At 63.0% G+C, this 106,109-nt stretch carries 79 protein-coding genes, 1 tRNA gene and 1 pseudogene; 31 read left to right on the forward strand and 50 right to left on the reverse strand.

Annotated elements, in window-relative coordinates; translation table 11 throughout:
• The 5 genes and pseudogenes from AC1Q61_RS12130 to AC1Q61_RS12150 form a co-directional block, all read right to left on the reverse strand.
• Window positions 1-1,559: pseudogene (locus AC1Q61_RS12130) on the reverse strand (hypothetical protein); the annotation flags it as partial.
• Window positions 1,556-1,903 (reverse strand): hypothetical protein, encoded by a 348-nt coding sequence (locus AC1Q61_RS12135; RefSeq protein WP_042921163.1) that lies wholly within the window; start codon window positions 1,901-1,903, stop codon window positions 1,556-1,558. The gene AC1Q61_RS12135 and the pseudogene AC1Q61_RS12130, both read right to left, overlap by 4 nt.
• Before the next feature lie 62 nt (window positions 1,904-1,965).
• Window positions 1,966-2,358: a hypothetical protein gene (locus AC1Q61_RS12140; protein WP_020968150.1), complete on the reverse strand. Its 393-nt coding sequence runs from the start codon at window positions 2,356-2,358 to the stop codon at window positions 1,966-1,968.
• Window positions 2,359-2,448: 90 nt separating this feature from the next.
• Complete coding sequence (locus AC1Q61_RS12145; RefSeq protein ID WP_020968149.1) at window positions 2,449-3,132, reverse strand: MspA family porin; 684 nt, start codon at window positions 3,130-3,132, stop codon at window positions 2,449-2,451.
• A gap of 590 nt (window positions 3,133-3,722) precedes the next feature.
• Window positions 3,723-4,574 (reverse strand): glycoside hydrolase family protein, encoded by an 852-nt coding sequence (locus AC1Q61_RS12150; protein WP_252194222.1) that lies wholly within the window; start codon window positions 4,572-4,574, stop codon window positions 3,723-3,725.
• A gap of 250 nt (window positions 4,575-4,824) precedes the next feature.
• On the opposite strand from AC1Q61_RS12150, the gene AC1Q61_RS12155 reads away from it, so the two are divergent.
• Together AC1Q61_RS12155 and AC1Q61_RS12160 are read left to right on the forward strand one after the other, a co-directional pair.
• The gene (locus AC1Q61_RS12155) at window positions 4,825-5,319 is read left to right on the forward strand and encodes a DUF1877 family protein (protein WP_019746449.1); all 495 of its coding nucleotides are present in this window, start codon (window positions 4,825-4,827) and stop codon (window positions 5,317-5,319) included.
• A gap of 401 nt (window positions 5,320-5,720) precedes the next feature.
• Window positions 5,721-6,101: a hypothetical protein gene (locus AC1Q61_RS12160; RefSeq protein ID WP_042921166.1), complete on the forward strand. Its 381-nt coding sequence runs from the start codon at window positions 5,721-5,723 to the stop codon at window positions 6,099-6,101.
• 2,365 nt (window positions 6,102-8,466) lie between these two features.
• Here the strand turns inward: AC1Q61_RS12160 and AC1Q61_RS12165 are convergent.
• The 3 genes from AC1Q61_RS12165 to AC1Q61_RS12175 all read right to left on the reverse strand — a co-directional run bounded on the left by AC1Q61_RS12165 (window position 8,467) and on the right by AC1Q61_RS12175 (window position 10,399).
• Window positions 8,467-8,556, reverse strand: a tRNA-Ser gene (locus AC1Q61_RS12165).
• Window positions 8,557-8,606: 50 nt separating this feature from the next.
• A complete protein-coding gene (locus AC1Q61_RS12170) occupies window positions 8,607-9,032 on the reverse strand; it encodes a MarR family winged helix-turn-helix transcriptional regulator (RefSeq protein WP_020968140.1) in 426 nt (141 codons plus the stop codon).
• Between the two features lie 128 nt (window positions 9,033-9,160).
• A complete protein-coding gene (locus tag AC1Q61_RS12175) occupies window positions 9,161-10,399 on the reverse strand; it encodes a lactate 2-monooxygenase (RefSeq protein WP_003943926.1) in 1,239 nt (412 codons plus the stop codon).
• Here AC1Q61_RS12175 and AC1Q61_RS12180 point away from each other — a divergent pair.
• A complete protein-coding gene (locus AC1Q61_RS12180; protein WP_215515573.1) occupies window positions 10,398-11,387 on the forward strand; it encodes an NAD(P)H-quinone oxidoreductase in 990 nt (329 codons plus the stop codon). The two genes, AC1Q61_RS12175 and AC1Q61_RS12180, sit on opposite strands and share 2 nt — an antisense overlap.
• A gap of 15 nt (window positions 11,388-11,402) precedes the next feature.
• On the opposite strand, the gene AC1Q61_RS12185 is transcribed toward AC1Q61_RS12180, so the two are convergent.
• The gene (locus tag AC1Q61_RS12185; protein ID WP_007731767.1) at window positions 11,403-12,605 is read right to left on the reverse strand and encodes a cysteine desulfurase-like protein; all 1,203 of its coding nucleotides are present in this window, start codon (window positions 12,603-12,605) and stop codon (window positions 11,403-11,405) included.
• A 132-nt stretch (window positions 12,606-12,737) separates the two neighbouring features.
• On the opposite strand from AC1Q61_RS12185, the gene AC1Q61_RS12190 reads away from it, so the two are divergent.
• From AC1Q61_RS12190 to AC1Q61_RS12215, 6 genes are all read left to right on the forward strand, one after another.
• Window positions 12,738-13,307, forward strand: coding sequence for a bacterial proteasome activator family protein (locus AC1Q61_RS12190; protein ID WP_003943894.1), 570 nt, complete (start codon window positions 12,738-12,740; stop codon window positions 13,305-13,307).
• A gap of 64 nt (window positions 13,308-13,371) precedes the next feature.
• Window positions 13,372-14,244, forward strand: a complete 873-nt coding sequence (gene wzm / locus AC1Q61_RS12195; protein ID WP_029254233.1) for a galactan export ABC transporter permease subunit Wzm/RfbD — start codon at window positions 13,372-13,374, stop codon at window positions 14,242-14,244.
• A gap of 9 nt (window positions 14,245-14,253) precedes the next feature.
• Window positions 14,254-15,060 (forward strand): galactan export ABC transporter ATP-binding subunit Wzt/RfbE, encoded by an 807-nt coding sequence (gene wzt / locus AC1Q61_RS12200; protein ID WP_007731776.1) that lies wholly within the window; start codon window positions 14,254-14,256, stop codon window positions 15,058-15,060.
• Window positions 15,057-15,953: a galactofuranosyltransferase GlfT1 gene (gene glfT1 / locus AC1Q61_RS12205; protein ID WP_054188649.1), complete on the forward strand. Its 897-nt coding sequence runs from the start codon at window positions 15,057-15,059 to the stop codon at window positions 15,951-15,953. Before wzt ends, glfT1 begins: the two co-directional genes overlap by 4 nt.
• Window positions 15,954-16,127: 174 nt before the next feature.
• A complete protein-coding gene (gene rsgA / locus AC1Q61_RS12210) occupies window positions 16,128-17,198 on the forward strand; it encodes a ribosome small subunit-dependent GTPase A (protein WP_020968136.1) in 1,071 nt (356 codons plus the stop codon).
• A gap of 46 nt (window positions 17,199-17,244) precedes the next feature.
• Window positions 17,245-18,072, forward strand: coding sequence for a class I SAM-dependent methyltransferase (locus AC1Q61_RS12215; RefSeq protein ID WP_042921211.1), 828 nt, complete (start codon window positions 17,245-17,247; stop codon window positions 18,070-18,072).
• A gap of 3 nt (window positions 18,073-18,075) precedes the next feature.
• Here AC1Q61_RS12215 and AC1Q61_RS12220 read toward each other — a convergent pair whose 3' ends face one another.
• Both AC1Q61_RS12220 and AC1Q61_RS12225 read right to left on the reverse strand, forming a co-directional pair.
• Entirely contained in the window at window positions 18,076-19,950 is a 1,875-nt protein-coding gene (locus tag AC1Q61_RS12220) for a glycosyltransferase (RefSeq protein ID WP_308251805.1), read from the reverse strand.
• 59 nt (window positions 19,951-20,009) lie between these two features.
• Window positions 20,010-20,819: a glycosyltransferase gene (locus AC1Q61_RS12225; RefSeq protein ID WP_042921213.1), complete on the reverse strand. Its 810-nt coding sequence runs from the start codon at window positions 20,817-20,819 to the stop codon at window positions 20,010-20,012.
• 145 nt (window positions 20,820-20,964) lie between these two features.
• On the opposite strand from AC1Q61_RS12225, the gene AC1Q61_RS12230 reads away from it, so the two are divergent.
• The gene (locus tag AC1Q61_RS12230) at window positions 20,965-23,175 is read left to right on the forward strand and encodes a hypothetical protein (protein ID WP_054825476.1); all 2,211 of its coding nucleotides are present in this window, start codon (window positions 20,965-20,967) and stop codon (window positions 23,173-23,175) included.
• Here AC1Q61_RS12230 and AC1Q61_RS12235 read toward each other — a convergent pair.
• Window positions 23,130-24,110 carry a Gfo/Idh/MocA family protein gene (locus tag AC1Q61_RS12235; protein ID WP_215515571.1) on the reverse strand — a complete coding sequence of 327 codons (981 nt, stop codon included), beginning with the start codon at window positions 24,108-24,110 and terminating at the stop codon, window positions 23,130-23,132. The genes AC1Q61_RS12230 and AC1Q61_RS12235 overlap by 46 nt on opposite strands.
• Before the next feature lie 3 nt (window positions 24,111-24,113).
• Complete coding sequence (locus AC1Q61_RS12240) at window positions 24,114-25,214, reverse strand: DegT/DnrJ/EryC1/StrS family aminotransferase (protein WP_007731790.1); 1,101 nt, start codon at window positions 25,212-25,214, stop codon at window positions 24,114-24,116.
• Between the two features lie 107 nt (window positions 25,215-25,321).
• On the opposite strand from AC1Q61_RS12240, the gene AC1Q61_RS12245 reads away from it, so the two are divergent.
• Window positions 25,322-26,041, forward strand: a complete 720-nt coding sequence (locus tag AC1Q61_RS12245; protein WP_007731791.1) for a DapH/DapD/GlmU-related protein — start codon at window positions 25,322-25,324, stop codon at window positions 26,039-26,041.
• Window positions 26,042-26,099: 58 nt separating this feature from the next.
• Window positions 26,100-27,119, forward strand: a complete 1,020-nt coding sequence (locus tag AC1Q61_RS12250) for a lysylphosphatidylglycerol synthase transmembrane domain-containing protein (protein ID WP_042921215.1) — start codon at window positions 26,100-26,102, stop codon at window positions 27,117-27,119.
• Window positions 27,120-27,126: 7 nt separating this feature from the next.
• Here AC1Q61_RS12250 and rfbB read toward each other — a convergent pair whose 3' ends face one another.
• A complete protein-coding gene (rfbB, locus tag AC1Q61_RS12255; protein WP_042921217.1) occupies window positions 27,127-28,128 on the reverse strand; it encodes a dTDP-glucose 4,6-dehydratase in 1,002 nt (333 codons plus the stop codon).
• Between the two features lie 96 nt (window positions 28,129-28,224).
• On the opposite strand from rfbB, the gene rfbA reads away from it, so the two are divergent.
• The 4 genes from rfbA to AC1Q61_RS12275 are packed head-to-tail and all read left to right on the forward strand — an operon-like array spanning window position 28,225 to window position 31,745.
• A complete protein-coding gene (gene rfbA / locus AC1Q61_RS12260; protein ID WP_003943968.1) occupies window positions 28,225-29,100 on the forward strand; it encodes a glucose-1-phosphate thymidylyltransferase RfbA in 876 nt (291 codons plus the stop codon).
• Window position 29,101: 1 nt separating this feature from the next.
• The gene (locus AC1Q61_RS12265; protein WP_042921219.1) at window positions 29,102-29,707 is read left to right on the forward strand and encodes a dTDP-4-dehydrorhamnose 3,5-epimerase family protein; all 606 of its coding nucleotides are present in this window, start codon (window positions 29,102-29,104) and stop codon (window positions 29,705-29,707) included.
• A 51-nt stretch (window positions 29,708-29,758) separates the two neighbouring features.
• Window positions 29,759-30,850, forward strand: a complete 1,092-nt coding sequence (locus AC1Q61_RS12270) for a S1C family serine protease (RefSeq protein ID WP_003943984.1) — start codon at window positions 29,759-29,761, stop codon at window positions 30,848-30,850.
• A gap of 34 nt (window positions 30,851-30,884) precedes the next feature.
• Window positions 30,885-31,745: an ATP-grasp domain-containing protein gene (locus AC1Q61_RS12275; RefSeq protein ID WP_064113905.1), complete on the forward strand. Its 861-nt coding sequence runs from the start codon at window positions 30,885-30,887 to the stop codon at window positions 31,743-31,745.
• Here the strand turns inward: AC1Q61_RS12275 and AC1Q61_RS12280 are convergent.
• From AC1Q61_RS12280 to AC1Q61_RS12295, 4 genes are read right to left on the reverse strand one after another with little or no spacing between them, the layout of a single operon-like run.
• On the reverse strand, window positions 31,734-33,281 hold the full coding sequence (locus AC1Q61_RS12280) for an AMP-binding protein (protein ID WP_051649530.1): 1,548 nt from the start codon (window positions 33,279-33,281) through the stop codon (window positions 31,734-31,736). The genes AC1Q61_RS12275 and AC1Q61_RS12280 overlap by 12 nt on opposite strands.
• Window positions 33,278-34,516: a thiolase family protein gene (locus AC1Q61_RS12285; protein WP_042921221.1), complete on the reverse strand. Its 1,239-nt coding sequence runs from the start codon at window positions 34,514-34,516 to the stop codon at window positions 33,278-33,280. The genes AC1Q61_RS12280 and AC1Q61_RS12285 overlap by 4 nt, the downstream gene beginning before the upstream one ends.
• Complete coding sequence (locus AC1Q61_RS12290) at window positions 34,513-35,445, reverse strand: fumarylacetoacetate hydrolase family protein (protein WP_030535808.1); 933 nt, start codon at window positions 35,443-35,445, stop codon at window positions 34,513-34,515. The genes AC1Q61_RS12285 and AC1Q61_RS12290 overlap by 4 nt, the downstream gene beginning before the upstream one ends.
• Before the next feature lie 53 nt (window positions 35,446-35,498).
• Window positions 35,499-36,290 carry a cyclase family protein gene (locus AC1Q61_RS12295; protein ID WP_051649531.1) on the reverse strand — a complete coding sequence of 264 codons (792 nt, stop codon included), beginning with the start codon at window positions 36,288-36,290 and terminating at the stop codon, window positions 35,499-35,501.
• Window positions 36,291-36,499: 209 nt separating this feature from the next.
• Here AC1Q61_RS12295 and AC1Q61_RS12300 point away from each other — a divergent pair, with 209 nt between their 5' ends.
• Complete coding sequence (locus tag AC1Q61_RS12300) at window positions 36,500-37,108, forward strand: TetR/AcrR family transcriptional regulator (RefSeq protein ID WP_172827057.1); 609 nt, start codon at window positions 36,500-36,502, stop codon at window positions 37,106-37,108.
• A 13-nt stretch (window positions 37,109-37,121) separates the two neighbouring features.
• Here AC1Q61_RS12300 and AC1Q61_RS12305 read toward each other — a convergent pair whose 3' ends face one another.
• The 3 genes from AC1Q61_RS12305 to AC1Q61_RS12315 are packed head-to-tail and all read right to left on the reverse strand — an operon-like array spanning window position 37,122 to window position 39,561.
• Window positions 37,122-38,105, reverse strand: a complete 984-nt coding sequence (locus AC1Q61_RS12305) for an alpha/beta hydrolase (RefSeq protein WP_492650899.1) — start codon at window positions 38,103-38,105, stop codon at window positions 37,122-37,124.
• 19 nt (window positions 38,106-38,124) lie between these two features.
• On the reverse strand, window positions 38,125-39,033 hold the full coding sequence (locus tag AC1Q61_RS12310) for a PIN domain-containing protein (RefSeq protein ID WP_042921224.1): 909 nt from the start codon (window positions 39,031-39,033) through the stop codon (window positions 38,125-38,127).
• Between the two features lie 54 nt (window positions 39,034-39,087).
• A complete protein-coding gene (locus AC1Q61_RS12315; RefSeq protein WP_074447111.1) occupies window positions 39,088-39,561 on the reverse strand; it encodes a GtrA family protein in 474 nt (157 codons plus the stop codon).
• Window positions 39,562-39,624: 63 nt separating this feature from the next.
• Here AC1Q61_RS12315 and dprE1 point away from each other — a divergent pair, with 63 nt between their 5' ends.
• The 5 genes from dprE1 (at window position 39,625) to AC1Q61_RS12340 (ending at window position 45,174) form a co-directional block, all read left to right on the forward strand.
• Window positions 39,625-41,058, forward strand: coding sequence for a decaprenylphosphoryl-beta-D-ribose oxidase (gene dprE1 / locus AC1Q61_RS12320; RefSeq protein ID WP_003943934.1), 1,434 nt, complete (start codon window positions 39,625-39,627; stop codon window positions 41,056-41,058).
• Window positions 41,055-41,816: a decaprenylphospho-beta-D-erythro-pentofuranosid-2-ulose 2-reductase gene (gene dprE2, locus AC1Q61_RS12325; protein ID WP_007731800.1), complete on the forward strand. Its 762-nt coding sequence runs from the start codon at window positions 41,055-41,057 to the stop codon at window positions 41,814-41,816. Before dprE1 ends, dprE2 begins: the two co-directional genes overlap by 4 nt.
• Before the next feature lie 90 nt (window positions 41,817-41,906).
• On the forward strand, window positions 41,907-43,760 hold the full coding sequence (locus tag AC1Q61_RS12330; RefSeq protein ID WP_042921256.1) for a galactan 5-O-arabinofuranosyltransferase: 1,854 nt from the start codon (window positions 41,907-41,909) through the stop codon (window positions 43,758-43,760).
• A gap of 73 nt (window positions 43,761-43,833) precedes the next feature.
• Window positions 43,834-44,442 (forward strand): TetR family transcriptional regulator, encoded by a 609-nt coding sequence (locus AC1Q61_RS12335; protein WP_003943927.1) that lies wholly within the window; start codon window positions 43,834-43,836, stop codon window positions 44,440-44,442.
• Between the two features lie 99 nt (window positions 44,443-44,541).
• Window positions 44,542-45,174 carry a hypothetical protein gene (locus AC1Q61_RS12340; protein WP_202022615.1) on the forward strand — a complete coding sequence of 211 codons (633 nt, stop codon included), beginning with the start codon at window positions 44,542-44,544 and terminating at the stop codon, window positions 45,172-45,174.
• A gap of 21 nt (window positions 45,175-45,195) precedes the next feature.
• Here AC1Q61_RS12340 and AC1Q61_RS12345 read toward each other — a convergent pair whose 3' ends face one another.
• Window positions 45,196-45,867 (reverse strand): MspA family porin, encoded by a 672-nt coding sequence (locus tag AC1Q61_RS12345; protein WP_003943954.1) that lies wholly within the window; start codon window positions 45,865-45,867, stop codon window positions 45,196-45,198.
• 335 nt (window positions 45,868-46,202) lie between these two features.
• On the opposite strand from AC1Q61_RS12345, the gene AC1Q61_RS12350 reads away from it, so the two are divergent.
• A complete protein-coding gene (locus tag AC1Q61_RS12350; protein WP_042921226.1) occupies window positions 46,203-48,035 on the forward strand; it encodes a hypothetical protein in 1,833 nt (610 codons plus the stop codon).
• Between the two features lie 9 nt (window positions 48,036-48,044).
• On the opposite strand, the gene map is transcribed toward AC1Q61_RS12350, so the two are convergent.
• The gene (gene map / locus AC1Q61_RS12355) at window positions 48,045-48,809 is read right to left on the reverse strand and encodes a type I methionyl aminopeptidase (RefSeq protein ID WP_029537381.1); all 765 of its coding nucleotides are present in this window, start codon (window positions 48,807-48,809) and stop codon (window positions 48,045-48,047) included.
• 49 nt (window positions 48,810-48,858) lie between these two features.
• On the opposite strand from map, the gene AC1Q61_RS12360 reads away from it, so the two are divergent.
• The 3 genes from AC1Q61_RS12360 to AC1Q61_RS12370 all read left to right on the forward strand — a co-directional run bounded on the left by AC1Q61_RS12360 (window position 48,859) and on the right by AC1Q61_RS12370 (window position 55,841).
• Window positions 48,859-49,128, forward strand: coding sequence for a helix-turn-helix domain-containing protein (locus tag AC1Q61_RS12360; RefSeq protein ID WP_003943854.1), 270 nt, complete (start codon window positions 48,859-48,861; stop codon window positions 49,126-49,128).
• Between the two features lie 82 nt (window positions 49,129-49,210).
• The gene (locus AC1Q61_RS12365; RefSeq protein ID WP_215515615.1) at window positions 49,211-52,465 is read left to right on the forward strand and encodes an arabinosyltransferase domain-containing protein; all 3,255 of its coding nucleotides are present in this window, start codon (window positions 49,211-49,213) and stop codon (window positions 52,463-52,465) included.
• A 73-nt stretch (window positions 52,466-52,538) separates the two neighbouring features.
• Window positions 52,539-55,841, forward strand: coding sequence for an arabinosyltransferase domain-containing protein (locus tag AC1Q61_RS12370; protein WP_030535817.1), 3,303 nt, complete (start codon window positions 52,539-52,541; stop codon window positions 55,839-55,841).
• On the opposite strand, the gene AC1Q61_RS12375 is transcribed toward AC1Q61_RS12370, so the two are convergent.
• Complete coding sequence (locus tag AC1Q61_RS12375) at window positions 55,838-56,788, reverse strand: DMT family transporter (RefSeq protein ID WP_058227044.1); 951 nt, start codon at window positions 56,786-56,788, stop codon at window positions 55,838-55,840. The two genes, AC1Q61_RS12370 and AC1Q61_RS12375, sit on opposite strands and share 4 nt — an antisense overlap.
• A 73-nt stretch (window positions 56,789-56,861) precedes the next feature.
• On the opposite strand from AC1Q61_RS12375, the gene AC1Q61_RS12380 reads away from it, so the two are divergent.
• Entirely contained in the window at window positions 56,862-57,773 is a 912-nt protein-coding gene (locus AC1Q61_RS12380; protein ID WP_007731813.1) for a LysR family transcriptional regulator, read from the forward strand.
• Here the strand turns inward: AC1Q61_RS12380 and AC1Q61_RS12385 are convergent.
• The 13 genes from AC1Q61_RS12385 to glf form a co-directional block, all read right to left on the reverse strand.
• Window positions 57,770-59,311, reverse strand: coding sequence for an acyl-CoA carboxylase subunit beta (locus tag AC1Q61_RS12385; protein ID WP_003943957.1), 1,542 nt, complete (start codon window positions 59,309-59,311; stop codon window positions 57,770-57,772). The genes AC1Q61_RS12380 and AC1Q61_RS12385 overlap by 4 nt on opposite strands.
• Entirely contained in the window at window positions 59,308-64,251 is a 4,944-nt protein-coding gene (gene pks13 / locus AC1Q61_RS12390; protein ID WP_215515569.1) for a polyketide synthase Pks13, read from the reverse strand. The genes AC1Q61_RS12385 and pks13 overlap by 4 nt, the downstream gene beginning before the upstream one ends.
• 37 nt (window positions 64,252-64,288) lie before the next feature.
• A complete protein-coding gene (gene fadD32, locus AC1Q61_RS12395) occupies window positions 64,289-66,178 on the reverse strand; it encodes a long-chain-fatty-acid--AMP ligase FadD32 (protein WP_003943899.1) in 1,890 nt (629 codons plus the stop codon).
• A 182-nt stretch (window positions 66,179-66,360) separates the two neighbouring features.
• On the reverse strand, window positions 66,361-67,356 hold the full coding sequence (locus AC1Q61_RS12400; protein WP_007731815.1) for an LLM class F420-dependent oxidoreductase: 996 nt from the start codon (window positions 67,354-67,356) through the stop codon (window positions 66,361-66,363).
• A 205-nt stretch (window positions 67,357-67,561) separates the two neighbouring features.
• Window positions 67,562-68,515 carry a cutinase family protein gene (locus AC1Q61_RS12405; RefSeq protein ID WP_003943848.1) on the reverse strand — a complete coding sequence of 318 codons (954 nt, stop codon included), beginning with the start codon at window positions 68,513-68,515 and terminating at the stop codon, window positions 67,562-67,564.
• A 9-nt stretch (window positions 68,516-68,524) separates the two neighbouring features.
• A complete protein-coding gene (locus AC1Q61_RS12410; protein ID WP_003943980.1) occupies window positions 68,525-69,076 on the reverse strand; it encodes a DUF732 domain-containing protein in 552 nt (183 codons plus the stop codon).
• A gap of 106 nt (window positions 69,077-69,182) precedes the next feature.
• Complete coding sequence (locus AC1Q61_RS12415; protein WP_230359378.1) at window positions 69,183-71,066, reverse strand: alpha/beta hydrolase-fold protein; 1,884 nt, start codon at window positions 71,064-71,066, stop codon at window positions 69,183-69,185.
• Window positions 71,067-71,318: 252 nt separating this feature from the next.
• The gene (locus AC1Q61_RS12420) at window positions 71,319-72,329 is read right to left on the reverse strand and encodes an alpha/beta hydrolase (RefSeq protein WP_007731818.1); all 1,011 of its coding nucleotides are present in this window, start codon (window positions 72,327-72,329) and stop codon (window positions 71,319-71,321) included.
• A gap of 331 nt (window positions 72,330-72,660) precedes the next feature.
• On the reverse strand, window positions 72,661-74,580 hold the full coding sequence (locus tag AC1Q61_RS12425; protein ID WP_030535822.1) for an arabinofuranosyltransferase AftB family protein: 1,920 nt from the start codon (window positions 74,578-74,580) through the stop codon (window positions 72,661-72,663).
• Window positions 74,558-75,463, reverse strand: coding sequence for a decaprenyl-phosphate phosphoribosyltransferase (locus AC1Q61_RS12430; RefSeq protein ID WP_003943808.1), 906 nt, complete (start codon window positions 75,461-75,463; stop codon window positions 74,558-74,560). Before AC1Q61_RS12430 ends, AC1Q61_RS12425 begins: the two co-directional genes overlap by 23 nt.
• Window positions 75,460-75,993 (reverse strand): phosphatase PAP2 family protein, encoded by a 534-nt coding sequence (locus AC1Q61_RS12435; protein ID WP_003943893.1) that lies wholly within the window; start codon window positions 75,991-75,993, stop codon window positions 75,460-75,462. The genes AC1Q61_RS12430 and AC1Q61_RS12435 overlap by 4 nt, the downstream gene beginning before the upstream one ends.
• On the reverse strand, window positions 75,974-77,887 hold the full coding sequence (locus AC1Q61_RS12440) for a glycosyltransferase (RefSeq protein WP_230359377.1): 1,914 nt from the start codon (window positions 77,885-77,887) through the stop codon (window positions 75,974-75,976). The genes AC1Q61_RS12435 and AC1Q61_RS12440 overlap by 20 nt, the downstream gene beginning before the upstream one ends.
• Window positions 77,884-79,098 (reverse strand): UDP-galactopyranose mutase, encoded by a 1,215-nt coding sequence (gene glf, locus AC1Q61_RS12445; protein ID WP_007731822.1) that lies wholly within the window; start codon window positions 79,096-79,098, stop codon window positions 77,884-77,886. Before glf ends, AC1Q61_RS12440 begins: the two co-directional genes overlap by 4 nt.
• 205 nt (window positions 79,099-79,303) lie before the next feature.
• On the opposite strand from glf, the gene AC1Q61_RS12450 reads away from it, so the two are divergent.
• Window positions 79,304-80,224: a VOC family protein gene (locus tag AC1Q61_RS12450; RefSeq protein WP_051649533.1), complete on the forward strand. Its 921-nt coding sequence runs from the start codon at window positions 79,304-79,306 to the stop codon at window positions 80,222-80,224.
• Here the strand turns inward: AC1Q61_RS12450 and AC1Q61_RS12455 are convergent.
• The 5 genes from AC1Q61_RS12455 to AC1Q61_RS12475 all read right to left on the reverse strand — a co-directional run bounded on the left by AC1Q61_RS12455 (window position 80,190) and on the right by AC1Q61_RS12475 (window position 85,533).
• Window positions 80,190-80,660: a MarR family winged helix-turn-helix transcriptional regulator gene (locus AC1Q61_RS12455; protein ID WP_021342452.1), complete on the reverse strand. Its 471-nt coding sequence runs from the start codon at window positions 80,658-80,660 to the stop codon at window positions 80,190-80,192. The genes AC1Q61_RS12450 and AC1Q61_RS12455 overlap by 35 nt on opposite strands.
• Before the next feature lie 9 nt (window positions 80,661-80,669).
• Window positions 80,670-81,593 carry an MBL fold metallo-hydrolase gene (locus AC1Q61_RS12460; RefSeq protein ID WP_051649534.1) on the reverse strand — a complete coding sequence of 308 codons (924 nt, stop codon included), beginning with the start codon at window positions 81,591-81,593 and terminating at the stop codon, window positions 80,670-80,672.
• Window positions 81,594-81,703: 110 nt separating this feature from the next.
• The gene (locus tag AC1Q61_RS12465; RefSeq protein WP_007731824.1) at window positions 81,704-82,855 is read right to left on the reverse strand and encodes an acyl-CoA dehydrogenase family protein; all 1,152 of its coding nucleotides are present in this window, start codon (window positions 82,853-82,855) and stop codon (window positions 81,704-81,706) included.
• A 2-nt stretch (window positions 82,856-82,857) separates the two neighbouring features.
• Window positions 82,858-84,039 carry a thiolase family protein gene (locus AC1Q61_RS12470; protein WP_007731825.1) on the reverse strand — a complete coding sequence of 394 codons (1,182 nt, stop codon included), beginning with the start codon at window positions 84,037-84,039 and terminating at the stop codon, window positions 82,858-82,860.
• A gap of 90 nt (window positions 84,040-84,129) precedes the next feature.
• Complete coding sequence (locus AC1Q61_RS12475; RefSeq protein ID WP_007731826.1) at window positions 84,130-85,533, reverse strand: amino acid permease; 1,404 nt, start codon at window positions 85,531-85,533, stop codon at window positions 84,130-84,132.
• 171 nt (window positions 85,534-85,704) lie between these two features.
• On the opposite strand from AC1Q61_RS12475, the gene AC1Q61_RS12480 reads away from it, so the two are divergent.
• Window positions 85,705-87,198 carry a PucR family transcriptional regulator gene (locus AC1Q61_RS12480; protein ID WP_003943944.1) on the forward strand — a complete coding sequence of 498 codons (1,494 nt, stop codon included), beginning with the start codon at window positions 85,705-85,707 and terminating at the stop codon, window positions 87,196-87,198.
• A 102-nt stretch (window positions 87,199-87,300) separates the two neighbouring features.
• On the opposite strand, the gene AC1Q61_RS12485 is transcribed toward AC1Q61_RS12480, so the two are convergent.
• A complete protein-coding gene (locus AC1Q61_RS12485) occupies window positions 87,301-88,863 on the reverse strand; it encodes a SpoIID/LytB domain-containing protein (protein WP_042921230.1) in 1,563 nt (520 codons plus the stop codon).
• Window positions 88,864-89,194: 331 nt separating this feature from the next.
• Here AC1Q61_RS12485 and AC1Q61_RS12490 point away from each other — a divergent pair, with 331 nt between their 5' ends.
• The gene (locus tag AC1Q61_RS12490) at window positions 89,195-91,168 is read left to right on the forward strand and encodes an N-acetylmuramoyl-L-alanine amidase (protein WP_003943924.1); all 1,974 of its coding nucleotides are present in this window, start codon (window positions 89,195-89,197) and stop codon (window positions 91,166-91,168) included.
• 37 nt (window positions 91,169-91,205) lie between these two features.
• Here the strand turns inward: AC1Q61_RS12490 and AC1Q61_RS12495 are convergent, their stop codons facing one another.
• The 3 genes from AC1Q61_RS12495 to AC1Q61_RS12505 are packed head-to-tail and all read right to left on the reverse strand — an operon-like array spanning window position 91,206 to window position 93,574.
• Complete coding sequence (locus tag AC1Q61_RS12495; protein WP_037131235.1) at window positions 91,206-92,027, reverse strand: Cof-type HAD-IIB family hydrolase; 822 nt, start codon at window positions 92,025-92,027, stop codon at window positions 91,206-91,208.
• 53 nt (window positions 92,028-92,080) lie between these two features.
• Window positions 92,081-92,815: a lysophospholipid acyltransferase family protein gene (locus tag AC1Q61_RS12500; RefSeq protein WP_042921231.1), complete on the reverse strand. Its 735-nt coding sequence runs from the start codon at window positions 92,813-92,815 to the stop codon at window positions 92,081-92,083.
• A 3-nt stretch (window positions 92,816-92,818) separates the two neighbouring features.
• Entirely contained in the window at window positions 92,819-93,574 is a 756-nt protein-coding gene (locus AC1Q61_RS12505; RefSeq protein WP_042921233.1) for a lysophospholipid acyltransferase family protein, read from the reverse strand.
• A gap of 93 nt (window positions 93,575-93,667) precedes the next feature.
• Here AC1Q61_RS12505 and AC1Q61_RS12510 point away from each other — a divergent pair, with 93 nt between their 5' ends.
• A complete protein-coding gene (locus AC1Q61_RS12510; RefSeq protein WP_042921235.1) occupies window positions 93,668-94,507 on the forward strand; it encodes a hypothetical protein in 840 nt (279 codons plus the stop codon).
• Window positions 94,508-94,517: 10 nt separating this feature from the next.
• Here AC1Q61_RS12510 and AC1Q61_RS12515 read toward each other — a convergent pair whose 3' ends face one another.
• The 4 genes from AC1Q61_RS12515 to AC1Q61_RS12530 form a co-directional block, all read right to left on the reverse strand.
• Window positions 94,518-98,609, reverse strand: coding sequence for a beta strand repeat-containing protein (locus tag AC1Q61_RS12515; protein WP_492650898.1), 4,092 nt, complete (start codon window positions 98,607-98,609; stop codon window positions 94,518-94,520).
• A gap of 91 nt (window positions 98,610-98,700) precedes the next feature.
• Window positions 98,701-101,583 carry a beta strand repeat-containing protein gene (locus AC1Q61_RS12520; RefSeq protein ID WP_492650897.1) on the reverse strand — a complete coding sequence of 961 codons (2,883 nt, stop codon included), beginning with the start codon at window positions 101,581-101,583 and terminating at the stop codon, window positions 98,701-98,703.
• A 30-nt stretch (window positions 101,584-101,613) separates the two neighbouring features.
• Window positions 101,614-104,490 carry a beta strand repeat-containing protein gene (locus AC1Q61_RS12525; RefSeq protein ID WP_492650896.1) on the reverse strand — a complete coding sequence of 959 codons (2,877 nt, stop codon included), beginning with the start codon at window positions 104,488-104,490 and terminating at the stop codon, window positions 101,614-101,616.
• A 220-nt stretch (window positions 104,491-104,710) separates the two neighbouring features.
• On the reverse strand, window positions 104,711-106,109 hold a 1,399-nt coding region (locus AC1Q61_RS12530; protein ID WP_492650895.1), incomplete at its 5' end, for an Ig-like domain-containing protein.

The raw sequence follows: 106,109 nt of genomic DNA on the forward strand, positions 1-106,109 counted from the left end.
CCGATGTTCGAAGTGATCGGCTCCTGGGTTTGATTGGCGAGTATTGCGTCGCCGACAGGGTTTCCGGTTCCTGTTTCAGTGATCGGTGGTTCGGAGACCTCGGAGTTAGGGTCACCGGACATGAGATGGCCGAGGTCTGAATCTGCCGGGTCCGCAGGTTCTGTGGTGTAGTCCTGCCCGCCGATGTTCGAAGTGATCGGCTCCTGGGTTTGATTGGCGAGTATTGCGTCGCCGACAGGGTTTCCGGTTCCTGTTTCGGTGATCGGTGGTTCGGAGACCTCGGAGTTAGGGTCACCGAGCATGAGCTGCTCGAGGCCTGAATCTTCCGGCTCCGGGGGGTTGGCGGCGAGGACGTTTTGTGCGTCCCTGCGTGCTTGTTCGCCCTCCGGGGTCATCGGGCCGATGAAGTTCGCCTGCGCTTCGAGCGCAGCACGTTCTTCCGGTGTCAGCTCCGGGTCGGCGAGGATCGGGTAGAGCAGGTTCTCGATACCGGCGGTGTCGACGACCTGAACGAGTTGCCCGTCCCGGATCTCGTAATGCGTCGGAATGGGTGTGCCGTTGGCGTCGTAGGCCCACGGGGCATCGATTGTCGAGACCGAGTTTCCGTCGGCCTCGAAGACGGTGACCGTGCCATCGGGGTTGACACTCATGTGACCGCCGGGCGGCACCGTCACCGGAATCACGGATTCGTGCGACGACGTTTCGTCGTGGATCAGGAAGAAGAACCGACTTCCGCCGGTGATCGGATCGAACACCCGCAACGAGGACTGCCCGCCAGGTGCGTACACCGTCAACGGTGACGCGACAGTCCCGACCGCCTGGGAGAGTACTGATTCGGGCGTGCGGGGGCTGAAAGGTCCCGGCCGCCCGCGCACTCCGATACCCGCAGCGGTGAACGCCGCAGCGCCGATCAGGGTGAGTTCGAGATACCGGTCACGGCCCGAGTCCTCCCCGGTTGTAGAGACATCTGCTGCCGGGTCCGGAACCGTTTGGGCCGGTGCGATATTCGAATCCGAATCCGCGGGGATCGGTCCGGGACCACGATCGGTGGTGGTTCCCTCACCCGGGGTGGGTGTGGGTGAGGGAACCGCTGATGCCGATGCATTGGGGAATGCACCGACACCAGTTTCCGAGGCCGGGGCCTCGGAAGCAATGGGCGGAACCTCGATCGTCGGAACCGGGACGATGGGGGTGCCGTTGTAGGTGGGAAAGTTCGTCGGAGCATTGGCCCCGACATTCGGGCCACCGCCTGGAGCCTGCACACCGGGGAGCCCGACCGTGGTCGTCGGCGCAGCTGTCGACGTCGTGGACGGCGCGCTCAGGCACGGGTTGATGATCTCTGGCGGGATGGGCGCGCCAGGTGGCAGCGACGCAATGAGATTCAGGTAGATCTGATGATCACGTGCCCGCACCGCCGCGCAGTCTTCTTCCGGCGTCGCGTTCGCCGGAGCGGCGGAGAGTGCGATTCCCGCACCGATCACTCCGGCCGCTCCGGTCAACAGCGCCCCGGCGGCAAGCACTCCCGCGAGAGTCCGGCGAAGTCGTCTACCGGACTTCACCGGTGCGCACCACGATTGTCACTCTTCTTCGTTCGGAGTAGCGCGATGAGTTTGTCTGCGCCCCAACAGAACAACCGTCCGGAGATCGACATCCACAAGAAGAATGCCAGGTAAACCAGGATCGTCCCGTAGTCGTTCGCCCAGCCGGCGAGCTTCCCGATCACCGCGAATGCCGCGATCAGCAACCCCAGTCCGACTGCGGTGGCGATCACAGCCTTGGAAAGTGGACTGAGTTCGCTGTCCGGATCCCAGTCATCAACGTCTGCAACGTCTGCAACGTCTTTACTATCGACGGCAGTGGATTCCGACTGGACACTGCGGCGTTCGGCGTTGTTGACGGTCATGGCTGGAACTCCAAATAGGAAGGGAGAGCGGGGACAACGGGTCGCCGACGTTCGGCCTGGTATCAGTTCCAGTACTGCTCCGTCAGCACTATGTGCCCCTCACTGGCGGGGTGATTCGGGTCGGAGACAAAGACATTGGCATGCCCACCACGCGCGGCTGCTTCACCGAGCACAGCTCCTTCGAGGGCGTCGACCTTGCCATCGGTAACAGTTATCGCGGAACCAGGCGCCAACCAGACCCCCCTCAGCGAACCTGGAACGATGTTCGCAATCGCATCAGGAATCGGGCTCGCCGCCAATGCCGCGGTTTCCGCATTCGAGAGCGACAGACCGATCCGGCCATGTTCCGGTTCGACGATCGGAGTTGCGGCAGATGCCACGCCGGCGCCGAGAACACCGATCAGGGCGATACCTGCGGTGAGAGTTCCGGCAGTGGCCAAGGTACGAATCTTCATGATTTCTCCTTTGTGGGCGTGATGAGTAACCACCCCTGGACGGGGCGGATCGGGAATAGTCGCCAGCAGCGCTGACGACGGCTGCGTGGGTTAGAGCCAGGTGGGATCGGAGTACACGAACAACGTGTTGTCCGACGTCGCCGTCGACACCGAGAGTTGTGCATACGAGCGGATCGTCACCGGCCCCATGCACGCATCAACCTTCACGTGCACGTTCTCTGCCGTGATCGACGCCTTCGACGACTCGAGATCCTTCTTCCCCAACGGAATCGTCGTGATCGTGCCCGGCGCAATCGTCGACTGAATACTCGGATTCACCGACGCATTCACACCCACGTTCGCCGACGGGACACCCGAAATACTCACACCGACAGACGGGCCGAGCGAAAAGCCAAGCCCCAAGCCAAGTCCGGAGGAAACATCGATCTGGCAGCCGATCTGCAATCCCTGCTCGACATAACCGGTCTTCACCGCCGAATCGCCCGCACCACCGATCGTGCCGGTCACCTTCGCCGACACGAACCCCTCACGAGTGAACGCCGTCGTCGCCAGATTCGGCACCGGATTCGCCGACAGTTTCGTGGCGGCAAGATCCAACGACCAACCGTCATCGGTGACCGTGCTCGCGAATTTGTCCGCCAACGCCGTCGGCGTTGCCGATGCGCTCCCTGCGAAGACCACACCCGACGACAGCGCGGCAACCGCACACGCCGCGAGCCCTACCGCGGCCCTCGATCGACGGTGGGATACGCCGTTTTGCGATTCGATCGACATGAACTGCTCCTCCACGTGACACAGCAACCAGAGCGGTAGCCGACAACTAACTGAATTAGTTACCGGACGGTACCAATCGTCCTGTTTGCCCGCCAGCGCGCCATCTCCCCCATCTTGGATTTAGGGTGAACTTTCGGTAACAGATATATATCGACAGGCTTATCAGCAGCGAAAAGGACCTAGGTCCTACTATGAGCAAGGTCACCGTTTACGGACGAGAAGATCCCTCAGAAACAGTGCGGCAAATCGAATTGAATCCGCATTTCGCGGGCCTCAGAGCAGTTGGAGACCGAAAGTGCGGGCATCAAGCCAGTGCGCGTACTTGAATATGAAACCAACAGGCATTACTTGGCAATCAATCGTGAAGTACGGCGCCCGAGCGGGGCCTGGGAGCGCAACTCTGCACAGCTCACGCGGAGATACTCACTTCGTGGTCGGCGCGAACTCGTCGGACCCACTGGCATCGCATCGTTAGCTTGTCAATCACTGATTAGCGCAGGCGACGCACACAAGTAGTACGCAAGTACGAGAAAAGGCTCTGACCAAGACCGGAGTCCTTGATCAGAGCCTTACCAACTCGGGGTCGAAAGTTATGCCGGTTCTCTCATGATGCCGAGATGCCGTGCAGTCCCGGACACCCCAGGAACCTCTTGCACAGGAGACCAGGTGTTCAGCCCGTCCGTGCTGTCGGAGTAGAGATACTTACCTTCGGTATAGGCGTCAAGATAGATCCGCCAGTCGCCGCTCGGCAACTGAACCACGGCCGGACCTTCGACAAGCGAACCCCAATTCCCTGGCGGGACAAACGAATAAGGTCCCGTCACCGAAGGAGCGACCGCATGCTCGACGACCTTCTTCGTCTCGTTCTTGGTGAACGCATGATGGGTCGATCCGACTTTGACCACGGTGGTGTCGATGTGGTCCGCACCGATCCCGGCGAGCGGAACAGGCGGGCTCCACAACCGGAGCGACGGTTCCAACGCCGTCATCAGATACGGCACAAATCCTCCACCGGTCGACATCGACAGGATGACGTTGACGCGATCGCCGTCCACAAACCATTCAGGCGCCCAGGCCTTGGTGACGAATGGTGACAGCGACGGTCCGTCGCTGAATCCGGCCGAACCCGAGAAGCCCGGGGGGCTCGCAGAACCGGTGCCATCTCCCGTGCCAGGCATCAAGGCGCAGCAAAACGGAACCGGATAGTTCCCCAGCGGCGTCCAGTTGATGCGGTCGCTGCTGCGTGCGAACCCGATGTTCGCCCCACCACCCGTCGTGTAGGTGAGGTAGTACACCCCGTCCGTGTTCCGGAAGATGCTCGGATCACGCACGAGCCCAGATGGCGGCCTGTACGCCGACTGCTGGACGAGCTGAAAGCCGGTGCCGTCGGCCGACTCGTAGACATCCATGTCGCGGTCGCTGGCATTGCTGAACGCCACCATTGTGTATTTCCAGTCAGGCGGCGGCGCGGCGCTGCTGGCAGGGGCTGCGACCAGCAACCCCGCGACGACGAGGATCACCAGCGATACAACAGAAAGGCCGGTCCGTTTTGTCGGAATCACCGATGAAGTATGTATGACAGCAGGCCCACCATGGGTAACTTCGGTCGGAGGCAGAGCAGGATCGTTACCTAAGTCGATTCGTCTTGTAGTGACGGCGGGACGGCGGCAGGTCGGCCGTTAGCATCACGCCATGGAACTTGGGGTGCATTTCGCGCTGTCAGACAGCGTGGCAGCGGAACTTCTGGACGCGCGCGGCGACGACGACAAACTCGGCGCTGTGGTCGAGGACATCGAGGAGACGGGCCGATCCGAGTTCTCGTGCGACACGGACAAGGCGTGGGATCCGATCCTGTGCGCCCTCTCCAGCACGGGGTACGAGCGCGTGTCCGAGAACTGGCCGGCCTACGGCGTGATCCTGGGGGACGAAGACCTCAACACCGACACCGACGACCAACTCGTCACCTACCTGGCACCCGATCGGGTCGCCGAAGTCTCCTCGTACCTGGCGGAAATCACCGAATCCGAGTTCGGCGTGCGCTACGACGCGATGCCGCTCGACGACCGCAACCCGGAGTACGGCTCCGACGAGCGCGGGTACGCCTGGGGCTGGCTTCAGGAAGTGGCGGACTTTTTCCAGCGCGCGGCCCGAGAGCGTCGCCACGTGGTATTCACCGTGCGGTTCTGACAGTCGAGAGCCCACTGCCGAAGCAGCGCGCCCTCGAAGAAGGAAAGACCGCTTGACAGTGGCGCTCAACTGCGGAGGACCCTCTGCGCGGGTTCTTGCTCTGACAATTCCTGTGCCGCAGCGTTTCTGGGTGACCGAGTGCGTGTCCTTCTCGCAGCCAGACCGAGCAGTAACGGAAACGTAACGATAGCCCGCGCGCTTCTCTAGCACTCACGATCTTGACCAGCAGTTTCACTGAAACAGTTTATTCTTCAACGGATTTCCAGTAGTGAGCTGCATCTCAAACCAACCCAATGGATTGCTCATTGTTTGCGACATGGCGTTGACTGTTACCGGAAGAATCAGACAAAGTGGCCTGTGGAGGCGCAACTCGAGTGGGCCACCGACGAGGGAGAAGCCGAATGACGCACCTACGCAAGATGATTACCGTGGCCGCATTGATACCTGCCGGTATCGCAGCCATCGCACTCAGCGGCGCGGGCGCAGCATCAGCTGTTACTCCGATCGCCGACAACGGGCGCATCGGCGTGCAGCTGAACCAGGGTGAGACGGCATTGTTCGGCCAGCTCAATGCGGGCGCTGCGATCGAAAGCATCACTAACTCCACCCAGATCGGCGTGCGCCTCGCACCAGGATCGCGCTTCGAGAGCGGCCCCAACGTCGTCTGGGGACGTCTCGACCAGTTCGCCAACGAAGCAGCCTCCCGTGGTGGAGAAATTTCTCTCGGCGTACTCAACCCGGCGAGGGGTTCACAGCAGTTCTTCTTCATTCAGAACTGGTAATACCCTCCGCCGTCGAATTGATGCTTCGCTCTTCCTGTGGCGGGGCGGAGTATTTTTCGTTTCCCGTGGCCACGTTTGTCGCCGAGTGTTGAACAGGCGACGTTATCCCGGACGACTTTTGTGAGGACTGCAAACGGGCACCGATGCGTGCGGGAATTCCCTGTACCGCTGCGTAATAACGCATCCACAACCGACCCCTGAGGCGAACGAATGAGGTGGACTCGGCGCACCTCTGTTATTGAAAATGAAAATCATTTTGACCGAGGCAAGTGGATGGCATTCAAACTTAACTGTCCAGACGAGACGGATGCTCGAAAAGTGGAATGAGCTGCAGACTTAGGCGGCGTTGCCGTGCCGGTCGCTCTGCTCCATTACGTCCAGTTCGTCTGAGACGACGTCACGAGCGCTTTCGAATACTGAAAGTAACTTCTTCTGTTCCGAAGACAAGGTGACACGCCAGGCAGGCATACGGACGCCTGCGCTGCTGTACAGGTAGTCGGTTTTACCTGGAATCATCAGGATGTGGTCGTGTTCCACTGGGATGCGGTAGGCGAGGTAGTCGTGATCGGTGATCAGGGCAAATGGATGGCCGCCCTCGAAGGCGAAGACGTCTGAACCGTCAGCCTGCGAATCCTAATCTGCTCCCGCATCACAATAAGCAACTGCTGGCCAGTGTCACTTGACATGACACTGGTCGCGCAAGTGAGTCAAAGCCTGCCTTGATTAGTCGCCCATGGACCGAGAAAAGAGACTACGGAAGCAAGTCCAAGAATTCTTGAATAACTTCTCGCACCTCCGACTCATTTTTGCTCGAATTCGAAGGATCATCCTGGTTAATTGCATTCATTATTTCAATTTGACCCCAGGCCCCCCTCAGGGTTTCGGAATCTGATGCACGCTCCGATTCGCGTTCTCTGACGTACCTCTCGAATATTTCAACTAGCGCATGCAAGGATATTTTTCCGTCACAATAATCACGATTAACCTGCTCAGCTTCCAGGCGGTAAATTGATTGATCCGTCATGTTTTTCACTTTCCCGATAAATTGCCAAATGAGGTGGTCACAACTCTGCCCGTTTCATTGATGATAACTGATAGGTTGTTTATCGAATCATAGATCACGGTCGTGTTTCCTCTGCTCGGGGTCGCCAACCCTTCACGAATGGCCTGTTCAACCAGGGATGGAAGTATGCCGCGCTCTTGCATTCGGTCGAACGCATGCCCCGTATATTCACGACCGTTGACTATTCCAGGACGATTGGTTCCGGGCTTTACATTTATTTCGCGATCTCCGCGCCCACCCACAGGCGTCGAGGCCGGTCTGTCTCCGACGGGAATAGTCGGATCGCTAGGGGCTCTATTCCCGGCCTCACCGGCGGTGGCGGCTGCCCTGCGACCTGCGGCTTCGGCGTCTGCGGCGGTTCCGCCGCGCCGCAGAACAGCCTCCACCGCTTCTTGCACGGCAGCTCCGCCGACTCTGCCTCCTGTGCCTACGATCGGAATGAGGGAGACGATATTTGCTGCTGCGGCAGCGATCTCAGCCGGAGAATGCTCGGGTGAAGGCTGTGCTCGTTGGCCGCGATTGAAGCCGAACGGATCGACGGCGGCATCGTGCACGGGGGACTACGAGGAAGTTTCGCCACGCGTCTCCGAGCGTTCCGACGCTATCGACTGTTGTGTCGACGGCACTTTCCCCGACACCCCACGCGGTGTCCCATACTTTTTGCGGGAACGATCGGTTCGTCGGGCTCGTTCGGATCTGGCGGGATCGGCACATTGCCGGTGAAACCGGCAGGCACGTCCCCGTGCGCTTCGGCAAGCTGGTTCGCAGCTTGTTGACGTGGACTGACAGTGGGTTTGGGGCCCGGACTGGTCACCAAACTTGGACCATCCGCCCAGTGGTGACAGTCGAGCAAACGTGCAAACAAGGCACGATCCGGAGCATTTCAGCAGATTGCATGCAACGCGGTCTCTGGCGATATGGCCACGCAAACTTATTGAACGGTCAACAGTTAATTGGTGGCGCGCAGCTCATTCGGACACCAAGCGCAAGGAGGCCGCGTAAACCACGAGCCCATCTAGCCAAGGAGGGAATCGAATTGACCACCAGCCGCACGATGCGATCACCTGGAACTCTCGTCGCCGAGCGCCGCAATGGCTGATCGTTCACCACAGCACAACGAGAACCGGCAGATTGCCGCAACATCGGACGTAGCACCGAAGTGGCGAAGCCATTGCTTCACCCGGCGACCCCAGGGCGGCAAAGATTGCTACACATCCGACTCCTCGACGCTCCTGCGCTTCGTAGGGCACGAAAAAACCCAGCCCACGCTTTCGCGCGGGCTGGGTTTGAACAACGAACATTTGGCGGAAGCGGAGGGATTTGAACCCCCGGTGGGTTTAACGCCACGCTCGCTTTCAAGGCGAGTGCATTCGGCCGCTCTGCCACGCTTCCGTGGGCGATCCTATCGGGTGTAACCACGGACCGCGAAAACGGCTCCGGCCTCAGCGCTCGCCGATGGCTTTGTCGACCTTCTCGAAGACGTCTGCCAGCACGTCCAGTTCCTGGGGAGTCAGCAGATCGACCAGATTGTTCCGCACTCCGGCCACGTGAGTAGGTGCCGCCTCGGCGAGGCGACGCCTACCCTCTTCCGTGATCCGCGCGAGCACGCCGCGACCATCTTCGACGCAGGTGTCTCGCACGACGATGCCCTGAGATTCCATCCGCCTGATCTGGTGCGTGAGGCGACTCCGCGAAGACAGCACGCCGTCTGCCAGGTCACTCATCCGCAACGACCCGTCAGCTGACTCCGAGAGCATGACCAAAATGCGGTAATCGGCCAACGACAGGTCGTGTGAATCCTGCAGTTCGCGGTTGAGAACCTCCATGAGGCGCTGATTACCGTCCATGTAGCCGCGCCATGCACGCATCTCGCATGGCGTCAGCCACGGTGTCTCACCGTGCGCCGCCTGCGATGTCTCCTCGGTTGTCGCTTCAGCTGTCACAGGTTCCAAGTTTAGACCTGTGTCCGCCCGTCACAGTAAGACTCACCCTAAAGTCACGAATTGGACATCAGGATCGAACGGTCGATTTCGGCGACCGATGCCAGCCCCGCCAGTCCCATAGTGAGATCCAGGTCGGCAAGGAGACTCCGGAGCGCATGACGCACTCCGTCCGCTCCGGCCAATCCCAACCCGTACACCCACGGCCGCCCGTACAGCACTGCGTCGGCACCCAAGGCCAACGCCTTGATTACGTCTGCGCCACAACGAATTCCGGAGTCCATCAGGATGTCCACCTCATGCCCCACCGCATCAGCGACGGGACCGAGAGCATCGAGTGCCGAAATCGACCCGTCAACCTGACGCCCACCATGGTTGCTCACGACGATGCCGTTGGCGCCGGCCGCGACGGCCTCACGTGCGTCGTCGGGATGGACAATTCCCTTCACTGCGATCGGAAGTGTCGTCCACTGGCGAAGTTTCGCGATATCGGCAATCCGCACCGCATGATTGCCGAACAACGACACCCACGTGAGAACCGCGATCTGCAGCGCTTCTGCGCTCTCCTCGGGCGGCGTCGCCAGTTTGGCGCGGAACACCGGATCCGACAGGTAGTTGGCAATACCCTTCGCCTGCAGGAACGGAAGGTGACCGAGTTCGAGATCCCTTGGACGCCAACCCATACCGGGAGTGTCGGCAGTCAGGACGATAGCCTTCGCGCCCGCCGTCTCCGCTCGGCGGACAAACGACTCCGCAAGTTCGTCGTCGGCCGGCCAGTACAGCTGGTACCACCAGTTCTCGCCGGAGGCCGCCGCTACGTCTTCGATGGTCGAGGATGCCGCCGTCGAGAGAATCGATCCGATCCCCAACTCGGCAGTGACCGAACCGACCGCAACCTCGGCGTCGTCGTGGACCAAGCCGAGCACGCCCACCGGAGCCGTCAGGATCGGTGCAGCCAACCGCGTCCCCAACACCTCGACGCTCAGATCGCGTGCGTCCGGCGCCGCAGTCCCCCGCAACATCCGCGGCACGATCGCATGCTTGTCGAACGCACGCAGATTCGACTCCGCGGTTCGTTCGGTCGACGCGCTACCAGCGATGTACCCGAAGGCCTCCGGTGAGAGTTGCTCGCGCGCGGCATCTTCCAAGCCTGCCGCAGTCATCGGCAAAGCCGGCTTCGCGCCGCTCAGTCCCGTCAGATAGATCTCGTTCTGCATGTTCCCGAAGTAAGTCACGTCCGCGACGGTAGCGGCAAAACACCCGTCAGCGGGGAGATTCGCTAGCGTCGTATCCATGTACGCCATAACGATCGATCAGCCCGGCGGTCCCGAGGTCATGAAATGGGCGCAGCATCCCGATCCTGAACTACCTCGCGGGCACGTACTCGTCGAGGTCGCCGCAACCGCGGTCAACCGCGCCGACCTGCTCCAACGTCAAGGCTTCTACCCGCCGCCGCCCGGCGCGAGTGACATCCTCGGCCTCGAATGCTCGGGTGTGATCACCGAACTCGGCGAAGACGTCACCGGTTGGTCCGTCGGCGACGAAGTCTGCGCATTGCTGGCCGGCGGCGGCTACGCCGAGAAGGTTGCGGTCCCGGCAACACAACTTCTCCCGGTTCCCGCGGGCGTCGATCTCCGGGTCGCAGCGTCCCTGCCGGAAGTTGCGTGCACGGTGTGGTCCAACGTCGTGATGCGCGGAGGTCTACGACGCGGACAGGTCCTCCTCGTCCATGGCGGTGGCGGCGGAATCGGCACCCACGCCATCCAGGTCGGCAAAGCCCTCGGCGCCCGCGTCGCAGTTACCGCGGGTTCGGAGGACAAATTGAACCGCTGCCGCGAATTGGGCGCGGATATTCTCATCAACTATCGCGACAGCGACTTCGTAGCATCACTCGCCGAAGCCACCGACAACCACGGCGCCGACGTGGTTCTGGACAACATGGGAGCGTCGTACCTCGGGCGCAACGTCGACGCACTCGCCATGGACGGCCACGTCGTGATCATCGGAATGCAGGGTGGCCGCAAGGGCGAAGTCGACATCGCCAAGCTGATGGGAAAGCGCGGAAACATCACGTCGACGGGCCTGCGTGGGCGTCCGCTCACCGGCCCCGGCGGTAAAGCGGACATCGTCGCCGACGTCCGCGCGAAGTTGTGGCCGTTGATCGCAGACGGATCAGTTCAACCGATCGTGTCGACCGAACTTCCGATCACCGAGGCGCCATTAGCCCATCAGTTGCTGGATTCGCCGGAAACCGTAGGCAAGGTCATCCTCACCGTGAAGTGAGCCGAGCGGGATCGATCAGCCCAGGGCGCCGAGTTCGGCGACCAGCTGATTGATCTCGTACCGCGTCGTGTACGGCGCAAGGCCGACGGTGACCGCGCCGCCTTCGTCGTTGACACCGAGGGCGTCGAGCAGCCTGGAACCACCATGCGTACCGCTGACCGTCGCGATGCGCTTGTCGGCCAGGTGCGCCGCGACCTTGTCTGCCGCCATCCCCTCGAGTGTGAAACTGAGCGTCGGCACCCGCGTGGGTGCGCCGCCGATCACCATCACGTTGGGCAGGGCTGCGAGAGAACGCATGAGGTGATCGAACAGACCGTCCTGGTAGTCCTGCAGCGAGCTGATCGAGGTTTCGAGGCGCTCACGCCTGGTTCCCGTTGCCGATTCGTCCAAGCCCGCCAGGAAATCGATCGACGACGTGAGACCGGACAGCAGCGCGAACTGATGACCGCCCACCTCGAGTCGCTCGGCGCCACGCGCGTACGGGTTGAGCGACACGGCCGGAATTCGGTCGAGCAGTCCGGGATCGCGGAAGACGAGTGCGCCCACCTGCGGACCGCCCCACGACGGCGCGCTGACGGCAACGATGTCCGCCCCGAGATCAGCCATGTCCACATGCGCATATGGCGCTGCACCGACGGCGTCGACCACCATCAGTCCGCCGAATTCGTGCAGACGATCAGCTGCGGCGCGGACGTTCGGAGCCGAACCGACGACCGGTGATGCGGCCGTCAAGGCCACCAATCGAGTGGTCGAGGTGATGAGATCGTTGAACTGCCAACTCGGGAGCTCACACGTTTCGATTTCGACCTCTGCCCATCGCACCTGAGCGCCGTAGCGACTGGCCACACGAAGCCAGGGCGCGACGTTCGCCTCTTCGTCGAGGCGCGAGAGTACGAGACCGGTTCCGAGGCCCAACCGCGAACTGAGCGACTCGGCGAGCCAAGCCAACAACACCGCTCGGTCTGATCCGAGAACGACTCCCGCAGGATCTCCGCCGACCAGATCGGCGACCGCGGTGCGCGCACTCTCGAGAATGGCAGCACTACGACGGTTCGAGACGTGGCGACCGGAGGAAGAAGATGCAGAGGCACGGAACGCGGTGGAGACCGTCCGCGAGACGGCGTCCGGGATCTGCATTCCGGCCTGCGGATCGAGGTGGATCCAGCCGTCACCGAGTGAGGGAATCAACCCCCGTACGCGGGCAACGTCGTAAGCCATGCTCGACACTCTAGGTGCAGACGCCCGCTTAGTCGAAGGCAGTCACCCAATTACCCGTCAGTACAGTTATTCGATAGCTAACTTTTTGGGGGTTACGCGGCGTTTGTCGCCCACACACGACAAGATGGAAGCATGACGAACCCCGACAAAGAGCAGGTACTCGTTATCGGACCCGACGGTCGACCCGTCGCAATGCCGGCGGCCGAGGCAGAGGCCTCCACATCCGGCACCACCGAAGGCGCGGAATCCGAAGCCGAGTCCGTCGCCGAGATGGTCGAGCAGCCGGCCAAGGTCATGCGAATCGGCACGATGATCAAACAACTCTTGGAAGAAGTGCGCGCCGCGCCGCTCGACGACGCCAGCCGCAAGCGCCTCAAGGACATCCACACCTCGTCCATCCGAGAACTGGAACAAGGCCTGGCACCCGAACTCCGTGAAGAACTCGAGCGACTGAGCCTCCCGTTCACCGACGACTCCATTCCCTCCGACGCCGAACTGCGAATCGCGCAGGCCCAACTCGTCGGCTGGCTCGAAGGACTGTTCCACGGAATTCAAACCGCACTGTTCGCGCAGCAGATGGCAGCGCGCGCCCAGCTCGAACAAATGCGGCAGGGCGCACTGCCTCCCGGCATGAGCATCGGGGCTCCGCATTCGCCTGCCCATCCGGACCAACAGAGCCCGGGAACCGGCCAGTATCTGTAACCCGGACCACCACGAAGTCCGCGGGAAAACCGGCTCCGACGCCAGGCCGGTAGGCTCGACCTTCGTGTCAGCATCCGCAATCGAATCCGAGACGCCGGACGCACCCGCGCCCGTGTCCGACTCCCAGACGTTCCGTCGTGCGTTCAAAGACCTTCGCGACGGTCTGAATCAGCGTGAGTTGTGGCTCAGCCTCGGCTGGCAGGACATCAAACAGCGCTACCGCCGGTCGGTGATCGGTCCGTTCTGGATCACGATCGCCACCGGCGTGCAGGCCGGCGCGATGGGTCTTCTGTACTCCGCGTTGCTGAACATTCCGCTCAAGGAGTTCCTGCCGTACGTCACGGTCGGCCTGATCGTGTGGAACCTGATCAGTGCAGGCATCCTCGAAGGCTCCGAGGTCTTCATCGCCAACGAGGGCCTGATCAAGCAGTTGCCGTCGGCGTTGAGCGTGCACGTATATCGCCTGGTTTGGCGTCAGGTGCTGTTCTTCGCGCACAACTTCGCGATCTACATAGTTCTGCTGTTCGCGTTCAGCATCTGGCAGAACATGAGCTGGACTGCGCTGGCGGCGATACCGGCATTCCTGCTGATCGTGGCGAACACGCTGTGGGTCTCGATCGTCTTCGGCATCTTCTCCACCCGATACCGCGACATCGCCCCCATCCTGGGCAGCATGACGCTCCTGCTGTTCGTGCTGACGCCGATCATGTGGACAACTCAGGCCCTCAAGGACCAGGGCGGGCAAGCCAGCGAGCGAGTCCGGCTTGCCGAGCTCAACCCCCTGTACCACTACCTCGAGATCATCCGAGCACCACTCATCGGGGCCGACCAGCAGGCATACCACTGGTACATCGTCATCGCCTTCACCGTCGTCGGCTGGGCCGTCGCGATTCTGGCACTCCGCAAGTACCGGGCACGCGTGCCCTACTGGGTCTAGAGGAAACACATGAGTCAGCCAGTCAGCATCCACACGCAGAACGCGTGCGTCGACTTCCCGATCTTCGACGCGAAATCCCGCTCGCTCAAGAAGGCCTTCCTCGGCAAGGCCGGAGGATCCATCGGCCGCAACGACTCCGATGTCGTCGTCGTCGAAGCGCTCCGCGACATCACGATGACGCTCAAGGAAGGCGACCGCATCGGGCTCGTCGGCCACAACGGCGCCGGCAAATCCACCCTGCTGCGCCTGCTCTCCGGAATCTACGAACCGACCCGGGGATCCGCCAGCATTCGCGGACGCGTCGCACCCGTCTTCGACCTCGGTGTCGGCATGGACCCGGAAATCTCCGGGTACGAGAACATCATCATCCGCGGCCTGTTCCTTGGTCAGACCCGCAAGCAGATGCTCGCGAAGATGGACGAGATCGCCGAATTCACCGAACTCGGTGAATACCTCTCCATGCCGCTGCGTACCTACTCCACCGGTATGCGCGTTCGCGTTGCCATGGGCGTCGTGACCAGTATCGATCCTGAGATCTTGCTTCTCGACGAGGGCATCGGTGCCGTCGACGCGGAATTCATGAAGAAGGCCCGCATCCGGCTGCAGAAGCTGGTGGAACGCTCCGGCATCCTGGTATTCGCCAGCCACTCCAACGAATTCCTCGCTCAGCTGTGCAACAGTGCGATGTGGATCGACCACGGCCAGATCCGCATGCAAGGCGACATCGAAGACGTCGTGCGCGCCTACGAAGGTGACGACGCCGCCGAACATGTGCGCCACGTGATCAAGGAAATGGAACGGGAGAACACCCCGTGAGCGCACCCGAGAAAATCATCGGGGTCGTCGTCACTCACAAGCGTCGTGAACTGCTGGCTGAATCCTTGAAGGTTCTCAGCACCCAGTCGCGTCCGCTCGATCATCTGGTTGTCGTCGACAATGCCGACGAAGCCGATGTGAAAGAGCTCGTCGACAACGCTCCACTGCCGACCAGTTACATCGGTTCTCAGCACAACCTCGGCGGTGCCGGAGGATTTGCTCTTGGCATTCTCTACGCGCTTTCACTCGGCGCCGACCGCGTCTGGCTCGCCGACGACGACGGCCGCCCGGACGGCCCCGAAGTCCTGGAAACACTGCTCGACTGTGCAATTCGGAACGACCTGGCCGAGGTCTCCCCCGTCGTCTGCGACATCGACGACCCCGACCGCCTTGCTTTCCCACTGCGGCGCGGCACGTCGTGGCGCCGGTTGCGTTCCGAGCTCGGCGACGAGGATCTCCTGCCAGGCATCGCGTCTCTCTTCAACGGCGCACTGTTCACAGCCGACGCGATCGATGCCGTCGGAGTTCCGGATCTACGCCTGTTCGTCCGCGGCGACGAGGTCGAGGTACACCGTCGCCTCGTCCGCTCCGGCCTGAAGTTCGGTACCTGCCTGCAAACTGCTTATGTCCACCCCAACGGCGCGGACGAGTTCAAGCCGATCCTCGGCGGTCGCATGCACACGCAGTACCCCGACAACGACACGAAGCGCTACTTCACGTACCGCAACCGTGGATACATCCTCTCCCAGCCGGGAATGCGGAAACTGCTTCCGCAGGAATGGGTTCGGTTCGGCTGGTACTTCCTGATCACACGCCGCGATCCGGCCGGACTGCGCGAGTGGATGCGATTGCGCAAGCTCGGCCGGGAAGAGAAGTTCGAACGTCCGAGTTAAGTCGGCCGCCCCGAGTTAATTCAGTTGCACAGTCGCGTCTGCGGCTGAGACGATTCTGATCCGACGCATGGTGCGTCCTGAGATTTTCGAGGAGTGAGTATTGATGACTGTCGTGTTCCGCAGTTTCAGCACCGTCAACATTCACACTTCTTCGTACTCGAGGACACACTCACCATGCCGGAAAACAGCGCGCCCCTGACCGAATACGGTTGGAACGCAACACTCTCGAACACATTCACTGCCCTGGCCCCACCGGACTCCGCACCCGGGCGCGTTCTTCGCGTCGACCGGGGGCGGTGTGACGTGGCCGTCGCCGAAGGCACAGTTCGCGCACTCAGCGGCAGCGATCCACTCTGTACGGGTGACTGGGTCGCCGTGGCCGAGTTACGGGACTCACGCGAACCCGAGATGCACACGGTCACTTCGATACTCCCTCGATCAAGCAGCATCGTTCGATCCTCGGCATCCGGAAAATCGGAAGGCCAGATTCTGGCGGCCAATGTCGACACCGTCGTCATCGCCACGGCTTCGGACGGCGACGTCGATCTCGGGCGCATAGAGCGACTACTCGCACTCGCCTGGGAAAGTGGTGCAACCCCTGTCGTCGCACTCACCAAATCGGATGCAGCTCACTATATCTCCGACACTCTCGCCGAGGTCACTGCCATTGCGCCCGGCGCAACAGTGCTGGCCGTCAGTGCCGAGACCAACGAAGGAATGGATGTACTCGATGCAGTTCTGGACGGCACCGTGGCGATACTCGGTCCATCAGGCGCCGGTAAGTCGACGCTCGCGAACGCCCTCCTCGCGGACACCACAGACGCCGATCGACTCGAGACCGGTCGCGTTCGGACCGGTGACGGAAAGGGACGCCACACCACCGTCACCAGAGAGTTGATCTCATTCTCCGGCGGCCGGACACTGATCGACACACCCGGCCTGCGAGGGGTCGGCATGTGGAACGCGGCGGAGGGGATCGAGAAGACGTTCCCCGAGATCGAGGAGCTGATTGCAGAGTGCCGGTTCTCCGATTGCGCACACAACTCCGAGCCGGGATGCGCAGTCCTGAGCGCACTCGGGCGTGGCGATATCGATGAGCGGAGGCTCGCGAGCTACCGGAAACTACAGCGAGAGAATGCATGGAACGCCGCGCGAAGCGATGCTCGTCTGCAGGCAGAGAGGACGCGGGAGATCAAGGTGATCTCCCGACAACTCAAGAGTCACTACCGCGGTCGGGACCGGTAGCGAACAAAGCCTGGCAGCATGGGGGTGATCCCGACGAGAGGTTGCCATGTTCGAGCAGTTCCGTTCCAGCGCCAGAACCAAGCTTCAGCGTGCGGTATCCGAGGTGGTCGAGGCCGCCGACCGGCGCAACGCAGATCGCACGCAACAGATCCTCGACGCGCTGGCACTCTCACGTGACGAACTGGCCGAGGCCCGCGGTGACATCGCGGGCCTCCGGTCCAGGATCGACGAGCTGGAATTTCGCCAGCGTCGGGATCTGGCCTACGCCGTGGATCTGGAAGCGACAGCGTCGACTGCCGAGTTCATCCTCGAACACCTTCGAGTCGCGGAGACATTCGGCCACCCGCACGACACGCTGCGCCACGCATTGGGCTTGATCGAAATACCCGGCATGGCACTCGAATTCGGCGTCGCCAGCGGAACCACACTCAGGATCGTCGCGGAGGCTTTCACCGAACGCGAGGGGACCGTCGCGGGTTTCGACGTGTTCTCCGGCCTTCCGGAGACTTGGCGGACCGGGTTCCCGGCCGGCGAGTTCGCGCAGGAATCCATCCCCGAAGTCCCAGGGGCGCAACTTGTTCCAGGCCTCTTCGAGCACACATTGCCCTCGTTCCTGAACGACGAACCCGGCCCCGTTGCGTTCCTGCACCTCGACGCCGACCTCTACTCGTCCACCAAGACGGTGCTCGATCTCCTCGGCGACCGACTGGTACCCGGGTCGATCGTCGTCTTCGACGAGTTCTTCAACTATCCCGGGTGGCAGCAGCACGAGTACCGGGCGTGGACGGAGTTCGTCACACGTACCGGCATCTCGTTCGAATACCTCGGGTACACCGTCGACAACGAGCAGGTCATCGCCAAGATAGTGCGCTAACGCTCACTTCTCGTACAGGCGGGCCCAGTTCTCGCGGCTGGTGAGCTGGGGGAAATCCCGAGCGAATGCCTCAGCAACACTTGGCGCTTCGGCGAGGAACCTCTTCATCACGCCGGCGAGGCGGCCGCTCATCTCGGCGGCCTTCTCACTGTCGAAGCGGCGTTCACGCACGCCTCCCTGCGAAGCATCGGTGACGAAGACGTGATCGAAACGTCCGACGTGCCACCACTGCGCATCTTCGTACGAGATCGCCACCGGACCCCGCTCCAGATGATTGCGCGCCTGCATCACAGCGCGTTTCGCCAAAACGAGGTCTGTCCACAAACCGGGTTTCGGGCTGGGCGCAACGCGACGGATCGGCAGCCTCCCCGGCAACTCCGACGCCGGGCGAGTTACCGTCTCGGGGAAGCGCTTACGTTCCTGGTTGATCGCGGCAAGCGCCTCCTGCCCACCGTCCGCCAAACCTTCCGGCCCCTCGAGGAATCCCTCGATCGCCCGGAGTTGCGTGTGTGCAAGGCCGTACTGCAACCCGACGATCGAATGCGAAATGTCGCGAGAGAGTTGCTTCGCGAGCGTTTTGGGCGCGAACCCCGGGTCGAGCGAAGCGGTGATGAGTCCGTTGCGCGTACTGAAGTAGTGCGCAAAACCGTCGACGTCCTTCCAATAGAAGTCCGCATGCCAGACAGCAGCCGACGGCAACGTGATGGTGGGAATCCCGGCCCGCCCGGCCCGCAAGCTGTACTCGACGTCGTCCCACTGGAAGAAGACCGGCAGTGGCAAGCCGATCCGCTCGATGGCTTCAGCAGGGATCAGGCAAGACCACCAGCCGTTGTATTCGGCGTCCACGCGACGTTCCGGCAGCTTCTCGAGCACACTCCGGTTGCGAACACCGTGCTCGTCGGTCGGCACACCACGCTGCAGGGTGCCCAGATCGACGCGTTCACCCGAAGCCAACAGGAAGTCGGGGTTGAACAGAAAGAGCATCTGGGCGCCGATCAAAGCCGGCTCCGTCGTCATGTTCGCGAACGCACTCAGTCGAAGAACCGATTCGGGCTCGCACAGAATGTCATCGTCCATCAAGATCACGTCGGCGTGCGGTCCGGCCGCCGAAGCCTCGTACAGGCCCCGGGTGAACCCGCCGGCACCACCCAGATTCGCCTGCCGCAGATATTGCAACCGCGAACCGAACTTCTTCGACACTTCCTGGAACAGCTCACGGCTCTCTACCGGATCCGTTCCCTGATCGACGACGTACAGAGCGTCGAGCAACGCGAGTACACGCTCGTCGGACGCGAGGGCCTCGACCGTGCGCGCACAGTCGTCCGCACGATTGAACGTGCAGATCGCCACGGCTACCGGGCGAATCGACTCCGGCGAGACGACGGTCCATTCCACATCGTCGACCACTGCGCCGCCACCCTGCGCTTCGAACTGCAGCCACAGTGCCCCGCCGTCGACGAAAGTATCGAGCGGGGCGGTCATGGACACTCGCTCGTCGCCGGTCACGACGACGTTCGTCACGATCCGGCGGTGACCACCGATGTCCGAGGCCTGGATCTGGATGCGGCAAGCGGTATCGGCCACGACATGCGCGGTGACAGTGACCTCGGTGACGTTGGTCCAGCGCTGCCAGTAGCTGGCCGGAAAACGACCGAAGAAGGTGTTGGTGTGTGCGACGGCCCCGGGCTGAAGCCGCAACTCGAATCGCGATCGCGTCGACATTCCGACCTTGGTCACCGCATACAGTTCGTCACTGGCGACGGGCGAAGTTCCGGTGAACAACGTCCGCTGCGCCAGCAGTCGATCCGACGTCGCGCTGCGTTCGATCAACTCGACTCCGGAATCGGACTGGTCATCGGTCGTGTTCACGGTATCCACGCCCCGCAGGGTATCGCGAATCGGCACCTCGGCGCCCCGGGCACCGAGACACACCAGGTCTACCCGTGATTACTCACTGCAGCGGCGGAGCGCAGCTCGGTCTTTCGGCGGCGAAGCGACAACAATCCCTTTGCCATCTGGATCACGTCCTTCGGCGAGATACGGCTTGCATGTGCCAGATGATCGTCACTGAGTCGGATCGGGACCTCGACCGGGCGCACCCCGGCCAATTCGAGCGCGTAGTCCAATTCGGTAGTGAAGAGGAATCCACGCTCGGTCAATGAGGGTGCGATTCGACGCAGCAAAACGCCGTCGACGATGAAAGTTCCCTGAGGATCGCCCGTGCGAGTGCCCAGCACGACCCGTCGCAGCGTCGCGAATCCGCCGGTCATCACCGAACGCAGCAGGCCACGTTCCACCTCTGATTCCGAATGAGCCTTCGAACCGATGACCACCGGCGGAACGGACCCTAGGTCCGCCATCACGCGGTCGGCCCCTTCGATGTCACCGAAACCGAACGGAAGATCGTCCGCTGTGAGCAACACGCGCCGTCCACGAGAAGCAAGTGTCCCGGCGCGAAGCGCCGCACCCATTCCTTTATCGCTGCTCATCGGAAGGAAAGTCACTCCCGGCCACGACCAGGAAGCCGCCAGAGCGGCACATACGTCGGCAGTGTTGTCCGTCGACCCGTTCTCCACGACGATGATCTCGACCTGACCGGCGCTCTCGGCCGGGCGGCTGGTGAAGTACTCGGCGAATTGACGCACCGTCGACTCCAGCACCTCGCCTGAGTTGTATGCGGGGATGATCACCGAGAGTTCCGGCGTAGCTGGTTCCCCACGAACGGGTTCCGTTCGCGATGTCGCCACGTCCCGATCTCCTTACTTCCCCGACTGCAGTTCGAACTCGTCGGAATACTACGCTCCGAGAAACAAGGCGCAGCCCAGGCTCCGAGAAAAAGAGCACGACCCAGGCTCCGAACAACAGCCATCGACTCGAAGACGAAAGCACATCGTGAAATCTGACTTACCGCTCGCACAACGCGTGGTGCCGCCAATTCTTCTCGCCGCTCTGGTGTCGATCGTCGCCGCCATCCCACTGATCTCCAATCGGTGGTTCTACTACTGGGACGACAGCGCAGCAGCTTTCACGCCTGGTTGGCACACGATCGGCGAGCGAATCCTGTCCGGGTCATGGCCGACGCTCATCCCCGAATTGTGGGCCGGCGGCAATGTCACAGCCGAAGCCCTTTACGGGACATACAATCCCGTGATCCTTCTGGATTCGGTTGCCATTGCACTCATTCCGAACCTGGGAATCGGAATCACCCTGGTCAAGATGCAATTCATGGCGATTCTCGCGGTAGGCGTTTATCTGGTGGCCCGCCAGTACGGCGCCAATCGGTCGATGGCTTTCATCGCCGGATTTGCCATGCCGTTCGCCGGATACACGCTCTATTTCGACGCCTCCAGTTGGGCGTCCGGGCTGATCGCCTTCGCCTGGATCCCCCACGTCTGGTGGTCTACCCGCGCCAGCGCCCTCGGCCGAGTGAACCCCCTGGTACCGATCGTTTTCGGCTATCTTGCGATGACCACCGGAAACCCGTACGGCGCTGTCGGTGTCGCGGTCGTCTACCTCGCTGTCATAGCGGAATGCATCGCAATCAAACGCGCAGGCAGCATCAAATCACTGATGATCAGCGCGGCAGCGATCATCATGATGTCGCTGATCGTGTATCTACCGTTGCTCTTCACCACCGGCGTGTCGGTGCGTACTCAGTCCGGAATCGCGAACGACGGTTCGCTTCGACCCGATCTCGGTGACCTGCTCAATCTCTCCGGCCCGTCGAACCAGCCGTACGTCACCGCTTTCGCTTCGCCTGCCATGACGATTCCACTGGTGTACCTGGCCTGGTTCCTCATACCGCTCGCACCGTGGATTCAATGGAAGTCACTGAAGAAGTTGGGCCGCCACAGCGTCTCGCTGTTCGTATTCGGCGGAATCTACGTCGTACTACTTCTCGGACCGTCGAATCTCTGGCTGTTCCGTTGGCCAGCGCGACTGCTCGAGTACGGTCAACTGCCCGCAATCGTGGTCACGGCGGTCGCGCTCTCTGCCGGACTGCATCGTGACCGTATCCAGGCGAGAGCAATCATCACCGCGGGATTGTTGGCACTTCAGTTCTACCTTGCCTGGTCGAATGTCCCGGAAGACATCGGCATTCACTCGGCATCGCTGCTCATCACCGTGGTTCTCACCGTTTTCGCGTTGGTCGTGGCCTACCGAAAGCCCCGCTACCTCGCCGGTGCCCTCGCTGTCGGCATCGTCGTCGTGCTCAGTGCTCAGACCAATTTCTGGTTCACCGGAAACTACAACGTGACACCGTGGAAGTTCCCCCGGCAGGTGGCATTCCTGGAGTCCAAGTTCGAGGACCGTTACCAGGGAACCACTTTCGCGATTGCCGACCCCGTCAACATCCCGCCGGACAACGAAACCGGGCAGTGGGGTGACCTCCTGTTCGGCAACGCCTGGCAGCCCGCCGGAGTCAATGCCGTCAACAGCTACGCCGGAATCAGCTACAACGATTTCGTTCAAGCACTGTGCTTGAACTACTACGGCGGCGTCCAGTGTCCGGACGGCGTCGACCGACTGCTCGCTGAATCGCCGGGAACGGGTGTGTCCTGGCTCGACGCGATGCGAGTCGACACGGTCGTCGTTCAGAATTCCGGACCGTACGGCGGAAAACGCGCCCTCGACGCCCTACCCGAGGGCGAGTGGACCGTATCGCCGGATCGGGTGGTCACGGTCGGCCATCGCACCACCGAGCATCAGTGGCCCGACGGTCGCGTATCCGCAGCGACGCCTGGTCTCGACGTACGTGGCGATGCCGCCGCTACGGACACCAGGGAAACCGTCGAGTACACCGGGTCCGGCACGGTTACATTCGCCCTACTGGCCTGGCCGGGCTGGACGGCGACTGTCGATGGTCAGACGGTCGAGACGAAGGCGAGCCCCGGCGGGTTGTTGCAGGTCGATCTACCGCCGAGTGCCACGTCCGGATCCGCCCTCACCATCGAATTCAGTCCACCCGGAAGCACTTTCGGCTGGACTGTCGCCGGCGTCGGATTACTCCTGGCACTGTCTCAAGGTGCCTGGGCCTTCCGACGCCGACGCAGCGGTCAGGACGACAACGCTGCAGCCAACGCAGATTCCGTCACCTCGTGAACCGCGCGGTGAGCGGGCAGAATCGACGCCCGCTCACCGTCTGCGTCACCGGTGCCCTGCACCAATCCGAGGAAATGCGTCAGCTGCGCGGCAAGCGGTTCCTCGCTGTAGCGGATCGTCGGAATTTCGATGACCGTCTGCTGCTGGTAGCCGTCCCGATCGGTAGGCATGTTGTCGTCGATGTGCCGGTAGATCGTGATGTCGCGACGCAAGAGATCGATCTCGATGAGTCGATCGGCCTCGAGCAACGACAGCTGGCGAATCTTGCGCTGACTGATCCGGCTCGCGGAAATCGTTGCAACAGCACCTGATCCGAAGCGCAATACGGCGTCGGCGCAATCTTCCGACCGGTTCTGCACGGACGTCGGGTGGAAGTAGCCGAACTCCCCTTTTGCCAAACTGGGTTCCGAGCCGACAAATCCGATGGCAAGGTCGATATCGTGAATCAGCAGGTCCGTCGCGACACCCGTCGGAATGCGGGAAACGAACGGCGAGTGGCGGATACCGTTCACCTGCCACACATCGCCGGAGAACTCACGGGCGGTGCGGACAGCGGGATTGAATCGTTCGAGCAGTCCACACATGAGGGGAACACCGGACGCGCGTGAACGATCGACCAGGTCGACGCTCTGCTCGTACGTCGCAGCCAACGGCTTCTCCACCAGGACGGGCTTCCCCAGATCGAGAACCCGCCCGGCCAACTCGTAGTGCGCCGGCGTAGCGGCAGCGATCACGACAGCATCGATCTCGTCGAGGGAGTCGAAATCTGCAGCCCAACGCGTATCGAACCGCGCAGCAACAGCTTTGCCCTGCTCCTCGCGCGGCTCGATCAGCAGATCCAACTCGCACAGCGCCGACTGCGCGATGACCCGCGCATGCAGCGAGCCCATCTGACCGGATCCGACAAGAGCGATACGTGGCTTGCTAGCAGTCATTTTTCAGGCCTCCATGGCGCCGCGTACCGCGGCAACGATCTGATCGACGTCGCCGGCGGACAACGCAGCGTGGACGGGGATGCTCAGGCACCGCGACGCAACCGAAGTGGCCACCGGCGTCTCGTCGATGACGACGCGCGGATGTTCGCGGTAGCACTCGTAGTCGTAGACGGCCTTCGGGTAGTAGATGCCGCTACCGATGTCCTTCGCGGCCAGACGCTCACTCAACTGGTCGCGAGTGATCGGTGCGTCTTCCGCCAGCAGCAAGGTGAACTGATGCCAGACATGTCCACGACCGGACAGTTCGCTCGGCAGGATCAGTCCTTCGACGTCCTTCAGGCCGACACGCAAGGCCTCCGCATTCCGGCGGCGCGCCTCGACCTGCTGCATGTACGTCGCCATCTGGGGCAGAGCCAAGCTCGCCTGGAGGTCAGTCATCCGGTAGTTCTGGCCGACCATCTCGTACTGGTAGCGCGCCCGCATGCCCTGGTTGCGCAGGACCCGAAGACGATCGGCGATCGCGTCGTCGTCGGTCGTGATCATTCCGCCCTCGGCGGTCGTGAGGTTCTTCGTTGCATAGAACGAGAAGCAACCCACACCGAAACTGCCGGCGCCTCGCCCGTCGAACGTCGCTCCGTGGGCCTGAGCGGCGTCCTCGACCACAGTCAGACCGTTTTTCGATGCCAGCGGCATCAAGGCGCCCATGTCCGCCGACTGTCCGTACAGATGAACCGGCATCAGAACCTTCGTGCGGTCCCCGATTCGATCGGCAGCGACTGCCGGGTCGATGTTGAAGTCGGACTCGGAGATATCGGCAAACCTCGCGGTCGCGCCTGCCTCGAGAATTGCATTGAGGGTGGCCACGAACGTGAACGGCGTGGTCAGAACCTCGTCACCTGGCTGAAGATCCTGGACCTGAAGAGCCGCGATCAATGCGGTCGTGCCGTTGTTCACCGCCACCGCGTGTCGCGTTCCGACCAGCGCCGCGAACTCGTCCTCGAGCCGCTTCACCTTGGGTCCCTGCGCGACGATCCCCGATCGCAGAGTGTCCAGCACCTCGCGCTCGACTTCTTCCCCGAACGAGATACTGGATATCGCGATCACTGAGTTACCTCCGATAGGTTGCATTCATTCAGCACCGACGGTGTCGGTGCCGACCAACTGAGGGTAACGAAGCAGTCGAATGCTCTACGAAAGGATTCCCGTACATCATGCCAATCGGTAAGAATTGCCAGATTCATCCCACCGTTGTGATCGGAGACGAAGTCACCATCGGCGACGGGGTCAGCATCGGGCCCTACGCGGTCCTGACGGGATCGCTCGAGATCGGCGACAACTGCTGGATCGGTTCGAGCGTCAGCCTCGGCGCCCCTCCCGAATGGATAGGCAAAGAGCACCCTCTGACATGGACCGAACGCAGCCCTCACCAGGGCATCGTCATTGGCTCAGGTACCACGATCCGCGAACTGACCACGGTTCATCAAGGCGGCGAGCGACCGACGATCATCGGGCGCAACTGCTTCATCATGAACCGCACTTCTGTAGGGCATGACGTCCAGATGGGTGATGGATGCACCGTCGCTCCGTCGACCACTTTCGGAGGCCACGTCACGATGGGAGATGACGTCAACTTGGGAATCAACACTGTCATCCATCAGCGGCGTGTCATCGGAACCCGCGCGATGGTGGGGATGGGTTCAATAGTTCCGAAGGACGTTCCTCCGTACGCAACGGTGTTCGGCAATCCAGCGAAACTTCACGGGACCAACCGGGTCGGAATGAGTCGGTCGGGAATCGCGGAGGAGGACATCGCCGCGATCGAAGCCGTGTACGCCGCGGGCAGCTTCGGCACGTCACCGGCCATTCCGGACTCGCTGTCGAACGCCTTCACCTGGTGGCGGGAACGCGCCGACAAACCGCTCGTGGTTTAGCGAGACAAATCCTGGTTGGTATCGTCTGCGAAATGACGAACGGGCGGGATGCAGGCGCGTGAGTACCTCTCCCGAATCTGAACAACCGGTCGAAGACGTCGAACCGGCCGCAGAGCCGAACGCTCTACGCGGCCTTCTCGTCAACGCATTCAAGGTCCTCGTCACCCTCGCGATCGTCGTCGCGATCATCTTCGCGGTGAAGTCCCAATGGTCCGAGGTCAAGAACACGATCACCGAGCTGAACTGGTGGACGCTTGCCGCCTCGTCGGTGTTCATCTTCCTCGGTATGGGTGCCGCAGTGCGGGCCTGGCAGCACGCACTCGGCGCCCTCGAACAACCGATTCCGGCCTTCGACGCCGCTCGCGCTTATCTGGTCGGCCAACTCGGCAAGTACCTTCCCGGCAGTGTCTGGGCCTTCGTTCTGCAAACGGAACTCGTGAGGCGCGCCGGTGTGTCCCGTGCCGCAGGCTTTGTCGCAGTGCTGGTCACGGTGGGGTTGAGCACAACTTCGGCGCTGGTCGTCGGCCTCTTCGGTCTACCTGCCCTGTTCGAGGTCAGCACGGCGGCAGCGGTCGGCGTGATCATCCTCGTACCGATCGCATTGGTCTGCGCCTACCCGCCGGTGCTCACACGCCTGGTGAACCTTGCGCTGAAACTGCTCCGCCGCACGCCGCTGCACAAGCCGCTCACGATGCACAAGATTGCGCTCGCATTGGGCTGGTGCGCAGCAAGCTGGGTGCTCTACGGCATCCAGTTGTGGTTGCTCGCGTCCAGTTCGGCGGGCTTCGAAATCCGTGGGCTCGTCCAGTGCATCGGCGCTCTCGCCCTCGGTATGTGCGCGGGCGTCCTCGTGTTCGTCGTCCCGTCCGGAATCGGTGTCCGCGAAGCCGTCATCGTCGCAGCGCTTTCACCGTTCATGGATGCCGGCGTCGCGCTCGGCCTCGCACTGGCGTCGAGGCTGCTGTTCACCCTCTGTGAGGTCTTTGCCGGCGTCGTGGCTGCACTGTCGGGATCACGAGGCCTGCGCAATGCACTCGTGCACGAGCGCTCGCGGGTGCCGGACCCCACCAAAGCCTGACGTTCGGTCAGACCACTTTCTCGGACGCGGAATACTGCGTCTCGACGCCGGCCTTCTGCGGACGCCACCACTGCTCGTTGTCGCGATACCACTCGACGGTGGCTTCCAGTCCGCTTCGAAAATCGCGGTACTGCGGCTTCCACCCGAGCTCCTGCTGCAGTCGCGTCGAATCGATCGCATACCGCAGATCGTGACCAGGGCGGTCGGTGACGAAGTCGAAATCGTCCGGCTTGCGTCCGAAAATTTCGAGCAGAGCCGCAATCACCGTCCGGTTGTCGGTTTCACCGTCGGCGCCGATCAGATAAGTCTCGCCGGACTTTCCGCGGTCCAGAATGTCCCAGACGGCGCGGTTGTGGTCCTCGACGTGAATCCAGTCGCGGACGTTGCGGCCTTCCCCGTACAACCGTGGACGCACTCCGTCGAGCAGATTGGTGATCTGGCGTGGGATGAACTTCTCCACATGCTGGTACGGGCCGTAATTGTTGGAGCAGTTCGAGATGGTCGCCGCGATCCCGAACGAGCGCACCCAGGCGCGCACGAACAGATCACTCGACGCCTTGGACGCGGAGTACGGGCTCGACGGGTTGTACGGTGTCGTCTCCGTGAACTTCGCCGGATCATCCAGTTCGAGGTCGCCGTACACCTCGTCGGTCGAAATGTGGTGATAACGGACCCCGTGCGAACGCACTGCCTGCAGGAGCGAGAAGGTTCCCATGACGTTGGTGCGCAGAAACGGTTCGGGGTCGGCGAGGGAATTGTCGTTGTGGCTTTCGGCCGCGAAGTGCACGACTGCGTCGGAGCGCGAGACAAGATCGTCGACCAGCGGCTCGTCGGCCACGTCGCCGTGGACAAACGTGATCCGGTCCTCGACGGACGCCAGGGACTGGCGATTTCCGGCGTAGGTCAGAGCGTCGAGAACCGTGACTTCCACGTCGGGACGCGTCGCCACCGTCTGATGAACGAAATTGGCACCGATGAAGCCGGCACCCCCGGTGACCAGTAGTCGCACGTCATCTCCTCAGGCTCATCGGACGAACCCCACTTTAGCGGCCGGGCGTGTCATGTCCGTTTGCGTCGGCAGGCAGGAGTGCAGGACACTGCACGCATGCGCGGAATCATTCTGGCCGGTGGCACCGGGTCGCGGTTGCACCCGATCACCCTCGGAGTGAGCAAGCAACTCTTGCCTGTCTACGACAAGCCGATGATCTACTACCCGCTCTCCACTCTCATGCTCGCCGACATTCGCGACATCTTGATCATCACGACCCCACACGACGCCGAACAATTCCGCCGGGTTCTCGGCGACGGCTCACAATTCGGCGTCAACCTCACCTATGCAGTGCAACACGAACCGAACGGCCTCGCAACGGCATTCACCCTCGGCGCAGAGCACATCGGATCCGACTCCGTGGCGCTCGTCCTCGGCGACAACATCTTCTACGGCCCCGGCCTCGGAACCCAACTCAGGCGTTTCTCCGACATCGACGGCGGAGCCGTATTCGCTTACTGGGTCTCGAATCCGACCGCCTACGGCGTCGTCGAATTCGACGACTCGGGTCGCGCCGTGTCCATCGAGGAAAAGCCGACGTCGCCGAAATCCAATTACGCAGTCCCCGGCCTCTATTTCTACGACAGCGACGTCGTGGACATCGCACGCACTCTGAAGCCCTCTGCGCGTGGCGAATACGAAATCAGCGACATCAATCAGCACTATCTCGAAGCTGGCAAACTTTCTGTCGATGTCCTCCCCCGCGGAACCGCGTGGCTCGACACCGGCACACCCGATTCCCTGCTCGAGGCAGCGAACTACGTGCGGACCATCGAACACCGCCAAGGCCTCAAGATCGGTTCCCCTGAAGAGGTTGCGTGGCGTCAAGGATTCATCAGCTCCGACCAATTACGCACTCAGGCAGAAGCATTGGGAAAATCCGGGTACGGCAACTACCTACTCGAGCTGCTCGAGCACGGCAAGGAATGGTGACGTGGAAATCCGTCCACTGAAGATCGCCGGAGCTTGGGAAATTACACCGAAGCAGTTCGGCGACAACCGCGGTGTCTTTCTCGAATGGTTCAAAAGCTCCGCCTTCACCGCCGCGACCGGCCGCACTCTCGACCTCGCGCAGGCCAACTGCTCGGTTTCCGAAGCCGGTAGCCTCCGCGGGATCCACTTCACCGACAATCCGCCCGGACAGGCGAAGTACATCACCTGCGTGAAAGGTGCCTTCCTCGACGTTGTCGTAGACCTGCGCGTCGGATCACCGACCTTCGGCGAGTGGGATGCGGTGGTGATCGACGACGTCGATCGACGAGCGGTGTTCCTGGAGGAAGGCCTCGGCCACGCGATCCTTTCACTCGAAGACGGATCGACAGTGATGTACCTGTGCAGCATCGAATACTCGCCCCACCTGGACCGCGACCTCGATCCCTTCGATCCGGAACTCGCGATCGAATGGCCGAGAACAGACCGTAAGGGCAACCCTCTGACCTACGAGCTCTCCGCAAAGGACGCTGCCGCGCCGTCCCTGGCAACGCTCCGCGCGGACGGCATGTTGCCCGGTTTTGTGGCCGAAGATTCGCCGAATCGGTAATCTTCACCTTTCACGACTCGATGGCATGACACCGGCGGGACGGACGGCTGGATGACCAAACGTGCGAGCAGACGCGGCCTGTGGACGGCCGTCGTTCTCGCAGCCGGCCTCGGTGGTCTCGCGCTGGTCGCACCGCCCCTGACTCCGGGAACGATCGAGTCCGCACCGGTCACCGTCATCACGACCACCCCACCCGCGCCGGTTGTTCCACTCACGCCGGAGGAGCTCTCGGCCCGGGTGGTCCCCACCATCGTCACCATCACGGCGCCGGCCGGATTCACCACCACTGCTGGGACCGGGATCGTGCTCTCCCCTGACGGAGTGGTGCTCACGAATCACCACGTCATCAGCGGAGCTTCGGACGTCACTGCCGTCAGCATGTCCAACGGGCTGATCTACGACGCCGAGATCCTCGGGTACGACAGCGTCAGCGATCTTGCCGTCCTTCGACTCGCGGGCGCTGACGATCTGCCGGTGGCTGTGGTCGGCAAATCAGCAGAAGCCGCTCGCGGGGACTCCGTCACCGCAATCGGAAATGCGGAAGGCGGCGGAGTACCCGTCCCTGCTCCCGGCGTCATCACCAACCTCGGTGTCACCGTCAACACCCGCAACGTGTCCGACGGATCGCGAAACCAGTTGAAGGGCCTCATCGAGGTCGACGCGGACATCCGGCCTGGCGATTCCGGTGGCCCCCTGGTCAACGCCGTTGGCGAGCTGATCGGCGTCAGCAGCGCGGGCAACGCCGTCACCGACCGCACCGAAACCTCACCGGCGCCTCAGTCCTACGCGATACCGATCGACACCGCACTACCGATCGTCGAGCAGGTACTCGGTGGCCGCTCCTCCGAGACCGTGCGTGTGGGACCGACACCCGTACTCGGTGTCGCGGTGAAGGATCACGCGGACATGCCGGCCGGCGCCGAAGTTGTTGCCGTGAGCTTCGATTCGCCGGCCGAGCGGGTGGGGCTGACCAAAGGTGCGGTCATCACCGAGTTCGGTGGCAGCCGGATCGCGTCGTCCGCTGATCTCAACGCGGCGATGAGCTCGCGCCGCCCCGGCGACACCGTCGCGGTGACGTGGGTGGACGCAACCGGGCAACCCGGGACCGGTTCGCTGGTCCTCGACGAGGGGCCACCTCGCTAGTCGTACAGGGCGCCAGCCGTGAAAGCATCGTGGCATGACCACGGTTCTCCTGCTCACCTGTGACGGCGCCGCCCGCGAGGCGGATGTCGAAAGCAAACTCGTCATGGAAGCTCTCACCTCCTACGGCATCGCGTCGACGATGGCGCCGTGGTCGAGCCCGTCCCTCCTCGATATCGACGCCGACCTGGTTCTGATCCGGTCGACCTGGGACTACACCCAGCGCCTCGACGAATTTCTCGCCGTTCTCGATCAGCTGACCGCTCCGATCGCCAATCCACTCTCGATCGTGAAGTGGAACGCATACAAGGGATACCTCACCGAACTTGCCGCGGCCGGCGTACCTATCGTCCCCACCGCTGTGATCGCTGCCGGACAGAGCGAAACACTCACCCTCCCTTCGTTCGAGGGTGCCGACGTCATCGTCAAGCCGGCAGTGTCCGCCGGCGCTGTCGGAGTGGGAAAGTTTGCCTCGGGGTCCGCGCAGGCCCACGCTCACCTCAGCTCGATCCTCGACGGCGGTAACGACGCGTTGGTCCAGCCATTCGTCTCGGACGTCGTCGACGGTGAGCGCTCGATCATCCACATCGGCGGACGCTACTCGCACGCTGTCCAGAAGATCCCGGCCGCCCACGACTTCCGCGTGCAGGAATTTCACGGCGGAACCAACCACCTCCACCAACCGTCCGCCGCCGAACTCGCGGTGGCCGACGCAGCACTGGCCGCGACCCCATGCGGCCCCGGCGAATTGCTTTATGCACGTGTGGACGTCGTGGGCCCGGTGGATCAACCACTGCTCATGGAAGTGGAATTGATCGAGCCAGAACTCTTTCTGCCATTCGCCCCTGGATCTGCCGACGCCCTCGCACGGGCAGTTGTCGCGTCACTAGGTCGGTGACGCGCCACGGAGTGCCTTCTTGTCGATCTTCCCCAAAGCAGTGAGCGGCAGCGCTTCCAGAATCGAAATCTCCTTGGGCGCCCAGATCGGACCCTTGTGCGATCTCACGTGCGCGATGAGTTGATCGGGTGTGACCGACCATCCCGTCTTCAGTACGACTGCGGCGGTAACAGCTTCTCCCCATTGAGAATCGGGGACACCGAATACCGCACATGCTGCCACCGCGGGATGATGTCCGAGTGAGTCCTCGACTTCGCGCGGGTAGACGTTGAATCCACCACTGATGATCGTGTCTTTGATGCGGTCGACGATCGAGATGAGCCCACTTTCGTCGATTCGAGCAACGTCGCCGGTGTGCAACCACCCATTCGCGAGCGCTGCAGCGGTTTGTTCAGGTTTGTTCCAATAGCCGTCCATCACGAGCGGACCTCGCACACAAAGCTCGCCGGGTACGCCCGTCGCCGTCTCGTTTCCCTGCTCGTCGAGCAACACCACTTCGACACCTGGCATCGCGCGCCCACAACTCCCCAAAACTGCGGGATCGTCCGTGTGCTCACGTGTATCGAGTACCGTTAACGCATTCGGGGCTTCGGCCTGACCGTAATGCTGGCTCAGGATCGGCCCGAACACCGCCCCTGCCTGCTCGAGCCTGGTGGGGTCGATGGGTGCAGCACCGTAAAGCATCCAGTTCAGCCCAGACAGATTCGCATCCGACAGGCGTGGATGGTCGAGTAAGGCATAGAGCATCGTGGGAACCACGAATGTAGCTGTGACTCCGCCATTTTCGATGGCGTCGACAACTCTGTCCGGGTCGAACGACCTGTGCAACTCGAAGCTTGCACCTCGCAGCAGACCGGGTGCGACGAGCAGACCGGCAGCATGAGACATCGGCGTAGTGAGCAGCATGGTGGTTTCAGCCGGCCACTCCCACGTGGTGCAGGCCCAGGCATTGGCGACCAAGGATCGGTCCCTGAGCATGACGCCTTTCGGCTCACCGGTGGTTCCACCGGTGTAGAAGAGATACAAAGCTCGACCCTGACCGCCTAAGCCTGAACCTATTCCCGCCGTACCCAATTCACACGCTGATTCGAGGGCTGACAGTGACATCACTCGAGTCTGTGCCGCTTCGGCGCGTACCTGGAACTGTCCGTCGGCAACCAACAGGAGATCGGTACCACTGTCTTTCAGCACCATCCTGTCGTTCTCTTCGGTCGCGAGCGGATGGAGTGCCGTGTAGCGCACGCCCGCCAGACACGCCGCGGCCATGACCGTGAATGCTTCAGGACACGGCCCCGCAAGCAGGGCGACCCCGGCTCCGTCCGGCAGAGCGAAGCTACTGAGGACACCTGCAATCCGCTCGATCTGTTCCGCAGTCTGCCGATATGTCAGCTCGGCCCGATCACCGTTCCGATCCGTGAATCGAAACGCGATGTGGTCTGGTCGGCGTCGCAGCGCCGACAGAATCAGATCCGCATATCCCGCTTGCACCTGCAAGCCTGGCGCCATCGGTTCATCGTTCATGATGTCCGCGTTCATCGTGGCCCTCCCAAGATCGTGACCGCGGCGACGGCTTCCTCGATGCCGTAGAGACCTCCGCCGTTCTCTGCGACCGCGATTCGAGCACCCGGAACTTGTCGCCGCCCTGCTTGTCCACGCAACTGCGTGACAAGTTCGAAGACCTGCGCCAGTCCCGTTGCCGAGACCGGATGACCACGGGACTCGAGCCCACCTGACGGATTGACCGGACGCACGCCTCCCAACGAACTCGCACCGGACGCCGACCACGCGCCGCCCTCACCGATCGGGCAGAACCCCAGATTCTCGACCTGCTGCACTTCACCGAAGGCCGTGGCGTCGTGGACCTCTGCCACATCCACATCGCCTGGCCCGACTCCGGCTTCCTCGTATGCGCTCATTGCTGCACGGCGACCGATGTGACTCTCCACGTCATCTGCGGTCCGATCCGTGCCTGACACCAAGCTGCAACCGAGTACCTGCGCCGCCCGCCGAGAGGAATCGTGCCTTCGAGCAAAGTCCGCACTGGTCACAATGACCGCCGCTGCACCGTCACTGACGGGCGAGCACATCGGAACTGTCAGAGGCCACGCGACTCGCCTTGCGGCAAGCACCTCTTCGGCGCTGAAGAGTTTGCGAAAGTGCGACCGCGGATTGTGTACGGAATGCGCATGATTTTTGGCTGCTACGGACGCGAGCTCGAACTCGGTGGTTCCGAATCTCTCCATGTGCGCCCGGGCAAGAGAAGCGTAGATCTCCATGAACACCGACCGCTCACCCTGCGATCCGAGTGCATCCGGCAGCGGAGCGGACAGCGAAGCAAGGCCCGCGAGCGTCTCGTCGCGATGCGCAACGTCGAGTGCACCGTCGAACACCTTCAGACTTCGAGCCGGATCCGAGCACACCAGCTTGTCCACCCCGACCGCCAACGCGACCTCGGACAGACCGGCGCGAACGTGGGCGATCGCCAGCCAGAGTGCAGTCGCGCCGCCGGCGCAGGCATTTTCGACATTGACGACCGGGACTCCCCCGAAACCGTATGGCCTCAAGGCAATCTGGCCTGGGATCATGTGCTGCCGGTCGATCGCCTTCTGGCTGACTGTCGCGTAGAAGACCGCACCGACGTCACCGCGGGTCAGGCCCGCGTCTTCGACGGCATCGATCGCCGCACGCCCCGCCAATTCCGAGGCCGCGGTATCCGCGTGCCGCCCGAAGAGAGTCGCGCCGACACCGAGAACCATGACTTCGCCGCTCACGCCACCACTCGATTCCTCAATACACCGAGGCCGGTGACCTCGAGTTCGACTACGTCTCCCGGTTCCAGGAACCGCCCGTGCTCCAAGCCGCATCCACTCGGCACGGTGCCGGAACAGAAGACTTCACCCGGGTACAGCCGCGTGGAAGTCGAAGCGAACGAAATCACGTCCTCGAAACGATGGTCCATGTCGGCGCTGGTTCCTCGGCTCACCTCGTCTCCGTTGATTCTCGCGGTCATCTCGAGTTGGTAGGGGTCACCGACTTCGTCGGCCGTCACGATCCAGGGCCCGAGGACATTCGCGTTCGAAAAGTCCTTGCTCTTACTGAGACCGAGTCCGGTGGAGATCTCCTCGAGCTGAGTATCGCGGGCGCTGAAATCGTTGAAGATGGTGTAACCGAAGATATGCGCAGGGGCATCCGCGCGTGAGATGTCGGTTCCACCGCGCCCCAGCACACAGGCGAATTCGAGTTCGTAATCGCGCAGGCTCGAGTACTCGGGCCACACGACGTCAGATTTGTGTCCGGTCACCGCCAATCGGTTCGCTATGTAATACAGCGGGCGCTCCAACTGGATCTTCGGCAGTTCGACGTCCTCGAGTGCGACCCCTTGAATTCGGGCGCGAGCGTTGCGGAAGTGATCCATGAAGCAGCCGAAGTCTCGGATCTGGACCGGCTGAGGAAGCGGCGACATCCAGCGCACATCACCTGCGTCGACGATTGCACTTGCCGGCGGCTCGTCTGCGAGCCGATCCAGGGTCTCCCGTGCCGCCGGACCACCTTCGATGATGGTTTGCATGGTTTCCAGTTCTGGAGCCGGTTTTCCCGTCACATCATGATGAGCTCGCTCGAGTAACAACAGTTGCTCGCCGCTGCCCGTCACCAGAGCCGTCTGCTGAGTCTTTTCGTATTCGACGGTCGCAAGTTTCACTGTGAGTCAATACCTTTCACTGAATTGTTCGTTAGGTGAGGCAGGAATTTTGCTCAGACGAACGCGACCACACGAGCCGGGGCAGCGCTGGCTCGCGCAAGCTTGATCGGGAAAAACGCCACGTGAAATCCCGAGGGCGGAAGCGCGGCGAGGTTCGCCAGTTGCTGAACGATGAATACTTCACGTTCGCGTCCGGCCCGGTGCCCGTCCCAGAGAACCGAGTTGTCCCCGGTGTCACGAAATTTCTGCGCCATGACTGCAAAGCTCAAGTCCCAGCCGGCAGCGTCGGTGCCCAGCACCTTCGCGCCTTGCTCGGCGAGAAACAGCGTGCCTTCGCGACTCATCCCTGGATACTGAAAGAACCCTGGATCAGCCAAGGTGAAGCTCTCTTGTCCGGTACGGAGCAACACGGCACCACCCTGGGGAACGGACGCACCGTTTTCCGCCAGGGCAGCTTTCAGCGCGTCCACCGAGATCGGCTGATTCGCCTCGCACCGGCCGCGCAGGTCGAGCACCACTGTCTCGCAGAACAATTCATCCAACGCGATGTCTGTGATCGTGCGAGAAGGCTTACCCTCCGAGGTTGATCCGTAGTGCAACGGCGCGTCGACGTGTGTGCCCAGATGGCTGTTGAACTCACTCAACATCTCCGATCCCCACCCCTCACCGTCCGGAAGATCATGAACTCCGCACTGCAGTGCTGCCGCGAACTCGTCGCGTCCGGCACCTGCGGGGTGCGAGTAGGTCACCGAGGGGGCAACGACGGAAGCCAGTGCCTTCAAACCCTCGGGGAGCAATTCCCGATCGGCCGGATCGAGAGTTCTAGTCAGATCGATGAGTTCCATGTCCGCCCATTCCGTTAAGTTATTGGACGCTCAGCATAGAACTGGACGATCAACATAGGCAAGAGGGTGTCGCGAGAGGAATACGGCCGGCCGATGGCCGGCCTCGTAGCATGAGTGCGGTGCGCAGGTCTCGGCCCCGACGGGCGCGTCGACGTCACCGCGTGCCGGAATTGGCTGCACTCGAGAACGAAAGAAGGCAGGAACACCGAATGGCGTCGACACGCAAGCAGGAGATTTCCGAGGAAACCAGACGGCGACTGGTGAAAGCCGCGGCCGAACTGGCTGCCGAAGGCGGGTCGACCGCGATGTCCGTACAAGCCGTGGCAGAAAGATCCGGTATCAGTAGAGGGTCCGTGGCCTGGCACTTCGGATCGAAGGACGGGCTTCTACGAGCCGTCGTCGAGGACGCATTCCGGTGGGGCATGGAAAAGCTACGCGCAGAGTTGGCATCATCCTCGGCGACTGGAATCGAAGCATTGATCGAAGCCAACTTCGTACTGATGTCATACCCCGAGGCACGAATTTTCTCGACCATCTTGATCGAAGCCGTGATTCCCGGGTCCACCATCCGCGAGACCTACGCAGAGCAGTACGTCGCAATGCGAACGCTGTACGCGGACTACCTGCGTTCGATCGACACCCCGGTCGCCAATCCGGAGTTGGTTGCCGTCACCCTTCTGGCCGGCACTCTCGGGATCAACCTCCAACATCGCCTCGATCCCGACAACGTCGATCGACGTTCAGCAGTAACCGAGCTCGAATCGATCTATGCCCGCGCGATGGCACCTACCACAACGTCAGGACACGAGAATCCCTAACCGGACCGGAAGTTCAACTTCCCGAACAACTTTCGCCCGCGACCTGGGGCGGGACCGCATCCAGCCTGGCGCGAATGAACCTGGCAACGTCACGTAGCGCAGCCCGGCTCTCCGGCAAGCCAGGCCAGACGGCGGGAAACGCGTGAACCTGGCCGTTCCAGATCTGCAGCGAGCACAGCACCCCCGCGGCGGCGAGCCGTTGCGCCATCACCTCCGAATCGACTCTGAGCACCTCGGATTCGGCGGCGATCAGCAACGACGGCGGCAGAGCGGCCAGATCGCCGTCGACGGGTGAGTTCGTCTGTCCGCCAAGCTTTCCGATCGCCATCAATGCCGACACCGGGGCGATCACGTCGCGTCGAGCGTTGGCGTGGACTGATTTGGTGGTGCAATCGAGATCGAGGAGAGGTGAGAGCCCGACAAGACCGGCCGGAACCTCGAGCCCCGCGGAAACAGCTGCAAGTGCCGTCGCGAAGACCAGAAAGCCTCCGGCCGAATCGCCAACGAAGACAACCTTTTCCGGCAAGGCTCCCTGTTCGAGGAGCCACCGGTATGCATCGAGACAGTCGTCGACGGACCCGCTGATGCTCGTGCTCGGCAACTGTCGATATGCGATGTGCAGGACCGGAAGGCCGGTTCGCTTGGCGATGCTTGCAACGACCGGCCGATGCGTGTTGAGCCCGCAGCACATGAACCCGCCGCCGTGCAGGTAGAGAACAACACCGTCGCGCAGATCAGCCGTCGAGCCTGCCGTCCGCACGAGTTCACCGTCGAAACCTGGAAAGCGAATCGCTTCCCGATCGATCCCGGACGGAATGCGTACACCCGCGGCCGAGTCCAGCACTGCGGCGCGGCGCATGGCGCCAGGCGTCAGCGGCGCGATCCCGACCACGGGCCGAAGCATCCATCGGCACGCGTTGTAGAGGACCTGCGATTCGATACTCGGCCTGCCGTATCGAGTTCCGGTCCTTCGACTGACTGTCGGCAACAGAGACATCTGTCCAGATTAGAAGCGATCAGGCACCGAAGAGGTCGACTTCGTCGAGATCGTCGACGATCGTGACCTTTCGTTTCCGCCCGCCGATGACCTTGCCCAGACCGCGCAGTCCACCGGACTGAGCTTTCGGGGCGGGTTCGATGCGCTGCGGCGCAACTCTCGTCCGCGCTGCGCGCTGAACAGGCTTGGGGGCGGGGGCTGCCGCAGGTGCCGCGGGTTCGGGAACCTCGGCTGGAACCACACCTTCCGGCTCCACGAAGCCCTGAGCAACCGGGGCCTCGGGCGCGACCTCAGCGGCTTCCTCGACCTCCGCCACCTGCTCCACCCGCACCGGTCCGTCGATCACCGGGATGTCCGACGCCCAGCGGACCCGATACTCCAGACCGCGCGACGCCAGCTCACGCGCGAGATCGCCGTGCCAGACCCCGTCTTCGCCGTCGCCGTATGCCCGTGCGTCGGAGCTCACCCAGATGACGTCGACGCCCGGGTTGCGGTCGGCGAGATCGAGCACGGTCAGCCAGTTCAGCGTCGCCGGATATCCGTCTCGCTTCTTCTTGTCGGTATAGGGCCGACGCAGCGAGATCGCCCTCTCGGCCACCTCGAGATGCGAAACGTCGACTGGATCGACCACTTCGACGCCGATCGCCACGAGGTCTTCGATCACGTCGTCGACGTAGCCGTCGGCCTTGTCGTGAGCCGCGTCGACGAACCTCGTAAGGTCGCGCCGCAACCCCAGTCGGTCGTACATGCGCGCCTGGACGCTCAGGGCCGCGATCATCTCCGCCGATTCCTCGCGGTAGCGACTCGCAACCTCGAGGACGACCAATCGCGGCACGACGACGCGGTGTCCGAGTGCGCGAGCGTCGGCGATGGCAGTGTCGAACCGTGCGCCCCTGGTCAGGGCCGAAGAATCGAGAACGATGATCATGGGCTCGATTCTCTCTCGAGAAACCGGACGAATGCGCTAATCCACCCCGAACCGTTACTTGATCTTGAAGATCACTGCCCGCTGAACGATGAAGTTGATGACCGTCGCGGTGCCCTGCGCGATGACGAAGGCCAGCGGTGTCCGCCACCAATGCTCGTCGAAGACATGGACCATCAGTTCGTTGAGTCCGACCTGAACCGCAAAAGTGACCGCGTACAGCGCGACTACAGCGATGAAGCGGGCGCGAGAAGGCTCGGCCTTGAACGTCCACCGACGATTGATGAGGTACGCCGTCGTGGTGCCCGCAACGAAGCTCAGCGATTTTGCGGCGACGCGCGGCAACCCCAACGCGAGGAGCAGCACATACAGCCCGTAGTCCACGACCGCCGACAGCCCACCCGTCGCGACGAACCGGACGATCTGCGTTTTCAGGTCCAACGCGTCGTCGGCGATGTCCGTCGTGACAGGAATCTCGACGGGCAGCGGGACGTGGGGTTCGTGCTGGTGACTTGCAGGTGTTTCGGGCACGACGACGAGAGTAACCACTCGAGTCGGAGCCGTCGGCACTACTCCCAGGTAACCTCTACCTTGATGTCCACGACAGCAGAAGAGACGCCGCAGCCGGCTCTCCACACCCAAGCCCGCACCCTCACCGGTTGGGGACGCACCGCCGCCACCACTGCACAGGTGCTGTCCACCCCCGACGTGGAAGTGATCGCCAACGCGGTCGCCCAGGTTGCGGAACAGAACGATTCCAAGCCCTCGCATCTGCGACGCGGCGTCATCGCGCGCGGCCTCGGCCGCTCGTACGGTGACCCAGCGCAGAACGCCGGCGGCCTGGTCATCGACATGAATGCCCTCAGCCGCATTCACCGCATCGATCGCGACACCGCTCTGGTGGACGTCGACGCCGGCGTGAATCTGGATCAGCTGATGAAGGCTGCTCTGCCGTTCGGCCTGTGGGTTCCGGTCCTGCCGGGTACTCGTCAGGTCACGATCGGCGGCGCCATCGGCTCGGATATCCACGGCAAGAACCACCACAGCGCGGGCAGCTTCGGCAACCACGTCGTGTCGTTGGATCTGCTGACGGCCGACGGCAAGGTTCGCACGCTCACCCCCAAGGGCGGGCGCAACGACCCGAAGGCCGCACTGTTCTGGGCCACGATCGGCGGCATGGGCCTGACGGGCATCATCTTGCGGGCAACCATCAAGATGACACCGACCGAGACGGCGTACTTCATCGCCGACGGCGACGTCACCAACAGCCTCGACGAGACCATCGCGCTGCACAGCGACGGCAGCGAGGCCAACTACGAGTATTCGAGCGCCTGGTTCGACGCGATTTCCGCGCCCCCGAAGCTCGGTCGTGCGGCAGTCTCGCGCGGATCTCTGGCGAAGCTCGACCAGCTTCCGGCCAAGCTGCAGAAGAACCCGCTCGCCTTCGACGCACCGCAGTTGCTGACGTTCCCCGACGTCTTCCCGAACGGGCTGGCCAACAAGTTCAACTTCACCGCGATCGGTGAGGTCTGGTTCCGCAAGTCCGGCAAGTATCGCGGCAAGGTCCAGAATCTGACGCAGTTCTACCACCCGCTCGACATGTTCGGTGAGTGGAACCGCGCGTACGGATCCAACGGATTCCTGCAGTACCAGTTCGTGGTTCCGCCGGAGGCCGTCGACGAGTTCAAGAAGATCATCGTCGACATCCAGCGCAGCGGGCACTACTCGTTCCTCAACGTGTTCAAGCTCTTCGGCGAAGGCAATCAGGCGCCGCTGAGCTTCCCGATCCCGGGCTGGAACATCTGCGTCGACTTCCGCATCAAGCCGGGCCTGAACGAGTTCGTCACCGAACTCGACAAGCGTGTCCTCGAATTCGGCGGACGCCTGTACACGGCCAAGGACTCGCGGACGTCCGCGGAAACCTTCCACGCCATGTACCCGCGCATCGACGAGTGGATCGCGACGCGCCGCAAGTACGACCCCACAGGCGTTTTCGCCTCCGATATGTCCAGAAGGCTGGAACTGTGATCAACGCTGTAGGTAACCCGCAAACCGTTTTGCTTCTCGGTGGAACCTCCGAGATCGGCCTCGCCATCTGTGAGGAATACCTGAAGAAGGCGCCGCTCCGCGTCGTTCTGGCGGCACTCCCTGGCGATCCGGGACGCGAAGCTGCGGTCAAGCAGCTCGAAGCGAAGGGTGCCACCTCGGTGGAGCTCATCGATTTCGACGCCGTTGATTTCGAATCGCACCCGAAGGTGATCGACCAGGCGTTCTCGAACGGTGACGTCGACGTCGCCATCGTCGCCTTCGCACTGGACGGTGACTCCGAAGAGCTGTGGCAGAACCAGCGCAAGGCCGTTCTGGTGGCAAACGTCAACTACACCGCTTCCGTCTCGGTCGGTGTTCTTCTCGGCGAGAAGATGAAGGCTCAGGGCTTCGGCAAGATCATCGCGATGTCGTCGGTTGCCGGCGAGCGCGTCAAGCGTGCCAACTTCGTCTACGGATCCACCAAGGCGGGCCTCGACGGTTTCTACCTCGGACTCGGCGAGGCTCTCGCGGAATTCGGACCGCAGGTCACCGTCGTTCGCCCCGGCATGGTGCGCACGCAGTTCAGTGCCCACGTCAAGGAAGCTCCGCTGACGGTCAACAAGGACATCGTCGCGAAGCTCGCTGTTGCCGCCTCGGACAAGGGCAAGGAAATCGTCTGGACTCCCGGCCCGTGGCGCTTCGTCATGATGGGTCTTCGCCACGTGCCGCGCCCGATCTTCCGGAAGTTGCCGGTTTAAGCTCCTCCCGTGCCAGAAACAACAACTGCTCCGAGTACAGACCTTTCGACCCCGTCGCCGTGGCGTAATGCCGCGGCGACGGTGGTGGAAATGGCCCTCGGAGCGCTGGTCGCCGCTGTTGTAGCCGCTGTCGGGCTCTTTGCTTTCGGCCGAGTGCAGTGGCCGGCGTTCACCTCTTCCAATGTCACGCAGGCAGTCACGACGGTGCTGCAGGTGCTCTGCATCGCAGTGGTCGGTGTTGCGGTTCTGATGTTCCGCGCCCGCAAGGCCGAGCGGGTCGCAAAACTCCTCTCGTGGGCCGGGCTCTCCGGCTTCGTCACCACGACGCTCGGACTTCCCCTGGCCGCGACGAGTCTGTATCTGCACGGCGTCTCGGTCGATCAGCAGTTCCGGACCGAGTACCTGACCCGGCTGACGGATTCTGCTGCGCTGCAGGACATGACGTACGTGGATCTGCCGCCGTTCTACCCGGCCGGCTGGTTCTGGATCGGTGGACGCGTCGCGAACCTGCTGGGAATGGACGGCTGGGAAGCCTTCAAGCCTTATGCGATCGGCTCGTTGGCTGTCGTCGCCGTCGTTGCACTCGTGTTGTGGACCAAGCTGATTCGACGCGATTGGGCCGTCGTCGCGGCATTGGCCGTCACTGCCGTCGTGTTGGCGTACAACTCCCCCGAGGCGTACGGCGCCGTCATCAACCTCCTGATCCCGCCAGTGCTGATCCTCGCGTGGGGCGCATTGGACCGGCCGGGGGCATCTCGATTTGCCGGAGCCGGCGCAATACTCGGGACGGGCCTGTTCCTCGGTCTCGCCGCAACGGTCTACACGCTCTATCTCGGATTCGCCGCGTTCGCAGTGACTCTGATGGCCTTGGTTGCCGCAGTACTTGCCGCACGCGCCCAGAACACGTGGAAAGCCGCACTGGGATCCCTCGTCAGGCTCGCCGTGATCGCGGTGATCTCCGGCCTGGTGGCTCTGACCGTCTGGACGCCGTACCTGCTGAAGGCACTCTCCGGTGCCACCGCAGAGTCCGGCACCGCAATGCACTACCTCCCCGATTCCGGTGCGGTGCTGCCCTTCCCGATGCTGAGCTTCACCCTCGTCGGCGGACTGTGCCTACTCGGCACGATCTGGCTGATTTCGCGGTTCCTGTTCTCCCGCCGCGCCCGAGCACTCGGTATCGGTGTCATTGCCGTGTACCTGTGGGCATTGCTGTCCATGACGTTCACCGTCGCCGGCAGTACGCTCCTCGGTTTCCGACTGGAGCCGGTCCTGATCGGACTCCTTGCCGCCGCCGGTGTGTTCGGTTTCTTCGAGTTCGCCGGTTGGATCGTGCTGGCCACCAGCGAAAATCCTCGCGTCAAAGCGGTACTGGTTGCACTCGGTGTCATCGGAGCCATCGCCTTCGCGCAGAACATCCCGCAGGTGCTGGCGCCGGATATCGCTGTGGCATACAGCGATACCGACGGCAACGGCGAGCGCGGGGACAAGCGACCCCCGGGTGCCGAAGCCAATTACGCCGACATCGACCGGATCATTCGCGAGCAGTTGGGACGCGAACCCCATGACACGGTGGTCCTCACTGCCGACATCGGCTTCCTCAGCTTCTACCCGTACTTCGGCTTTCAAGGACTGACGTCGCACTACGCGAACCCGCTCGCCGATTTCCGTGCGCGCGCCGCGCTGATCGAGCAGTGGTCGGAACTGAAGACGCCTGACGAACTGATAGCTGCGCTGGACTCGGCGCCGTGGCGCAGCCCCGACGCCTTCGTCTTCCGCCAGGGCGCCGACGGGTACACGCTGCGGTTGGCAGAGGACGTCTACCCCAACGACCCGAACGTCCGCCGCTACACGGTCACGTTCCCCAAGGAACTGTTCGACGATCCTCGTTTCACCGTGACCGAGCAGGGGCCGTTTGTGGTCGTTACCCGCTCTGACGCAATCTAACCAGGAGATACGTCACAAAAGGCTTACCGTCGGGGTCGTTGACGCGACCCCGACGCACCCCTAACTTCATACCGTGCCCCGAACCGATGCCCGAGCGGCGATGATCGATGCAGCCGAGCGTCTGGTTGCCGAGCGAGGTCTGGCCGCTCTGACTCTTCGTGATGTTCAGACCGAAGCCGGGCAGGCCAACAAATCGGCTGCGCAGTATCACTTCGGGTCACGTGAAGGTTTGCTGGCGGCCGTCGTCGAGTCCAGAATGCGACCTGCCGGTGAGCGTCGTCGTGAGTTGCTCGACACGATCGATCTCGACGCGAATCCACCGACGATGCGTGCCCTCGTCGAGGCTCTCGTCCTGCCGTTGGCGGAACAGACCATCTACCGCGAGGGCACGTTGTACGCGCGGTTCCTGGTGCAGTCGATCTTCGACCCGGCGATGTCGTCGACTATCCGTGACCACATGCAGGCCGAGAGTTTCCGCGAAGTTCAGCGGCGGATAGTCGCTGCGTCCTCGTTACCGGCAGAGATCGCCGAACTTCGGGCGGGAACTCTGACCGTGCTCACCGTCGTCACTTTTGCCACGTGGGAAGGCCGCGTCGACAGCCGCGAACGTGCGCACGTGATCGTTGCCGACCTGATCGAAAGTTGCCTCGGAGCACTCTCGGCCCCGGCTGCGCAAATCTGACACGCTGTCCGGCGAGTTTGTTTCCGAAACTGCCGGGGTACTCAGCCCCTCCAAGCGCAGTCGAGCAAACGGCCGCATCAACCACCGGCGGGGTAGGTGATGACAGTGAGCGAACTCGTTGCGCAAAGCCGCGAGCTTGTACCGCATCGTGCAGTTCTCGATTCCGCAGAGCATGTTCTGGTCATTGCGCGCGGCAAACCGTTCGGGCGCGAACAGGCTTTCCATGAAGTGTTGAGCGTCGCGATTCGCAATCGCATCGAAGTACTCACTCTGGCAAGGGCTCTCATCGACGTGTCCGAGTCCCGCGACTACCGCGCGATCCCGACCGACACCGCGCACACTGTTGCGGTGCTCGAATGGGGCGAGCTACTCGAGATCCCCACCGAACACCACGAGAAGTCCAGGGCCGAGTCATCCGAGGACGTCGATGAATCGAGTGAACCCGACGATCCGATCGAACCCGAGTATCTGGTCGAGACCGACGTGGGCGGACGGGTCGTCTTCGTCGCCCTCGCGTTCACGATCGGCGGGATAGTCGGATTCTTCGCGCACGACTGGGCACTTCTGCTTCTGATCACCGCCGTGTACCTCGTGTGGATCGCGGCACGGTTGGTCGCGAAACTCGTCAGTGTTTCCCGTAGTGCCCACTGGGCGGACGCTTCGCCGATTCGTGGCGCCGATTCGACCACACGGAACGCGGAAAACTCCCACCATCACGCTGTTGCAGCGTGACGGCGGGAGCATCCGCTTTCGCTAAAGCCTCTGCGGTACACCGTAAGTGACGACGGTATCGCCATTCGACGTGACAGCCTTCGCGTACGGCCTGATGGTCACCGGACCGATGGCTCCCTGTACGTAACCGTGAACTCCGGACAGACGGACAGCGGCTTCGGGACCGTCGAACTCCTGATCTTCGAGCAGTGCGACGTCGGTGATACCGCCCGGCGCCAGATCGACGTCAAGTTCCTGCGACGGAATGATGTCACCACCGATGACGAACCCGTTCGATATGTCCAGTCCCAGTTCGAAGTCCGGAACCAGGCCGATACCGAGGTTGGTTCCACTCTCGACAGCCCAGTCGAGACCAGGACTGTTGAGAACGACCGTCGCGCCGGTCAACGCGATCGGGTAACCGATCTGATAACCGATCGTCAGCTTCGTTCCGGTGAAGCTTGCCGCGTCCGGCCCGTCGATCTTCACGCCGGCAACCCCGTCGTGGAAGAACTCGACACTCAGCGGTGAGCTGTCGAGAGGCGGAAAGACGTGGATAGCGGTATCAGCCTGGAAGACTTCTATCCGATTTCCTTTGACGTCGGTGATCGAACTGGTGTTGTCAACGCCTGCCGACGCCGTCCCACCCCCCAGGACAACGGCCAACAAGGCCACTGCTCCTACTGCGCTACTACGAACTGCTGTCTTCGACATGCACAAGCACCATCCCATCCGGTATAGGCCCCGGACGTAGGTTCCAACTCTTCGTCGAGGATGGGATTCGTCGGGGCTGCCTGAACAAACGCGAGCAAGATCCTTGTTGCGATACCCCGGTCACGAACCCGTCAAACGGTGCACGAAAACATTACTTTCCGGACAAGTCGGGCGGACCGGTTTGTCCCGCTGACTGCGCCCGCTCGCGGACGCGAACCGTTTTGTTCGTTACTCTGACAGAGGAAGTTATCGAATCGAGACCTAAGTAGGCCACCCCGAACTTCTGAGAACTGCCACTTCAGGGATGGGCGCCAGAACCGAAAGGCACCGACTGCATGACCGAGACCTTGCCCGACGTCCAACTGCTCGAAGAAGCACGTCCAGGGCGAGTCCGTTCAGCAGTGCGGCGCTCGGTCGTCCAGCGCGGTCGTCTGGTCGACCTCGCGATCATGGCGACGTTCACCGTCGCGGCGATCTACGTGATGTCCAACCTGTGGAGCGATCTGCAGTCCGGCTATCTGTTCAACGCGGGCCGCGACCAGGCCATGTGGGAATGGTTCTTCGCCGATACCGCTCACGCCCTCGCCCAGTTCCGCAGCCCACTGTTCAGTGACCTGCAGAATTATCCACTCGGCGTGAACCTGATGGCCAATACCGCGATGTTCGGCATCAGCATCCCGTTGGCCCCGATCACGCTGATCTTCGGACCGACCGCCACGTATGCGATCGGGCTGACCGCCGGCCTCGGCGGCACCGCCATCGCTTGGTACTGGGCATTCTCGCGGCACGTACTGACCGGAGTCTCCGTCCGCTCCAAGGTCGCCGCCGCCGTCGGAGCGGGGTTCTGCGGATTCGCGCCCGCCATGATCTCGCATGCCAACGGCCACCCGAACTTCGTCGCGTTCTTCGTACTTCCGTTCATATTCTTGCAGGTAGTGCGCATTTCGAACGGCAAGCGTCCGGTTCGCGACGGTGTCGTCCTCGGCCTACTCGTCGCCTGGCAGATCTTCCTCGGCGAAGAACCGCTCCTCATCTTCACGATGTCAGCCATGGTGTTCGGCGCCGCCTATGCACTGCCCGGCCTGGCCAAGTCGCGCCAGGCGATCAAGCGCGCGATGCCCGGCCTCGTGATCGGCGGCGCGGTCACACTCCTGATCACCGCGGTGCCGCTGTGGTCGCAGTTCTTCGGCCCAGCGAGCTACGACGGCGTCTCACACGGTCAGGCAGGCAACGACACCGCTGCACTCACCACGTTCCCGACCGAATCGGTTGCGGGCGACCCCGAGGGCGCGGAGTTCCGAATGAACCCGACCGAGGAGAACGCGTACTTCGGATGGCCGCTGGTGCTCCTGCTTCTCGGTGCAACGGTGTGGCTGTGGCGCATCCGCCTGACCCGCGCGGCTGCCGCCGTGATCGTGGTCATGGGTGTGCTCTCACTCGGTTCCGAACTGACCATCGACGGTGACAAGACCGGCATCACTCTGCCGTGGAAACTCCTCGCCGACCTGCCGTTGTTCGAATCGGTGCTCGAATCCCGATTCGCGATGGGCGCGATTCCGGCGATCGGGCTGCTGCTCACCCTCGGCACCTACCGCGCTTTTGTCGAACTTCGTGGACCGCGCCGCACGGCAGCCGGTGTCTGGCTGGTGGCTCTCGCCGTCGCGATGATTCCCCTGATCCCGACCCCCATCGACGCCGATCAGCGATCTGCGACGCCCGAATTCATCACCAGCGGCTCGTGGGAGAACTACGTCAGCGACGGCACCCTGGTGACGGTTCCCGTCGCGAGCGCCGAAGACGCCCGCGCACTGAGCTGGCAGGTCGACGCCGACTTCGGCTTCCCCATCGCCGGCGGGTACTTCGTCGGCCCGGATTCGAAGACCCGCGCCGGAATCTACGGCGCCGAGTCCCGGCCCACCTCGACCCTGCTGGTAAATGCCAAACAAACCGGCAAGGTCCCGTTGATCGACGTGGGCACCAGAGCGAACGCACTGACCGACCTGCGGTACTGGCACGCCGACGTACTGGTGCTTCCCCGATTCTCCGGCGACGACGCCCTGCGCCACACGGTCGACGAACTGGTCGGCTTCGACGCCAAGCGCGTCGACGACGTGTGGGTGTGGGACGTACGAGACCTCGTGAGCGGCAAGACCTCCAACCAGAGCTGAGCGGGTTGATCAGCGGGTCATGATCACCGGACCGTCTTCGGTGATCGCGACCGTGTGCTCACTGTGCGCAGCCCGGGCGCCCGAAACGGTGCGAAGGGTCCACCCGTCGGCGTCGTGCCGGTAGTCGTCGGTTCCGTCGGCGATGAGCATCGGTTCGATGGCGATGACCAGGCCGGGCCGTAGCCGGAAGCCTTTGCCTGCTCGGCCTTCGTTGGGCACGTCCGGGCCTTCGTGCATCTCGCGGCCGATGCCGTGCCCACCGTGATCGGCGAGCATTCCGTATCCGAGGCCGCGCGCGTACTGTCCGATCGCGGCACCGATGTCGCCCAATCGGTTTCCGGGCTGGGCGGCGGCAATGCCACGGGCTAGTGCCTCATCGGTCGCGTCGATCAGTGCCTGATCCTCACTACTTCCCTGTCCGACGGTGAAGCTGATGGCGGAGTCGCCGCACCAGCCGTCGAGTCTCGCACCGCAGTCGATACTGATCAGGTCACCGTCACGGAGTCGGTACCCATTCGGGATACCGTGCACCACAGCATCGTTCACGCTGATACAGGCCACACCGGGAAAGGGTATCGGCGCCGTCGCCGGCCGATAATTCAAGAACAGCGCCGAGGCGCCGGCAGCCGAAATGACCTCCGCGGCAACGGCGTCCAATTCGAGCAACGTCACTCCGACGCTCGCCGCCTCACGCGCCGCAGCCAGCGCCTGCGCGGTGATTCTCCCCGCCGCCGCCATCGCGTCGATTTCCCCTGCGGTCTTGATTTCGACCATCTCGAACACCTTCCTTGTCGAATAACTATACCGGTATTACTATAAGCACATGGTGCGCGTGCCGCTGACGGCGGAAGAACTCGAACGAGGACTACGACTGGGTGAACTCCTGCGATCGGCGCGGGGGGACCGAAGCATGGTTCAGGTAGCGCTCGACGCCGGCATCTCGGTCGAAACTCTGCGCAAGATCGAAACCGGCCGCATCGCGACACCTGCCTTCTTCACCATCAGCGCGGTCGCGGAAGTGTTGGGTATTTCACTCGACACCATCGCCCGAACACTTGAAACACCACAATCCGAACAGGAAGTTGCATCCTGAGTAGTTCTCTCAGGATGTGCGGGCCCGCACTCGCCTAACATCGTTCCTTGTGCCGTCTGAAGTAGTAGTGCCCCCGAAACCCGTGCCCACTGGCCCCGAAGCTCCCCGAGAATCGGATTCCCAGCGAGTCCGGACGGCACGACTCATCGCGATAGTCACCGGCCTTCTGGGCCTGCTTCTTGCACTCGCGACGCCCTTCCTGCCCGTCAAGCAGGAAGCCGCGAGCATCGACTGGCCGCAGGGTGGGACCGTCAACAGCGTCTCGTCGCCGCTGATCTCCTACTCGCCCACATCGCTCGACATCAGCATCCCCTGTTCCACCCTCGGCCAGTTGGGCGGCAGCGGCGGCACACTGCTCTCGACCATGCCGAACGGTGCGCCGGACCGAAACGCCCGCGGCCTCACCGTCCGCACCACTGCCGACCGCCTCGAAGCACTCACCCGTGATTCGGTGCTGATCTCGACCCCGCTCGATCAACTGAGCGGGTGCACGGCGATCACCATCACGACCAACTCCGAGCAGACCGTCGCGGCGGTCACCGGAATCGACGGCGTCGGCACCACCCTGACCGGTGACTACCGCCCACAGGTGGTCGGCATCTTCACCGACCTGCAGGGCGCAGCGCCCGCCGGACTGTCCGCCCACATGGACGTCGACTCCCGGTTCTCGTCCAGCCCCACACTTCTCAAACTGTTCGCGATGATCGTCGCGGCACTCTCGACCATCGTCTCGCTGTACGCACTGCACCGGATCGACGGCGTCGACGGCCGTCGTGCGCGGCGGTTCCTGCCGGCGCGATGGTGGAAGTTCACCGGCATCGACGCCCTAGTTATCGGCACGCTGGCGCTGTGGCATGTGTTCGGCGCCAACACTTCCGACGACGGTTACCTGCTCGGCATGGCCCGGGTCTCGGAGCACTCCGGGTACATGGCCAATTACTTCCGTTGGTTCGGCGTCCCCGAAGCGCCGTTCGGTTGGTACTACGACGTGCTGGCGCTGTTCGCGAAGGTCAGCACCGCGAGCATGTGGATGCGCCTGCCCGCGTTGATCGCCGGCATTCTGTGCTGGATGGTCATCAGCCGCGAGGTGATACCGCGACTCGGTGTTGCGGTGCGCCGCAACAAGGTTGCCATCTGGACGGGCGGGCTCGTGTTCCTGGCCTTCTGGTTGCCGTACAACAACGGCCTGCGTCCCGAGCCCATCATCGCCCTCGGCGCCCTGCTCACGTGGTGCTCCATCGAACGCGCCATCGCCACCGGACGTCTGTTGCCCGCCGCGATGGCCGTGCTGATCGCCGCATTCTCGCTGGCCGCCGGGCCTTCCGGGCTGATCGCCATCGGCGCGCTGATCGCCGGAGCCAGGCCGATCCTGCAGATCCTGATCGCCCGCGGCAAACGCGTCGGCTTCCTGTCCCAGATCATGCCGATTCTCGCCGCCGGAACCGTGGTGCTCGTCGCGGTCTTCGCAGATCAAACCCTCGCGACAGTTCTCGAATCGACCAGAGTGCGAACGGCCGTCGGGCCGAACGTTCCGTGGTTCGAGGAACGGTTGCGTTGGGACGCACTGATGACCATCTCCCCCGACGGCTCACTCGCACGCCGCTTCGGCATGTTCGTCATGATCGTCGGACTCGTCTTCTGCGTCATGATGATCCTGCGCAAGGGCCGGATCCCCGGCACCGCTATCGGGCCCTCGCGCCGAATCCTCGGCATCGTGTTCGCGTCACTGCTCCTGATGCAGTTCACCCCCACCAAGTGGACTCACCACTTCGGTGTGTACGCCGGTCTGGCCGCCACGGTGGCCGTCCTCGCTGCCGTCGGTGTGAGTGCGTCGAGCATGCGTTCCAAACGAAACCGCGCGCTGTTCGCCGCGGGCATCCTGTTCATCCTCGCTGTGGCGTTCACGAGCTCCAACGGCTGGTGGTACGTCTCGAGTTACGGCGTCCCGTGGTGGGACAAGCCGCCGTCAATCGCCGGCAAGGGATTCTCGACGGCCTTCCTCGGCCTCACGATTCTCGCACTGCTGCTGGCCGCGTGGTACCACGTCATGGAGCCGCGCCGGCGAAACGGCACGGAGGACAGCGTCAAGAAGACCAGGCGACTCCGCCTTCTCGCCCCGTCACCGTTGACCATCGCGGCCGGAGCGGTCGTGCTGTTCGAGGTGCTGTCCCTGCTCAAGGGCGCGGTCGCGCAGTACCCCGCGTATTCGATCGGCAAGTCCAACATCGAATCCGTCTTCGGCGGAAGCTGCGGTCTCGCGGGTGAGGTACTCGTCGAGTCCGATCCGAACGCCGGCGTTCTGCAATTGACGGATCGGCCCACCGATCTCGCCGGCGCAGGTGCATTCGGTGCGAGCGAATCAACCGGGTTCTCGCCGGACGGGGTTGCAGGCGACCTCACGGCCGACGCAGAAGACTCGACGGCAGGCAGTGCAAACAGCCTCGACACCTCGACCTCGCAGTCCGGCACCACCACGCCGGGAACCGAATCCGGCACCGCCGGTGGCTCGCAGTCGACGGCCGGCGTCAACGGCAGCAACGTCGCGCTCCCGTTCGGGCTCGACCCCGCAAAAACCCCGGTGCTCGGTAGTTACGGAGCACCTCAGAACGCGTCACTGACCACCGGTTGGTATTCACTCCCCGAGCGCAACGACGCCGCACCGCTCCTGACCGTCGCGGCCGCCGGACGCATCCGCTACGTCAACTCCGACGGCATCGTCACCCCCGGCGCAGTGCTGCAGGTCGAGTACGGCAAGAAGCAGGCCGACGGGAGCGTCGACGCACTGGGACGTGTCGATCCGATCGACATCGGCCCGTCGCCGTCGTGGCGCAACCTGCGCGTTCCGATGGATCAGCTGCCCGCAGACGCCGACACCGTGCGTCTGGTGGCCAGTGACACCGACATCAGCGCCGACCAGTGGCTGGCGGTCACACCGCCACGAGTGCCGACCATGCGCACGCTGCAGGACGTCGTCGGATCCACCGATCCCGTGCTGATGGACTGGGCTGTCGGTCTGGCCTTCCCGTGCCAACGTCCGGTGGATCACCTGTACGGCGTCGCCGAGATCCCCGACTGGCGCATCCTGCCCGACCGCATCGGCGCGGAGTCCACCAACGCCTGGCAGGACCACTACGGCGGCGGACCGCTCGGCTGGACTACCGAACTGCTCTCGGCCAGGGCATTGCCGACCTATCTGGACAACGACTGGGATCGTGACTGGGGATCGCTCGAGCAGTACACACCGCTCGATTCGGACGCGGTTCCCGCGCAAATGAACGTCACCACAGAGACCCGATCGGGCACCTGGACACCGGGCCCGATTCGTTACCAGTCGTAACTGTTACGCGTGGACCTACCAACCACCTGGGCACGGTAGGTCCACGCTCAGCCCTGACATACCATCGGTAGCCGTGCCCGACGCCGTGACAGCTTCACCTCAGACTTCGAGTTCGCCGCCTCCTGCTGGTCAGGATGCCCGCGAGCGTTTCCATCGCACGCGATGGGTCGCGATCATCGCCGGCTTGCTCGGCTTCGTGCTCGCACTGGCAACTCCGCTGCTTCCCGTCGTGCAGACGACGGCTTCGGTCAACTGGCCGCAGAACGGCGTGATCGGCGACGTCGAGGCACCGCTGATGGCGCAGGTTCCCATCGACGTCAACGCGTCGATCCCCTGCACCGCGGTCAGCTCGCTGCCCGAGGGCGGCGGCATCTTGCTGTCGACGGCACCTGCTCAGGGCGACGGCGCCGCGCTCTCGTCGATGTTCGTCCGCGTGTCCGCTACCAGCGTCGACGTGCTCGATCGCAACGTCGTCGTCGCTTCGGCGGCACGCGAGGACGTCGAGTCCAGTCGCTGTGGCGCCATCGCGTTCAGCTCTGACGTCAACCGAACCACGGCAGAGTTCGTCGGACTGACCTATCCCGACGGCAACCCGATTCGTGGCCAGCTCGACGGTGACTTCCGCCCGCAGGTGGTCGGCGTCTTCAGCGACCTGCCCGACGGCGCTGCCCCCGAGGGCCTCGGCTTCTCGATGACGATCGACTCACGTTTCTCCTCGAGCCCCAGCGTCTTGAAGCTGGTCGCGATGATCGTGGCCGTCCTCTCGACCATCGTCGCGCTGGTCGCCCTGGCTCGCCTCGACGGCACCGACGGCCGCAAGCACCGACGCTTCCTGCCCGCACGCTGGTGGAAGTTCTCCGGTATCGACGGAGTGGTGGTCGGCACGCTCGTCGTGTGGCACTTCATCGGCGCGAACACCGCCGACGACGGTTACCTCCTCACCATGGCCCGAGTCTCACCGGACGCGGGATACATGGCCAACTACTTCCGTTGGTTCGGCGTTCCCGAGGCCCCGTTCGGTTGGTATTACGAAGTGCTGGCCGTGATGGCGAAGATCTCGACCGCGAGCCCGTTCATGCGTCTGCCCGCTCTGCTCGCCGGAATCCTGTGCTGGATGGTCATCAGCCGCGAGGTCGTCCCGCGTCTCGGCCGGGCGGTTCGCCGGAGCAACGTCGCCCTCTGGACCGGCGGTCTGGTGTTCCTGTCCTTCTGGCTGGCGTACAACAACGGTCTTCGTCCCGAGCCCATCGTGGCTCTCGGCGCACTGCTCACCTGGTGCTCCATCGAGCGCGCCATCGCCACCGGACGTCTGCTGCCCGCGGCCACGGCAATCTTGATCGGCGCCTTCACTCTTGCCGCCGCACCCACCGGATTGATGTGTATCGCAGCCCTTCTCGCCGGTGTGCGCCCGTTGGTACGCATCGTCGTCAAACGTCACCGACTGGTCGGCACACTGCCGCTTCTCGCTCCGATCGCCGCTGCCGGAACCATCGTGCTGGTGGTCATCTTCGCCGACCAGACCTTTGCCGGTGTCATGGAAGCCACGCGCGTCCGAACGATCATCGGCCCCAATCTCGAGTGGTACCAGGACTTCCTGCGCTACTACTACCTCTTCGTCCAGACAGTCGACGGCTCGGTTGCCCGACGCTTCGCGTTCTTGACGATGATCCTGTGCCTCTTCACGACGCTCTTCGTGTTGTTGCGCCGCGGCCGCGTCCCCGGCGCGGCAACCGGTCCGTCGTGGCGCCTGGTCGGCGTCGTCTTCGGCACGATGTTCCTGATGATGTTCAACCCCACCAAGTGGACTCACCACTTCGGTGCGTACGCGGGTATCGCCGGTTCTCTCGCCGCGCTGACCGCCGTGGCCGTGTCCGCGTCCGCCCTGCGCTCGCGTCGTAACCGATCGGTGTTCGTGGCCGGACTGCTCCTGATGCTCGCGTTGACGTTCGCCGGCATCAACGGCTATTGGTACGTCTCGAGTTACGGCGTGCCGTGGTTCGACAAGACCATCTCCTACGACGGCCGTGAATCCAACACCCTGTTCCTCGCGCTCTTTGCTCTCGCCTTGGCGTTTGCCGCCTGGCAGTACCTGCGTGAGGGATTCGCAGCCCCGCCCGAGAAGCCGAACACGGCCAAGGGCAGACGAATTCGCAAATTCGCGGCCGCTCCCCTCACCGTGATTGCCGGTCTGATGGTCCTGTTCGAGGTGCTCTCGCTACTCAAGGGCGCAGTGTCGCAGTACCCGGCGTACTCGCTGGGCCGAAGCAACATCGAGGCACTCGCGGGCAAGACCTGCGGCATGGCCGAGGACGTTCTGGTCGAGACCGACGTCAATTCCGGGAATCTGCGGCCTCTGACCGCTCCCGGATTCAACGCCGAGGATCCGTTGTCCGGAGTTGATTCGAAGGGCTTCTCCCCCAATGGGGTTCCCAGCGATCTGACTGCGGATTACATCGAAGTCAAGCAGGGCATGGGCAATACCGACAGCCAGAGTGTCGGTCCCACCTTCGCCACCGGTTCCGGTGCCGGAACCAGCGGCGGCACCGGCAACGTCGGCGTCAACGGCAGCACGGCCAAGCTCCCCTTCGGCCTCGATCCGTCGAAGACACCGGTCATGGGCAGCTACCAGCCCGGCGTGCAGGAACCTGCTTCCCTCATCTCGAGTTGGTACGGATTGCCCACTCGCAGTGAAGAATCACCGCTGGTGGTCATGTCCGTCGCCGGGCGTGTGTGGTCCGTCGACAACACGGGTGCGATCACGTACGGCCAGTCACTGTTGGTCGAGTACGGCAAGACTCAGCCCGACGGAACCGTGCAGGTTCAGGGTTCGTACATGCCGCGAGACATCGGACCCGCGCCGTCGTGGCGCAATGTCCGTATCCCGATCGACGAACTCGCGCCGGACGCCGACGCCGTTCGGGTGGTCGCGTTCGATCCCAACCTCACAGGCGATCAGTGGATGGCATTCACGCCGCCGCGCGTGCCCAAGCTCGAGTCCCTGAACTCGTACATCGGCAACGAGCAGCCGGTGCTTCTGGACTGGGCTGTCGGCCTTCAGTTCCCGTGCCAACGTCCGTTCACACATCAGAACGGCGTGGCCGAGATGCCGAACTTCCGCATCCTCCCGGACCGTCCTCTTGCGGTCAGTTCCACCGACACCTGGCAGTCCGCGGACAACGGTGGCCCGCTCGGATTCACCGAGGTTCTTGCCGGTGCGACGACGGTTCCGACGTACCTGAAGGACGACTGGGCGCGGGACTGGGGATCACTCGAGCGCTACGACCGGTACTTCCCCAATGCGGTTCCGGCAGAGGTGGAGACGGGCACCGCAACCCGCTCGGGCATGTGGATGCCCGGCGAGATGCGGGTGCATTAGCCTGCGCTACCTACTCGGGTGACTGCTCGGGTGCGACGCACGGAGACGGCAGAGACCGCTCCGACAACGACGACGCACCCGAGTAGTTGCCCGATACCGGGCCGTTCGCCGAGCAGCACAACCGCCAGCAGTACGGCAAGTACCGGTTGCATGAGCAGGAGCGTCGCGCCCACCTCGGCGGGAAGCCGAGGGAGCGAGTGCCCCATCAGCATCCAGCCGAACACCTGGCCGACCAGCGCCAGTGCCGCGAGCCAGCCGAAGGCTTCCCAGCCCGGGACGAAATCGATCCGGCCCCACAGTGATCCGATGACGGACCCGGCGATGCCCGCGGACGTCGTCGAGATCAACACCTGGCTCGCTGCCCGATCCGCCTCGCCCGTCCGGCCGACCACGAAGATGTAGCCGCCGTAGGCGATTCCGGAGACGAGCGAGAGCGCCGTTCCCCACAGCAAGTCGTCGCCGGTTCCCCCACCCCCGAACACGCCGCCCGCCAAGGCGATTCCCGTGAACATGAACGGCAGGGCGAAGACGAACCGCATCGGCACCCGATGGCCGAACACCAACCAGGACAGTGCGGGCACCACGACCACCTGCACGTTCACAACGACGCTCGCCATCCCCGCGCCGATCATCAGAATCGACTGCGACCACAACGCGAAATCCAGCCCGAGCAGCAGACCGCCGAGCACCTGCAGAACGACTGCCCGCCGGCTCGGCTTGCCCACCCGGCGGTACTCCCGCCACGCCAACCACAACAGCGGCGGCAAGGCCAGGAAGCAACGGAAGAAGACGGCGGTCGAGGGCCCCACATCGGCCAGCTTGATGAGGAGCGAACTGATCGAGATCGCAGCTGCGCCTCCGACGACGAGCAATCGAGGGTCGATGCGCCCCCGAGGAGTTCGGGTGGGTGTCGGTGTCTGCGCGGTCGCGGAGGTCAGTGTGGTCACTCGACAATGTTCCTGCCGCTAACTATTCAGCACAAGCAAATGTTCAGACCGTATATTCGGTAGCATTACTACTGTGTTGAATCTCGAAAGACTTCGCGCCCTGCACGCCGTCGCCGAGAACGGATCAGTGGCGGCTGCCGCCCGCACCTTGCATGTCACACCGTCCGGGATTTCGCAGCAGTTGAACAAACTCGAGCGCGAGGTCGGTGTTCCGCTCCTCGAACCGCAGGGCCGCGGTGTGCGACTCACAGAAGCGGGCCGAATCCTCGCGCGCCGAACCGCAGAGGTTCTCTCGACGCTCGCTCAGGCCGAGGCGGAAATCGCGTCGCTGCAGAGCGAGGTGACGGGCCGCGTACGTATCGGCGCCCTGGTCTCCCCCAGCAGGACGGTGCTGCCGCGAGCCATCGCCGAAATCAGGCATGCGCACCCGCAGCTCGAAATCACCTTCAACGAAGGCGAATCCGAAGAACTGCTCCCCGCACTGATTCGCCGCGACCTCGACGTCGTGGTGGTCGACAGTTGGAGCACTCTGCCCGTCGAACTTCCCGACGGACTTTCCTTCACACCCGTGTACGACGACGTGGCGCTGCTCGCTCTCCCGGCGTCACATCCGCTGGCGGAGAACAAGGTCGTCGCGCTCAGCGAGCTGTCCGAGCATGCCTGGGCGACGTGGACACGGGGAACGGACTTTCACACCTTCACCGTCCGGACCCTGCGCGCGCAGGGGTTCGACCCACGAATCGAGTACGAGGTCGCCGAGTTTCCCACCCAGGTCGAATTCGTCGCTCAGGGCCTCGCCGTCGCATTGATTCCACGTCTGGCGAGAGTTGTACCGCCGGAAGGTGTTCGAATGCTCGACACGGTTCCGCCGCTCGGCCGAGACATCTACCTCGCCTGGCGGACAGACAGCGAAAGGCCGGCCGTCCTGGCGGCGATAGAAGCGCTACGCCGCCAGTTCGACGCCCTCGGTGACAAAAAGAACTAGAGCGGCATCAAGTTGTGCTTGCGCGGGTTCTTGAAGATCGTCTTGTCCGCGAGCAACTTCAGAGCCTTACGGATCTCGAGACGCGTCTGCGAAGGCTCGATCACCGCGTCGATGTATCCGCGCTCGGCCGCGATGTACGGCGTCGCGACGAACTCGTTGTAGAAGTTGATCAGCTGAGCACGCACCGCGGGTGCATTCTCACCGGCCTCGGCGAGCTGACGCCGCCCCATGATGTTGACGGCACCCTCGGCGCCCATCACGGCGATACGAGCGGTCGGCCACGCGAGGTTGATGTCGGCACCGAGCTGCTTGCAGCCCATGACGGCATAACCGCCGCCGTACGCCTTACGAACCACCACAGTCACCTTCGGCACAGTGGCTTCGATGTACGAGAACAGGAAACGCCCGCCGCGCTTGATGACGCCGACCTTTTCCTGATCGACGCCGGGAAGGAAGCCCGGTGTGTCGACGACGAAGACGAGCGGGATGTTGAAAGCGTCGCACAGACGCACGAAGTGGGCGGCCTTGTCGGAGCTGTCCGCGTCGAGGGCGCCACTGAGGTACGTGGGCTGGTTGGCCACGACACCGACGGGCAGGCCGTCGACGCGGGAGAATCCGGTGATCACGTTGTGCGCGACCTGGGCTCCGATTTCGTGGAAAGTGCCGTCGTCGAAGATCCGCAGAATGATGTCGTGCATGTCGTAGCCGGCGTTGTCGGCATCCGGCATGAACGCATTGAGTTCGAGATCCGACTCGGTGATCTCGGGTTCGAGGCCCGGGTTGATCAGCGGCGCCTTCTCCTGGCACGACGACGGCATGAAGCTCAGGTACTCACGCACCCAGTCGAAGGCAGCCTTCTCGTCGGGAGCGACGTGATGGATGTTTCCGTACTCCGCCTGCTTGCGGGCTCCACCCAAGTCCTCGAGGCTGACCTCTTCGCCGGTGACCGACTTGATGACGTCGGGTCCGGTGACGAACATGTACGACTCTTCGGTCGCGACCACGACGTCCGTGTTGATCGGGGCGTACACGGCACCGCCGGCGCATTTACCGAGGATGACCGAGATCTGCGGGCACAGGCCGGACAAAGGCTCCTGACGTGAACCCATGTTGGCGTACCAGGCCAACGAGGAAACGGCGTCCTGGATGCGAGCTCCACCGGAATCGTTGATACCGACGACCGGGCAGCCCACCTTCAGCGCAAAATCGTTGACAGCTGCGACCTTACGGCCGAACATCTCTCCGGCGGCACCGCCGAACACCGTCTGATCGTGCGCGAACACGGCTACCGGACGCCCGTCGACGGTTCCGTGACCGGTCATGACGCCGTCGCTGTACGGGTTGCCCTCGCCCGCCATCTTCACCAGGGCACCGATCTCGATGAAGCTACCGGGGTCGAGCAACATGTCGATGCGCTGGCGCGGCGTGCTGTGCCCTGCTGCATCGCGCTTGGCAATGGCCCGAGCCGAGCCGGGTTCCTTTGCCTTCTCCAACTTTTCGCGGAGTTCAGCGAGCTTCTCCGCGGTGGTTGTCGTCACTTCTGAACTCCGGTTTCCGCTGCTTTGGTCTGAGCTGTCTCGATCTGGGCCAGCTTGGTGGTGAGGTCTGCCGCAACCTTCGCGATGTACGGCTCGTCGACGATCTGCAGGTGGTCCCCGCCGATGTAGACGACCTCGAGGTTCTTCACGTAGTCACCCCAGCCACCATCCGCCTTGCGGGTCTTGAATGCAGGCTCGAGCGTCATCAGCTCGTCGTGGTACTTGTCAGCCATGTAGAGCACGACGTCGCCGTCGTAACTGCTGAACTCGGCCGTCTGGATGGCGCGATTGTCCAACCACGACGTCCGCTGATGCTCGATGATGCCGCCGGGAATCTTGGCGCCGCTCATCTTGATCATGTCCATCAAGATCTGGATCTGATCCTCGTCGGCTTCGGTGGAAGCCAGAACGTCAAGCGGCAGCGGCACATCCAGGTTGTAGGTGCGCTTGGCGAACTTGCCGTAGCGCTCCCAACGCTTGCGTCGTTCCGCCTCGGTGTCCGGCACGACCTCGCCGGCCATGACGGTGTCGAGCAGCCCGACCACACGCACGTCGGCGCCCTGCTCGCGCAGCAACTTCGCGACCGCATACGACATCACGCCACCGAACGACCAGCCACACAGCACGTACGGCCCGTCGCCCTGGATCTCACGCAGCAGCGGAACGTAAGCAGCAGCGCGGGTTTCGATCGAGCCCTCGACCCGCTCGAACCCGTACATCGGCGTGCCGGCGGGCAGGCGCTTGAGCAGAGGCTCGTACGTCACCGTCGAACCACCGGCAGCATGGAAGACGAATACCGGTACGGCAGTGGAACCTTCGGGACGGGCACGCAGAGTACGTACGAGTCCGTCGATCTTGCCGTCGTCCTCGAGGTACTGGCGAACGACGTCCGCAAGCTCTTCGATGGTGGTGGAGTCGAGAACGTCGTCGAGAGTGATCTCGCCGCCGGCACGCTCGGAAAGCCGAGCAGCAAGCTTCTCGGCGACCTCGCCACCGACGATCGGCAGATCGTTGAAGATGCCCTTGGCCGACTTCCCGGTGACAACCGCCCACGTCGCAAACGTCAAGCGCTCGGCCGCATCTCGCGGCGGAACGTCCGAGCCTGCGTCGTCGGCAGTTCCGGCTCGAGAAGGATCGGAAGGCGCAGCAGCAACCGGAGCAGTGGTAGGTAGTTCCACTGCCACCTCTGCGGGAGCAACGTCCTCGTCAGCAGCGTCGGCCGCCAACTTCTCCGCGGCCTGCTTGTCGGCCATCGCCTGAACCTCTTCGCGATTGTCGATCGCGTAGCGCAGGTACTTGTTGACCTCGTTGAGGCTCGCATCCTTGACTGCCTGGAGCTGGAGCTGCGGAATGTCGAACTCGTACTCGACGCGGTTCTTGATACGCATCGCCATGAGCGAGTCGAGACCCAGTTCGATGAGCGGAACCTCGGCCGGCAGATCCTCCGGCGAGTACCCCATCGACTCGGCAACCACGATCTTGAGGCGGTCGTCGAGGCTCTGCGAACCGTTCGGATCCCACTTGTCTCCGGCGTCTTCGACGACCTCGGCCAAGGATTCCATCGGCGCACTGGTCTTGACCGGCGCGCTGACGACCAGCTCGGGCAGCGGCTCACCGGACGTGACGACGGCGTCGAAGAGCAGACGGAACGTAGCACCCTCACGAGCGTGCACCTGCACCGACGCTCCACCCGGATGCGGATTGAGTGTCGTGGTCAGGGTCGCAGCGCCGGCCAGCTCACCGTGCGGAACAGCAGCGGTCAGAGAGACATCCGAAAGCACCTGTCCGGCAGCAGCGCTCACCAGCACAGCCAGATCGGTGACGGCGGATGCGTCGACCTCCCACACGTGGCGGCCGTCGGGCAGAGCGACGTGCGAACCGGGTACGCGAGCCGAACCGCCGGCACTGACGCGAATGTCGAGCCAATACGGCTTACGCAGGAATGCGGTACGCGGAACCGAAGCGAAATCGCCTGCGGGAAGCAGAGACTCGAGGTTCACGGCATGGCCGTGCACGTACAGCTGCGCGAGAGCGGCAAGAACACCCGCGGACTCGTCTTCCTTACGCTTGAGCGTCTGGATGAGCTCCATGTCGTGCAGGCCCGAATCGAACGCGGTAGCCGCCACCGACATCAGCGTCACCGGATTGGGTGCAAGCTCGACAAAAGTGGTGTGGCCGTGGGCAACTGCACCGCGTACCGCGTTGGTGAAGTACACGCTGTGGCGAAGACCCTTGACCCAGTACGCCTCTTGATGGATCGGCTCGTGACCGGGGCGGTAGAAGGTGTCCTTGTCGACGGACGAGTAGACGCCGAGCTTCAACGTGGTCGGCTCGATACCGGCCAACTCGGCGGCAAGCTCACCGAGCAGCGGATCGACCTGCGAAGTATGGCTGGCACCCTTGGTCTGCAGGACACGCGCCATCTTGCCGTCGGCCTCGGCGGCCGCGACGATCGCCTCGATGTCCGGCTGTGGTCCACCGATCACCGTGTGCGTCGGAGCTGCGTAAACACAGACCTCGAGCTTGGGGTACGTGGGCAGCAGCGCCTCGATCTCGGATGCGCTGTACTCGAGCAGAGCCATCAGACGGATGTCGTCACCGACAAGTGCGCCCTCGGCCTCACCCATCAGCCGTGAACGTGAACAGATCACGCGGACAGCGTCTTCCAGGTTCAGACCGCCGGAAACGTACGCGGCAGCGGCCTCACCCATCGAGTGCGGAACCACGGCTTCGGCCTCGGCGCCGTGGTGACGCAGCAACGCGGCCAGACCGACCTGGATGGTGAAGATTCCCACCTGGGCGGTCTCGACGTTGTACTCGATCGAATCGTCGAGGAACATCTCGACCATCGAGTAACCGGCCTCGTCCTGGATCAGCGCGTCGACCTCGTCGACGGCCGCCTTGAAGGCCGAGTTCTCCGTGTAGAGCTGCTTGGCCATCTTGCGGTGCTGCGAGCCGAAGCCCGAGAACACCCACACCGCGCCCTTGGGCGACGGAGAGTCGGCCGAGAAGACTCCTTGAGCAGGCTTGCCTGCGGCGACGGCGCGCAGCGAGCTGATGGCCTCGGAGCGCGTCTTCGCCAGAACAGCGGCGCGCGAGCGTCCGTGGTTGCGACGCGCGAGTGTGCGGGCGACGTCGGCGAGGGGCGTCTTGCTTCCCTCCTCGGTTTCGAGCCAGTCGGCCAGGTCAGCGGCTGCGCGGCGACGACGCGACGGCAGCGCACCGGAAACGGCCAGCACAACGGTGCTCTCGTTCTCTGCTGCCGGTTCGTCGACCACCGGGGCATCCACAACCGGTTCATCGACTACTGCGTCGGCAGGCACGTACTCCTTGACCACGACGTGCGCGTTGGTTCCACCGAAACCGAAACCGGAGACACCGGCGACAGCCTTGCCGGTGTAGCGCGGCCAGTCGGTGGCCTCGGGCGTCACCTGCAGGTGCGACTTCTCGAAGTCGATGTGCGGGTTCGGGCCCAGGTAGTTGATCGTCGCGGGAATCTTGTTTTCCTGCATCGCCAAAACGACCTTGATCAGGCCGGCGGCACCTGCAGCTGCTTCCAGGTGCCCGAAGTTGGTCTTCGCGCTACCGAGCAGTGCCGGCTTGTCTTCGTCACGACCACGACCGACGACACGACTGAGCGCGTCGGCCTCGATGGGATCACCGAGATCGGTACCCGTTCCGTGCGCCTCGATGTAGTCGACGGTGGTCGGCAAGATTCCGGCGTCGCGGTACGCGAAACGCAACACGTCGGCCTGGGCATCGGGATTGGGTGCGAGCAGACCGTTGGAACGGCCGTCCTGGTTGACCGCGGATCCGGCGATCACCGCGAGGATGGAATCTCCGTCACGCTCGGCGTCTTCGAGACGCTTGAGCACGACGAGTCCGCCGCCCTCACTGCGAACGATGCCCTGAGCCTGAGCGGAGAAGGCACGCAGTTTTCCGTCGGGAGCGAGCATCCCGGTCTGATCGAAACCGAGGGTTCCGGGAGGGGCCAGCAGCATGTTGACGCCACCGGCCAGCGCGATGTTGGAGTCACCGCTGCGCAGCGAGCGCACAGCCTCGTGAACGGCAACCAGCGAAGACGAACACGCGGTGTCCAGAGCGATGGACGGTCCACGGAAGTCGAAGAAGTACGAGACCCGGTTCGCGACGATCGCCGTCGACGTTCCGGTCAACGCGTACGGATGCGCCGTCGTCGGATCACTGACCGCGAGCAACTGGTAGTCGTTGGCGGAACTGCCGATGAAAACACCGACCTGCTTGCCCTTGAGCCCACTGGCCGGAATGCGAGCGTGCTCGAGTGCTTCCCACGCGAGTTCGAGTGCGAGGCGCTGCTGCGGATCGACGTTGACGACCTCGAGCGGAGACATCGCGAAGAACTCGGCGTCGAAGCCCTTGACGTCGTCGAGGTACCCGCCCTTGGTGTTCGCGTTCTCGACCGCGGCCTTGATGGCGGGATCCGACATGAACTCGGCCCAGCGGTCCTCGGGGAGGTCGCTGATGCCGTCGCGTCCGTCCGCCAGCATTTCCCACATGTCCGAAGGCGTGTGCCCGGCACCGGGGAATCGTGTGGACAGTCCGACGATGGCGATGTCGTGAGCGTCCGTCGTGCCGCCTGAGACGTAATACGAGGCGTCGACGGTCTCCTCCGGCGCCTCGGGCTCACCTTCGATGATCCGAGTAGCCAGCGAAGCGATGGTGGGGTGTTGATAGGCAACCGTGGCGGTCAGCGTGACGCCGAGCAGATCCTCGATGTCTCCGCTCAGAGCAACTGCGTCCCGCGAGGCGAGCCCGAACTCTTCCATCGGGCGATCGTCCGTGATCGACCCCGCCGGCTGACCGGTCGCGTTGGCGATCCAATTGCGAAGCCACTCACGCAGCTGCGCGACACTCATTTCGCTCACAACGTCTTTGCTCTGCGCACCATCTTGTTCAACCATCAACTCACCAAGCCACCGATCATGAAGGGACTGCTCCTCAAACGCTATCGGGGAATGCGGTCTGCTGATAGCCGCCTCGCAACGTTCCCTCGATATAGCTCGCCTTACACGCGCGGCGAGCGATCTTGCCGCTGGACGTACGCGGAATCGAACCCGCGGGGACGAGCAGGATGTCTCGGGCCGTGACGCCGTGACGGGAAGAAATCGCCGCACGCACAGTGTCCGCGATCGGCTGCGGATCGGCCTTGCCTGCGCCGGGAGCACGCTCGGCCACGATGACCAACTGCTCCGAGGAATCGTCGTCGTCGAACTTCAGACCCGAGTGCGTGTTGGAGAACACGACGGACGGCAGCTGGTTGGCCGGTACGGCAAACGCAGCGATGAAGCCGGGGCGCAGAGCCGGGCTGGCTTCCTGAGCCGAAGCCTCGAGGTCCTGCGGGTAATGATTGCGACCGTCGACGATCACGAGGTCCTTGACGCGCCCGGTGATGTACAGCTCGCCGTCGACGTAGACGCCGAAGTCGCCGGTACGCATCCAGTTGGCATCCGCCGGCGTGCCCTCGGTGTGGCTGTCTTCGCTCAACCGATTGTCCAGCTTGTTGTGGAAGGTCTCCGCCGTCTCGTCGGGGCGACCCCAGTAGCCGATACCGATGTTCTCGCCGTGCAACCAGATCTCGCCGACGTGATTGTCGGGGACCTCGGTCAGCGTCTCGGGATCGACGATCGCCGCCCACTGACTGCGCGAGACGTACCCACAGGAGACCTGCGCGATTGCGTTCTCGGAGTACTGGTCGACGATGACCATGCGTCCCTTGTTGAGTTCCGTGCGGTCGACGTAGATGACCTTGGCCTCGTCGGAATGCTTGGTCGAGGAGACGAAGAGCGTCGCCTCGGCCATGCCGTACGACGGCTTGATCGCAGTCTTGGGCAGACCGTACTGAGCAAAAGCGTCGTTGAACTTGCGCATCGACGACGTCGTGACCGGCTCACTGCCGTTGATCAGACCGATGACGTTGCTCAGGTCCAGGGTCTCGCCGTCCTTCGGCAGGCCACGCGCGGCAGCGTGCTCGAAAGCGAAGTTGGGAGCGGCAGCAAAGGTGCCGGCGCCGTCGGAAACCGCAGCAAGTTCCTTGATCCACCGGTACGGCCGCTGCACGAAAGCACGCGGGCTCATGATGGTGATGTACTTGCCGCCCAGAGCAGGCAGGATGACCGTCAGCAGGCCCATGTCGTGGAACAGCGGCAGCCACGTGACGCCCCGAGAGTCCTCGTTGAGTTCGATGGAGTCGACCATCTGGAGCGCGTTCGTTCCGACAGCACGATGGGTGATCTCCACGCCGGCGGGAACTCGGGTCGAACCCGAGGTGTACTGCAGGTACGCGATGTCGTCGAGTTCGATGTCGGGGCGAACCCACGTTTCACCGACGGTGTCGGGAATCGCGTCGACGGCGATGATGCGCGGACGCTCGGCAGCGGGAAGCGAGCGGAACAACTGTCGAACACCGGCCGCCGACGATGCGGCAGTCAGAATCGCAGTCGGCTTGCAGTCACCGAGAACAGCGTGAAGACGGTCGGTGTGACCGGGCTCGTCCGGATCGAAGAGCGGCACCGCGATGGAACCGGCCTGAATGGCCGCGAAGAACGAAATGACGTAGTCGAGTCCCTGCGGAGCAAGAATCGCGACACGGTCGCCACGCTTGGTGACCTGCTGCAGACGGGCTGCAACAGCGCGCAGACGCACACCGAACTGCTCCCAGGTCAGCTCCAGGGCTTCACCGTCACGCTCGCGTGAGTAGTCGATGTACCGATACGCGAGCTCGTCCGCGTTGACACGCGAGTGTTGCTCGACGTAGTCGACCAGCGTGAAGCCTGGTTGCAGGCGGATCTGGCCCTTCTCGTCGAGAAAGCCATCGAACAGCGCGTTCATTCCATCTCCTCCGAAGCGATCACACAAGCACTGTCTTTCATGCCTGCGCCCCAGACTTCCTTCGCTCTCTCGGGTCCATCTTCGATCAATCGAATCGCACTTTGTGCGCAACTCACCTGAATCACTTCATCGATCCCAAACCATCGATATGTTACAGATTCGCATCGTCCGTATTCTCCGGCCTACTCGCCCGCCAGTAACGGGATGATCGGGGCGAACGCTTCCATCTGCGTCGGGAAGACCCCGACGTACGACATCGACGTCTTCTCGCGGACCAGTCGAATCTGGTCTGCGATTTCCTCGAAAGTGCCCACAGCCAGGTATGGAGAGTTCAACAGCTCCTCCACGCTCAGCTTACGATCCACTTCGATGTTCGGCGGAAAACCTTGGTCCAGAGCGGCGATTGCCATTTCGGCAGCCTGCTCTCGATCGTCGGTGATCATGATCATGGTGATGGTCCAGTTGAGTTCGATCTCATCGAAACGCTCGCCGGCAGCTTCGCGGATCCGCTCGACACGTTCGATGGTCTTTTCCATCGTGATTCCGGAGAGCAGAAGCCGCCCGTCACGGTTCGTCGGTGTGGCGACCGAGATGATGTCCGCGTACTTCGCCGCGAGAGCAAGCATCTTCGGGCCTCCGCCGCCCACGATGATCGGTGGCCGCGGGCCCTGCCGCGGTCGCGGGCTGCCCTTGAGGCCGCGCACCTGATAGTGCTTGCCTTCGAAAGTGCATTCCTGCCCGCGCAGAAGAACGTCGAGAATCTGCAGAGACTCCTCGAGCTTCTCGATGCGAACGCCCGGACTTTCGTAGGCGATGCCGCCCTTGTCGAACTCTTCCTTCATCCAGCCCGCACCGATACCGAGTTCGAGTCGACCACCGGACAGCACGTCGATAGTCGCCGCGTCCTTCGCGAGCACAGCAGGATGACGGAAGCCGTTGGCCAACACGGCGGTGCCGAGACGAATCTTGTCGGTGGCCACCGCGAGCGCTCCGAGAGCGGCGATCGGGCCGACCTGATTACCCAGGTGATCCGGAATCATGAACGAGTCGTAGCCGAGTTCCTCGGCCTTCTGCGCGAGCTTGACGAAGCGTCGCGCACCACCCTCTTCGGCGTTGCCCTCGCCACCGGCCGCAAACCGAAATTTGCGTAGGGCATCGCTGCCGTGGGTGGAACTCATATATCGATCTCCTGTGATGGACACGTACGTCGTACTCGAACTACAAACTCGGACAAATCGAACCTACTCGCCAGTCACTTACGTGACAGCACTGTAGAGGAAGCCCCCGGACCGTGCAGCACTCTACCGGGACCAAACGAGCAGATTACCCGCGAGCGAACTCCCGAGACGCCCGATTGTGACGAATCAACAGTGCGGCGGTGACTCAACTGTGGGGCGGCGTCGGTGCAGCGTCGATCTTCTCCGCAGCCCACTGTGCCATCCATTGGGTGGCCGTCGTGCCGTTCGGATCGACTTGGAAGGAGTTGTACATCGCGTGCACAGGGTTGTTGTAGTACTCGAGCAGTCGCGGCGCCGAACTCAGCCAGTTGGTCGGGTTGAGAGCGGCTGCCGGCGCGTCGCAGATACCGTCGCTCGGCGCGCAGATCTGATAGGTCCGATCGTTGAGGTCACCGAACCCGCCGGGCCTCGGGCCGGTCATCGTGAGACCGGGCAGCTTCAGCCCGTTCAGCGACAGCTCGGCGCCGACACCGGCAACGCTCGGGCCAACGGTGTTCCCGAACGCCGGATCGCGCCGACCGTCGGCGATCAAGCCGACGCCCAGAACCAGATCGGCAGGCACCGCGCCGGTACCGTCGCCGATACTCGCGGCGACGTCACCCGCGATCACCGCGCCCTGGGAAAATCCAGTCAGGACGTAACTCGTGAGCGGGCACTCGGCGTGCCGCTTCATCAGAAAGTCGTTAGTGGCAGCAGTTCCCGCAGCCCGACTGTTGTTGTAGGACTGCTGTCCGTCCGGCGGGATCGCCACCGGATTCGAAAACTGTGCGACATACGGAACGGTGTAGACGTCGGCCCGTGAAGTATCGAACTTCTCCTGCAGAGGACGGGTCACGTTCAGCATCAACGACGCCGGATTGGCCGTCGGGTTGTACGGGTCGTCGGTAGCGCTCGACTCCCACGTACCCGGTATGGCTACTACCTGGACATCGGGGCAACTGGCCGGCTGAGACACCGGAGGCTCCGGGCTCGGCGGGATCGGAGTCGGCGAAGGCACCCGCCCGGCCAGGATGTACCAACCGCCGATCACGACCGCTGCGACCACAAGAATGATCAGCAGCGGGATCAGGCACCCACGACGCTTTCCAGACCTCGCCATGACCCGCGCCTACTTGCAGTAGGTGGCGTTGGCGACGTCGATGTAGATCTGAGCGTTCGCACCTGCCTGCTCGGGAGTGATCTGCTTGCCTTCCGCCGACGCTTCCTGGCCGACGAAGGCGGTCACGAAGGTCAGGACCTCGTCGTCGGTCTGAGGACCGGCAGCGCAGATGTAATTGGCCGTGTTGACGGCGATGCTTCCGTCACCGGCTGGGGTGATGCCCTTCGCCTTCAGTCCGTCGAGGAACTTCTGTGCCTCGGGACTGACCTCGACGACTGTGGGACCCGGGAAGCCCTCGATGCTCTGCGGCTGCTCCGGCGGCGCGGTGGCCGCGGCTCCCGGACTGGTGGGCGCAGCCGACGCCGTCGTGGTCGCAGAGGCGGACGCAGATGCCGAACCGCTCGAGGACGAAGCCGCCGCGGACGTCGTGGTGACCGGATTGGAGGTTGCAGTGGAGTCGTCACTACCGCACGCGACAAGCGCGCCACCGGTGGCGAGCGCCAGGGCGCCGACCGCGATCGCGCGTGCACAAGTGTTTCGGTTACCCGAGAAAAGCGACATCAATGTCCGTCCTTGCCTTCAGTCGAAAGTCCATCAACAGGTTACGCAACGCACGCGGGCGGGCACCGATCCGTGATCGGGCCCGCCCGTCGTGCACCACTGTGAGTTAGTGAACTTCTGTCTTGTCACCGATCACCGTGATGTAGCCGAACTGGAAGTTCTGCTGGACACCACCGGGAATGTCGAACTTGTCACTGATCGGGAATCCGAGTCGTCCACCTTCGTATCCGACGCTCTTCCAACCGTCGAACAGCGGACCGTTCTCGACGGACCATGCACCGGTGCCGGGGCTCCAGTAGATGTTGCCGCCCTCGAACTCGGTGAAGCGTCCGTTGTCCTTGATCGGAACCTCGTTCGACTTCGGGAATCCGAGCCAGCCGTTTTCCCAGCCGAGTTCGCCGTACTTGCCCATGATCATTCCGAGAACCGCGTGAGTTCCGTTGGCGCTGCTGTACATTGCGCCGATCTCGAATCCCTGGACCTTGCCCGGCTTGCCGGGGGTCGCGATCTCGTCGGCAGTCGGGTAGCCGAGCGGGCCACCTTCCCAACCCTGTGCGGACCACTCGGCGAGGATGTCGCCGCTGACGGGGTGAGCGCCGGTCTGCGGGGTCCAGTAGATGGAGCCGTTCTGGAAGTGGTTGAAGCGTCCGCGTCCGTCGGGGGTACCGAGTTCGGGGGTACGCGGGAAGCCGAGCGGGCCGGCCGCTGCTCCGGTGTTCATGTACGCGCCGGCGATACGACCGGCGACGGGCTGGGCGCCCGTTCCACTGGTGAAGTAGATGCGACCGTTGCGGAAGTCCTGTGCCAGGCCACCCGCGACGCTGTACTCGGGGGTGATGCAGTCACCGATCCAGCCGTTGGCTGCGGCCGTCGCACCGATCTCACCCGAAGTGCCGCAAGCCGGCTTCTCGACCTCGACGCCGATGGCGTTGGCCAACTGTGGCCACAGCTGATGAAGCTCGAACTGCCAGTACGGCCACGAGTGGGTTCCGGACGGGCGGTAGTTGACCTGCGCGGGGATGCCGAGCTGGTTGAGCTTGGTCGCGAAGGTCTGCGAGGTCAGGCGAGCGAGGATCTCGAGGCCCATGCCTGCGTAGTTGGTGCTCACGCCGGGAATTCCCGACGGCTGGTCGTACGGGCCGGTCGTACCGCTACCACTCGAGACGTACAGGCTGACGCCCTTGAGCTTCTCGGCGAGCGCGTACGGATCGTGTGCAGCCCACTGCGGGTTGGACGGCGGTCCCCACATCGCGGCGGAGTTGTATCCACCGGCGTCGGTCATCGCGAACTGGATTGCCTGAGGCATGCCGAGCGAGGTGGTGGTGAGGATGCCGGAGAGCGAAGCGGCGAACTTGAAGAAGCCGGGGTTGCGCGCCGTGAGGAACATGGCGGACGTGCCGCCCATCGACAGTCCGACGACACCGCGTGTCTGCGTGGTCCGCCAGTCCTGTTCGAGGATGGGGGGCAGTTCCTTGGTCAGGAACGTCTCCCACTGGTAGTTCTTGCCGTTGTCGGGCTGGAGCCAGTCGGAGTAGAAGCTGGACTGACCGCCGACCGGGAGGATGACGTTGACGTTCTTGTCCGCGTAGAAGGACTCGGCGTCGGTCTCGTAGGTCCAGGCGTTCTCGTTGTCGGTCGCGCGAAGACCGTCGAGCATCCAGACCGAGGGGAAGCTGGCCGACGGATTGACGTTCCAATCACGGGCCAAGAGGATCTGCACCTGAATCGGGGTGCCCATCGCGGGAGAGTTCACCCACAGCGCGACGCGACGCTCGCTGAGCCAGTCGACCTTCGTGACCGCTGCTCCGGTGGGGTTCTGGGTGGCGGCCGGTGCGGCCTGAGCAGGTGCCGGCGCGGCTGCCGCGGTTCCGGCCGTCGTCAAGCCCGCGGCGATCGGCAGAACCAGCATCGCTGCCAGTGCGCCGACGACCTTTGTCCGGAAGGTTGCCCGGGACCGGCGACGGTCCTCCGTGGCAAGGCCTACTCGCATGAGCTCACTCTCTTTCCTTACGTTCGGTCCGCGCGTCGATCGTGTGGCCGCCTGAGCAGCCAGACCCCCGTTGAAACTATTTCTACACGCAAACGATCCCCGCTTGGGGTAGCCGCGCTGTTACTGGTGGTGCAATTGTTACTGACATCGGGCGCTTGTGCAGCACCTGAATACACAAGTGCCGTCCCGGTTCTCCTTCGAGGAGTCCGGAACGGCACTGGTGAAGTGACTAGGTCACGGGATCGCGCACGATCACCAAGCGTTCATGGTGTCGAGGATCTGGCCGCGAGCCTTCCACAGCTCTGCCGACCAGTACGGCCACGAGTGCGTGCCGTTGGACGGGAAGCTGTAGGTGGCCGGGATACCCAGCGAGTTCATGCGGATCTGGAATGCACGGGTGTTGACCAGGGCGAGAGCCTCGAGGCCCATGCCGTTAGCCGTGTTGTAGTAGTCGATCGGTGCGCGCGGGTGGTCGTATTCACCGGGCAGGCCGCTTGCCGACGAGATGTACATCGACAGGCCCTGCAGACGCGGTGCGAAGACGAACGGGTCGTTGCGCAGCCAGGACGGGCTCCACGGCGGTCCCCACATGGAGTCGACGTTGAAGCGACCGGCATCGAGCATTGCGACGCGGATTGCCTCGCGCATGCCCGGAGCCGAGATGTTCAGGTAGCCCGACAGCGAGCCGGCGAACTTGAACTGGTCACGGTGGTAAGCAGCCAGCGTCAGAGCAGCGCTGCCACCCATCGAGAGGCCGAGGACCGCGTTGTTGGTGGGCGAGACGCCGTAGTTCGCGAGGAAGTTGGGTAGTTCTTCGGTGAGGAAGGTTTCCCACTTGTACGTGATCTGCTGGCCGTTGAAGTTCGACGGTGCATACCAGTCGCTGTAGAAGCTGGACTCGCCGCCGACGGGCATCACGAGGGTGATGTTGTCGTTGCGGTACTGGTCCATCGCATTGGTCTCGAAGCTCCACGCGTTGGCGTCGTTACGCGCACGCAGGCCGTCGAGGAGGTAAAGGGCAGCGTTTCCGCCGCGAGCGGCCCACTGGACCTGGACCTTGATGTTGCCCATCGAGGAGGGCACCCACAGCTCGTCGTATCCGCCGGAGGGGGCGGTGTGGCTGGGAGCAGTGTGCGCAGGCGCAGCAGAGGCGACAGCACTACCGGCAACTCCTGCAGCAAGGGGGAGCACAAGTGCTGCGGCACCGATGGCCAACGCTCGGTGCTTGAGGCGCTGGGTCAGCCTCTTTCTGGCAAAACGCATGGATACTGCTCTCTCTCTTCGTCTGCGGAACCCACTCGGTGGAGTGGTTCCGGCGGATTCCGTCGGGGAACAGGCTTTTCTGCCAGCCCGAACGAGTTCGGGTCGGCAGCGGACCTCTTCCAAGTCACACTGCGCTCGCTGGACTTTATGTCACAGGTTCAGCTGTGACAAATAGGTGGACCGTTACGTCCCAATCCGCGAGCAACACCGTCATCACCCCTCGGGGGTGATTCAGGTTAGGTGAATCGTCTTCGAGTACATCGTGGCCAATCAATTCGGTGTTACTGAATCGAAATATTCAAACCCTCAACAGTCGGTGATGCTGATCACATCACCTGGGTGACTCCGGTGGAACGAGACCGCAGCGTTCCAATTCGTAGGCCGGAACCCGGTCGAATCGGTACTTCGCGAAGTCGAATGCCTGCTGGAAGTTCTGTTTGAATCTGGCCCAGGTCAGCTCGGAGCGGTACGACGTGAGCAACTCCTGCGTTTCCGGGCAGGTGATGGCCAGCTTTGCGTCCGCAACCCAGTCTTCGTCGAGGAAGAACGGCAGCCACGGTCGAACGTCGATCATTCCCGTGTCCGCGACCACCCAGTCCGGATAGAGATTCTTGTCGTGCCCGATCCGGCCGTCCTCGAGTCGCTCGGTGTGAGCTGCCAGGGGGTACGCCAGCCCCATCTGATCGAGCACCCGAACGTCGAGGCCGACGTTCATGCTCGTCATTCCGAGGTTGAGGAAGAAGACGACGTGCTCGGCCGGCTCTTCGATCGGTCCGGGTGGTGGGACGACGAACCAGGAGTCGTAGCTCGCGGACGGCAGCAGCAGCCCACCCTCCGGAGTCCGCGCGATGGTCTCGACCATGGCACGCATTCGCGGATAGTCGAGGTAGTCCTCGGCCAGGATCGGATGCTTGTGACCGGTGTTGAGTGCGTAGAACGCTCGCTCGTCGACGATTCCCGAGCGACCCACCACGGATCCTTCGGGCATACCCGTCGTGTTCGCGGCGAAGAAGGCCCAGATGATCGTGCCGATCCACAGCACCGCCGAGACTCCGAAGATCGCGGTATCGCGATTACTTCCGAACGCTGCCCGCGCCGGCACCCGCAACGGAATGACCGCCACCGGGATGAGCAGGCAGAACAACACCGGCAACAGGACGCGGCCGTGCATGAAGTCGCCGCCGACGCGCAGAGAGTAGATCCCGAGGATCAGCCCACTGCCGAGAATGAAGGTGACAATCGCCCGCGGCGTGCGCAGAAACTGCTGAAAGCGCTGCCACAGCGGGCGTGCGGGTTGATCTGCGGTAGCGGTAGGTGTGTCCGCTCGGCTTCGCCACACGAGCAGCAGCGCACCGATGAGCAGGAACAGCAACGGCAACCAGAGCAGGTACGGCCCGACCAGGTTCCACAGGTACGCAAAACCCTGCGCCCACTTCGCGCCACCGGCGTCCTTCGACACCGCGGTGTTCGGGTACGGCAAGGCGTAGTAGCCCATTCGCCAGATCTGATAGGCCACCGGGACAAGTCCGGCGACGACGACGATCAGTGTGCGAATCTTCCAGGTCAGGCCTGCGGAGAGAACGATCATCATCAACGCGGCAGCACCGGGAATCGCCATCTCGGGTCGAACCAGTGGTCCGAGTCCGGCCACGAACGAGAGAGTCAGGATCGACGCCGTGGACGGCGTCGACGCCTGCGCCCACCGAACGAGCAGTAGCCACAGGAGCGCGATCCAGAAGATCACCAAGCAAGTCTCGAGCCCGGAAGTGGCGAAATCTCGCGCAGGCGGAACCGCGATGTAGACGAGAACACCCGCCGGTACCAGCAGGATCGTTCCGCCCGCCGACGGCCGAACGCCGCGGTACAGACGACCGGTGCCGAGCATCGCCAACACGACGGCAGCAGTCGAGAGTACGAGCGCGATCGTCAGAACAACGTATTCGAGACGGATCTGCGTGAGCCAACTGAACGCGTAGACGATGTACGTCCACGCGGTACTCGTGTTCGCCTCGACACGCTCACCCGCGTTGAAGACCGGGCCGTTCCCCGCGAGCAGGTTGCGGACGGTTCGCAAGACGATGAGTCCGTCGTCGGCGATCCAGCGACGCTCCCACGCACCCCAGAACATGAGGGCAGCAGCAAGCACCACCCCGCCGAGAAAAACTCCTCGACTGAGGGTGGTGCGATTCGCCGCAGTGTCGACGTGCGGGTCGGCCTCGGTGCGTGGCTCAGACGAGGTAGACAGCGACACCCACTACTCCGATCCACGCAATCGCGAGGAGTTGCAGCACCCGGTCACCGAGCGCGATCTCCTCAGGCTCTCCGGCTTCGCCGCCGTCGACGTCCACCGCGTATCGCAGCACCGCGATGGTGAACGGCACCATCGAGATGGCGTACCAGTTGGTGCCCTTGATGGCGTCCTGTTGGAACGCCCACAGTCCGTAGCAGAGGACCAGCGTCGTCGCCGCCATCGTCCACACGAAACGCAGGTACGTCATCGTGTAGCTCTCGAGGGACTTACGGATCTTGGCGCCGGTCTTCTCGGCCAACTGCAGTTCGGCGTAGCGCTTGCCTGCCGCCATGAAGAGTGAGCCGAACGCCATCATCAGCAGGAACCACTGCGAGAGATCGATCTCGGCGGCAACGCCACCGGCGATCGCTCGAAGCAGGAAGCCGGACGAGACGATGCAGATGTCGATGACGGCCTGATGCTTGAGACCGAAGCAGTAGGCGAGCTGGATGACGATGTACACGCCCATGACCACGGCGAGTTGCCAGTTGGCCAGGAAGGACAGCCCGATCGCACCGGCAAGCAGCACGACTGCCATGCCGTAGGCGATGTTGACGGGTAGAACGCCGGCCGCGATGGGACGGAATCGCTTCGTGGGGTGAGCACGGTCGGCTTCGACATCCATCGCGTCGTTGACGAGATAGATGCCTGATGCCGCCATACAGAACACGACGAACGCCAGCGCGACGGGCAACAGCACGTCGGCTTCGGTGGCGGTTCCGGCCGCGATGGGCGCTGCCAGCACAAGGACGTTCTTGACCCACTGACGTGGGCGAAGCGCCTTGACGATGCCGGCGGGCAGGGACTTCGGGGGTCCGCTGACCGTAGCCGGTTCCTCGCTCATTTATCTCCACATTTCTGTTCGGCTCTGGCTTCTTCGACCCGGCGAACTACCGCCGCGGATGCGGCTCCCAGTGCCGCTCCGGCGAGTACGTCGGTCGGGTAGTGAACTCCCAGGACCAGACGCGAGAGCATCATCGGGGGCACCAGCAACGCCGGTAAGGGTAGCCCGGTGAGCCGACCGATCAGCACAGCCGCCGCCGTCGTCGACGTCGCGTGTGATGACGGGAAGCTGAGCTTGCTCGGTGTCGAGACGTTGACCTGCACCGAAGGATCGGAAGGTCGCTTGCGCCTGACCACTCGTTTGATCACCACGGAGGCGGCGTGTGCACCGAATGCTCCGACGGCTGCTCCGGCCCATTCCCGTCGACGCGGCTTGTCCACAGCAGCTCCGACGGCAGCGATCGCGATCCACCCGAGGGAGTGCTCACCGAAGTGAGACATACCGCGGGCGACCTTGACGGCTCCCGGCAGCTGCCCGACGGTCGACTGAATCCCGGCCAGAATCTGTACTTCAGGAGATGCCGAAGACACGTTCCCACCTTTCCGTGCTGGTCAGTGAAGGAACGGCGTCCTGGTACTGCTTCTTGAGCTCGGGGAAACGGGCGGCGAGTTCGCGGCGCAACCGTGTTGCTTCCTTGAGCAGTTCGAGCGCGAGTTTCGGGTTTCGCTTGCGGTAGACGACGCCGCGACCGTCGGCCGTGGTGACGGTGACGCCGTCGACCTGCGAGAGCAGGAACCAACGGGCGTCGATGGTCGGAACGTTGAGCTGAGGGCGCTCGAGGTGTTCCTGCTTGGCCGGCTTCACGTTGTGCACTCCGGCCCTGAGGACCCGGGTGATCTTCGCGACGGTCGACAGCGGCAGGCTCACGTCTCCGACATCCGCACCGGAGGGCAGCGGCAACGCAGTCGACGACGGCAGTACGACGGCGTCGGAGAATTCCTTGCGCTGGGCGTGGACCTCACCGAGTGCCGTCGGCAGCATGTTCGCGACGTGCTCGGGTCCGGCGAGGAAGTCCGCGATGGCCTTGTTCTGGATCGCGACGGTGGAGTACTCGAGGCACAGCAGGTGCTTGAGCGTTGCCTTCACTGTGTTGACCACGAGGCCACGGCCGTTGCCCGGCATGTGGAGCGCGGCCACCACCAGACGGTTACGGAGGTGGAAGTACGCCTGCCAGTCGATGGCGTCGTCCTTGTCGCTCCACGCCATGTGCCAGATCGCGGCACCGGGCAGAGTGACGGTCGGGTATCCGGCTTCCTTTGCGCGCAAACCGTATTCGACATCGTCCCACTTGATGAAGAGCGGCAGCGGCTGCTTGAGTTCTTCGGCGACCTGGCGCGGGATCATGCACATCCACCAGCCGTTGAAGTCGACGTCGATGCGGCGGTGCAGGAGCTTCGACTCGCGCAGCGGTTTCTTCGAGAAATCGTGGTCGTATTCGACGTTCGGCGCCGCGGACCACATGAAGGTGCCGCGGTTGACCACTTCACCCATCACGTGGAGGTGGCTTCGTTCCTGCAGGTTGAGCATCTGCCCACCCACCAGCATCGGCGACTTCGCGAAGCGCGAGAATGAAAGCGCGCGCAGAATCGAGTCCGGTTCGATCTCGATGTCGTCGTCCATGAACAGGATGTGCTGGCACTGCGTCGTCTTGAGTGCCTCGTACATGATTCGGCTGTATCCGCCCGAGCCGCCGAGGTTGCCCTGATCGTGAATGGCGAGCCGATCACCGAGCGCTGCAGCAGCTTCGGCGAATCCGGGTTCGTCACGCACCTTGCGGGTGCCCTGATCCGGCATGATGACGGCCTTGATCACGTCCGACACCAGCGGATCCGAAGCAAGTGCAGCAAGCGCCTTGACCGCGTCGGTCGGACGGTTGAACGTCGGAATACCAACGGCGACAGTCGCTTCGCCGGGAGCCTCGACGGGCGCGTACCAGCCGCCGCTCTCGACGACCACTGCCGTATCGGTGGTGATGTCGAACCAGATCCAGCCACCGTCCTCGAACGGCGCCAGTTCCACCTCGAACTCGACCGCGGCATCGCCGTCGGCAAATTCCTTGCCTTCCACGTGAATTCGCGAGGAATCCGCCTTGGAACGGTAGATGTCGACGCGGCCGTGGCCGGACAGCTCGAGACGAAGGACCACCGATTTCAGGATGGACCATCGACGCCAGTAGCTGGCAGGGAACGCGTTGAAGTACGTGGCGAACGAGACCTCGGTCTCGGCGCCGAGCGCTACCGACGTGCGCGAGGTCGAGTGCGCCCGCCGACTGTTGGACCAGGACTCTTCCAAGTACAACGTGCGGACGTCGAGCGGCTCACCGGCGCGGGGCAGGATGATCCGCTGAAGCAGGGACTTGCCGAGGTAGGTCACCTCGTCGCCGCTGACGGCATCTTCGCCTTCGAGTAGATGACGTGCGTTCATTCGCTCTCCCCTGCCAATTCCGCACCCGTTTCGAGATGCGGGCGCAGGGTGTTCTCGAACATCGTCAGCGCGCTGGCGATCGCCATGTGCATGTCCAGGTACTGGTAGGTGCCGAGACGCCCACCGAAGAGGACCTTGTTCTCCGCGGTCTCCTTCTTGGCGCGTGAGCGGTACGCGGAGAGCTTCTCGCGATCCTCTGGAGTGTTGATCGGGTAGTACGGCTCGTCCTTCGCCTCCGCGGCACGTGAGAACTCACGCATGATGACGGTCTTGTCGGTCGGGTACTCGCGCTCCGGATGGAAGTGACGGAACTCGTGGATACGGGTGAACGGCACGTCGGCGTCGTTGTAGTTCATGACCGGGGTGCCCTGGAAGTCTCCGGTGGGCAGAACCTCGGTCTCGAAATCGAGGGTGCGCCATCCCAGTGCACCTTCGGAGTAGTCGAAGTAGCGGTCGAGCGGGCCCGTGTAGATGACAGGGGCGTCGGGGCTGGCGGTGCGCAGTTCGTCGCGGACGTCGAAGTAATCGGTGTCGAGGCGGACCTCGATCTTCGGATCCTTCGCCATGTTCTCGAGCCACGCCGTGTAGCCGTCGACGGGCAGGCCCTCGTACGTGTCGTTGAAGTAGCGGTTGTCGAAGTTGTAGCGGACCGGCAGGCGGCTGATGTTCGCGGCGGGCAACTCGGTGGGGTCGGTCTGCCACTGCTTAGCTGTGTAGTCACGCACGAACGCTTCGTAGAGCGGGCGCCCGATCAGGGAGATCGCCTTCTCTTCGAGGTTGGAGGCGTCCTTCGAATCGATCTCGCTGGACTGTTCGGCGATGAGGGCGCGTGCTTCTTCGGGAGTGAAGTACCGACCGAAGAACTGCGACACGAGACCGAGTCCCATCGGGAACTGGTACGCCTGTCCCTTGTGCAGCGCGAAGACGCGATGCTGGTAGTTCGTGAACTCCGTGAACTGGGTGACGTAGTCCCAGACCTTCTTGTTGGAGGTGTGGAACAGGTGGGCACCGTACTTGTGGACCTCGATGCCGGTCTCCGGCTCTGCCTCCGAGTATGCGTTCCCCCCCAGGTGGTGACGGCGATCCAACACCAGCACGCGCTTACCCAGCTGGGTAGCGGCACGCTCGGCGATGGTCAGCCCGAAGAATCCCGAACCGACGACGATCAGGTCGTACTGGGCACGGGCGGTCTCTGAATTTGCAGCGGTCACGATGAACCAGGGTATCGGACCTGTTCGGACGCCGAGGGTTGGATGCGTCACCAGGGACTATGGCCCCCGTTTCCTGATTTCAGCATCACTGGCGGCTGCCACTCACAAATTGCTTGGCAAAACCAACGATTGTCTTGCCAATCATTGGTCACACTGCTTATATTTTGGGAACAGCAACCATCAAGTGCATTCGAGGGAGATCATCGTGATCCAGGAACTGTCGTATATCGGAGTCGCGTCACCCAGGGCTCAGGACTGGAGAAAGTACGGAACCGGACTTCTGGGCGCGAAACTGTCACCAGACGGGCCGGATGGCGCAATCCGGCTCGCAGTAGACGACGTCAACTATCGAATTGCCGTCCACCCCGGCAAGGTAGACGAATTCCTGTACGCCGGTTGGGCAATGGCCAATGAATCCGATCTTCACTCGTTTGCCGCGCACCTCGACCGGAGCGGCATCATGCTGCACGACGGCAATCCCGACCTGCTCGCCGAGCGGCAAGTCGCCGAACTCGTGTGGTTCACCGACCCATGGGGAACTCGACACGAGATTTCGTGGGGAAAGGCATCGACGCCACTGTCGTTCACACCGGGTCGTGTCATGCGCGGCGGATTCGTGACCGGAGATCAAGGCCTGGGCCACATCGTTTTACAGGTACCGAATATCGAGGAAGCCAACAAGTTTTACGTGGATGTGCTGGGTTTCCGACTATCGGACCGGATCACCAACGACCAATTCACCGTGCGCTTCTATCACGTCAACGGGCGTCATCATTCACTTGCGCTGGCCGAATATCCCGGCCACGTCGGCTTCAACCACCTCATGCTCGAAGTCGAATGCATGGACGATCTCGGACGCCTGATCGATCTTCTCGACAGCCACGACACCGAGGTCATGCAAACGCTGGGGCGCCACACCAATGACCTGATGACGTCGATCTACATCGGCAGCCCGTCCGGTCTGCAGATCGAGTACGGGTTCGGTGGTCTCACCGTCGACGATCTGAGTTGGGTGGCAAGAACTTACAACCAACCGAGTTACTGGGGCCACAAGCGTCCAGCCGAGACGAGCAAAAGAGTACCCGGAATCATCAGGCCTCTGACGGCCGCGCCGTCGGCCCCGTGAGCTTGGCGGATACGACCGTCAATGTCTCACGTTCCTGATCGGTCAACGACTCGAAGACCTCTTGCTCGACGGCGTCGAGGGCCGCATCGCCCTCGATCAACTTCGCCACTCCGGAGTCCGTGATCGATACGACCTGCCTACGCCGATCAGATTGATCGCGTTCGCGCACAACGTATCCCGATTCCTGCAGACTGTCGAGATAGGCAACGATGTCACCGGGGTCGACCACCACTCGGGAAGCAAGCTCCTTTTGATGGCATGGGCCGAGTTCATCGAGTGTGCTGAGAATGGCGTGATGATTGGGCAGCAGTCCGACGCGAGACAAAGCCTCCGCGTACGACTGCCTCACGCGGAGTGCGGCTTTGACCAAGCCGTATCCGATCCGACTCGAAAGCGGCCTGCCGGAGAGCGATGGCGTCGATTCGGTCGCAGGCATTGGCCCATTCTATGCATGCCTCGCAACATATATCGAAGGTGCCATCGGGCGATCGTCCTCGTTCAACCGAACCGTGATCGGTTCGTCGACCGGAAAGTGCGCGGGAAGTAGAAGCAGTCCCTCCGACGCGCAGCGTTCGAGAAGTTCGCGGCGGGTGACCCTGGCGATCTCGGGATCCGCGTCGCCGCCCTGACTGAGGTCCGGGTACAGAAACTGGATCGGATGGTGGACCACATCGCCGGAGATGACGGCGCCGCCGTCGGCAGTGCGAATCTCGATCACGATATGGCCCGGCGTGTGGCCGGGCGCGCTGCGAACGACGACGCGTGTGCCTTCGGACTCGACCAGGACGTGACCGTCGTCGACCGCCTCCCACTTCGCCCCGTCCAGAACGGGACGGACGCTGTCCTCGAAGGTCTGCGCCAGATCCGAGACCACTCCTTCGTGTGGACCGTCGGCGGCGAGTTGTTCGAGCGCGGCCAGTTCGGTGCGATCGAAAATGTAGGTCGCGCGGGGGAAGGTAGGCCGCCAGGTTTCGGCGTCGAGGGCGGTGTTCCAGCCACAGTGGTCAGGGTGCAGATGTGTGCTGACCACCAGATCGACGTCGTCGACGGACACACCGGTGGCTGCGAAGCGTGAGAGGTAGTCGGTGCCGAACATGTGATGCGGCAAGAGGTTCGGCCGGTGCTTGCTGTTGCCGTTGCCGGTGTCGACGACGACGGCCTTGCCGCCGATCTCCACCAGGTAGGTGTGGATGGCAAGCACGAGGTCACCACTACCCTCGTCGAAGAACTCCGGTGTCAGCCGCGCCGACGCTTCACTGATCTCGGCCTCACTCGCCTGGGGAAAGAGCTCTCGCGGCGGAAACGGCCAGTGCGCCAGCTCTGTCAGTTGGGTGACGCGCGCCGACCCGACGTCGATGGTGAAGCTCATCAGTGTTTGCCTTCCGAACAGCTCGATACCGCTTGTGGGCACACACAAAGGCACCCACCGAAATGCTCGGTGGGTGCCTGGTCGGTGTCAATGGTTTTCGACGCCGGTGATCAAAGACTCTTCGCGATGATGCCCTTCATCACTTCGTTGGCGCCGGCGTAGATCTTCTGGACGCGGGAGTCCTCGTACATGCGCGCGATCGGGTACTCACGCATGTAGCCGTATCCGCCGTAGAGCTGCACGCACCGGTCGACGACGGCGCATTGCTGCTCGGTGAGCCAGTACTTGACCATCGCGGCGTCTGCGCCGTCCAGCTCGCCGTTGAGGTGATCCTCGATGCAGTTGTCGAGGAAGACACGGCAGGTGCGTGCGATCGTCTGGCACTCGGCCAGCTCGAAGGCGGTGTTCTGGAACTCGAAGAGGCTGTGCCCGAACGCTTGACGCGCCTTGGTGTATGCGACGGTCTCCTCGACTGCACGCTCGATGGTGCCGATGGCCTGCGCGCCGATGATGAGGCGTTCCTGCACCAGCTGCGCCATCAACTGACCGAAGCCGAGCCCCTCGGACTCACCGAGGAGGTTCGAGACGGGAACGCGAACGTCGGTGAAGGACAGCTCCGACGTATCGGCGCCGTGCTGACCGACCTTGTCGAGCACGCGGCCGACCGCAAAGCCTTCGCAGTCACGAAGATCCACAATCAGGAGCGAGACACCCTTGGCGCCCGCCTTGGGGTCGGTCTTGACGGCAAGCACGATCATGTCTGCGCTGCCACCATTGGTGATGAAGGTCTTCGACCCGTTCACGACGTAGTGGTCACCGTCACGGATCGCGGACGTGGTGATTGCCTTGAGGTCGGAACCTGTTCCTGGCTCGGTCATTCCGATGGCGCCGAGGATTTCGCCTGTCGCCATACCTGGCAGCCAGGCCTTCTTCTGCTCTTCGCTTCCGTACTCGAGCACGTAGTGGGCGACGATGCCACTGTGCACGGAGTTACCGAGCGCATAGTCACCGCAGTAGCCCTGCGCCTCGAAGACAGCGAGATCGTGCGCGAAAGTTCCACCGCCCCCGCCGTATTCCTCGGGAATCGAGCAGCACAGCAGGCCGAGCTTGCCGGCTTCGAGCCACACGGACCGGTCGACGCGATGCTGTGCGTCCCACTGCTCACGCTTGGCGATCAGTTCACGATCGAAGAAACCGCGGGCCAGTTCGGCTACTGCGGTGATCTCGTCGTCGTGCCACGACGGCTTGCGCTTGGTCGCCATGATCAGACCCGCTTCAGCAGGGCAGCGAGTGCCTGACCGCCGCCGATGCACATGGTGACGATGCCGAATTCGAGGTCGCGGCGAACCATGTCGCGCGCGGCACGCAGGGTCAGGATGGCTCCGGTGGCGCCGACCGGGTGTCCGAGCGCGATCGCTCCGCCGTACGGGTTGGTCTTCTCCGGATCCAGGCCACTGTCACGGATGACGGCGATGGCCTGCGAAGCGAACGCCTCGTTGACCTCGGCGGTGCCGATGTCGGACGGCTTCAATCCTGTTTGTGCAAAGAGCTTTTCGAGAGCGAGCACGGGAGCGTAGCCCATCAGGCCGGGCTCCATGGCTGCCGTCGTGACGGTTTCGAGCGTGACCAGTCCGGTGAGACCGCGCTTGGCTGCCTCGGTGCCCGTCGCGAGGACGAGTGCGCCGGCACCGTCGTTGATGCCCGACGCGTTACCGGCGGTGACGGATCCGCCCTCTTCGAATGCGGGGCGCAGCTTGGCGAGGGTTTCGACGGTGGTTCCGGGCTTGGGATGCTCGTCCTCGGTGACGGTGACGGAGCGCCGACCACCGGTCTCGACGGGAGTGATTTCCTCGGCGAATGCCGCCTTCGCTGCGTCGGTAGCGGCGCGGCGCTGAGATTCGACGGCGAACTCGTCCTGCTGCTCGCGACTGACGCCGTACTTACGGGCGACGGCTTCGGCAGTGCGGCCCATGTGAGCCTTGCTGAACGGGTCGGTGAGCATCGCGACGGTGCCGTCGACGAGGCTGCGATCGCCGAGCTTGTAGCCCGAGCGGGCGGCGAAGTCGTAGAAGGGCATGCGAGACATGCTCTCGTCACCGCCGGCGAGCGTGATGGCAGCTGCGCCCCATCGCATCTGCATCGCCGCAGACCACACAGCCTGCAGGCCGCTGCCACAGAGGCGGTTGACGGTGTAGGCGGGGACGTTCTCGGGCAGTCCGGCGGCGATGCCGACGCGGCGTGCGTTGTAGGCGTCCGGGCCGACCTGGCCGATGCAGCCCATGACGACCTCGTCGATGTCTTCGGGCGCAACGCCGGCGCGGCTCAGCGCGGCCTTGGCTGCTGCGGCGCCCAACTCGTGCGCGGGTACGTCCTTGAAGACGCCGCCGAAGCTACCGACGGGGGTCCTGGCCCCGTCGACGATGACGATCGGTTCGGGTGTGGTCATGATTGTCCCCATCTGCTGTGCTCACGTCGATTTCTCTGTCCGTGGCCGATACTAGGACATCGAAGTATCTCGCAGATGGGGACGTTGGTGTCAGGGTGTGGGAGCGCTCTCGGCGACGGGCACGACCTCGGCGTCGGTGTCTTTGTGGTTCCGGTAGCGGTAGAGCCCGATACCCACGAGGATCGCTGCAAGTCCCAGGGACACGATCATCTGGCTGCGCGTCGAGTCCAGGGTGAGCATGCCGATGCAGAGCGCGATGATGGCGGCGATCGTGGCGTAGGTCAGGTACGGGAAGAACCACATCTTGAGTTCCAGCTCCTGGCCCGAAGCTTCGAGCTTGCGGCGGGTGCGCAGCTGGGACACCGAGATGACCAGCCAGACGAACAGCGCGATCGCACCGGAGGAGTTGACCAGGAACAGGAAGACCTTGTCCGGGGAGAGGTAGTTCATGCCGACGGTCAGGAAGCCGACGATCGTCGAGACCAGGACAGCGCGCATCGGGACGCCGGTCTTCTCGATACGTGAGAGCGACTTGGGGGCGTCGCCGCGGCCGGCGAGGGAGAAGATCATGCGGCTCGCGGTGTAGAGACCGGAGTTGAGGCAGGACAGAACCGACGTGAGGACGACGACGTCCATGATGTTGCCCGCGGCCGGAATGCCGTAGGAGTCCATGACGGCGACGTACGGGCTGAGTGCAACCGACGCGCTGTCCCAGGGAAGCAGAGTGACGACCACCGCGATCGAGCCGATGTAGAAGATGAGAATTCGCCAGACGACGGATTTGACGGCTGCGCGAACAGCTTCGAGCGGGTTGGCCGATTCACCGGCTGCGATCGTGGCGATTTCGGCCCCGAAGAACGAGAACACGACCACAAGGACTGCGGCGAGCATCGCTCCTGTTCCGTTCGGCAGGAAGCCGCCGTGACCGGTCAGGTTTGTCATTCCGGGTGCTTCGACGCCGGGCATCCATCCGCAGATCGCCACGATGCCCATGCCGAGGAACGCGATGATGGCGACGACCTTGATGGAGGCGAACCAGAACTCGAACTCGCCGAACGACTTGACCGAGATGATGTTGGTCAGCGTCAGCACGATCATCAGAATCAATGCCCAGGTCCACTGGGGAACCCCCGGAACCCAGCGATTCATGATGAGGGCACCGGCGGTGGCCTCGATGCCGAGCACGATGATCCAGAACCACGCGTACAGCCAGCCGATCGAGAAGCCCGCCCAGCGGCCGATGGCCTTGTCGGCGTACGAGGAGAACGAGCCGGTTTCCGGCGACGCTGCCGACATCTCACCGAGCATGCGCATCACGAGGATGACGACGACGCCGGCAAGCGCGTAGGAAATCAGGACACCGGGTCCCGTCTCCTGGATCGCCACACCGGAGCCGACGAACAGTCCGGCGCCGATGACGCCTGCGATCGCAATCATCGACAGATGCCGCTTCTTCAGCGTGTGCTGAAGTGCCGGCTGGTCTGTACTGGACATCAGTACTCCTTGTGGGCTGTTCGGAACGTGGATCTCGGTGGCGCTCTATCCGGAGCGCATTTTCGATAGCGCCAGTGTCGGACCTTCGGCAAGCTCGCGTCAGGCTCCACTTTGTACAAACGTGACCGCAGGCACTACAAAGTGGCGAGTTCGAGGTGTCAGACTGGACTCATGCCCATCACGCTCCGCCAGCTTTGTGCGACCGAACAGTTCGGCCTTCGCGTCCTGGCTGGGCACGACCAGCTCGATCGCACCCTGACCTGGGCACATGTCTCCGAACTTCCCGACCCGACGCCCTTCCTCGACGGCGGTGAACTACTACTCATCACCGGGGTGTCACTACCGACGACGGCCGCGGAAACGACCCGATTCGTACGGACCCTGGTGGCGGCCGGAATTGCCGGAATCGGTTTCGGAACCGGCCTCGGATACGAGCAGGCGCCACAGACTCTGGTGGATGCGGCAACCCGTTTCAGTGTGCCCCTTCTCGACGTCCCATTGCGAACACCTTTCATCGCCCTGACCAAAGCGGTGTCGAAGGCGCAATCCGACGACGACATGAAAGCGCTGCGCAGCAATTACCAGAGCCTGCGGCGACTGCTTCAAGCTGCGGTGACCGTCAACGGCACCCGGGCAGTCGTACGACGGGTGGCGGAATTGATCGGCGGATGGGCGGCTCTGCTGGACTCGGCCGGACATACCGTCGAGATCTCACACACCGCCGCGGCCGCCGGAATCGAGCGAACTGCCCCCGAGCGCGACGCCCGCCCGATGGAAGTCAGTTTCCTCACGAGTGAGAACGAGGACGTCATCTCCCATCCGCTGCTGACGTCGAGGGGAAAGCTGATGGGGTACCTCGTCGCCGGCTGCCCCGGCGCCGTCGGTTCACTGAATCAGGGCATCGTCATCGCAGCCGCGTCTCTGCTCACGTTGATGACGGCTCGAACCCGAGACGCACAGCTGACGATGAACCACCTTCGTACCGTTGCGATGCATCAGCTGTTCGAGGGACAGAATGCGCTCGCCCGCAACATCTCCGGGGAACTGTGGGGAGGATTTCCGGTCGAGCCTTTCCAGGTCTTCCACGTAGCGGGCCCGAGTGGCCTGCTCGAGAGCGTGTCCGTCTCACTGCTCGACGGTCTCAGCCGCGATCTGGCGTTCGGCATCACCGACGGTGCACTGATTGCCGTCGTCTCGGCTACCGACAGCGGGCGAATCCTCGCCCGTGTCAACGAAATCGACGTCACCGTCGGCGTGTCGGACATGCTGTGGTGGGACGATCTCTCGCGCGCCAGACGCCAAGCCGCGCAGGCAGCAGCCGAGGCCGGTGCCCGCAACCTGCCTTCGATGCGGTTCGCCGAACTCTCGGAGAGCGGATTGTCCGCATTTCTCGACCAGGATCGCTCGACGGCATTCGCGGCGGCACACTTGCGCCCGCTTCTGGAAGCGAAGGGCGGTAGCGATCTCTACCGGACCTTGGCCATGTGGTTGGCACACAACGGGGTGGGCGACGCCGCAGCCACAGCGCTGAATATTCATCGGCATACGTTGCGCAGCAGACTCGCTCGGATCGAGAGCCTTCTCCAGCTCGACCTCGGCTCCCCCACGGAACGTGCGGAGTTGTGGCTCGAGTACCGCCTGCTCGGCGACGCCCCGACCATCTGACCGACAACCAACGAACCCTGAACGACCTGAAGGGCCTCCGCCGGGTTACGGCAGAGACCCTTCAGAGTCGATACGTGCGAGTCGCTACCGACCGACCTTCCCCTAGCTTCCGCCCGTCGGTATCCACTCGCGGAGCACGTTGGCATCAACTACCTGCGCGCCCAAAACCTTTGTCCAGATGATGGTTCCGTTTTCGTAGACACGGAAAGTGCCTGCTTCGGAGGGCAACTGCATCTCCGGGCCGGCAGGAGCACCGAGAGAGCCGCTTTCACCGCCGAGCTCCCGATACTTCTTCTCGATCTGCGTCTCCGTAACCGTACCCGATGGATCGTCGGATGGCGAATTAGATTCCAGCACTGTCGATTCCGAATCCGGTGCCACTACCACACCCGCACCGTCACCGATGGTGAACCAGTCGGATTTCAGGCCGAGTTTCTGGCGGAACTGAATTCCGGTGGCGCCAACAGTTGCATCTGTTCCGACTACCTCGACTGCCGTCACTCGCCCGCCGTCGGTACCGAATCCGTTGCGCGAGAGAATCTTGAGCGATTGCAGCTCACCAACATCGAAGGCGTCCGCAATCTGCCCTGCGGTCAGATTCACTGTCCAGTCATGATTCGGGGAAAGGGCGTCACCGAGATCCTCGACGGCCGGGAATTCACCGCCGGAGCTGTAACCTCCTGTGGACGAGGAGAATTCGGTGGCAACGATCTTGCCGTCACGCGACAGAACGGCGCCGGCGGTGGACCGGACGGCTTCGGTGGTGCGGGGATCTTCCTTGCCCGCTCCGCCGTAGACCTGGCAGTCCTGAGTGTCGCAGGTGTCGGCGTACGAGCTGCGATGCTCGGTCGCAGCGTACGAGCGTGCTGCCACGGCTTGCGCCCGTAGCGCTTCGGCCCCACCGGAATCGGCCCATTCGGCCTTCGCTTCGACCGGCACCACGCCGAGCAGGTAGTCCTCCATGTCGAGGAGATTGACTGTCCGAGCCGAGCCGTTGTCGAGCACTACGCCGAGGGCGCCTCGATAGGGCGCGTCGTTGTTGCACAGCTTCAGGAACTGGTCGGCGGGTCGATCAGGACCGAGGTCCACCGGGTCCACCCACGGATGGTCGGTGACCGCTTCCCAGACAACCCCGCCACCACACCCGCTGGTGACCACTACCTGCGCACCGCCACCGGGCAGTGCAGTGAGATGGGCAGCCTCGCCGGGCGCGGTGCGCTGACCGTTGACCACGAGGCCGGCGTCGGAGTAGACGTCGAGCGTCGAGTTGTCCTGGGCCGTGAGCCGCACACTCATCTGGGCAGGCGGCATCGAGTCCAGGACGGTTCCCCCGTAGTAGTGACTGAGGATTCGCTCGCCGGACCAGCCGTCGTTCTTGGCGTAGCCGTAAGCGCCCCACTGGCCCATTCCACGGCCATGTCCGTTGCCGTGCCCGGAGAGCGTGAATTGCGTGTCGGCAGCGACGGCGTGCAGGATCGACGGCTCGTCAGCGCGGATTTGCGTGAAACCTCCGATCGCGACGCCGAGCGCAAGAGCCGGAACGAGACCGAGGACCGAGATCCGCATCAGCGAGGTTCGCCTCCCGGGTCCGCCCACCAGAAAGCGACCTGCGCGACCGGACACAGGCTTCTTACCTGCAGTTCCGCTTCTTCCGCTTCTCGCCATCAATGCTCTCCTCATCGCTACCGGCCTCACGAGTCCGCGAAGTCGGTACTTCGCGCGCAGGCCAGTCCACAACGATTTAACTAAAGTCTCACCCTAAGGTTGAGCGTTATGGACTTTTGTGACTAGTGTGGCAAGAGTGTTTGGAGTTAGCAACACCAGTCACACGAGTCACATCAGCATCACGAGTTGCAGACGTACGCGTCCGAAAACTGGAGTTCAACCCCAGAACATGGCATCCGACCTGCTCGGATCCGGTTTTGAAGGATTCCGTTCACGGCCGTCATCGGCCCTGAAGTTCGCTCGCAAGTAACTACAACCGAGGAGTAATCCCTTGCCACACCGTCGACCGAAGCCCTCGCTCGTACTCGGGGCTGTAGCCGCAGTGGCTGTCGCAAGTCCTTTTGCGGTCTACGGCTTCACGAGCACTACGTCCGATGTACGTTCCGCGAACGAGACGACGTCAGTAGCAGTGCCGACCCAGATCGCAGAGGTGCTCCTCGCGTCGGTGCCCGACATCATCATTCCGGTCAAGGAGCTGACCGGTCTCGATCTCCCCGACATCAACCTCGGTGATCTGAGAAACCTCAAGCTCCCGACCGAAATCCCGCTACCTCCCGGGATCACGCTGCCGACCGAGCTGTTCCCGGCACCCGCTGCTCCCGGCGCCCCGACCGAAACCGCTCCGGTTCCTTCCGAGGAAGAGCCAGGTGCCGTGGTCAAGGAAGTCACCCGCGACACTCCGTTCAGCATGGTCGCGTTGACCTCGGACACCATCGCCTCGGCGCAGTCCAAGGTCCGCGCCCTGGCCGAAGACGGCACCTGGGGCCCGTGGTTCACCCCTGACGCCATCGACTCCGCCAGCTCGGATCAGGCCACCAACTCCGGTACCGCCACCGAACCGGTCTTCGTCGGCGCGACCAAGTCCATCCAGATCCTCACGCCGCAGGGTGCCGCTGCTCCCGCAGCCGAGGTTGTGCCGGCCCCGGCTCCGGAAGCTGCCCCCGCGCCCGCTCCGGAAGCTGCCCCCGCTGAAGCACCCGCAGCCACCGGCGAACTCGGGTACACACCCGCTTCGGTGTCCAAGCCGCTTCGCCAGGTGACGACGGCAGCAGATGCCGTCACCGCCGTGTTGATCGACCCGGGTGCCAGCGAGGCAGACAGCAATCTGCAGGCCGTCGCAGCGCCGCTCGGCGGCAGCGGACCGTCCGTCATCACCCGTGCTCAGTGGGGAGCAGACGAGTCACTTCGCTGCGACTCCCCCACGTACGACGACTTCATCGGTGGCGCGACCGTTCACCACACCGCAGGTAGCAACAACTACACGAAGGCCGAATCGGCCGGCATCGTCCGCTCGATCTACGCCTACCACGCACAGACGCTCGGCTGGTGCGACGTCGGATACAACGTCCTCGTCGACAAGTACGGTCAGACCTTCGAAGGCCGCGCAGGCGGACTCGACAAGGCAGTTCAGGGTGCACACGCGGGTGGATTCAACGAGAACACCACCGGTATCGCGATGATGGGCGACTACTCCACCGTCGAGCCTTCGCAGGCGACGCTCAACGCCGTCGGCAAGTTCCTCGGTTGGAAGCTCGGCATGGCCGGACTCGATCCCAAGGGCCGAACGACGATGTACTCCGAGGGCACCGAGTTCACGCCGTACCCGCAGGGCGCAGCAGTCGATCTGCCGATCATCTTCGCCCACCGCGACGTCGGAAACACCGCGTGCCCGGGTGATGCCGCATACGCGCACATGAACGACATCCGGAACATCGCGGCCGCGAACATCGGGGGAACGTTGAACCCCTCGAACCCTTCCAATCCGTCGACGCCTGCGCCCAAGCCGACCACTCCGGTCGACACGGTCACCGGTGGCACCGGTTCGTCGATCCCGGATCTGGTCACCCAGATTCTGCAGATCACCGACAATTCACCGCTCGCGCAGAAGTGGATCGCCGAAGGTGGCGAGATCGGACGCCTCGGCCAGGCACTGTCCGGAATTCTGCAGGCGAAGCTCGGCAACCAGGGTGCGCTGTTCCAGAACGGCGCTGTCTACACCTCGCCGAACGGCGGAGTGTTCACCGTGCTCGGCGAGATCTTCAAGTCGTGGCAGAGTTTCGGTTCCGACGCGGGTGAACTGGGATTGCCGATCTCGGACGAGTACTCGATCCCGGACGGCCTGCGCAGTGACTTCGAGAACGGTTCGCTGATCTTCAACCAGATCACCGGCATGGTCACGAAGGTCCTCAAGACCTACAACGAGACCTTTGCCCAGGAAATGGCCAACAGCGCGCCTGTCGGCTGACACTCGAGCAGTACACGTCCTCGGGCGCTGGTGGGTTCTACGACCACCAGCGCTCGAGGACTTTTGCGACCCCGTGCGCCGAATTGGTGTCGGTGACCTCGTCGGCTGCGGCTTTGGCTTCGGGGTGAGCGTTGCCCATGGCAACGCCGAGGCGTGCCATCCCCAGCATCGGGATGTCGTTGGGCATGTCCCCGAAGGCAACCAGACCCGACAGGTCGAAGCCGAACCTCTCCGCGGCAGCAACCAGGCCCGACGCCTTCGTGATTCCCGGCGCCGAGAGTTCGATCAGTCCGTTCTCGGTGGAGTACGTCATGTCGGCGAGCGCACCGACGTGCGGAGCGAGCGTGTCGTACATCGCCGTGCTGGTCATGCCTGGACGGCGAATCAGGAGTTTGACGGCCGGCGCCGCAAGCACTTCGTCCTCGGACATCTCGGTGTTGTCCGGGTTGAGCCAGGCGTGTTCGTAATCTGGTGAGCTGACGAACTGTGGGGTGGCGGCGTCATGTGCGCTCTCCCCCACTCGTTCCGCGGCCAAACCTGCGCCCGGGAGTGCAACCAGTGCCAGCTCGGAGAGTTCGGTGAGTGCGTCGACCGACAAGGTCGCGGCGCTGAGGACGCGGTCGGCGTAGCTGTCGTAGACAACGGCACCGTTTGCGCAGACGGCGAGTGGCGCGTATCCCAAGCCCTCGACGACGGGCGAAATCCATCGCGGAGGACGCCCGGTTGCCAGCAGGAACGGCGTGCCGGATTCGACGACGGCATGCACGGCGGCGCGGGTGCGGGCACTGACCAACTCGTCGTGATCGATGAGGGTGCCGTCGACATCGGTCGCAACCAAGGTTGGGCGGTCAGGGCTGATACGACGGTCTGGGCTCACACCGCCATTGTGCCTGCCCGGTACGACGGTCTCGCTCAGCGCGCCCGCTTCGCGCGTTCCTGTGCGTCCATGGCCGCAGCTTCCTCCGGCGTCGGTGCGCCACCGCCGAGTCGGCGCGGCACCCAGTACGCCCCGGGCTCGTGCACGAACCCGTCCTGCACGTGGCGCAGGATTGCATCCATCTCGATGCGCAGAATCTCGCTCAACGCTTCGGCGGGCTCGACCGGATCGATCGGTGCACCCACCTCCACCGAGATCGGGAAATGATTGCGGCCCAGATTTTTCGGTCCGCCCTTGGTGACGATCCGCTGGGCGCCCCAGACGATCAGCGGAATTATCGGAACGCCGGCGTCGATGGCCATCCGAGCTGCTCCGGATTTCATTTCCTTGATCTCGAAGCTCCGGCTGATAGTCGCCTCCGGGTAGACGCCCACCAGTTCGCCCCGTTTCAGGGCGTCGACTCCGGCTCGATACGCCTGCGCTCCGGCAGAGCGATCGACTTCGATGACGCCGCATCCACGCATGAGGAAGCCGAGGACCTTGTTGTCCGCCAACTCGGCCTTTGCCATCACCCTGAGCTTGCGTTTCGCGGTACCGACCGCCAGGGCCGCCGGTATGAAATCGAGGTAGCTCGTGTGGTTGATCGCGATGACGGCGCCACCGGACACCGGGACGTTCTCAGTCCCGGTGCGGGTGACTTTCACGCCCTGGAAACCGCTCAGACCACGCGCGACTACCTCGACGGCGGTGTAAACGGGTTCGAAGGGCATGGGTCAGCCTTCGGACTTCCGCGCCTCGCGAGCCTTGGCTTTCGCCTCGGCCTCATCGGCATCCATCTTGTCGGCCTGCTCGAGCGTCGGCGCGCTGCCACCGAGGCGGGCCGGCACCCAGTACTCGCCGGCGGGATGGTCGTAGCTCTTCTGCAGATCGAGCAGCAACTCCTGCATCGTCGACCGCAGCTTCGCCGTCAGCTCACTCGCCGGCTCGAAAGGTGCAATCGGCTCGCCGACGGCAATGGAGATGGGAGTGTTGGTGCGGCCCAAACGCTTCGGATAACCCTTCGTCCACACGCGCTGAGCGCCCCAGATGACGACGGGAACGATCGGGACGCCCGCCTCGATCGCCATCCGGGCGGCGCCGGACTTGAATTCCTTGATCTCGAAGCTCCGACTGATCGTGGCTTCGGGGTACACGCCCACCAATTCGCCGCGCTTCAGGAAATCTACGGCCGCCTTGTAGGAGTCGGCGCCCGCGCCGCGGTCGACCGGGATGTGCTTGAGGGCCCGCATGATCGGTCCGGAGATCTTGTTGTCGAAGACCTCTTTCTTGGCCATGAACCGGATGTAGCGCTTCGGGGTCCGTGCCGGCAGTCCCGCATACGTGAAGTCCATGTACCCGGTGTGGTTGATCGCGATCACGGCGCCACCGGACGCCGGGATGTTCTGCTCTCCCTTGACGGAGAACTTCAGGCCCTCGAAAGCGAAGACGGTACGGGCGATGCCGATGACTGTTCTGTAAACGGGATCCACAGTTCGCTAGCGTAGACGGGAATCCGTGATCTGACCCGCAGCAGTTCTGGGGTGGATGTTGGTCAGAATGTCGCAAAAGGGGCGTACGAACGAATGAAGTCGGCAGGACGAGCGGCAGTGGGGGCAGTCGCACTCGCCATGACGTTGGCGATAACCGCATGTGAGGACGACGGACGGACGGGAATCCTGACGGACGAACCGTCTCCGCCGACGACTGAAACCACGACGACAACCACTCTCGCACCCACGACGACAATTGCGCCCGCTGCGCCGGTCGCGCCACCTCCGGTTGGTGACGTGCCCGGCAATCCGGCTGCTGCGCCGGCCTTGGCAGCTTGGGCAACGGACCTGGTGTCCTTGGACGTGGACGCGCTCACGAACGCATGCTGGACGATGCCGCCCACAACGATCGCCGACCGATACTCGGATGTTCCCGCCATCTTGACGGCCATCGCCGCACCAGGCGTCGACGGCCAGTACGCGGTCACCTGGAGCGGCGGCGGACTCTCCGTCGCCGCCAAGCGCTCGGAGATCGCTTCCGGCTATGCGTGCCCGTTCGTCTTCCCTGCGGGGCAATCAAACTTCTACACCGCGGCCGACGCTTCCCACGCCGTCGTCAGGTTTCTCTCACGCGCCACGGGACGGCCGGTCAATACCCGCGACGTCGAGACGTTCTATCCACTGATCTGCCCCGGCAACAGCCCGTGGGATCCGGACGGCACCGGCGCAACCGGCCAGCCGCCTCTCAAGCTCGATCCGAATCAGCTGGCCGGTATCAAGTCTTTCGACGCCGACGCTGCAACAGTCACTCCGGTTCGCGGCGACTACGTCCGTGTCACCCTGCCCGTCAGCGACGGAACCGGTAACTCGCGCTCGATGCAGTTCACCCTGTCGATCGGCCCCGAGGGATATTGCCTCGGGGCCGCGACCTGAACTGCTTCGGTCAGGAACCGAACGGAAGGAAATCGCTCGAGCCAGCGCTTCCTGAACCGAGGCTGCCCGTGCCACCGCCGGTTGCAGCCTTGATCTGAATTGCGTGGGCCGTCGAGGTGGATCCTGTGAATCCGGTTGCCCCGCTGTAGATTGCCGAAATCGAATGCGTGCCGGTTGTGGTGAAGGTGTGGTTCAGCGCCGCGATCCCGTTGACCACTGCAACAGCGTCACCGATCGGAGTATCCCCATCCATGAACTGCACCGTTCCACCGTTCTGCACCGAACTGACAGTCGCCGACAGCGTCACCGACTTGTTCACCACAGCATCGGCAGGCGCCGTCACCACAGTCTCCGTGGTGACATCCGAAGGCGCAGGGTCCGTTACATTCACCGTCCGCGCCTGGGCCGAGGATCCGACTACACCGGCTCCTCCCGAATAGACCGCAGTGATGCTGTGCGCACCCGCAGAGGTAAACGAATGCGTCAGGCCGGCAGCGCCGGCCGTAACCGCTTCAGGACCGCCGATCGCGACGCCACCGTCGTAGAACTGCACGGTTCCGACGCCGACAGCATCATCCGACGACGTTCGGACGGTTGCCCACAAGTCGGTCGCCACACCAGTTTTGGCGTCGGTCGGGATATTCAGTTCGACGACGGATTCCTGGTCGGCAACACTGACCTGAACTGACTTCGCACTCGCAACCGAGTTCTTGAATCCGGAACCAGCGGTGAAATCCGCGGTAATGCTCTGCGCGCCAGCGGCATCGAAGGAATGTGAGAGGGTCGCGGTACCACCGGACACTGTGACCGGAGAACCGATCGCCGCACCGTTCGACTTGAACTGCACCGTACCGACAGCATTGTTCGGAGCAACCGTCGCGGTCAGATCAACCGCCGCACCCGTAACCGCCGTAGCCGGAACCGACAGCGACGTCGTCGTCACCACATCCACCGGAGCCGGATCCGACACCGTCACCGTCTGAGCCGACGCCGACGAGCTGACAAACCCTGCACCGCCGGTGAAGTCAGCCGTAACACTCTGAGCACCAGCAGCATCGAACGCATGACTCAATGTCGCAACACCGCCAGTCACCGTCACCGGGGAACCGATTGCAGTGCCGTTCGACTTGAACTGCACCGTACCGACAGCATTGTTCGGAGCCACGGTAGCGCTCAGATCAACCGCCGTACCCGTGACCGCCGTCGGGGGAACCGAGAGCGACGTCGTGGTCTCGACATCGACCGGAGCCGGATCGGACACCGTCACCGTCTGAGCCGATGCCGACGAGCTGACGAACCCTCCACCAGCGGTGAAGTCAGCCGTAACACTCTGAGCACCAGCAGCATCGAACGCATGGCTCAATGTCGCAACACCGCCAGTCACCGTCACCGGTGAACCGATCGCCGTGCCATTCGACTTGAACTGCACCGAACCGACAGCATTGTTCGGAGCAACCGTCGCCGTCAGATCAACCGCAGTACCCGTGACGGCAGTCGCCGGAACCGAGAGTGAGGTCGTGGTCTGGACATCCACCGGAGCCGGATCCGACACCGTCACCGTCTGAGCCGACGCCGACGAACTCACAAACCCTGCACCGGCAGTGAAGTCAGCCGTAACACTCTGCGCACCAGCAGCATCGAATGCATGCGACAGCGTCGCAACACCGCCAGCCACCGTGACCGGAGTGCCGATTGCAATGCCGTTCGACTTGAACTGCACCGAACCCACAGCATTCGAGGGAGCCACCGTCGCCGTCAGATCAACCGCAGTACCCGTGACGGCAGTCGCCGGAACCGAGAGCGCCGTCGTCGTCACCACATCCACCGGAGCCGGATCAGAGACCGTCACCGTCTGAGCCGACGCCGACGAACTCACAAACCCTGCACCAGCAGTGAAGTCAGCCGTAACACTCTGAGCACCAGCAGTATCGAACGTATGGCTCAATGTCGCAACACCGCCAGTCACCGTCACCGGGGAACCGATCGCCGTGCCGTTCGACTTGAACTGCACCGTGCCAACAGCATTGTTCGGAGCAACCGTCGCGCTCAGATCAACCGCCGTACCCGTGACCGCCGTCGGGGGAACCGAGAGCGACGTCGTGGTCTCGACATCGACCGGAGCCGGATCGGACACCGTCACCGTCTGAGCCGATGCCGACGAGCTGACAAAGCCAGCACCGGCGGTGAAGTCAGCCGTAACACTCTGAGCGCCAGCAGCATCGAACGCATGGCTCAGAGTCGCAACACCGCCACTCACCGTGACCGGGGAACCGATCGCCGTGCCGTTCGACTTGAACTGGACCGTACCGACAGCGTTGTTCGGAGCAACGGTAGCGGTCAGATCAACAGCCGCACCCGTGATTGCCGTCGGGGGAACCGAGAGTGACGTCGTGGTCTCGACATCCACTGGAGCCGGATCAGAAACGGTCACCGTCTGAGCCGACGCCGAGGAACTCACAAACCCTGCACCGGCAGTGAAGTCAGCGGTAACACTTTGTGCACCAGCAGCATCGAACGCATGACTCAATGTCGCAACACCGCCAGCCACCGTGACCGGAGTGCCGATCGCAGTGCCGTTCGACTTGAACTGCACCGTACCGACAGCATTGTTCGGAGCAACCGTCGCGCTCAGATCAACCGCCGTACCCGTGACCGCCGTCGGGGGAACCGAGAGCGACGTCGTGGTCTCGACATCGACCGGAGCCGGATCAGAGACCGTCACCGTCTGAGCCGATGCCGACGAGCTGACAAAGCCAGCACCAGCGGTGAAGTCAGCGGTAACACTCTGCGCACCAGCAGCATCGAACGCATGACTCAATGTCGCAACACCACCACTCACCGTGACCGGGGAACCGATTGCAGTGCCGTTCGACTTGAACTGCACCGAACCGACAGCATTGCTCGGAGCCACGGTAGCGGTCAGATCAATCGCCGTACCCGTGACGGCAGTCGCCGGAACCGAGAGCGCCGTCGTCGTCACCACATCCACCGGAGCCGGATCAGAGACCGTCACCGTCTGAGCCGACGCCGACGAGCTGACAAACCCAGCACCGGCGGTGAAGTCAGCCGTAACACTCTGAGCACCAGCAATATCGAACACGTGCGACAGAGTCGCAACACCCGCGGAGACTGTCATCGGTGAACCAATGGCCGCGCCGTTCGACTTGAACTGCACCGAACCCACAGCGTTGCTCGGAGCAACGGTAGCGGTCAGATCAACCGCAGTACCCGCAATCGCCGTCGCGGGAACCGACAACGACGTCGTCGTCTGCACATCCACCGGAACGGGGTTCGAGACCGCCACGTTCGCGGCGGCGGATGTCGAACTCGCGTACGCCACCGCACTTGGCGTAAATACCGCTGTCACGGAGCGTGAGCCAACGGATCCAAAAGAGTGAGCCAATGTGGCCACACCACCACTGACGGTGACAGGGGACCCGATATTGCTGCCGTTGTCCTTGAACTGGACAGCCCCCGGCACGTTGTTGGGCCCGACTGTCGCCGTCAGGTCTACCGACGAGCCCACCGTCGCGGTGGCCGGCACAGACAGCGTAGTGGTGGTGTCACGCTTGGCAACCGTCACCGACGGTCCCATGGTGGAATGATCTTCGGAGACTCCGAAACCACTGCTGCCCATCACGGTGCCCCTGGCTGTGACGCCACCACCGAGTGCACCGAACGCGCAGGAATCCGTGACGAGGTACGTCACGCTGAGTGTCCACGGATTGTTTCCGTTGACCAGCCAGCCGGCATTGGTCACAGTGACTGACGTTCCCGTGACGGACGACGGAGTGATCGACGACGTAGACCCTCGCGTCAGTTTCGCAGAGCCCGTTTCGTACGTCAGGCAGGCGGGGTGTACATCGACGAAGGTGTTGATGTACCCGTCGATACCGGACTTGGTGAGGGCAGTTGTGTACGTGATCTTGTCACCGAGATACACGGTGTCGACGTTGGAACTGCGCGTGAACCGGTACTTGCCCTCGGAGACGGTTGCCGTCGCAGCAGAGGAGACGGTAGCCGAGATGGAACCGACCGTCAGCAACGCCACTGAAGCGACGCCGACGAGGGCTATGCCACGGCGAATCAGGTTACGCGACATGGAAACTTCTCCAACCTGAATCGCAGAACTGTTGATGTGACATAGCTACTCCCGTCGACGGTATTCGAATACTGCAGATGCTGTGACCAGGTCAGGAACCGAACGGAAGAGACTCCAATGATCCCGTTCCGAGCGAACCGGTACCGCCGTTGCCACCGTCACCGGGCGCCGCGTTGACCTGGACGGTGCGGACATCGGACGTGGACCCCGTGAATCCGGCTGCGCCACTGTAAATCGCCTTGATCGAGTGGACACCGGTCGTCGTGAATGTGTGGTTGAGGGCAGCGATCCCGTTGATTACCGCCACAGCCTCACCGATCGGCGTATCCCCGTCCATGAACTGCACGGTTCCCCCGTTCTGCACCGAGGTGACAGTGGCGGAGAGAGTTACCGACTTGTTGACGGTCGAACTGCCGGGAACGGTTATTCCTGTGGCTGTTGCGATGTCGGACGGAGCCGGAGCGGTGACGTTCACCGTGCGTGCCAGTGCCGTTGACCCGATGATTCCCGACCCGCCTGAATACACCGCGGTGATGGTGTGAGGTCCCGTGGTCGTGAACGTGTAGGACAAGCCGGCAGCGCCAGCCGTCACAGCTTCCGGACCACCGATCGCAACGCCGCCGTCGAAGAACTGCACGGTGCCTTCTCCGACAATTCCGTCAGTCGACGTCCGGACGCTCGCCCACAGGTCCGTTTCCACACCGGTTTTCGCTTCGCCGGGCACGCTGAGCAATGTCACGGAACCCTGATCGGCAACACTCACCTGGACGGACTGAGCACTGGATGTCGATCCGTTCACCCCGTTATTTCCCGAGAACACCGCCGTGATGTCGTGCGAGCCGGCCGCGGTGAAGGTGTGGCTGAGCGTCGCTGAACCATTCGTCACCGCAATCGCACCGCCGATGTTCGTACCGCCATCCTTGAATTGCACCGTTCCACCGTTGCCTGCGGGCGACACAGCGGCTTTGAGGTCGACGGCGTTTCCGGTATTGGCACTGGGCGGAACAGTCACGGTAGTCGCCGAGTCAACTGCTGCAGTCGACACAGTCACGGTCTTGGGTGCCGAGATCGAGCCGCCGAATTCTGCACCGCCGGAGTACACGGCCGAGATGCTGTGTGCACCGTTGGTGGTGAACTGATGTGAGAATGTCGCCGATCCGTTGACTACGGCTACTGCACTCCCGATGTTCGCCGCGCCGTCTTTGAACTGGATGGTTCCCGAGCTTGGTGTCGGCGAGACCACCGCAGTCAGATCGACTGCTGCACTGGTCGAGGCAGCGACCGGAGCACTGAGCACTGTGGTCGTGTTCTGTTGAACGAGAGCCACTGTGACGGTCGAAATTTGGGAATTCGACGCACCGAAGCCTGCGACGCCTGAGTATTCGGCAGTGATGTCATGTGTGCCGGTAGCGGTGAACGTGTGGGAGACAGCGGCAATTCCGCCACTCACTGCCACCGGGCCACCGATCGCCACTCCACCGTCCTTGAACTGGACGGTTCCACCGTTGGGTTGCGGGTTCACGGTTGCCGTCAATGTGACGACGGCGTCCTTGTTCGCGGTGGGAGGCACCTGGAGTGTCGTGGTCGTGTCTTGCGTGGCACTCGAGATCTCGATTGTCTGCGCCTCGGCGGTCGAACCGTCGAAACCTGCAGTGCCGGAATAGACTGCGGTGATCGAATGCGCGCCGGTTGTGGTGAAAGTGTGGCCGAGCTTCGCTGCTCCGGCCGTCACCGGAATCGCACCTCCGATGTCGATCCCACCGTCCTTGAACTGCACCGTTCCACCGTCGGTTGCCGGTGAGATGTATGCGTTCAACTCGACGGAGGTCTGCTCGACAGCGCTCGCCGGCACGGTGACCGACGTACTCGTATGTTCATTGGGTGCCGCGACGTTCACCGTCTGTGCCGACGACGTGGATCCGAGAAACTCGAGAACCCCGTCGTATGCGGCGGTTATGGAATGGCTCCCCGCTGTTGTGAAGGTATGCGGCAGTGTGGCAACACCATTGACGATGGTGACGGGAGTACCGATGTCGGTTCCACCGTCCTTGAACTGAATGGTGCCGCTGGTCGGCGCCGGCGAGACCTGCGCTACCAGGTCCGTCGACTGGCCGACGGTGGCCGTCGTTCCGGATGTGAGGGTTGTTGTCGTGCCCACCTGTGTGACGACGTTGACAGTGGCCAGCGCCTGACCACCGGCATTCAATCCACCATTGTTCGAATCACGCGGCGAGCAGTTGTACCGCTCCCAGTACCCCGGCCACAACGTCTCGTACTGCAGGAACGTGAACGCGTTTTTCGGTGAATTGAACGAGCCCGAATCACCGTCGGTTGCACGCAACTTCGGCTGCACCGTGCTGCCGGCGGCACCGGCAACCACCGTCACATCGATCGCCGGCAACCGGAAGGTACTCCCCGCAGCGACCTCGATTCCGCCGTCGCTGTTCTTGCTCGAGCTCGGGCCGTTGCTGCCCTTGTTGTTCGAGTCAGCAGTCTGGTTGTTCCCCGAAATACGTAGATGCGTACCCGCACCATCCGGCGAACCGCCGTCGTTGATCCGAATCACCGACGGAGCCACACCTGACAGATTCGACGATGAACCTGTCACCACTCGCGCATCCACGAAGGACACACCCGAAGGAATGTCGAAGTCGTACTTCAGTCGTGTCCACTTACCGACACTGCGACCCGCATGGCCACCTGTCGGCACTGACATCGCATTCGGTTGCACCCGGTACGTGAAGGTCGACCCTGCCACTACCTTCTCCGGCGCCGACACCGTCACACCCGTCGAATGAAACACATCCGAGATGTCAACGGCCAAATGCTCGTAGCCGTCACACCCCAACTTGAAGTCGACGCTCTTCTCCACGGGCGGCGACGACGACGGAGCCGCCGAAGCAACACCACCGGCCACCAATACACCGCCGACCAACGCCGCCACCACAACCGCGGAACTTCTTCTCACAGACACGAATACTCCTCAGCTAGCAACGCACGAAGGTCAGGAACCGAACGGAAGAAAATCACTGGATCCGCCGCCACCGTTGCCGGTCGAGGCCTTCTCGACGAGGACGGAAGTAGCCGCCGACGTCGAGCCGGAGAATCCGGCAGCACCGCTGTAGACAGCGGTAATCGGGTGAGCACCCACCTTGTCGAAGGTATGCCCCATGGTGGCAACGCCGTTGACCAGTACAACTGCTTGACCGATTGGTGTGTCGCCATCCATGAACTGCACGGTTCCACCTGCGGTCTCCGAGGCGATGACGTTGGTGCTCAACGAAATTTGCGAACCCACCGTGACTGTGCCGGGTACTGATATGACGGTGGCGGTCGAGATGTCCGACGCAGTCGCCTGCGACACGTTGATCGAACGTGCCTGCGCTGCCGAGCCGTTACGGCCTTCGGATCCGCTGTAGGTCGCAACGATCTCGTGTGCACCCGTAGTGGAGAAAGTATGTGTCAGCTTGGCGACTCCGTCGAATACGAACACCGGTGCACCCAGACTGACCCCTCCGTCGGAGAACTGAACGGTTCCACCGGTCGAAACAGGCTGCCCACTCGGCAATTCGAACACCGAAGCCCAAAGGTCGGTGGCGGCGCCGGTCTTTGCTTCGCCGGGAACACTGAGCAGAGTGGCGGTGCCGAGATCCGCGAGACTGACCTCCACGGTGCCCAGGGCGGACGTGGAACCGTCGAATCCGACAGCGCCGCTGAACGCAGCGGCAATATCGTGAGACCCGGAATTCGTGAAGACGTGGCTGAGCGTCGCGACACCATCGACCACGTTGACCGGATATCCGATAGGCGAGCCCGCGTTCGTGAACTGGACGGTGCCACCGGAAGGCTTCGGTTCAACCGATGCCTTCAGATCTACGGCACCGCCGGTCCGGGCGGTCGCCGGGACGGTCACCGTTGTCGACGTAGCCACATCGGAGGACGTCACCTCGATGCTCTGCGCCGTCGAAACCGATCCTGCGGATGTCGGATCACCGGAATAGAGCGCAGTGATCGCGTGCGTTCCAGCCGTCGTGAAGGAATGGGTGACGACAGCTACACCGTTGTCGACGGCAACCGGATCGCCGAGCGGCACTCCCGCGTCGGCGAACTGAACGGTGCCACCCGCTGGTGCGGGATTGATCGTCGCGCGCAACTCGACCGGGTTCCGAGTCGATGCCGATTCCGGCACGGTGACTACCGTCGTGGTGCCGGAGATTCCGTCATCGATCGTGATCGTCTTCGGTAGCGACGTCGAGGCTGTGAAGCCCGCCGCTCCCGAGTAGATCGCGGTGACCGAATGACTGCCTGCCGAATCGAAACTGTGGGTAAGGTTTGCTGTCCCTCCGACGAGTTCGACAGGGGCACCGATATCGACTCCACCGTCCTTGAACTGAATCGTTCCGCCAGTGGGCGTCGGGAAGACTGATGCGGACAGCGCTACTTGGTCACCGGTCGCAGCCGACCCGGAAAGGTTGACGAATGTTGTCGTCACCGAATCTGCTGCTGCGACTCCGACGATCTGTGGAGTTGACGTCGAGCCGGCAAATTCGGTTGTTCCGCTGTAGATCGCAGTTATCGAGTGCTGTCCGGGAGTTGTGAAGGAGGTGGTCAGCTTGACCTGGGCGGAGGTAACCTGCTGCGGCGCACCGAGATTGTTCGATCCGTCCTTGAACTGAACCGTGCCACCCGTCGGTGTCGGTGAGATTGTTGCGCTCAAGTCCACTGGCACGTTGATCGCCGAATTCTCGGGCGCGGTGACTGCAACCGATGTCGCAGTGCGTGCGGACTGGACCTTGATCACCTTGGGCGCCGATGTCGATCCGGAGACTCCGGATACGCCGCTGTATTCGGCAGTGACGCTGTGGTCGCCGGCCGTCGTGAACGTGTGTGGAAGCGCGGCGGTGCCGTTGACAACCGCGACCGGTCCACCGATCAGGTTGTCTCCGTCCTTGAACTGAACCGTGCCACCGGATGTTCCACCGGAAACGCCTGCAGTCAGGGTTATCTCGGTGCCTACGTATGTCGAGGCCGGTAGGTTGAGCTGTGTGGTCGAGGGTGCATCAGCACTCGATACTGCGATGGTCGCCAGCGCGCCTGCGCCACGATTGAGCCCCGATCCCGTTCCGTCCCGCGGAGAACACTTGGTCGGCGCCCACTGGGTTCCACCGAGAAAAGTTGCTTTGGCGAGCTGGGTACTGAAATTCTCGCTTGCGTTGTAACTTCCGGCGCTGCCGGACGTCCGCACCTTCGGAGTGATGGCCGTCCCGGCGGTGCCTGCGACGACGGTTACCTCGACGGCCGGCATCTGGAACCAACTGTCCCCGTTGCTGTTGGACGATCCGTCCAGATTCTTCTTGAGCTTGGGAGCACGGATTCCCCCTTCGCTGTTGGTGCTGTTCGAAGTGCCGTTGGCGATGACTTCGTTGTTGCCCGACAACCGAAGCAGAGGCCCTGCCGAATCGGCTGAACCCGACGTGTTGATCCTCAGCACGCCTGCCGGAACCCCATCGAGGTTCTTACCCGTGTTCGGCAGCACCGCGGCCTGAACGAATGTCGTGTTGTTCGGAATCTCGAAATCGAACTTCAACCTCGACAGATTGCTGGTAGTCGCACCGGAATCACTGTCCGGGTATGAAGCCGGGCCCGGCTGAATCGTGAATGTAAATGTCTCTCCGGATACCACTGTGGTCGGCGCATTGACGATGACGGAATCGTCTTTGGTCTTGTCGACGTTGATGGTCGCCGATGCGCGGCACGTACTTTTGAACGAGGTCGTGGTGGTCTGCGCAGCGGCCTGCCCACCACCTATAAGCAGCATCCCGGCCACCAGGGCAGCGCCGGTCAGGGGCGCGGCACAGTGCCGGAGCGTCGAGATGTGCATTGGTTCTTCTCTCGGAATACTCGAACAGAGCGAAAATCAGAATTGAAGCTGGACGCCCGTACAGTACCCGTCAAAAGTAGTACTTGTATCAGTTTTTTCGGACAAATACCGACAAAAAATCACGAATTGCCGATAGTTCCGCTAACGACCAATCATCGATTTGCGAAGAGTGATGCCCCTTGCGCCTGTGGGGCACAAGGGGCATCACATCATCGGAGAATCAGGAACCGAACGGCAGCGACAACGATCCGAGCGAACCGAAGTCACCGCCCCCGTTGCCGACGTTCACAACCGATGCAGTCGACGTGGAACCCGTGACACCCTGGGCGCCGCTGTAGACCGCGGTGATCGAATGGTTGCCGGTCGTGGTGAAGGTGTGGCTCAACACAGCCTGCCCACCGACAACATCAACGGCAGTTCCGATCGGAGTCGTTCCGTCGAAGAACTGGACGGTTCCCGACGTCGCGCCGGAAGAACTGACCACAGCCTTCAGCTGCACCGCCGTGCCGACCTTTGCCGAGGACGGAGCCGTCAACGACGTAGAGCTTTCGACATCCGACGGGGTCGGAACCGTGACATTGACGTCGACAGACTCCGCAGTGGACGACGTGAACACACCGGATCCACTGAATACAGCCGAGACTGCAAAGGTGCCTTCTGCTCCGAATACGTGCGGCAGCTTGGCAACTCCGTCCACAACCGCGACCGGGGCACCCAGATCGACTCCACCGATCTTGAACTGGACCGTTCCGCCGGAAGGCACCAGGGCGTCCGAGGGATCCTCGGACACTGTCGCGAAGAGATCAACAGGCAGTCCGACCTTGGCTTCACCCTGAACACTCAGCACCGTCTTTGTCGCCTTGTCGACCGGAGCCGGATCAGAGACCGTCACCGTCTGAGCCGACGCCGACGAGCTGACAAAGCCAGCACCGGCGGTGAAGTCAGCCGTAACACTCTGAGCGCCAGCAGCATCGAACGCATGGCTCAGAGTCGCAACACCACCAGTCACCGTGACCGGGGAACCGATCGCCGTGCCGTTCGACTTGAACTGCACCGTACCGACAGCATTGTTCGGAGCAACGGTAGCGGTCAGATCAACCGCAGTACCCGTGACCGCCGTCGGGGGAACCGAGAGTGACGTCGTGGTCTCGACATCCACTGGAGCCGGATCAGAAACGGTCACCGTCTGAGCCGACGCCGACGAGCTGACAAAGCCAGCACCCGCGGTGAAGTCAGCGGTAACACTTTGTGCACCAGCAGCATCGAACGCATGCGACAGAGTCGCAACACCACCAGTCACCGTGACCGGAGAACCGATCGCAGTGCCGTTCGACTTGAACTGCACCGTACCGACAGCATTGTTCGGAGCAACCGTCGCGCTCAGATCAACCGCCGTACCCGTGACCGCCGTCGGGGGAACCGAGAGCGACGTCGTGGTCTCGACATCGACCGGAGCCGGATCGGACACCGTCACCGTCTGAGCCGATGCCGACGAGCTGACGAACCCTCCACCAGCGGTGAAGTCAGCCGTAACACTCTGCGCACCAGCAACATCGAACGCATGGCTCAATGTCGCAACACCCGCGGAGACTGCCACCGGAGTGCCGATCGCCGTGCCG

It is taken from the genome of Rhodococcus sp. MPR-R1B, assembly GCF_058793255.1.

What these genes read in the sequence shown, in the direction of transcription:
- AC1Q61_RS12500 (WP_042921231.1), bottom strand. Translation starts at nt 92,815, where the DNA reads ATGCCCTTCGAACCCGTTTACACCGCCGTCGAGGTAGTCGCGCGTGGT.
- AC1Q61_RS12155 (WP_019746449.1), top strand. Translation starts at nt 4,825, where the DNA reads ATGGAACTTGGGGTGCATTTCGCGCTGTCAGACAGCGTGGCAGCGGAA.
- fadD32 (WP_003943899.1), bottom strand. Translation starts at nt 66,178, where the DNA reads ATGAACGCGCTGTTCGATGGCTTTCTCGACGAGAAGGGCCAGATCCGC.
- AC1Q61_RS12475 (WP_007731826.1), bottom strand. Translation starts at nt 85,533, where the DNA reads ATGTCCAGTACAGACCAGCCGGCACTTCAGCACACGCTGAAGAAGCGG.
- AC1Q61_RS12415 (WP_230359378.1), bottom strand. Translation starts at nt 71,066, where the DNA reads ATGCGAGTAGGCCTTGCCACGGAGGACCGTCGCCGGTCCCGGGCAACC.
- AC1Q61_RS12345 (WP_003943954.1), bottom strand. Translation starts at nt 45,867, where the DNA reads ATGTCGAAGACAGCAGTTCGTAGTAGCGCAGTAGGAGCAGTGGCCTTG.
- AC1Q61_RS12360 (WP_003943854.1), top strand. Translation starts at nt 48,859, where the DNA reads ATGGTGCGCGTGCCGCTGACGGCGGAAGAACTCGAACGAGGACTACGA.
- AC1Q61_RS12275 (WP_064113905.1), top strand. Translation starts at nt 30,885, where the DNA reads ATGACCACGGTTCTCCTGCTCACCTGTGACGGCGCCGCCCGCGAGGCG.
- AC1Q61_RS12480 (WP_003943944.1), top strand. Translation starts at nt 85,705, where the DNA reads ATGCCCATCACGCTCCGCCAGCTTTGTGCGACCGAACAGTTCGGCCTT.
- AC1Q61_RS12485 (WP_042921230.1), bottom strand. Translation starts at nt 88,863, where the DNA reads ATGGCGAGAAGCGGAAGAAGCGGAACTGCAGGTAAGAAGCCTGTGTCC.
- AC1Q61_RS12300 (WP_172827057.1), top strand. Translation starts at nt 36,500, where the DNA reads ATGGCGTCGACACGCAAGCAGGAGATTTCCGAGGAAACCAGACGGCGA.
- AC1Q61_RS12470 (WP_007731825.1), bottom strand. Translation starts at nt 84,039, where the DNA reads ATGACCACACCCGAACCGATCGTCATCGTCGACGGGGCCAGGACCCCC.
- AC1Q61_RS12150 (WP_252194222.1), bottom strand. Translation starts at nt 4,574, where the DNA reads ATGGTGGCGTTCAGCAATGCCAGCGACCGCGACATGGATGTCTACGAG.
- AC1Q61_RS12145 (WP_020968149.1), bottom strand. Translation starts at nt 3,132, where the DNA reads ATGTCGATCGAATCGCAAAACGGCGTATCCCACCGTCGATCGAGGGCC.
- AC1Q61_RS12410 (WP_003943980.1), bottom strand. Translation starts at nt 69,076, where the DNA reads ATGTCGCTTTTCTCGGGTAACCGAAACACTTGTGCACGCGCGATCGCG.
- rfbA (WP_003943968.1), top strand. Translation starts at nt 28,225, where the DNA reads ATGCGCGGAATCATTCTGGCCGGTGGCACCGGGTCGCGGTTGCACCCG.
- AC1Q61_RS12460 (WP_051649534.1), bottom strand. Translation starts at nt 81,593, where the DNA reads ATGAGCTTCACCATCGACGTCGGGTCGGCGCGCGTCACCCAACTGACA.
- AC1Q61_RS12235 (WP_215515571.1), bottom strand. Translation starts at nt 24,110, where the DNA reads ATGACTGCTAGCAAGCCACGTATCGCTCTTGTCGGATCCGGTCAGATG.
- AC1Q61_RS12270 (WP_003943984.1), top strand. Translation starts at nt 29,759, where the DNA reads ATGACCAAACGTGCGAGCAGACGCGGCCTGTGGACGGCCGTCGTTCTC.
- AC1Q61_RS12455 (WP_021342452.1), bottom strand. Translation starts at nt 80,660, where the DNA reads ATGCCTGCGACCGAATCGACGCCATCGCTCTCCGGCAGGCCGCTTTCG.
- rsgA (WP_020968136.1), top strand. Translation starts at nt 16,128, where the DNA reads ATGCCGGAAAACAGCGCGCCCCTGACCGAATACGGTTGGAACGCAACA.
- AC1Q61_RS12400 (WP_007731815.1), bottom strand. Translation starts at nt 67,356, where the DNA reads ATGAGTTCCACCCACGGCAGCGATGCCCTACGCAAATTTCGGTTTGCG.
- AC1Q61_RS12350 (WP_042921226.1), top strand. Translation starts at nt 46,203, where the DNA reads ATGACCGAGACCTTGCCCGACGTCCAACTGCTCGAAGAAGCACGTCCA.
- AC1Q61_RS12180 (WP_215515573.1), top strand. Translation starts at nt 10,398, where the DNA reads ATGTACGCCATAACGATCGATCAGCCCGGCGGTCCCGAGGTCATGAAA.
- AC1Q61_RS12405 (WP_003943848.1), bottom strand. Translation starts at nt 68,515, where the DNA reads ATGGCGAGGTCTGGAAAGCGTCGTGGGTGCCTGATCCCGCTGCTGATC.
- dprE1 (WP_003943934.1), top strand. Translation starts at nt 39,625, where the DNA reads ATGTCCACGACAGCAGAAGAGACGCCGCAGCCGGCTCTCCACACCCAA.
- AC1Q61_RS12135 (WP_042921163.1), bottom strand. Translation starts at nt 1,903, where the DNA reads ATGACCGTCAACAACGCCGAACGCCGCAGTGTCCAGTCGGAATCCACT.
- AC1Q61_RS12185 (WP_007731767.1), bottom strand. Translation starts at nt 12,605, where the DNA reads ATGGCTTACGACGTTGCCCGCGTACGGGGGTTGATTCCCTCACTCGGT.
- wzt (WP_007731776.1), top strand. Translation starts at nt 14,254, where the DNA reads ATGAGTCAGCCAGTCAGCATCCACACGCAGAACGCGTGCGTCGACTTC.
- AC1Q61_RS12310 (WP_042921224.1), bottom strand. Translation starts at nt 39,033, where the DNA reads ATGATCATCGTTCTCGATTCTTCGGCCCTGACCAGGGGCGCACGGTTC.
- AC1Q61_RS12465 (WP_007731824.1), bottom strand. Translation starts at nt 82,855, where the DNA reads ATGGCGACCAAGCGCAAGCCGTCGTGGCACGACGACGAGATCACCGCA.
- AC1Q61_RS12245 (WP_007731791.1), top strand. Translation starts at nt 25,322, where the DNA reads ATGCCAATCGGTAAGAATTGCCAGATTCATCCCACCGTTGTGATCGGA.
- AC1Q61_RS12295 (WP_051649531.1), bottom strand. Translation starts at nt 36,290, where the DNA reads ATGGAACTCATCGATCTGACTAGAACTCTCGATCCGGCCGATCGGGAA.
- AC1Q61_RS12170 (WP_020968140.1), bottom strand. Translation starts at nt 9,032, where the DNA reads ATGCGTGCATGGCGCGGCTACATGGACGGTAATCAGCGCCTCATGGAG.
- AC1Q61_RS12330 (WP_042921256.1), top strand. Translation starts at nt 41,907, where the DNA reads ATGGCCCTCGGAGCGCTGGTCGCCGCTGTTGTAGCCGCTGTCGGGCTC.
- AC1Q61_RS12420 (WP_007731818.1), bottom strand. Translation starts at nt 72,329, where the DNA reads ATGCGTTTTGCCAGAAAGAGGCTGACCCAGCGCCTCAAGCACCGAGCG.
- AC1Q61_RS12280 (WP_051649530.1), bottom strand. Translation starts at nt 33,281, where the DNA reads ATGAACGCGGACATCATGAACGATGAACCGATGGCGCCAGGCTTGCAG.
- AC1Q61_RS12525 (WP_492650896.1), bottom strand. Translation starts at nt 104,490, where the DNA reads ATGCACATCTCGACGCTCCGGCACTGTGCCGCGCCCCTGACCGGCGCT.
- AC1Q61_RS12175 (WP_003943926.1), bottom strand. Translation starts at nt 10,399, where the DNA reads ATGGATACGACGCTAGCGAATCTCCCCGCTGACGGGTGTTTTGCCGCT.
- AC1Q61_RS12190 (WP_003943894.1), top strand. Translation starts at nt 12,738, where the DNA reads ATGACGAACCCCGACAAAGAGCAGGTACTCGTTATCGGACCCGACGGT.
- AC1Q61_RS12340 (WP_202022615.1), top strand. Translation starts at nt 44,542, where the DNA reads ATGACAGTGAGCGAACTCGTTGCGCAAAGCCGCGAGCTTGTACCGCAT.
- AC1Q61_RS12515 (WP_492650898.1), bottom strand. Translation starts at nt 98,609, where the DNA reads ATGTCGCGTAACCTGATTCGCCGTGGCATAGCCCTCGTCGGCGTCGCT.
- AC1Q61_RS12430 (WP_003943808.1), bottom strand. Translation starts at nt 75,463, where the DNA reads ATGAGCGAGGAACCGGCTACGGTCAGCGGACCCCCGAAGTCCCTGCCC.
- AC1Q61_RS12305 (WP_492650899.1), bottom strand. Translation starts at nt 38,105, where the DNA reads ATGTCTCTGTTGCCGACAGTCAGTCGAAGGACCGGAACTCGATACGGC.
- pks13 (WP_215515569.1), bottom strand. Translation starts at nt 64,251, where the DNA reads ATGGTTGAACAAGATGGTGCGCAGAGCAAAGACGTTGTGAGCGAAATG.
- AC1Q61_RS12160 (WP_042921166.1), top strand. Translation starts at nt 5,721, where the DNA reads ATGACGCACCTACGCAAGATGATTACCGTGGCCGCATTGATACCTGCC.
- map (WP_029537381.1), bottom strand. Translation starts at nt 48,809, where the DNA reads ATGGTCGAAATCAAGACCGCAGGGGAAATCGACGCGATGGCGGCGGCG.
- AC1Q61_RS12140 (WP_020968150.1), bottom strand. Translation starts at nt 2,358, where the DNA reads ATGAAGATTCGTACCTTGGCCACTGCCGGAACTCTCACCGCAGGTATC.
- AC1Q61_RS12510 (WP_042921235.1), top strand. Translation starts at nt 93,668, where the DNA reads ATGAAGTCGGCAGGACGAGCGGCAGTGGGGGCAGTCGCACTCGCCATG.
- AC1Q61_RS12440 (WP_230359377.1), bottom strand. Translation starts at nt 77,887, where the DNA reads ATGAACGCACGTCATCTACTCGAAGGCGAAGATGCCGTCAGCGGCGAC.
- AC1Q61_RS12215 (WP_042921211.1), top strand. Translation starts at nt 17,245, where the DNA reads ATGTTCGAGCAGTTCCGTTCCAGCGCCAGAACCAAGCTTCAGCGTGCG.